The organism is Streptomyces sp. NPDC088810, assembly GCF_044750305.1.
Taxonomy (GTDB): Bacteria; Actinomycetota; Actinomycetes; order Streptomycetales; family Streptomycetaceae; genus Streptomyces.
Genome location: NZ_JBIVJQ010000007.1, coordinates 300,739 through 410,788, shown reverse-complemented (window position 1 = coordinate 410,788; position 110,050 = coordinate 300,739). Strand labels below are relative to the sequence as shown.

The 110,050-nt window shown below is 72.3% G+C and carries 99 protein-coding genes, 11 tRNA genes, 1 other RNA gene, 1 pseudogene and 1 riboswitch; of the genes and pseudogenes, 58 read left to right on the top strand and 54 right to left on the bottom strand.

The window, feature by feature from the left end; translation table 11 throughout:
* Positions 1-490: 490 nt before the first annotated feature.
* On the bottom strand, positions 491-1,039 hold the full coding sequence (locus ACIP4Y_RS24275; protein ID WP_208033027.1) for a MarR family winged helix-turn-helix transcriptional regulator: 549 nt from the start codon (positions 1,037-1,039) through the stop codon (positions 491-493).
* Positions 1,040-1,149: 110 nt separating this feature from the next.
* On the opposite strand from ACIP4Y_RS24275, the gene ACIP4Y_RS24270 reads away from it, so the two are divergent.
* Positions 1,150-2,448: an MFS transporter gene (locus ACIP4Y_RS24270; RefSeq protein ID WP_401397012.1), complete on the top strand. Its 1,299-nt coding sequence runs from the start codon at positions 1,150-1,152 to the stop codon at positions 2,446-2,448.
* Between the two features lie 25 nt (positions 2,449-2,473).
* Here the strand turns inward: ACIP4Y_RS24270 and ACIP4Y_RS24265 are convergent, their stop codons facing one another.
* The 3 genes from ACIP4Y_RS24265 to ACIP4Y_RS24255 form a co-directional block, all read right to left on the bottom strand.
* A complete protein-coding gene (locus ACIP4Y_RS24265; protein WP_401397009.1) occupies positions 2,474-3,289 on the bottom strand; it encodes a class I SAM-dependent methyltransferase in 816 nt (271 codons plus the stop codon).
* A 64-nt stretch (positions 3,290-3,353) separates the two neighbouring features.
* Positions 3,354-5,006 (bottom strand): SpoIIE family protein phosphatase, encoded by a 1,653-nt coding sequence (locus ACIP4Y_RS24260; RefSeq protein WP_401397006.1) that lies wholly within the window; start codon positions 5,004-5,006, stop codon positions 3,354-3,356.
* Positions 5,007-5,135: 129 nt separating this feature from the next.
* A complete protein-coding gene (locus ACIP4Y_RS24255; RefSeq protein ID WP_401397003.1) occupies positions 5,136-6,512 on the bottom strand; it encodes an NAD(P)/FAD-dependent oxidoreductase in 1,377 nt (458 codons plus the stop codon).
* Positions 6,513-6,890: 378 nt separating this feature from the next.
* Here ACIP4Y_RS24255 and ACIP4Y_RS24250 point away from each other — a divergent pair, with 378 nt between their 5' ends.
* Together ACIP4Y_RS24250 and ACIP4Y_RS24245 are read left to right on the top strand one after the other, a co-directional pair.
* A complete protein-coding gene (locus ACIP4Y_RS24250) occupies positions 6,891-7,655 on the top strand; it encodes a TetR/AcrR family transcriptional regulator (RefSeq protein WP_401397000.1) in 765 nt (254 codons plus the stop codon).
* Between the two features lie 1,260 nt (positions 7,656-8,915).
* A complete protein-coding gene (locus tag ACIP4Y_RS24245) occupies positions 8,916-10,796 on the top strand; it encodes a sigma-70 family RNA polymerase sigma factor (protein WP_401396997.1) in 1,881 nt (626 codons plus the stop codon).
* On the opposite strand, the gene ACIP4Y_RS24240 is transcribed toward ACIP4Y_RS24245, so the two are convergent.
* Together ACIP4Y_RS24240 and ACIP4Y_RS24235 are read right to left on the bottom strand one after the other, a co-directional pair.
* Positions 10,783-14,127, bottom strand: coding sequence for a BTAD domain-containing putative transcriptional regulator (locus ACIP4Y_RS24240; RefSeq protein WP_401396994.1), 3,345 nt, complete (start codon positions 14,125-14,127; stop codon positions 10,783-10,785). The two genes, ACIP4Y_RS24245 and ACIP4Y_RS24240, sit on opposite strands and share 14 nt — an antisense overlap.
* Positions 14,128-14,354: 227 nt before the next feature.
* Positions 14,355-16,430 (bottom strand): asparagine synthase-related protein, encoded by a 2,076-nt coding sequence (locus ACIP4Y_RS24235; RefSeq protein WP_358641043.1) that lies wholly within the window; start codon positions 16,428-16,430, stop codon positions 14,355-14,357.
* Between the two features lie 723 nt (positions 16,431-17,153).
* Here ACIP4Y_RS24235 and ACIP4Y_RS24230 point away from each other — a divergent pair.
* The 4 genes from ACIP4Y_RS24230 to ACIP4Y_RS24215 all read left to right on the top strand — a co-directional run bounded on the left by ACIP4Y_RS24230 (position 17,154) and on the right by ACIP4Y_RS24215 (position 22,109).
* Positions 17,154-18,578, top strand: coding sequence for an MFS transporter (locus tag ACIP4Y_RS24230; RefSeq protein WP_401396991.1), 1,425 nt, complete (start codon positions 17,154-17,156; stop codon positions 18,576-18,578).
* An 83-nt stretch (positions 18,579-18,661) separates the two neighbouring features.
* Positions 18,662-19,882: an L-2-hydroxyglutarate oxidase gene (lhgO, locus tag ACIP4Y_RS24225; RefSeq protein WP_401396988.1), complete on the top strand. Its 1,221-nt coding sequence runs from the start codon at positions 18,662-18,664 to the stop codon at positions 19,880-19,882.
* Between the two features lie 52 nt (positions 19,883-19,934).
* Positions 19,935-20,771 (top strand): tRNA (guanosine(46)-N7)-methyltransferase TrmB, encoded by an 837-nt coding sequence (gene trmB, locus ACIP4Y_RS24220; RefSeq protein ID WP_358641037.1) that lies wholly within the window; start codon positions 19,935-19,937, stop codon positions 20,769-20,771.
* Between the two features lie 42 nt (positions 20,772-20,813).
* Positions 20,814-22,109, top strand: coding sequence for a PrsW family intramembrane metalloprotease (locus ACIP4Y_RS24215; protein ID WP_401396984.1), 1,296 nt, complete (start codon positions 20,814-20,816; stop codon positions 22,107-22,109).
* A gap of 71 nt (positions 22,110-22,180) precedes the next feature.
* Here ACIP4Y_RS24215 and ACIP4Y_RS24210 read toward each other — a convergent pair whose 3' ends face one another.
* The 3 genes from ACIP4Y_RS24210 to ACIP4Y_RS24200 form a co-directional block, all read right to left on the bottom strand.
* Entirely contained in the window at positions 22,181-23,125 is a 945-nt protein-coding gene (locus tag ACIP4Y_RS24210; protein WP_401396981.1) for an aldo/keto reductase, read from the bottom strand.
* An 85-nt stretch (positions 23,126-23,210) separates the two neighbouring features.
* The gene (locus ACIP4Y_RS24205) at positions 23,211-24,245 is read right to left on the bottom strand and encodes a M23 family metallopeptidase (protein ID WP_401396978.1); all 1,035 of its coding nucleotides are present in this window, start codon (positions 24,243-24,245) and stop codon (positions 23,211-23,213) included.
* Positions 24,246-24,252: 7 nt separating this feature from the next.
* Positions 24,253-24,421, bottom strand: a riboswitch (cyclic di-AMP (ydaO/yuaA leader).
* Between the two features lie 244 nt (positions 24,422-24,665).
* Positions 24,666-25,844 (bottom strand): PP2C family protein-serine/threonine phosphatase, encoded by a 1,179-nt coding sequence (locus tag ACIP4Y_RS24200; RefSeq protein ID WP_401396975.1) that lies wholly within the window; start codon positions 25,842-25,844, stop codon positions 24,666-24,668.
* 124 nt (positions 25,845-25,968) lie between these two features.
* Between ACIP4Y_RS24200 and ACIP4Y_RS24195 the strand changes: the two genes are divergently transcribed.
* A tRNA-Met gene (locus tag ACIP4Y_RS24195) sits at positions 25,969-26,042 on the top strand.
* Between the two features lie 93 nt (positions 26,043-26,135).
* On the opposite strand, the gene ACIP4Y_RS24190 is transcribed toward ACIP4Y_RS24195, so the two are convergent.
* Complete coding sequence (locus ACIP4Y_RS24190; protein WP_401396972.1) at positions 26,136-27,266, bottom strand: dihydrofolate reductase family protein; 1,131 nt, start codon at positions 27,264-27,266, stop codon at positions 26,136-26,138.
* Between the two features lie 95 nt (positions 27,267-27,361).
* On the opposite strand from ACIP4Y_RS24190, the gene ACIP4Y_RS24185 reads away from it, so the two are divergent.
* Together ACIP4Y_RS24185 and ribA are read left to right on the top strand one after the other, a co-directional pair.
* Complete coding sequence (locus tag ACIP4Y_RS24185; protein WP_401396969.1) at positions 27,362-27,874, top strand: MarR family winged helix-turn-helix transcriptional regulator; 513 nt, start codon at positions 27,362-27,364, stop codon at positions 27,872-27,874.
* Positions 27,875-27,954: 80 nt separating this feature from the next.
* Positions 27,955-28,581, top strand: coding sequence for a GTP cyclohydrolase II (gene ribA, locus ACIP4Y_RS24180; RefSeq protein WP_401396966.1), 627 nt, complete (start codon positions 27,955-27,957; stop codon positions 28,579-28,581).
* Positions 28,582-29,233: 652 nt separating this feature from the next.
* Here ribA and ACIP4Y_RS24175 read toward each other — a convergent pair.
* Together ACIP4Y_RS24175 and ACIP4Y_RS24170 are read right to left on the bottom strand one after the other, a co-directional pair.
* A complete protein-coding gene (locus ACIP4Y_RS24175) occupies positions 29,234-30,658 on the bottom strand; it encodes a DHA2 family efflux MFS transporter permease subunit (RefSeq protein ID WP_401396963.1) in 1,425 nt (474 codons plus the stop codon).
* Positions 30,659-30,668: 10 nt separating this feature from the next.
* On the bottom strand, positions 30,669-31,301 hold the full coding sequence (locus tag ACIP4Y_RS24170; RefSeq protein WP_401396960.1) for an NADPH-dependent FMN reductase: 633 nt from the start codon (positions 31,299-31,301) through the stop codon (positions 30,669-30,671).
* Positions 31,302-31,442: 141 nt separating this feature from the next.
* Here ACIP4Y_RS24170 and ACIP4Y_RS24165 point away from each other — a divergent pair, with 141 nt between their 5' ends.
* Positions 31,443-32,129 carry a TetR/AcrR family transcriptional regulator gene (locus ACIP4Y_RS24165; protein ID WP_401396957.1) on the top strand — a complete coding sequence of 229 codons (687 nt, stop codon included), beginning with the start codon at positions 31,443-31,445 and terminating at the stop codon, positions 32,127-32,129.
* Between the two features lie 95 nt (positions 32,130-32,224).
* Positions 32,225-32,824: a TetR/AcrR family transcriptional regulator gene (locus ACIP4Y_RS24160; RefSeq protein WP_401396954.1), complete on the top strand. Its 600-nt coding sequence runs from the start codon at positions 32,225-32,227 to the stop codon at positions 32,822-32,824.
* 16 nt (positions 32,825-32,840) lie between these two features.
* Here the strand turns inward: ACIP4Y_RS24160 and ACIP4Y_RS24155 are convergent.
* From ACIP4Y_RS24155 to ACIP4Y_RS24135, 5 genes are all read right to left on the bottom strand, one after another.
* Positions 32,841-32,913: transfer RNA gene (locus tag ACIP4Y_RS24155), tRNA-Lys, on the bottom strand.
* A gap of 99 nt (positions 32,914-33,012) precedes the next feature.
* Entirely contained in the window at positions 33,013-34,518 is a 1,506-nt protein-coding gene (locus ACIP4Y_RS24150) for an amino acid permease (protein WP_401396951.1), read from the bottom strand.
* Between the two features lie 128 nt (positions 34,519-34,646).
* Positions 34,647-36,830, bottom strand: a complete 2,184-nt coding sequence (locus ACIP4Y_RS24145; protein ID WP_401396948.1) for a DEAD/DEAH box helicase — start codon at positions 36,828-36,830, stop codon at positions 34,647-34,649.
* A 215-nt stretch (positions 36,831-37,045) separates the two neighbouring features.
* Positions 37,046-37,558 (bottom strand): hypothetical protein, encoded by a 513-nt coding sequence (locus tag ACIP4Y_RS24140; RefSeq protein ID WP_401396945.1) that lies wholly within the window; start codon positions 37,556-37,558, stop codon positions 37,046-37,048.
* 110 nt (positions 37,559-37,668) lie between these two features.
* Positions 37,669-38,019: a metallopeptidase family protein gene (locus tag ACIP4Y_RS24135; RefSeq protein WP_030348836.1), complete on the bottom strand. Its 351-nt coding sequence runs from the start codon at positions 38,017-38,019 to the stop codon at positions 37,669-37,671.
* A gap of 60 nt (positions 38,020-38,079) precedes the next feature.
* On the opposite strand from ACIP4Y_RS24135, the gene ACIP4Y_RS24130 reads away from it, so the two are divergent.
* The 4 genes from ACIP4Y_RS24130 (at position 38,080) to ACIP4Y_RS24115 (ending at position 39,989) form a co-directional block, all read left to right on the top strand.
* Complete coding sequence (locus tag ACIP4Y_RS24130; protein ID WP_401396941.1) at positions 38,080-39,627, top strand: metallophosphoesterase; 1,548 nt, start codon at positions 38,080-38,082, stop codon at positions 39,625-39,627.
* An 80-nt stretch (positions 39,628-39,707) separates the two neighbouring features.
* A tRNA-Glu gene (locus ACIP4Y_RS24125) sits at positions 39,708-39,780 on the top strand.
* A 36-nt stretch (positions 39,781-39,816) separates the two neighbouring features.
* Positions 39,817-39,891: transfer RNA gene (locus ACIP4Y_RS24120), tRNA-Asp, on the top strand.
* A 24-nt stretch (positions 39,892-39,915) separates the two neighbouring features.
* Positions 39,916-39,989 (top strand) — tRNA-Phe (locus tag ACIP4Y_RS24115).
* A 96-nt stretch (positions 39,990-40,085) separates the two neighbouring features.
* Here the strand turns inward: ACIP4Y_RS24115 and ACIP4Y_RS24110 are convergent.
* The 13 genes from ACIP4Y_RS24110 to ACIP4Y_RS24050 all read right to left on the bottom strand — a co-directional run bounded on the left by ACIP4Y_RS24110 (position 40,086) and on the right by ACIP4Y_RS24050 (position 50,306).
* Positions 40,086-40,286 (bottom strand): DUF1918 domain-containing protein, encoded by a 201-nt coding sequence (locus ACIP4Y_RS24110; RefSeq protein ID WP_401397067.1) that lies wholly within the window; start codon positions 40,284-40,286, stop codon positions 40,086-40,088.
* A gap of 110 nt (positions 40,287-40,396) precedes the next feature.
* On the bottom strand, positions 40,397-41,599 hold the full coding sequence (gene xerC / locus ACIP4Y_RS24105; protein WP_401396938.1) for a tyrosine recombinase XerC: 1,203 nt from the start codon (positions 41,597-41,599) through the stop codon (positions 40,397-40,399).
* The gene (locus tag ACIP4Y_RS24100) at positions 41,599-41,796 is read right to left on the bottom strand and encodes a helix-turn-helix domain-containing protein (protein WP_401396935.1); all 198 of its coding nucleotides are present in this window, start codon (positions 41,794-41,796) and stop codon (positions 41,599-41,601) included. The genes xerC and ACIP4Y_RS24100 overlap by 1 nt, the downstream gene beginning before the upstream one ends.
* A 167-nt stretch (positions 41,797-41,963) precedes the next feature.
* Positions 41,964-43,106: a DUF3631 domain-containing protein gene (locus ACIP4Y_RS24095; RefSeq protein WP_401396932.1), complete on the bottom strand. Its 1,143-nt coding sequence runs from the start codon at positions 43,104-43,106 to the stop codon at positions 41,964-41,966.
* A complete protein-coding gene (locus ACIP4Y_RS24090) occupies positions 43,103-43,516 on the bottom strand; it encodes a hypothetical protein (protein WP_401396929.1) in 414 nt (137 codons plus the stop codon). Before ACIP4Y_RS24090 ends, ACIP4Y_RS24095 begins: the two co-directional genes overlap by 4 nt.
* Positions 43,513-44,454: a bifunctional DNA primase/polymerase gene (locus ACIP4Y_RS24085; protein WP_401396926.1), complete on the bottom strand. Its 942-nt coding sequence runs from the start codon at positions 44,452-44,454 to the stop codon at positions 43,513-43,515. The genes ACIP4Y_RS24090 and ACIP4Y_RS24085 overlap by 4 nt, the downstream gene beginning before the upstream one ends.
* 94 nt (positions 44,455-44,548) lie before the next feature.
* Positions 44,549-46,336, bottom strand: a complete 1,788-nt coding sequence (locus ACIP4Y_RS24080) for a MarR family transcriptional regulator (protein ID WP_401396923.1) — start codon at positions 46,334-46,336, stop codon at positions 44,549-44,551.
* 264 nt (positions 46,337-46,600) lie between these two features.
* Positions 46,601-46,966 carry a DUF6251 family protein gene (locus tag ACIP4Y_RS24075; protein WP_401396920.1) on the bottom strand — a complete coding sequence of 122 codons (366 nt, stop codon included), beginning with the start codon at positions 46,964-46,966 and terminating at the stop codon, positions 46,601-46,603.
* Positions 46,936-47,307 (bottom strand): RRQRL motif-containing zinc-binding protein, encoded by a 372-nt coding sequence (locus ACIP4Y_RS24070; RefSeq protein WP_401396917.1) that lies wholly within the window; start codon positions 47,305-47,307, stop codon positions 46,936-46,938. Before ACIP4Y_RS24070 ends, ACIP4Y_RS24075 begins: the two co-directional genes overlap by 31 nt.
* Positions 47,307-48,314 carry a DUF2637 domain-containing protein gene (locus tag ACIP4Y_RS24065; RefSeq protein ID WP_401396914.1) on the bottom strand — a complete coding sequence of 336 codons (1,008 nt, stop codon included), beginning with the start codon at positions 48,312-48,314 and terminating at the stop codon, positions 47,307-47,309. Before ACIP4Y_RS24065 ends, ACIP4Y_RS24070 begins: the two co-directional genes overlap by 1 nt.
* Positions 48,311-48,841 carry a hypothetical protein gene (locus ACIP4Y_RS24060; protein WP_401396911.1) on the bottom strand — a complete coding sequence of 177 codons (531 nt, stop codon included), beginning with the start codon at positions 48,839-48,841 and terminating at the stop codon, positions 48,311-48,313. Before ACIP4Y_RS24060 ends, ACIP4Y_RS24065 begins: the two co-directional genes overlap by 4 nt.
* Entirely contained in the window at positions 48,838-49,101 is a 264-nt protein-coding gene (locus tag ACIP4Y_RS24055; protein WP_401396908.1) for a DUF6284 family protein, read from the bottom strand. The genes ACIP4Y_RS24060 and ACIP4Y_RS24055 overlap by 4 nt, the downstream gene beginning before the upstream one ends.
* Positions 49,102-49,589: 488 nt before the next feature.
* Positions 49,590-50,306 (bottom strand): GntR family transcriptional regulator, encoded by a 717-nt coding sequence (locus ACIP4Y_RS24050; protein WP_401396905.1) that lies wholly within the window; start codon positions 50,304-50,306, stop codon positions 49,590-49,592.
* Between the two features lie 56 nt (positions 50,307-50,362).
* Between ACIP4Y_RS24050 and ACIP4Y_RS24045 the strand changes: the two genes are divergently transcribed.
* The 4 genes from ACIP4Y_RS24045 (at position 50,363) to ACIP4Y_RS24030 (ending at position 54,228) form a co-directional block, all read left to right on the top strand.
* Positions 50,363-51,172, top strand: a complete 810-nt coding sequence (locus ACIP4Y_RS24045; protein WP_401396902.1) for a class I SAM-dependent methyltransferase — start codon at positions 50,363-50,365, stop codon at positions 51,170-51,172.
* A 282-nt stretch (positions 51,173-51,454) separates the two neighbouring features.
* Positions 51,455-52,114 carry a histone deacetylase gene (locus tag ACIP4Y_RS24040; protein WP_401396899.1) on the top strand — a complete coding sequence of 220 codons (660 nt, stop codon included), beginning with the start codon at positions 51,455-51,457 and terminating at the stop codon, positions 52,112-52,114.
* Between the two features lie 98 nt (positions 52,115-52,212).
* Positions 52,213-53,835: a hypothetical protein gene (locus ACIP4Y_RS24035; protein WP_401396896.1), complete on the top strand. Its 1,623-nt coding sequence runs from the start codon at positions 52,213-52,215 to the stop codon at positions 53,833-53,835.
* A 72-nt stretch (positions 53,836-53,907) separates the two neighbouring features.
* The gene (locus tag ACIP4Y_RS24030; RefSeq protein ID WP_401396893.1) at positions 53,908-54,228 is read left to right on the top strand and encodes a hypothetical protein; all 321 of its coding nucleotides are present in this window, start codon (positions 53,908-53,910) and stop codon (positions 54,226-54,228) included.
* On the opposite strand, the gene ACIP4Y_RS24025 is transcribed toward ACIP4Y_RS24030, so the two are convergent.
* Complete coding sequence (locus ACIP4Y_RS24025) at positions 54,225-55,283, bottom strand: ABC transporter permease (RefSeq protein ID WP_401396890.1); 1,059 nt, start codon at positions 55,281-55,283, stop codon at positions 54,225-54,227. The genes ACIP4Y_RS24030 and ACIP4Y_RS24025 overlap by 4 nt on opposite strands.
* An 88-nt stretch (positions 55,284-55,371) precedes the next feature.
* Between ACIP4Y_RS24025 and hrpA the strand changes: the two genes are divergently transcribed.
* The 3 genes from hrpA (at position 55,372) to ACIP4Y_RS24010 (ending at position 60,187) form a co-directional block, all read left to right on the top strand.
* Positions 55,372-59,316 (top strand): ATP-dependent RNA helicase HrpA, encoded by a 3,945-nt coding sequence (gene hrpA, locus ACIP4Y_RS24020; protein WP_401396887.1) that lies wholly within the window; start codon positions 55,372-55,374, stop codon positions 59,314-59,316.
* A gap of 94 nt (positions 59,317-59,410) precedes the next feature.
* A tRNA-Asp gene (locus tag ACIP4Y_RS24015) sits at positions 59,411-59,485 on the top strand.
* Positions 59,486-59,995: 510 nt separating this feature from the next.
* Positions 59,996-60,187, top strand: a complete 192-nt coding sequence (locus ACIP4Y_RS24010; protein ID WP_401396884.1) for a DUF6274 family protein — start codon at positions 59,996-59,998, stop codon at positions 60,185-60,187.
* 442 nt (positions 60,188-60,629) lie between these two features.
* Here ACIP4Y_RS24010 and bldC read toward each other — a convergent pair whose 3' ends face one another.
* Together bldC and ACIP4Y_RS24000 are read right to left on the bottom strand one after the other, a co-directional pair.
* A complete protein-coding gene (gene bldC, locus ACIP4Y_RS24005; protein WP_003949541.1) occupies positions 60,630-60,836 on the bottom strand; it encodes a developmental transcriptional regulator BldC in 207 nt (68 codons plus the stop codon).
* A gap of 518 nt (positions 60,837-61,354) precedes the next feature.
* Positions 61,355-62,197 (bottom strand): hypothetical protein, encoded by an 843-nt coding sequence (locus tag ACIP4Y_RS24000; RefSeq protein ID WP_401396881.1) that lies wholly within the window; start codon positions 62,195-62,197, stop codon positions 61,355-61,357.
* A 199-nt stretch (positions 62,198-62,396) separates the two neighbouring features.
* Here ACIP4Y_RS24000 and ACIP4Y_RS23995 point away from each other — a divergent pair, with 199 nt between their 5' ends.
* Together ACIP4Y_RS23995 and ACIP4Y_RS23990 are read left to right on the top strand one after the other, a co-directional pair.
* Positions 62,397-63,503, top strand: coding sequence for a Glu/Leu/Phe/Val dehydrogenase dimerization domain-containing protein (locus ACIP4Y_RS23995; protein ID WP_358640994.1), 1,107 nt, complete (start codon positions 62,397-62,399; stop codon positions 63,501-63,503).
* A gap of 290 nt (positions 63,504-63,793) precedes the next feature.
* Positions 63,794-64,039 carry a DUF3073 domain-containing protein gene (locus ACIP4Y_RS23990; protein ID WP_358640993.1) on the top strand — a complete coding sequence of 82 codons (246 nt, stop codon included), beginning with the start codon at positions 63,794-63,796 and terminating at the stop codon, positions 64,037-64,039.
* 66 nt (positions 64,040-64,105) lie between these two features.
* Here the strand turns inward: ACIP4Y_RS23990 and purM are convergent, their stop codons facing one another.
* From purM to purS, 7 genes are all read right to left on the bottom strand, one after another.
* A complete protein-coding gene (purM, locus tag ACIP4Y_RS23985) occupies positions 64,106-65,173 on the bottom strand; it encodes a phosphoribosylformylglycinamidine cyclo-ligase (RefSeq protein ID WP_401396877.1) in 1,068 nt (355 codons plus the stop codon).
* Between the two features lie 35 nt (positions 65,174-65,208).
* Positions 65,209-66,738 (bottom strand): amidophosphoribosyltransferase, encoded by a 1,530-nt coding sequence (purF, locus tag ACIP4Y_RS23980; protein ID WP_358640989.1) that lies wholly within the window; start codon positions 66,736-66,738, stop codon positions 65,209-65,211.
* A 201-nt stretch (positions 66,739-66,939) separates the two neighbouring features.
* A complete protein-coding gene (locus ACIP4Y_RS23975; protein ID WP_401396874.1) occupies positions 66,940-67,374 on the bottom strand; it encodes an META domain-containing protein in 435 nt (144 codons plus the stop codon).
* Between the two features lie 151 nt (positions 67,375-67,525).
* Positions 67,526-68,323 (bottom strand): sterol carrier family protein, encoded by a 798-nt coding sequence (locus tag ACIP4Y_RS23970; protein WP_401396871.1) that lies wholly within the window; start codon positions 68,321-68,323, stop codon positions 67,526-67,528.
* A 125-nt stretch (positions 68,324-68,448) separates the two neighbouring features.
* Positions 68,449-70,707 (bottom strand): phosphoribosylformylglycinamidine synthase subunit PurL, encoded by a 2,259-nt coding sequence (purL, locus tag ACIP4Y_RS23965; protein WP_401396868.1) that lies wholly within the window; start codon positions 70,705-70,707, stop codon positions 68,449-68,451.
* Positions 70,704-71,384, bottom strand: a complete 681-nt coding sequence (gene purQ / locus ACIP4Y_RS23960; RefSeq protein ID WP_358640982.1) for a phosphoribosylformylglycinamidine synthase subunit PurQ — start codon at positions 71,382-71,384, stop codon at positions 70,704-70,706. The genes purL and purQ overlap by 4 nt, the downstream gene beginning before the upstream one ends.
* Complete coding sequence (purS, locus tag ACIP4Y_RS23955) at positions 71,381-71,644, bottom strand: phosphoribosylformylglycinamidine synthase subunit PurS (RefSeq protein ID WP_014673609.1); 264 nt, start codon at positions 71,642-71,644, stop codon at positions 71,381-71,383. Before purS ends, purQ begins: the two co-directional genes overlap by 4 nt.
* Before the next feature lie 311 nt (positions 71,645-71,955).
* Between purS and ACIP4Y_RS23950 the strand changes: the two genes are divergently transcribed.
* The 8 genes from ACIP4Y_RS23950 (at position 71,956) to ACIP4Y_RS23915 (ending at position 76,483) form a co-directional block, all read left to right on the top strand.
* Entirely contained in the window at positions 71,956-72,273 is a 318-nt protein-coding gene (locus ACIP4Y_RS23950) for an Lsr2 family protein (protein WP_059249902.1), read from the top strand.
* A 167-nt stretch (positions 72,274-72,440) separates the two neighbouring features.
* A tRNA-Gly gene (locus ACIP4Y_RS23945) sits at positions 72,441-72,512 on the top strand.
* Between the two features lie 80 nt (positions 72,513-72,592).
* Positions 72,593-72,665: transfer RNA gene (locus ACIP4Y_RS23940), tRNA-Gly, on the top strand.
* 126 nt (positions 72,666-72,791) lie between these two features.
* Positions 72,792-73,730 (top strand): ABC transporter ATP-binding protein, encoded by a 939-nt coding sequence (locus ACIP4Y_RS23935; protein WP_358640980.1) that lies wholly within the window; start codon positions 72,792-72,794, stop codon positions 73,728-73,730.
* Positions 73,727-74,515 (top strand): ABC transporter permease, encoded by a 789-nt coding sequence (locus ACIP4Y_RS23930; RefSeq protein WP_358640978.1) that lies wholly within the window; start codon positions 73,727-73,729, stop codon positions 74,513-74,515. The genes ACIP4Y_RS23935 and ACIP4Y_RS23930 overlap by 4 nt, the downstream gene beginning before the upstream one ends.
* Positions 74,516-74,531: 16 nt before the next feature.
* On the top strand, positions 74,532-75,776 hold the full coding sequence (locus ACIP4Y_RS23925; RefSeq protein WP_401396858.1) for a sensor histidine kinase: 1,245 nt from the start codon (positions 74,532-74,534) through the stop codon (positions 75,774-75,776).
* Positions 75,773-76,387 carry a response regulator gene (locus ACIP4Y_RS23920; protein ID WP_401396855.1) on the top strand — a complete coding sequence of 205 codons (615 nt, stop codon included), beginning with the start codon at positions 75,773-75,775 and terminating at the stop codon, positions 76,385-76,387. The genes ACIP4Y_RS23925 and ACIP4Y_RS23920 overlap by 4 nt, the downstream gene beginning before the upstream one ends.
* Positions 76,388-76,410: 23 nt before the next feature.
* Positions 76,411-76,483, top strand: a tRNA-Gly gene (locus ACIP4Y_RS23915).
* A gap of 44 nt (positions 76,484-76,527) precedes the next feature.
* Here the strand turns inward: ACIP4Y_RS23915 and ACIP4Y_RS23910 are convergent.
* The 6 genes from ACIP4Y_RS23910 to ffs all read right to left on the bottom strand — a co-directional run bounded on the left by ACIP4Y_RS23910 (position 76,528) and on the right by ffs (position 85,321).
* Positions 76,528-77,427 (bottom strand): phosphoribosylaminoimidazolesuccinocarboxamide synthase, encoded by a 900-nt coding sequence (locus ACIP4Y_RS23910; RefSeq protein WP_358640972.1) that lies wholly within the window; start codon positions 77,425-77,427, stop codon positions 76,528-76,530.
* Between the two features lie 72 nt (positions 77,428-77,499).
* The gene (locus ACIP4Y_RS23905; protein ID WP_401396852.1) at positions 77,500-78,999 is read right to left on the bottom strand and encodes a N,N-dimethylformamidase beta subunit family domain-containing protein; all 1,500 of its coding nucleotides are present in this window, start codon (positions 78,997-78,999) and stop codon (positions 77,500-77,502) included.
* Between the two features lie 335 nt (positions 79,000-79,334).
* On the bottom strand, positions 79,335-81,146 hold the full coding sequence (locus tag ACIP4Y_RS23900; protein ID WP_401396849.1) for a hypothetical protein: 1,812 nt from the start codon (positions 81,144-81,146) through the stop codon (positions 79,335-79,337).
* 273 nt (positions 81,147-81,419) lie between these two features.
* Positions 81,420-82,679, bottom strand: coding sequence for a phosphoribosylamine--glycine ligase (purD, locus tag ACIP4Y_RS23895; protein ID WP_401396846.1), 1,260 nt, complete (start codon positions 82,677-82,679; stop codon positions 81,420-81,422).
* Positions 82,680-82,828: 149 nt separating this feature from the next.
* The gene (locus ACIP4Y_RS23890) at positions 82,829-85,141 is read right to left on the bottom strand and encodes a DNA polymerase III subunit gamma and tau (protein ID WP_401396843.1); all 2,313 of its coding nucleotides are present in this window, start codon (positions 85,139-85,141) and stop codon (positions 82,829-82,831) included.
* An 81-nt stretch (positions 85,142-85,222) separates the two neighbouring features.
* An RNA gene (gene ffs / locus ACIP4Y_RS23885) (signal recognition particle sRNA small type) lies at positions 85,223-85,321 on the bottom strand.
* A 96-nt stretch (positions 85,322-85,417) separates the two neighbouring features.
* Here ffs and ACIP4Y_RS23880 point away from each other — a divergent pair.
* The 4 genes from ACIP4Y_RS23880 to ACIP4Y_RS23865 all read left to right on the top strand — a co-directional run bounded on the left by ACIP4Y_RS23880 (position 85,418) and on the right by ACIP4Y_RS23865 (position 87,050).
* Positions 85,418-85,505 (top strand) — tRNA-Ser (locus tag ACIP4Y_RS23880).
* 157 nt (positions 85,506-85,662) lie between these two features.
* A complete protein-coding gene (locus tag ACIP4Y_RS23875) occupies positions 85,663-85,872 on the top strand; it encodes a hypothetical protein (RefSeq protein ID WP_401396840.1) in 210 nt (69 codons plus the stop codon).
* 68 nt (positions 85,873-85,940) lie between these two features.
* Entirely contained in the window at positions 85,941-86,558 is a 618-nt protein-coding gene (locus ACIP4Y_RS23870) for a hypothetical protein (protein ID WP_401396837.1), read from the top strand.
* A gap of 15 nt (positions 86,559-86,573) precedes the next feature.
* Positions 86,574-87,050, top strand: a complete 477-nt coding sequence (locus tag ACIP4Y_RS23865; protein ID WP_401396834.1) for a hypothetical protein — start codon at positions 86,574-86,576, stop codon at positions 87,048-87,050.
* Here the strand turns inward: ACIP4Y_RS23865 and ACIP4Y_RS23860 are convergent.
* Entirely contained in the window at positions 87,047-87,478 is a 432-nt protein-coding gene (locus ACIP4Y_RS23860) for a PaaI family thioesterase (RefSeq protein ID WP_401396831.1), read from the bottom strand. The genes ACIP4Y_RS23865 and ACIP4Y_RS23860 overlap by 4 nt on opposite strands.
* 65 nt (positions 87,479-87,543) lie before the next feature.
* Here ACIP4Y_RS23860 and ACIP4Y_RS23855 point away from each other — a divergent pair, with 65 nt between their 5' ends.
* Both ACIP4Y_RS23855 and ACIP4Y_RS23850 read left to right on the top strand, forming a co-directional pair.
* Positions 87,544-87,984, top strand: a complete 441-nt coding sequence (locus tag ACIP4Y_RS23855) for a MarR family winged helix-turn-helix transcriptional regulator (RefSeq protein ID WP_401396828.1) — start codon at positions 87,544-87,546, stop codon at positions 87,982-87,984.
* A gap of 86 nt (positions 87,985-88,070) precedes the next feature.
* Positions 88,071-88,553 (top strand): hypothetical protein, encoded by a 483-nt coding sequence (locus tag ACIP4Y_RS23850; RefSeq protein WP_401396825.1) that lies wholly within the window; start codon positions 88,071-88,073, stop codon positions 88,551-88,553.
* Between the two features lies 1 nt (position 88,554).
* Here ACIP4Y_RS23850 and ACIP4Y_RS23845 read toward each other — a convergent pair whose 3' ends face one another.
* From ACIP4Y_RS23845 to ACIP4Y_RS23830, 4 genes are all read right to left on the bottom strand, one after another.
* The gene (locus ACIP4Y_RS23845; protein WP_401396822.1) at positions 88,555-90,411 is read right to left on the bottom strand and encodes a copper resistance CopC/CopD family protein; all 1,857 of its coding nucleotides are present in this window, start codon (positions 90,409-90,411) and stop codon (positions 88,555-88,557) included.
* Positions 90,412-90,542: 131 nt separating this feature from the next.
* Positions 90,543-91,019, bottom strand: coding sequence for a cupin domain-containing protein (locus tag ACIP4Y_RS23840; protein ID WP_401396819.1), 477 nt, complete (start codon positions 91,017-91,019; stop codon positions 90,543-90,545).
* On the bottom strand, positions 91,016-91,603 hold the full coding sequence (locus ACIP4Y_RS23835; RefSeq protein ID WP_401396816.1) for a GNAT family N-acetyltransferase: 588 nt from the start codon (positions 91,601-91,603) through the stop codon (positions 91,016-91,018). The genes ACIP4Y_RS23840 and ACIP4Y_RS23835 overlap by 4 nt, the downstream gene beginning before the upstream one ends.
* Positions 91,596-93,842, bottom strand: a complete 2,247-nt coding sequence (locus tag ACIP4Y_RS23830) for a penicillin acylase family protein (protein ID WP_401396813.1) — start codon at positions 93,840-93,842, stop codon at positions 91,596-91,598. The genes ACIP4Y_RS23835 and ACIP4Y_RS23830 overlap by 8 nt, the downstream gene beginning before the upstream one ends.
* A 79-nt stretch (positions 93,843-93,921) precedes the next feature.
* Between ACIP4Y_RS23830 and ACIP4Y_RS23825 the strand changes: the two genes are divergently transcribed.
* From ACIP4Y_RS23825 to ACIP4Y_RS23805, 5 genes are all read left to right on the top strand, one after another.
* Entirely contained in the window at positions 93,922-94,629 is a 708-nt protein-coding gene (locus tag ACIP4Y_RS23825; protein WP_401396810.1) for a siderophore-interacting protein, read from the top strand.
* 704 nt (positions 94,630-95,333) lie between these two features.
* On the top strand, positions 95,334-95,927 hold the full coding sequence (locus ACIP4Y_RS23820; protein ID WP_401396807.1) for an HhH-GPD-type base excision DNA repair protein: 594 nt from the start codon (positions 95,334-95,336) through the stop codon (positions 95,925-95,927).
* Positions 95,928-96,134: 207 nt separating this feature from the next.
* Entirely contained in the window at positions 96,135-96,830 is a 696-nt protein-coding gene (locus tag ACIP4Y_RS23815) for an HdeD family acid-resistance protein (RefSeq protein ID WP_401396804.1), read from the top strand.
* 94 nt (positions 96,831-96,924) lie between these two features.
* Positions 96,925-97,245, top strand: a complete 321-nt coding sequence (locus ACIP4Y_RS23810; RefSeq protein WP_401396801.1) for a hypothetical protein — start codon at positions 96,925-96,927, stop codon at positions 97,243-97,245.
* A gap of 54 nt (positions 97,246-97,299) precedes the next feature.
* Positions 97,300-97,425 (top strand): hypothetical protein, encoded by a 126-nt coding sequence (locus tag ACIP4Y_RS23805; protein WP_358640944.1) that lies wholly within the window; start codon positions 97,300-97,302, stop codon positions 97,423-97,425.
* 272 nt (positions 97,426-97,697) lie between these two features.
* Here the strand turns inward: ACIP4Y_RS23805 and ACIP4Y_RS23800 are convergent.
* Positions 97,698-97,931 (bottom strand): annotated as a pseudogene (locus ACIP4Y_RS23800) (helicase HerA-like domain-containing protein); the annotation flags it as partial.
* Positions 97,932-98,044: 113 nt separating this feature from the next.
* Between ACIP4Y_RS23800 and ACIP4Y_RS23795 the strand changes: the two are divergent.
* Positions 98,045-98,341: a type II toxin-antitoxin system VapB family antitoxin gene (locus tag ACIP4Y_RS23795; protein ID WP_004943146.1), complete on the top strand. Its 297-nt coding sequence runs from the start codon at positions 98,045-98,047 to the stop codon at positions 98,339-98,341.
* Positions 98,342-98,438: 97 nt separating this feature from the next.
* Positions 98,439-99,077: a LytR C-terminal domain-containing protein gene (locus tag ACIP4Y_RS23790; RefSeq protein WP_401396797.1), complete on the top strand. Its 639-nt coding sequence runs from the start codon at positions 98,439-98,441 to the stop codon at positions 99,075-99,077.
* A 63-nt stretch (positions 99,078-99,140) separates the two neighbouring features.
* Here the strand turns inward: ACIP4Y_RS23790 and upp are convergent, their stop codons facing one another.
* Positions 99,141-99,776 carry a uracil phosphoribosyltransferase gene (upp, locus tag ACIP4Y_RS23785; RefSeq protein WP_103817752.1) on the bottom strand — a complete coding sequence of 212 codons (636 nt, stop codon included), beginning with the start codon at positions 99,774-99,776 and terminating at the stop codon, positions 99,141-99,143.
* A gap of 96 nt (positions 99,777-99,872) precedes the next feature.
* Between upp and ACIP4Y_RS23780 the strand changes: the two genes are divergently transcribed.
* From ACIP4Y_RS23780 to ACIP4Y_RS23745, 8 genes are all read left to right on the top strand, one after another.
* Positions 99,873-100,115 carry a hypothetical protein gene (locus tag ACIP4Y_RS23780; RefSeq protein WP_401396794.1) on the top strand — a complete coding sequence of 81 codons (243 nt, stop codon included), beginning with the start codon at positions 99,873-99,875 and terminating at the stop codon, positions 100,113-100,115.
* A 304-nt stretch (positions 100,116-100,419) separates the two neighbouring features.
* Positions 100,420-100,953, top strand: coding sequence for a hypothetical protein (locus ACIP4Y_RS23775; protein WP_358641050.1), 534 nt, complete (start codon positions 100,420-100,422; stop codon positions 100,951-100,953).
* 80 nt (positions 100,954-101,033) lie between these two features.
* Positions 101,034-101,465: a tRNA adenosine(34) deaminase TadA gene (tadA, locus tag ACIP4Y_RS23770; RefSeq protein WP_358640936.1), complete on the top strand. Its 432-nt coding sequence runs from the start codon at positions 101,034-101,036 to the stop codon at positions 101,463-101,465.
* Between the two features lie 57 nt (positions 101,466-101,522).
* Positions 101,523-101,607 (top strand) — tRNA-Ser (locus ACIP4Y_RS23765).
* A gap of 156 nt (positions 101,608-101,763) precedes the next feature.
* Positions 101,764-101,943, top strand: a complete 180-nt coding sequence (locus tag ACIP4Y_RS23760; protein ID WP_358640934.1) for a hypothetical protein — start codon at positions 101,764-101,766, stop codon at positions 101,941-101,943.
* A 10-nt stretch (positions 101,944-101,953) separates the two neighbouring features.
* Positions 101,954-102,256 (top strand): Dabb family protein, encoded by a 303-nt coding sequence (locus ACIP4Y_RS23755; RefSeq protein ID WP_401396789.1) that lies wholly within the window; start codon positions 101,954-101,956, stop codon positions 102,254-102,256.
* 187 nt (positions 102,257-102,443) lie between these two features.
* The gene (locus ACIP4Y_RS23750) at positions 102,444-103,325 is read left to right on the top strand and encodes an RNA polymerase sigma factor SigF (protein ID WP_401397063.1); all 882 of its coding nucleotides are present in this window, start codon (positions 102,444-102,446) and stop codon (positions 103,323-103,325) included.
* A 335-nt stretch (positions 103,326-103,660) separates the two neighbouring features.
* Positions 103,661-104,602 carry an RNA polymerase sigma factor SigF gene (locus ACIP4Y_RS23745; RefSeq protein ID WP_358640930.1) on the top strand — a complete coding sequence of 314 codons (942 nt, stop codon included), beginning with the start codon at positions 103,661-103,663 and terminating at the stop codon, positions 104,600-104,602.
* Positions 104,603-105,246: 644 nt separating this feature from the next.
* Here ACIP4Y_RS23745 and ACIP4Y_RS23740 read toward each other — a convergent pair.
* Positions 105,247-105,438, bottom strand: coding sequence for a hypothetical protein (locus tag ACIP4Y_RS23740; RefSeq protein WP_401396786.1), 192 nt, complete (start codon positions 105,436-105,438; stop codon positions 105,247-105,249).
* Between the two features lie 204 nt (positions 105,439-105,642).
* Here ACIP4Y_RS23740 and ACIP4Y_RS23735 point away from each other — a divergent pair, with 204 nt between their 5' ends.
* From ACIP4Y_RS23735 to ACIP4Y_RS23720, 4 genes are all read left to right on the top strand, one after another.
* Positions 105,643-106,137: a MarR family winged helix-turn-helix transcriptional regulator gene (locus ACIP4Y_RS23735; protein ID WP_401396783.1), complete on the top strand. Its 495-nt coding sequence runs from the start codon at positions 105,643-105,645 to the stop codon at positions 106,135-106,137.
* A 13-nt stretch (positions 106,138-106,150) separates the two neighbouring features.
* Positions 106,151-108,682 (top strand): MFS transporter, encoded by a 2,532-nt coding sequence (locus ACIP4Y_RS23730; protein WP_401396780.1) that lies wholly within the window; start codon positions 106,151-106,153, stop codon positions 108,680-108,682.
* Between the two features lie 104 nt (positions 108,683-108,786).
* A complete protein-coding gene (locus ACIP4Y_RS23725) occupies positions 108,787-109,608 on the top strand; it encodes a YceI family protein (RefSeq protein ID WP_401396777.1) in 822 nt (273 codons plus the stop codon).
* A 55-nt stretch (positions 109,609-109,663) separates the two neighbouring features.
* Positions 109,664-110,050: PPOX class F420-dependent oxidoreductase (locus ACIP4Y_RS23720; protein ID WP_401396774.1), on the top strand; the 387-nt coding region annotated here is incomplete at its 3' end.

The window sequence follows — 110,050 nt, the reverse complement described above, 5'->3', positions numbered from 1 at the left end:
GTTGATTTTTGGCACGCTGTTGAGTTCTCAAGGAACGGTCGCTTCCTTTGTACTCACCCTCTCGGGCTTTCCTCCGGGCGCTTCCCTTCGGTCTTACGTTTCCGACTCTATCAGATCTTTTCTCGATCCGATTTCCTCGGTGCTTTCCAGGTTCCCGCTCTCGCGTTTCCCTTTCCGGCGGTTCCGACTCTATCAGATCCTTTCGGCGTCTGACTCCCAGTCAGGGGGGCTTGTCTTCCCGGCCGTTGGGCCGTTCCGACGTCTCAAACCTTAGCGGATCCGCCCGGCGATTCCCAATCGGGCCGCCGAGCCCCTATTCGAATTGAATTCGGGCACGCCGAAATCAACCCGGAGGGAAGATCGTGCTGAAGGTGTGAGGGGTGCCGCTCGAGGCGGCTGAGGTGCTGTCGAAGAACCGTTACGGCTCCGCGGCAACCCGAAGAACTCTACGGATCGGACAAGGCGGTGTCAACCGCCGCTGTCAAGATCTTTAATCGAGGTCGCTGAGCCGGCCGCCGGCGTCCGGCTGGGCATGCTCGACCCGGCGCAGGAGCCTGGTCAGGACCTCGCCGAGCACCGCGCGCTCGACGGGGGTGAGGTCCTGGAGCAGGTCCTCCTCGAAGACCGTCGCCAGGCGCATCGCCTCCAGCCACTTCTCGCGGCCCTCGGGGGTCAGCTCCACGATCACCCGGACGCGGTTGGACTCGTCACGCTCGCGGGTGACCAGTCCCTCGGCGACCATGCGGTCGATCCGGTGCGTCATCGCGGCCGGCGTGAGGCCGAGCCGCTTCGCCAGGTCGCTGGGGCCCATGCGGTACGGGGCGCCGGAGAGGACCAGGGCCTTGAGGACCTCCCACTCGGCGTTGCTGATGCCGAGGGCGGCGGTCTGGCGGCCGTAGGCGACGTTCATGCGGCGGTTGAGCCGGGACAGGGCCGACACGATCTTCTCGACCTGGGGGTCGAGGTCCTGGAACTCGCGCTGGTATGCGGCGATCTGTTCTTCGAGCGTCGGCTCGGTGACGCCGGGGGTGTCGGCCATGAGCGCAGTATCGCACGATACGCCTTTGCCTTGAAGTCCTTGAGTGTGTACTCTTTAGCTTCGAACTTTAGCTTCGAAGTCTTCAGGTCTAACTAGTGAGAGAGGTGAACGTGACCAGGGCGATGGGCGCAGCGATGCGCCGGATCCACGTGGGCAACGCACTCAGCGCGTTCGGGCTCGGCTTCACCGTCCCCTACCTGTACGTCTATGTGGCGCAGGTCAGGGGCCTGGGAGCCATGACGGCGGGACTCGTGCTCGCCGTCTTCGCCGTGGCCGCGCTGATCGTGCTGCCGTTCGCCGGCCGGGCGATCGTGCGGCGCGGCCCGCTGCCGGTCCTGCTCGCCGCCCTGGTGACCGCCGCTCTGGGCGCGCTCAGCCTCGGTCTGGCGGGCGGTGCCGGGGCCGTGCTGCTGTCCGCGGCGGCGCTCGGCGCCGGCCAGGCCGTGATGCAGCCGGCGCTGGCGACGATGATCGTGGACTGCTCCTCGGCGGACACGCGCTCGCGCGCGTTCGCGATGCAGTTCTTCCTGCAGAACCTGGGGCTGGGCGTCGGCGGACTCATAGGCGGTCACCTCGTCGACACCACGCGCGTGTCCTCCTTCACGCTGCTGTTCGCGATCGAGGCGGCGATGTTCCTGCTGCTGGTCGGCGTGCTGGCGACCGTGCGGATGCCGCATTCGCCGCGCATGGAGGACGCTCCCGGGCGGTCGGCGAAGGGCAGCTGGAAGCAGCTGCTCGGGAACCGGGCGATGGTGCAGCTGTGCGTGCTGGGCTTCGTGCTCTTCTTCGCCTGCTACGGACAGTTCGAGTCGGGGCTGAGCGCGTACGGCGTGGAGGCGGCCGGGATATCCACGTCCGCGCTGGGGACGGCGCTGGCCGCGAACACGCTGATGATCGTGGTCGCCCAGTTCGCCGTGCTGAAGCTCGTGGAGCGGCGCCGCCGGTCCCGGGTCATCGCCGTGGTCGGGCTGATCTGGTCGGTGGCCTGGCTGGCCGCGGGGTACGCGGGGCTGGGGCACGGCAGCCAGGAGATGGCGACGGCCGCGTTCGTGTCGACGTACGCGCTGTTCGGGCTCGGTGAGGCGATGCTCTCGCCGACGGTCGCGCCGCTGGTCGCCGATCTGGCGCCGGAGGGCATGGCCGGGCAGTACAACTCGGCGTTCGCGCTGGTCAAGCAGCTGGCGCTGGCCGTGGGGCCGGCGGTGGGCGGTCCGCTCGGGGCCGCGCTGCACGGGCCGTACATCGTGACCTTCCTGCTGTTCTCGCTGGGGATCACCGTCCTGGCGCTGCGGCTGGGCCGGCAGCTCACCGCCGTACAGGACCGGCCGTGGCTGGCGCGTGGGACCCGGGTGGTCCGGCGGGGCGGTGCGTCCGCGGAGCACGGCGCTCCGCTGGTCGAGCCGCGCTAGGCAGCCCCGCGCCCCGTCGGGGTGCTCAGCGGGTCGCCGTGACCAGGAGCGCCGTGAACGGAAGCGTTGCCGTGCCGTCGTCCGCGAGGTGCTCGGCCAGCTGCTCGCGGACCAGGGCGGCGGCCCGGCTCAGGGCCTCCTCGCCGCCGGCCTGCCTGAGCAGGCCGCCCCAGAGGGCGGACAGGTGGCCGTGGGCGTACGCGTCCAGTGCAGGCAGCGCGATGTCGAAGGTGATCTCGCGATGGGTGGTGCCGGTGTAGCCGGCCGCGCGCAGGCCGGTGGTGAGCTGCTCGGCGGTGACGGCGAAGGCCCGCGCGAAGTAGCGGAGCGCGTCGGGACCGCCGTACTCGTGGACGGCTCGCTGCTGGGCGAGGAAGTAGGGCTGGCGGTCGACGGGGGCCCAGACGGTCGCCGCGAAGCGGCCCTCGGGGCGGGTGACGCGGGCGGCCTCGGCGAGGCCGGCGTCGAGGCCGGGGAAGAACTGGGCGCCCTGCTGACAGACGACGGCGTCGAAGGTGGCGGTGCCGTACGGCAGGTGGTCGGCGGGGGCCACCGTGAACTCGATGTCCGGGTACAGGCGGGGGTGCCGGTCCCGGGCCACCCGGATCATCCCGGCGTCCTTGTCGGCGCCGTGGACCCGGCCGGTGGGGCCGACCAGGGCGGCCGCCGCGCGGGCGGCGAAGCCCGTGCCGCAGGCGAGGTCCAGGACAGTGGCTCCGGGGCGCAGGTCCGCGGCGTCCAGCAGCTCGCCGACGAACGGCGCCATGATCGGCGTGGAGTAGGTGTCGTAGCGCTCTGGCCCGTCGGGTGCGCCGTTCCGCGCGCCGGATCCGTCTGTCATGGTCAGCTTCTAGCACCGGGCGCGCGTGTCGCCGGACTGCCGCGCTGTCCGGGACGGCTGCGGGTCAGTGTTTTGCCTTCGGCAGGACGAACTCGCACCAGACCGCCTTGCCGCCGCCGGGGGTGCGGCGGCAGCCCCAGTTCGAGGCGATCGTCGCCACGATCGCGATGCCCCGGCCCGACTCGTCGCCGGGTTCGGCGCGGCGCCGCCTCGGCAGGTGGTCGTCGCCGTCGGTGACCTCGACGATGAGGCGGCGGTCGGTGCGGCGGAGCCGGAGCCGCATGGGCGGGGTGCCGTGCTGGAGGCTGTTGGCGACGAGTTCGCTGGTGGCGAGGACGCCGAGGTCGTGCAGTTCGGCGGGGAAACGCCAGCTGGTGAGGACGCCGGAGGCGAAGGCACGCGCGCGAGGGGCCGCTTCGACGCCGCCGAGGAGTTCGAGGGCCGCGTTGCGGAAGAGGTCGCCGTCGGGGCCCGTACGCGCGGGGTGCTGGAGGACGAGGACGGCCACGTCGTCGTCGTGGTCGGCGGTGACGCCGGCCGAGCGGACCAGGCGGTCGCAGACGACCTGCGGGGTGCCGGTGGCGCCGGCGAGGGCGCCTTCGAGCGCGGCGATGCCCTCGTCCAGGTCCTCGTCGCGGCGTTCGACCAGGCCGTCGGTGTAGAGGACGGCGGTGGCGCCGGGGCCGAGGGCGATGGAGCCGGAGGCGTGGATCCAGCCGCCGGTGCCCAGCGGCGGGCCGGTGGGTTCGTCGGCGCGGGAGACCGCGCCGTTCTCGTCGCGCACCAGGATCGGCAGGTGGCCGGCGGACGCGTAGACCAGGCGGCCCTCGTTGGGGTCGTGCACGGCGTAGACGCAGGTGGCGATCTGGTTGGCGTCGATCTCGGCGGCGAGGCCGTCGAGGAGCTGGAGCACCTCGTGCGGGGGCAGGTCGAGGCGGGCGTAGGCGCGGACGGCGGTGCGCAGCTGGCCCATGACGGCGGCGGCACGCACCCCGCGGCCCATGACGTCGCCGATGACGAGGGCGGTGCGGCCGCCGCCGAGGGTGATCACGTCGTACCAGTCGCCGCCGACCGCGGCTTCGGTGCCGCCGGGCTGGTAGGTGGCGGCGATGCGCAGGTCGTCGGGCTGTTCGAGTTCCTGGGGGAGCAGGGAGCGCTGGAGGGTGACGGCGGTCTCGCGCTGGCGGCGCTCGCTGGCGCGCAGGCGTTCGGCGGCCTCGGCGTGGTCGGTGACGTCCGTGGCGAAGACGAGGACGCCTGCGTCGCGGTCGCCGTCCTCGGCGACGGGGGTGCAGGTGAAGGTGTACGAGCGGCCGTCGACGGCCTTGCGGGACTTCAGGGTGCGGGGCTTGCCGCTGCGCAGCACCTGGTCGAGCAGCGGGAGCAGGCCGAGTTCGACGAGTTCGGGCAGGGCCTCGCGGGCGGGGACGCAGGTGGGGCGGGCGCCGAAGGCCGCCGTGTAGGCGTCGTTGACGTAGGAGATCCGGTGGTCGGGGCCGTGGACGAGGGCGACGAGGGCCGGGACGCGGTCCAGGACGTCCCGCGTGGGCAGTTCGTCGACGGCGGGCACCGGGGGTGTGCCGTCGGAGGACTGTGCAGCGCGGGCCGCGGGCACGGAGCCTTCCCCCCGCCGGTCCGGGGTGACCGCCGTCTCGGTCCGCGCGGCGGCGCGGCGCTGCGTTCCGGGGAGCCGGGCGCTCCAGCGCGTGAAGTTCACTTGGGGAAAGCCTCGTGGGTGCTAGGGCGGGTGGCCCGTCCGACGTCGTAGGGCAGTCTGGCAGGGAGCGGGCCGCGGCGGGCGACAACCGTCAGACGCCGGCGCGAGCCGTGGAGTTCCTGAGTCCGGTCAGGACGACCCCTTCGGGTCGTCGGAGGGGCTGTGAGGAGGCTTTCCACCGGCCGCGAGTTCGAACTCCGCTCGGGGATGTTCGAGTGAACCGAGCGAGACGATCTCCCGTTTGAAGAGCCCGGCGAGGGTCCATTCGGCGAGCACCCGGGCCTTGCGGTTGAAGGTGGGCACCCTGCTGAGGTGGTACACGCGGTGCATGAACCAGGCAGGGTAGCCCTTCAGCCGGCGTCCGTAGACCTGCGCGACGCCCTTGTGCAGGCCCAGGGAGGCGACCGAACCGACGTACTTGTGCGCGTACGTCTCCAGGGGCTCGCCGCGCAGGGAGTGGACGATGTTGTCGCCGAGGACCCTGGCCTGGCGGACCGCGTGCTGGGCGTTGGGGGCGGTCTCGGTGCCGGGTTCGGCGGCCGTGACGTCGGGTACGGCGGCGGCGTCGCCCGCGGCCCAGGCGTGCTCGGTGCCCTCGACGGTGAGCTGGGCGGTGCAGCGGAGCCGGCCGCGGTCGGTGCGGGGCAGGTCGGTGGCGGCGATCAGCGGGTGCGGTTTGACGCCGGCCGTCCACACGACCGTACGGGTCGGGAAGCGCTGGCCGTCGCTCAGCACGGCGACGCGGTCGGCGCAGGACTCCAGGCGGGTGTCGAGCAGCACCTGGATGTTGCGGCGGCGCAACTGGGTGACGGTGTAGCGGCCCATCTCGGGGCCGACCTCCGGGAGGATGCGGTCGGTGGCCTCCACGAGGATCCACTTCATGTCCTCGGGGCGGAGGTTGTGGTAGTAGCGCGCGGTGTAGCGGGCCATGTCCTCCAGTTCGCCGAGGGCCTCGACGCCCGCGTAGCCGCCGCCGACGAAGACGAAGGTGAGGGCGGCGTCGCGGATCGCGGGGTCGCGGGTGGAGGAGGCGATGTCCATCTGTTCGATGACGTGGTTGCGCAGGCCGATGGCCTCCTCGACGGTCTTGAAGCCGATGCCGTACTCGGCGAGGCCGGGGATGGGCAGGGTGCGGGCGACCGAGCCGGGGGCGAGCACGAGTTCGTCGTAGTCGAGGAGTTCGGCGGTGCCCTCCTCGGCGGTGGCGAGCGTGGTGACGGCGGCGGTGCGTACGGCGTGGTCGATGGAGGTCACCTCGCCGATGACGACGTGGCAGTGGTCCAGGACGCGGCGCAGCGGTACGACGACGTGGCGCGGGGAGATCGAGCCCGCGGCGGCCTCGGGGAGGAACGGCTGGTACGTCATGTAGGGGTCCGGGGTGACGACCGTGATCTCGACCTCGCCCCGTCTGAGCTCGGCCTTCAGTTTCCGCTGGAGGCGCAGGGCCGTGTACATCCCGACGTAGCCGCCGCCGACAACCAGAATGCGCGCACGTTCCTTCACCATCCCATGACGCACCCGGCGCTGGAGTTTGTCCACAGCCCCGGCAAATTGTGTGACCGGCGGCCGGGTGTGCGCAGGGCCGGCCGGGGTGGCGGCGCGGGACGAAAGGGGGCAGGTCAGCGGGGGCGGGCTACAGGGGGCGAAAGCCGGGAACAGGGACGTACCTGCCCCGTACTCCGATCGGGGGGCGCACTGTGCGGAACCTGCCCCTTCTGAATTGACTGTCTCTCAACTATGTTCGTGTGTCGACGGAGTGTAGGGAATGTGGTCGAACGGGTCCGCGACGGGCGGGTCCGGTCGGGACCGATGCCGGTTCCGCGCACTTCGCGTTCAGTGGCGGGGAGAGTCTCCGGGGGGAGACGTCATTACCGGGGGAAACACATGCATGTTCAGGAAACGCATTGGGCATCGGCAGCCGCCATCGCGCCCGGTGGGAAGGCGATGACCGCGGCGGGGGGCAACGGACGCGCGGACGTGGCGCGGACGACCCCGCTGCGGGTGGACGCACAGCGCAATCTGGAGCACGTGCTGCGTGCGGCGCGTGAGGTGTTCGGCGAGCTGGGGTACGGCGCGCCGATGGAGGACGTGGCGCGGCGCGCCCGGGTCGGGGTCGGCACGGTGTACCGGCGCTTTCCCAGCAAGGACGTGCTGGTCCGGCGGATCGCCGAGGAGGAGACGGCGCGGCTGACCGAGCAGGCGCGGACGGCGCTCGGGCAGGAGGACGAGCCGTGGTCGGCGCTGTCGCGGTTCCTGCGGACGTCCGTGGCGTCGGGGGCGGGGCGGTTGCTTCCGCCGCACGTGCTGAGGGTCGGGTCGACCGGGTCGGGTGACTCGGCCGCGCCGGCTGAGGAGGCTCGGGTGCCTCAGCAGCGGGTGCAGCCGGGGGGTGCCGAGCTGCGGCTCGTGGCGGAGGAGGCCGCGGTGGCGGCCGACGACGCCGGGGCCGGGGCGCTGCTCGATGTGGTCGGGCAGTTGGTGGAGCGGGCTCGGGCGGCGGGTCAGCTGCGGGCGGACGTGTCCGTGAGTGACGTGCTGCTCGTGATCGCCACGGCGGCGCCGTCGCTGCCGGACGCGGCGCAGCAGGCCGCGGCGTCGGCCCGGTTGCTGGACATCCTGCTGGAGGGGCTGCGGTCCCGACCGGCGTAGGTCGCGTCGCCACCCTTCGGCTTCACCGATCTCCGATTTCCCACCCGCACCCCCCGTGGAGCTCCCGCGGCCGGGTGCGGGTGGTTTTCGTGGGGCGGCCTCGCCGTGGGCGGCTGAGGGTGGTGCCGTGCGGCTATATCGGCGTGGGGCGCGGGCGGCCGCCTGCGCAGCGGCGCGCCGTCGGCGGGCGCGGGTGGTGTCGTGCGGCTGGCGCGGGTGGTGCCGTACGGCTGTCGCCACCGGGTGCGGGTGACCTCCTGCCAGGCGGACTCGCCGTCGGCCGGCGCGGGTGGTGCCGTGCGGCTGGCGCGGGTGGTGCCGTACGGCTGTCGCCGCCGGGTGCGGGTGACCTCCTGCCGGGCGGACTCGCCGTCGGCTGGCGCGGGTGGTGCCGTACGGCTGTCGCCACCGGGTGCGGGTGACCTCCTGCCAGGCGGACTCGCCGTCGGCGGGCGCGGGTGGTGCCGTACGGCTGTCGCCACCGGGTGCGGGTGACCTCCTGCCAGGCGGACTCGCCGTCGGCCGGCGCGGGTGGTGTCGCGCGGCTGGCGCGGGTGGTGCCGTACGGCTGTCGCCGCCGGGTGCGGGTGACCTCCTGCCAGGCGGGCTCGCCGTCGGCCGGCGCGGGCAGTGCAGTGCGGCTGGCGCGGGTGGTGCCGTACGGCTGTCGCCGCCGGGTGCGGGTGACCTCCTGCCAGGCGGGCTCGCCGTTGGCGGGCGCGGGCAGTGCCGTGCGGCTAGCGCGGGCGACGGGATCGGCCCCTGCGGGACCGACTCGCCGTCGGCGGGCGCAGATACTGCCGTACAGCTAGCGCCGGCGCCGGGGGTGACCCCTGCGGGACCGACTCGCCGTCGGCGGGCGCGGGTGCTGCCCTGCGGCTAGCGGGTCCTCTGCGGGACGGACCCATTCATCGCGATGCGGGTAGTGCCTCGCGGGGCGAATCCGCCATGGGCGGTTGCGGGCAGTGCCGGGTGCGGCCTGCGCCGTCGGGTGCGGGTGGCCCCCTGTCGGCCGGGCCCGCCGTTGGCGGCTACGGGGAGTGCCGTGGGGGCAAGTGGCCCCCTGCCGAGTGGACCCGCGCCGTTGTGCGGGTGGTCCTCTGGCCGGCGGGGCCGCCGTTCGAGGGGTGTTCGGGGTTGTGGGGGGAAGTCCGCTCGGATGAGTGGACGGGGTGGGCGGGAGGGGGGTCGGGGGGAGGGCGGTGTGGCACTCTGAGCCGGTGACGGGTTGGGCTGGGCCGGTGTCGGGGGCTGTCGGCGATGGGCGTTGACGACGGGGACGCGGAGACTTTGGGGCCGGCCTCAGCTCACGTACCGAAGCAGGGCGGGCGTCCGGTTTCCTCCGGTGGGGCCGGTGAGACGAGCGTGCCGGCGCAGCGTGAGGGGAGCGTACTGCCGCCGCCCCGGGAGATGCCGCCCGCCGACGGCGAGCTGATCGAGCGGATGCGGGCCGGCGACGACTCCGCCTACGAGGAGCTGTACCGGCGGCACGCCGACGCGGTACGGCGGTACGCGCGCACCTGCTGCCGGGACGGGCACACCGCCGACGACCTCACCGCCGAGGTGTTCGCGCGGATGCTCCAGGCCGTGCGGGGAGGGTCCGGGCCCCAGCACGCCGTACGGGCCTATCTGCTGACCTCCGTACGGCGCGTCGCCGCGCACTGGACCAGGTCCGCCCGGCGGGAGCAGCTCGTCGACGACTTCGCCCTCTTCGCCCAGCAGGCCGCCCGGATCCCGGCGGCGTCCGACGACGACACCCTCGGTCTCGGCGCCGACGTACGCGCCCTGCACGAGGCCGAACAGTCCCTGGCCATGCGGGCCTTCCGCTCGCTGCCCGAACGCTGGCAGGCCGTGCTGTGGCACACCGAGGTGGAGGACGAGTCCCCGAGCGAGGTGGCCGTCCTGTTCGGGCTGGACGCCAACGGCACCCGCGTGCTCGCCAGCCGCGCGCGCGAGGGGCTGAAGCAGGCTTATCTCCAGGCCCATGTCAGCGCCACCCTCACCCGTGACGAGGAGTGCGCCCGCTACGCCGATCAACTGGGCACCTACGCCCGCCGCAAGCTGCGCATCCGGGCCGAGCGGGGCCTGCGCAAGCACCTGGCGGAGTGCGCGCGGTGCCGGCTGGCAGCGGCGCAGATCGAGGAGGTCGCGAGCGGCATCCCCGGTGTCGTACCGGTCGCGGTCATCGGCTGGTTCGGCGCCGCCGGGTACGCCAAGGCGCTCGGGATCGTGGCCGGCAGCGGGGCGGCCGGGGCCGCCGCCGCGGCCACCGGCTCGTCCGGCGGCGCGGCCGGCGCGGGCGGGGCCGCGGCCTCCGAGGGGCTCGGCGCGCCGGTGAAGGCGGGCATCGCGGCCGGTGTGGTCGCGGTGGCCGCCACCGCGGTCGCCCTGGCCCTGGTGAACGACAGCCGTCCGGCGAAGGAGGTCGCCCGGCCGGCACCGTCCACGCCGGTCGTCCGGCCGCCCGCCGTACGGCCGCCGGTCGTACGACCCGAGACGCCCGTGCCCGCCTCGCCGGCCCACCGGCCCGCACCCCCGCCCTCGCGCGAGCCCCAGCCGGTGGTCGTCGCTCCGGAGCCGACCCCGACCCCGACGCCGACACCGCCCCCCACGCCCACACCGACCCCCACCCCGAAACCGAAGCCGAAGCCCAGGCCGACGCCCGCGCCGACTCCGCCACCGGCGCCGGCGCCGGCGCCGGCACCCGCCGTCTACGAGCTGAGCGAGCTGCGCTTCGACGCCACCGGCGACGGCACCCGGCCCGAGATCGTCCTGTCCGAGAGCAGCTGGGTGTGGCAGCGGTACGGCCTGTCGATCGGCGGCAAGCAGTACGCGCGCGGGGTCACCGTGGGCGGCGAGTCCTCCGTCACCATCGCCCTCTACCGGCAGTGCACCGCCTACGACGCCCTGGTGGGCGTGGACGACATGACGCTCGGCCTCGGCAAGGTCTCCTTCTCCGTCTACGCCGACGGGGTCCGGCTGTGGCAGTCGGGCATGGTCAAGGGCCGCGACCGGGCCGTCCCCGTCCATGTGGACCTCACCGGGCGCAGCACCGTACGGCTCGTGGTGGAACCGCACGGCCACGCCGCCGACGAGGCGGCGCCGGCGGACTGGGCCGAGTCCCGTTTCACCTGCCGGTAGCCGGCCCCTGGCCTTCCTCGACGGCCGCGGCCGTGGCGCCCAGCTCCCGCAGGACGTCCGCCACGCCGAGGGACGCGCCCCGGGCGCACTCGGCGGCGTAACGCTCGGACGTCAGGGCCGCGCGGGCACCGGCACGCACCCGGGCGGCCTCGCTGCGCTCCGGCTCGGGCCGGCTGAGTCCGTCGCGCCAGTGGTCCGCGGCGGCGAACAGCCGCAGCGCGCCGGGCAGATCGCCGAGCCGGGCCCGCAGACCGGCCGCCACGTCCACCAGACCGGCCGTGATCGACTCGGCGCACCGGTCGGCCACAGCCTGCCGCAGGGCGTCCGCCAGCACCGGCAGCCCGTGCGCCGGGCCCGCCTCGTCGGCCGCGAGCAGCGCCTCGACCATCCGCTGGGCCGCCGTGAACTGCGGGGGCGGGGTGCCGTCCCGCACCACCGTGCGGATCGCCTCGTACAGCTCGCGGGCGTGGGCCGGCTGCCCGTCGTGCAGGGCGATGTGGGCGCGCAGCAACAGCACGAAGGCCCGCGCCTCCGGCACCGCGTACCGGTCGGCGGCCGTGCCCGCCTCGGCCAGGGCGGCCAGTGCCGTCTCCCGGTCGCCGGAGCGGTAGGAGATCTCGGCGAGCCGGGCGAGCAGGAACGGCGACTCGGCGTACGCGCCCACCTCGTAGGCGAGCCGCAGCGCCTCCTCGTACTCGCCGCGCGCCTCCTCGTACCTGCCGCGCGCCATGGCCGCCTCGCCGGCCGCGCTGCACACCTGGGCCCGCATCCAGCGGTCGCCGACGTGCCGGCTGAGCGTCCGCAGCTCGGCCAGGTCCTCGTCCACGCCGCGCAGGTTGCCCGGTGAGTCGACGGTCACGTGGGCGCGGTACATCAGGGCGACCGCGAGCTCCCAGTCGCCGCCGTGACGGCGGGCGTTGACCACGGACGTCGTCATGTGCGGGCGGATGTCGGCCGGGCCGCCCAGGTAGTAGGCGGTCAACGGCCAGACGATGCCCGGGAGCCGGGCGGCCCGGGGACCACCGCGCTCGTAGTACGCCCGCACGCGCGCGAGGTACTCCCGGGCGCGCTCGTCGGCGGCGAGGTTCTCCGTGCCGGTCTCGGAGGTCAGGAACAGGTCGAGCATGCGCAGGTCCATCCGCAGCTCGTGCAGCGGATGGCCGGCCTCGCCGTCGGGGGCGTCGAGGAAGGCGCCGACCGGGTCGGCGGCATCCGCCCGTGCCATCGCCTCGCCGGCCGGCGCGCCCGCGGGCAGGGCGTCCAGGGCGACGCCCAGGCGCAGCACCAGCCGTACCCAGGCGACCGCCTCCTGGCGGTGGTTGCGCAGCCACCAGAACCAGCCGATGGCCAGGACGATGGCGCCCGCCTCCGCCTCGTCGCCGCCGCGCACCGCGCGGTCCAGGGCCGCGCGGACGTTGTCCAGCTCGGTCTCCAGGCGGGAGAACCAGGGGAGCTGGGCGCCCGACCGCAGCTGCGGCTCGGCCTCCTCCACGAGCGCCCGCACCCACGCGCGATGGCGCCGCTCGGCCGCCGCGCGCAGTCCGGGGACCTCGGCCGCGCGCTCGGTGGCGTACTCGTGGATGGTCTCCAGCATGCGGTAACGCATACCGGTGCCGGAGCCGGTGCCGTCCGGGTCGTGCGGGGCGGCGACCACGAGGGACTTGTCGACCAGCGCGCCGATCAGGTCCGCCACCGGGCCGGAGCACACGGCCTCGGCCGCCGCGAGGTCCCAGCCGCCGGCGAACACCGACACCTCGCGCAGGACCGTCCGCTCCCGCTCGTCCAGCAGCTCCCACGACCAGTCGACGACCGCGCGCAGGGTCTGCTGGCGGGGCAGGACCGTGCGGCTTCCGGAGGTGAGCAGGCGGAAGCGGTCGTCCAGGCGGTCGGCGATCTGCCGCGGGGTCAGCAGTCTGAGCCGGGCCGCGGCCAGCTCGATGGCCAGCGGCAGCCCGTCCAGGCGGCGGCAGATCTCCGCCACGGCCCCGGTGTCGGCGAGCACCGCGTCGGCGTCGGGACGGACGGCCTTCGCGCGCTCGGCGAAGAGGCGGTGCGCCTGCTCCGGGGCGAGGGGCTCGACCGGGCGCACCGACTCACCGGGGACGCCCAGGGGTTCACGGCTGGTCGCGAGGATCGTGAGCCCGGGGCAGCGGGTGAGGAGGGTCTCGGCGAGGGCGGCTGCCGCGCCGATGACGTGCTCGCAGTTGTCAAGGATCAGGAGTTGGCTGCGCGGTGCGCAGTACTCGATCAGCAGGGCCGTGGGGTCGGCCTGCGGGGTCGCCAGGTCGCCCGTCAGCAGCACGGTCTCGCGCAGACCGAGCGCGCTGACCACCGCGCCGGGCACCGCCTCCGGATGGTCGAGCGGGGCCAGCTCGACCAGCCAGGCCGAGGGGAGGGCGGCGGCGGCCTCCTCGGCGAGACGGGTCTTTCCCGAGCCCCCCGGTCCGGTGAGGGTGACCAGGCGGGCCCTGTGCACGTCCGAACGAATGGCCTCGAGTTCTGGTTCCCGCCCGACGAAGGACGTCAGGCGGGGCCGGAGGTTCCCGGTGCGCTCGGGGGGCTGGGCGGGAGTCCTGGGCTGGGGACGGGCCGTGCTGACCGGCGGGGCCGGGTGCTCCTGCTTCAGCAACGACGCGTGCAAGGCTCGGAGTTCCGGGCCGGGGTCGGTGCCGAGGGTGTCGGCGAGGGTGCGGCGGGCGGACTCGTAGGCGGCGAGGGCGTCGGCCGGGCGGCCGGTGTCGCGCAGGGCGCGGATGAGGAGGACGTGCAGCGGCTCGTCGTACGGGTGCGCGGCGGTCAGTTCGCGCAGCTCCGGTACGGCCTCCTGGGCACGGCCGAGGGCGAGCGCGGCGGCGGCGTGGGCGCGGGTCGCCTCCAGGCGCAGGGCGTCGGGGCGGGTGGCGGCGGTGCGGTCGGGGAGGTCGGCGAGGGCCGGGCCGTACCAGAGGGCGAGGGCCTCGGTGAGGGTGCGGTGGGCGGTGGCCGGGTCGCCGGCGGTGAGGGCCTGGGTGCCGGTGCGGGTGAGGCGTGCGAAGACGTGGAGGTCGACGTCGTCCTCGGTCGCTTCGAGGCGGTAGCCGCCCGGGGTGGAGGCGATGGTGTGCCGGCCGAGGGTACGGCGGAGACGGCCGACGAGGGCCTGGAGGGCGGCGGGGGCGTCCTGGGGCGGGTCGTCCGCCCAGATCTCGTCGACGAGGGTGTCGGGGGTGGTGGTGCGGCCGGGGCGGAGGGCGAGGGCGGCGAGGAGCGTGCGCAGGCGCTGGCCGCCGATGGGTAGGGGGGTGCCCTGGTCGTCTGCTGCTTGGGTTACGCCCAGGATTCTGTACCGCACCTGGTCATTGTGGCGGGGGGCCGGGAGCGGGGCACGGGGTTTCCGCGGCGGGGCGCCTTTGCGGTGCCCTCGCTGTGGCCGGCCGGGGGTGGGTTCCGCTCGCGGGTTCGCCACGCGGCTCACGGCGCTGCGGCGCCCCAGGAGTGCGGGGATCTGCGCGATCGGCCACCGCGCGCCCGCAGACGCACGACGGCATCGGCCCGCCCGGCACCCCCCGGCCGGACGGCTCACGCCCCCGGCGTCAGTGCGCTTCTCCTCGGCTGGATCCCCGAAGGGACCGCGCGGGAGCGGGTGGGCGTGCCCGTCCAGCAGGTGCCCCGGCGGGAGAGGAGGCGGCGGAGCCAGAGTTCGAGGGAGACGAGGTCGGCCAGTCCGTCCAGGGGGAGCGGCTCGCCGGCCGCGGCGGAGCGCACGGCCTTGCGGACGACGCGGGCCTCCACCAGGCCGGCGTCGGCGAGCAGGGGCGTGGCGAAGAGGTCCAGGAGGGGGTCGGCCGCGGCCCGCAGTCCCGCGCGCGCGGCGGCCGCCGTGGAGGCGTGGGAGGGGGCGCCCCAGCCGGCCGGGAGGTCGGTGACGCCGGCGCCCTCCAGGACCGTACGGAGGATCGCGGCGCGGGCGCCGGGCTGGACGCGCAGGGCCTCGGGGAGGTCGCGGCAGGCGCGGACGACCTGGTTGTCGAGGAACGGCGCGTGCAGGCGCTGGGAGCGGATCTCCGCGGCCTGTTCCAGCACGCGCAGGTCGGCGGCGTGCCGGGCGAGTGCCGCCCGCGCCCGGTAGTCGCCGGGGCGCTGCGCGCCGGTGCCGGAGCGGTCCGCCTCCGCCTGGAGCAGAACCGATACTTCAGCCAGCGCCTCACCCGTCAGCCACCGGGCGGCGGGCCCGGGTCTGGCCCAGGCCAGCGCGGCGAGGGACGCGCCGACCGCCCCCTTGGGTTCGTCGAAGCGGCGCCGCATCAGCCGTTCGGCCAGCACCTCCAGGCCCGCCCGGTAGGGGGTGCGGGCCAGCCGCCGGGCCGCGCTGTACACGCGCGCGGGGACCAGGACCGAGCCGTCGGCACGGGCGAGCGCCGCGACCGGCCGGACCAGGTGGCGCCGCCGGCGGTCGACCAGGAGGTCGGCGAGGCGGGCGGGGTGGGCGTCCAGGACCTGGCGGGCGCCGTGGCCGGTGAAGTGGTCGGCGCTGCCGGCGGCGAGCCGCGCGCGGTGCCGGGCCGCCACGACCAGGGAGGGGCCGGGCTCGTCGGTCAGGGGGCCGTCGAGGTCGGCGTACGGCAGGGTCTCCTCGGCGCCGGTGACCACCACGTGGTGCAGCCGGGGATTGGCGGCCAGCACCCCGGCGCGTTCGAGTTCGGCCTCGCGGCCGGTCACGGCCAGATCGTTGAACGTGACGGCGAGAAGGCGTTCGCCCGCGCCGGTGCCGTGGCCGAGGAGCGTGCCGGGTCTGCCGGGCAGCCCGGCGGCCAGCAGCGCGAGGGTGCCGGAGGCGGGCCCGCCGGACAGGTCGGCGCCGATGCCGGGGACGGGCATCCCGCGCGCGGCGCGCCGCTCGGCCGGGCCCATGCCGGGCACCGGTCCGGGGTCCAGGTCGGGCACGTGCCGGGGTGCCGCCAGCCGGGTGCGGACCGCCTCCACGAGGGCGTCCCGCACGGCGTCCACGGCGCGGTCGGGGTCGGCCGGGGGCGCGGCGACGGCGAGGGAGGCGACCGGCTCGTACCCGGCGATCTCGCGTGCCCCGGCGCGCAGCACCAGTGCGTGCCCCGGCGGAATCCGCCGTACGCCGTCGTACGGGGTGGTGTCGCGCAGCGCGGCGGGCACGTCCGGGGCGGCCAGCAGGGCGGCGAGGTGGGTGAAGTCGAGATTGGCCTCGACGAGGTCGGCGAGGGGCAGCGCTGCGGTGGCGTAGGCCGTGCCGCCGGCCCACGGGGTGTAGAACACCGGCCGGGCGCCCGCGAGATCGCCGCAGACGGTGATGCGGCGGCCGGCCTGGACGACGGCGGTGTAGCTGCCGGGCCAGGTGGTCAGATGGCGCACCGCGCCCCCGCGCGCGGTGAACAGGCCGCGCCGCAGCTCCTCGTCGGTGGCGCCGCAGATGCCGAGGACGGCGATGCGGTGCTGGGCGTCGGCGTGCACCACGCGCACCTCGTCCGGGCGCCAGTCGCCCACGGCCCACAGCGGATCCGGGTCGCCCCACAGGAGTTGGGAGCCGACCGGGTGCACGGTCTCGCCGTCGTAGCCGACGGCACCCGCGGAGCCGATCCCGGCGGCGCCCGCGGCGGTGCTGCTCCACCCCACCAACCACCGCATCGACGCCTCCACAGGCTGTGGACAACCAGTGCACGGTACGAACCGGTTCCCCATGCTGCCATGAAGGGCGCGCCGGAGAGGGGCGGCGGCACCGCCTTCGATCGAGGGAAGTTCCCCAGGCGGGCCAGGGAAGTTGAGGGTCGGACGACCCGTGCGGAAGGGTCCGGTCCGGACGGAGGCCGGGCGGCACGGCGCGAATGCGCCCCCAACGCGCTCCCCCAAACCGCCCTTCGCGCCGTCAAGTTGCGTGGTAGGAACGGCAATTCATCGCACCGGCAGGGGTCGATTTTCGGCCAAATAACTGGAGCGGCGCCGGAGGTGAGCACGCTCCGTACAGGCCTGCGCAGCACCCAGCCATGCGTACGCGCGCACGGTCCGGGAGGCGGGCATCGCCTCCCGGACCGGTCCGCCACCCGCGGGGATGAAGGTGGCGGTGTCCCCCAGCCCACTGGATCCAGTACAGCGGGCCGACCCACGCAGTAGCCATGGAACCGCTCCCCCGGTGGCCGGAGAAGAGCGCACGGACGGGCGCACGGCCACACGCGCGGGGGCACGCGGCGACCTTCCGTGCACGGTGCGTAGGGGGCCGCCCTTGCGTACCGACCACAATCCCGCCAACCGGAACAATGCCCCTTAACGCTTGGGATGCGGCGAACTACGCTGGGTTTACGAATGCCGCGTGGTTATGCCAGTACGGCAGCCGTCTGTGTCGAGGGGTGGCGCATGTCCAGGGAGCAACGCGGGCCGAACGAAAAACTCGGCGCCGTTCTCGCCCTCGCGGGAATCAGCAACGCGGGTCTCGCGCGTCGCGTCAACGACCTTGGCGCACAACGCGGGTTGACGCTTCGCTACGACAAGACGTCGGTGGCGCGCTGGGTGTCGAAGGGCATGGTGCCGCAGGGTGCGGCGCCGCATCTCATCGCCGCAGCCATCGGCCAGAAGCTGGGCCGGCCGGTGCCGCTCCACGAGATCGGCCTGGCGGACGCGGATCCCGCGCCCGAAGTCGGCCTCGCCTTCCCCCGGGACGTGGGGCAGGCGGTCAAGTCGGCGACCGAGCTGTACCGCCTCGACCTCGCCGGCCGCCGCGCCGGCTCCGGCGGCATCTGGCAGTCCCTGGCCGGGTCGTTCGCAGTGAGCGCATACGCAACGCCCGCCTCACGATGGCTGATAACCCCCGCCGACAGCTCGGTCGCGCGGGAGGCGGGCTCCGGCGAGGGCTCCGGCGCACCGATCAAAGTCGGCCACAGCGACGTGCAGAAGCTGCGGGAGGCCGCCGAGGACGCCCGGCGGTGGGACTCCAAGTACGGCGGCGGGGACTGGCGTTCGTCGATGGTGCCGGAGTGCCTGCGGGTGGAGGCGGCACCGCTGCTGCTCGGCTCCTACTCCGACGAGGTCGGCCGCGCCCTGTTCGGCGCCTCCGCGGAACTCACCCGGCTCGCCGGGTGGATGGCCTTCGACACCGGGCAACAGGAGGCCGCGCAGCGGTACTACATCCAGGCGCTGCGGCTCGCGCGCGCGGCGGCCGACGTCCCGCTGGGGGGCTATGTGCTGGCCTCCATGTCGTTGCAGGCGACGTACCGGGGCTTCGGGGACGAGGGCGTGGACCTCGCGCAGGCCGCGCTGGAGCGCAACCGGGGGCTGGCGACCGCCCGCACCATGAGCTTCTTCCGGCTGGTCGAGGCGCGGGCACACGCGCGTGCGGGCGACGCCCAGGCGGCGGGCACGGCGCTGAAGGCGGCCGAGAGCTGGCTGGAGCGGTCCCGTCCCGGCGACAACGACCCCTCGTGGCTCGGTTTCTACGGGTACGACCGGTTCGCCGCGGATGCCGCGGAGTGCTACCGGGACCTGAAGGCGCCCCGGCAGGTCCGGCGGTTCACCGAGCAGGCGCTGTCGAAGCCGACGGAGGAGTTCGTGCGGTCGCACGGGCTGCGGCTGGTCGTGTCCGCGGTGGCCGAGCTGGAGTCCGGCAATCTCGACGCGGCGTGCGAGCAGGGGGTGCGGGCGGTGGAGGTGGCCGGGCGGATCTCCTCGGCGCGCACCACCGAGTACGTGAAGGACCTGCTGCACCGGCTGGAGCCGTACGGGGACGAGCCGCGCGTGGTCGAGCTGCGGGAGCGGGCGCGGCCGCTGCTGATGGCTCCGGCGTAGGGAGGGACGCCTACGGGGGTGCCGGGCCCCTCCTCGGCGTTTGAAGCCGTTGTCAGTGGCGCAGTGCACTATCGGAGGCGGAGGTGGTGCAGGTGCGGGCCGGGGCGTACGACTGTGATGTGCTCGTGATCGGTGGGGGGATCGTCGGGCTGTCGACGGCGTATGCGATCACGCGGGCCGCGCCGGGGACGCGCGTGACCGTGCTGGAGAAGGAGCCCGGCCCGGCCCGGCACCAGACGGGGCGCAACAGCGGGGTCATCCACAGCGGGATCTACTACCGCCCGGGCTCGCTCAAGGCGCGGTACGCGGTGCGGGGCGCCGCCGAGATGGTGAAGTTCTGCGCCGAGTACGGCATCGCGCACGCCGTCACCGGCAAGCTGATCGTCGCCACCGAACGCGAGGAGCTGCCCCGGCTGCACGCGCTCGTGCAGCGGGGCCGCGAGAACGGCATCCCGGTGCGGGAGCTGGGGCCGGCCCAGATCGCCGAGTACGAGCCGGAGGTGCACGGTCTCGCCGCCATACACGTCGGTACGACCGGGGTGTGCGACTTCGTGGGCGTCGCCCGGCAGCTGGCGCGGGCCTCCGGGGCGGAGATCCGGTACGGCGCGAAGGTCGTGCGGGTGGACCGGCGCCCGGAGCGGGGCGTGGCCGTGCTCACCGCGAGCGGGGACGTCGTACGCGCGCGCGTGCTGGTGAACTGCGCCGGGCTGTACTGCGACGAGGTGGCCCGGCTGACCGGCGACGAGCCCGAGGTGCGGATCGTGCCGTTCCGCGGGGAGTACTACGAGCTGGCGCGGCCGGAGCTGGTGCGGGGACTGGTGTATCCGGTGCCGGACCCGGCGTTCCCGTTCCTCGGGGTGCATCTGACGCGCGGGATCGACGGAGGCGTGCACATCGGCCCGAACGCGGTGCCGGCGCTGGCCCGGGAGGGGTACGACTGGGGGGTCGTACGGCCCCGGGAGCTGGCCGGGACGGTGGCGTGGCCGGGATCGTGGGCGATCGCCCGGCGGCACTGGCGGTACGGGGCGGGTGAGCTGCACCGGTCGGTGTCCAAGGGAGCGTTCCTGCAGGCCGTGCGCAGACTGCTGCCCGCGGCGGAGGCCGGCGATCTGGTGCGGGCCCCGGCCGGGGTGCGGGCGCAGGCGGTGCTGCGGGACGGGACATTGGTGGACGACTTCCTGATCCGGGAGGGGGCGCGGGCGGTGCATGTGCTCAACGCCCCGTCCCCGGCGGCGACGGCGTCCCTGCCGATCGGGCGGGAGATCGGGCGCCGGGTGCTGGAGATGCTCGCGGCGGCCGGCTGAGCGGCCCGGCTGAGCGGGCAGCCGCGCGGGGCGCCGTAAAATCGGTCGTACTGTGTCTGACTCCCTGAACACCCCCGATGCCCCGCTCTCGGCACCCCACGCCCCCGGTGTCCCCGTCCGGCACACCCGGGCCAAGGGGGAGCCGCGCTTTCCGGACGGGCCCAAGGCGGATCCCGCCGGATCGCACTTCGAGCGGCGGATCCGCAGCTTCCAGCCGCGGCGGAGCCGGGTGACGGCCGGGCAGGCCGACGCGCTGCAGCGGCTGTGGCCCGCGTGGGGGCTGGACATCGACGGGCAGCAGGTGATCGACCTCGGCGACCTGTTCGGGAACGACCACCCGGTGGTCCTGGAGATCGGCTTCGGGATGGGCGAGGCCACCGCGCAGATGGCCGCGGGCGACCCGGACACCAACATCCTGGCCGTCGACGTGCACACCCCGGGCCAGGGGAACCTGCTGAATCTCGCCGACCGGAACGGCCTGACCAACGTCCGGGTGGGCAACGGCGACGCGATCATCCTGCTCCGGGAGATGCTCCGCCCGGACGCACTGGACGGGCTGCGCGTCTACTTCCCCGACCCGTGGCCCAAGAAGCGGCACCACAAGCGGCGGCTCATCCAGCCCGAGTTCCTGACGCTCGCCGCGACCCGGCTGAGGCCCGGCGCGATCGTGCACTGCGCGACCGACTGGGAGCCGTACGCCGAGCAGATGCTGGACGTGCTCACCGCGCACCCGGACTTCGAGAACACCCAGCCGGACGGCGGCTTCGCGCCGCGCCCCGACTTCCGGCCGCTGACCCGTTTCGAGGGGCAGGGACTGGACAAGGGACATGTGGTGAGAGACCTGCTGTTCCGGCGTGTCCCGCACAGCGCCGCTGAGCAGGACCGTTAATCCGCTCCAGCCCCTCGCCCCGCCACCGTTAGGGTCGATGCCGTGGCCACCAGTCCTCCGTTTCCGACGTATCCGCCGCGCCCCGGCGACGGTGTGCTCCGCCACCCGCACTGGTGGCAACGCAGGTGGGTGCGGTACGGAGCACTGAGTTCCCTGCTGGCCCTGTCCGGTCTGGTCATCCTCGCGCTGGTGCGGCGGCAGACCGGCACGGAGGGCTTCCTCGTCGGGCTCGGCCTGGCCGTGCTGCCCGTGCCCTGGCTGATAGCCGCCTTCCGCTGGCTGGACCGGGTACAGCCGGGCCCCTGGCGGAACCTGGTGTTCTCCTTCGCCTGGGGAGCCTGTGCGGCGGCACTGATAGCCATCGTGGCCAACAGCTTCGCGACCAAGTGGATAGCCACCTCGACCGCGGACCCGGCAAGCGCCGACACGCTCGGCGCCACGGTGATAGCCCCGATCGTGGAGGAGTCCGCGAAGGCCGCCGCCGTGCTGCTGGTCTTCCTCTTCCGCCGGCGCGACTTCGCCGGGATCGTGGACGGGGTGGTGATCGCCGGGATCACCGCCACCGGCTTCGCGTTCACCGAGAACATCCTCTACCTCGGTACGGCCTTCGGGACCGACCAGCTCACCGGCGACCGCGGCATCGCCTCCGTCACCGCCGCCACCTTCTTCGTGCGCATCGTGATGTCCCCGTTCGCGCACCCCCTGTTCACCGTGCTCACCGGCATCGGCTTCGGTATCGCCGCGCTGTCCGCCGAGCGGCAGCATCTGCGGCGGATCCTGCTGCCGCTCTGCGGCCTGCTGCTCGCGATGGGCATGCACGCCTTCTGGAACGGCTCCTCCACCTTCGGCGAGTACGGCTTCTTCGCCGTCTACGGCGCCTTCATGGTGCCCGCGTTCGCGCTGCTGACCTGGCTGGCGATCTGGACCCGGCAGCGGGAGCTGCGCACCGTGCGGGCGGAGCTGCCGGCGTACGTGCTGGCCGGCTGGCTGGGGCCGGCCGAGCCGTTCGCGCTCGGGTCGATGCGGGCGCGGCGGATGGCCCGGGACTACGCCCGGCACCACCACGGGCGCCCGGCGGCGCGGGAGGTCGCCCGGTACGAGGCGGACGCCACCGCGCTGGCCTTCCTGCGGCACCGGGGGCGGGCGGGGAAGGCCGGCCCCGACTTCGTCGTACGGGAGCAGGAGCTGCTGGACGAGCTGTGGAAGCGCAGGCACGTGGCCCGGCCGGCCCTGGAGTACGCGAGCAGGGCCTCCGTACCGGCGCCGGCGCACTGGGGAGCGGCGCCGTACGGCTATCCGGCGATGCCGTACGCCGCGTACAACCCGTACCGGACGTAGCCGCCGGGGCTGCCGGGGGTGCGGCACCGCCGGAGCGGGGGATCAGCCCGGCATGAGCCAAACGACAGGCCCTAGGCGGAGGCCTGAGTCAGCCGGTCCACCTCGGCGTCCGTGAGCTTCAGCTCCGCCACCCCGACCAGCGCCGGCAGCTGTTCCACCGTCCGTGCCGAGGCGATCGGGGCCGTGATCGTCGGCTGGGCGGCGAGCCAGGCCAGGGCGACGGTGGCGACCGGGGCCTCGTGGGCGGCGGCGATCTCGTCCAGGGCCGCCAGGACCTTCCGGCCGCGCTCGGTGTCGGCGTACTTCTGGGCGCCGCCGGCGCGGGCGCTGTCGACGGTCGTACCGGGCCGGTACTTGCCGGTGAGGAAGCCCGAGGCGAGGGAGAAGTACGGGACGGCGGCCAGGCCCTCGCGGGCGGCGAGGTCCTGCAGCGGGCCCTCGTAGGTGTCCCGGGAGACCAGGTTGTAGTGCGGCTGGAGGGCGACGTAGCGGGCGAGGCCCTCGCGGTCGGAGAACTCCAGGGAGGCCTGGAGGCGCTCGGGGGTGATGTTGGAGGCGGCGATCTGCCGGACCTTGCCCGCCTTCACCAGCCCGTCCAGCGCTCCGATGATCTCCTCGACCGGCACCTGGGGCTGGTCGAAGTGGGTGTAGTAGAGGTCGATGTAGTCGGTGTCCAGGCGGCGCAGGGAGGCGTCGGCCGCGGCCTTGATGTTGGCGGCGGACAGCCCCTGGTACTCCGGGTGCTGGCTGACCTTGGTCGCGATGACGACGTCGGAGCGGTTGCCGCGGGCGTTGACCCACTTGCCGATGATCGTCTCCGACTCGCCGCCCTGGTTGCCCTCGACCCAGGCGGAGTAGGCGTCGGCGGTGTCGATGAAGTTGCCGCCGGCCGCCGTGTAGGCGTCGAGGACGGCGAAGGAGGCCTGTTCGTCCGCGGTCCAGCCGAAGACGTTGCCGCCCAGGGAGAGCGGGAAGACCTCGAGATCGGAAGAGCCCAGTTTACGAAGTGACGTCATACGACAGGTCAACGCCGGCGGGGGAAGACCGCATCCCGCCGCCGGCGTCAATTTCCCGCAAAGTGTCCCGCGCGGGGCGGGGGCGTCAGGGGGTGAGGCCCTTGCCGCGCAGCCACGCCATGGGGTCGATCCCGGTGGCCTGGCCGCCGGGGTGGACCTCCAGGTGCAGGTGCGGGCCGGTGACGTTGCCGGTGGCGCCGACGCGGCCGATGACCTCGCCGGTGGAGACCTTCTGGCCGGCCGTGACGTTGATCGAGGACTGGTGGCAGAACCACAGCTCGGTGCCGTCGTCGAGGGTGAGGATGGTGCGGTAGCCGTAGGAGCCGGCCCAGCCCGCCTCGGTGATCGTGCCGCTGTGGACGGCCTTGATCAGGGAGCCGGTGGGGGCGGCGAAGTCCAGACCGGTGTGGTAGCCGGAGGACCACATCGAGCCGGCCTGGCCGAAGGTCGAGGTGATCGTGTACGAGGAGGTCGGCAGCGTGTACTGCTTGGCCAGCCGGGCCAGCCGCGCCTCCTCGGCCTTCTTCTCGGCGGCGGCCTCCGCCTTCTCCTTGGCCGCGGCGGCCTTGGCGGCGGCTTCCTTCTCGGCCCGGGCGGCGGCGTCGGCGGCCTGCTTCTCGGCGGCGGCGAGCGCGACGGCGGTGGCCTTGCTGTCGGCCTGGCCCTGCTGCTGCTCGGCCTGGGCCATGATCCGGTTGCGCAGGGCCTCGCCCGCGTCGGTGCCGTCCTCGCTGTCGGCGGTGGCCACACCGACGCTGCTGAGCGTGGTGGTGGCCTCGGCGGCCGGGGCGTCGCCGGAGCCTTCCTCGAAGAGGGAGCCGACGGAGGGCAGGTCCGGCAGGGAGATGGAGACCGGCGGCTTGCCGGTGTTGGCGCTGGCCATGCCGCCCGCGCCGACCGCGGCCATGACGCCGACGCCGAGGACGGTGGAGCTGCGCGCGAAGCCGCCGCGCTGTTTGGCGACGCGGTGCCGGCCGCGGACCGGGGCGACGGATTCCTCGGTCGGGTTCCACTCCTCCCAGGAGCCCTCCTCGGCGCGGTAGGAACCGTAACCGAAGGTCTCGGTCTCGCGCTGAGCCGGTATGAACGGGGCTTCTGGGGCAGGCCGGTTGGACGCCACGCAGGCGTACTCCTTTCCTTCCTCCGCCTACCGGGTTAGCTGACGGGTTCGGAGCAGGAAGGTCTCCTACGCGCGTAAACCGGTCGTGGACTCCATGAGTTCACGACGGCATCCGCGTGATTCACCCCAAGGTGGTGGTTCCCCGGTTCCCTTGCGGGATTCGGCGCGTGCGCACGGAGCCGCCTCTGGTGACGGCTGGGACGACCGCGCTGCGTTATCGAACGTTAATAGACTTGCCAGTCACTTTCCAAGCCGTTCGGCTTGATCGTTCACGCTTTTGCCGGTGCAGCTATCGCCCACTACCCCGCCAAAACGGGCGAGTTGACCTGACCTCGGAAGAGTTCAGGAGTCACTTCGGGTTTTGATGGCGACTCAGATGTTATGCGTACGCGCTCGCCCGGTCACCTTCGGTGACGACCGTCAGGGCCGCCGCACGGCGAGCAGCGCCATGTCGTCGGTCATGCCGCCGCCGCAGTGCCGGCGCACCTCCGCGGCGAGCCGGCCGAGCAGTGCGGCCGGGCCCGGGAAGGTGCGCCCGGCGAGCCGCCGCTCGGGGTCGTAGAACCGGCCGTGGGCGTCCCGGGCCTCCGAGAGGCCGTCGGTGTGGAAGAGCAGGGTGGCGCCGCTCGGGAAGCAGGCCTCGGTGGCCCGGTCCGGCCACAGGCCCAGGTCGCCCATGCCGAGCGGCAGCGCGGGTTCGGCGGGAGTCAGGGTGCGCAGGGTGCCGTCGGCGTGCAGCAGCAGCGGCGGCGGGTGGCCGCGGTTGACGATCCGTACGAGGCCCTCGCCGTGCGGGAGCTCGGCGAGGACCGCGGTGGTGAACCCCTCGAACGCGTCGATCCCGTCGCGCCGGGTGCCCTCGCGGGCCAGCGCCCGCTCCAGCCGCTCGGCCACCTGCTCCAGCGTGGCCTCCTGCTCGGCCGCCTCCCGGAACGCGCCGATCACCACGGCGACGGCGGCCACCGCGCCCATGCCCTTGCCGCGCACGTCCCCGACGACCAGCCGGACGCCGTGCGGGCTGTCCTGCACCGCGTACAGGTCGCCGCCGATGAACGCGTCCTGGCGTGCGGCCTCGTAGCAGGCGGCGATCTCGAAGCCGCCGATCCGTGCGTCGGGCTCGGGCAGGACGGCCCGCTGGGCGGCCTCGGCGATCTCCCGGGCGGAGGCGAGCTGCCGGTCGCCGCGCCGGACCACCCGGTTGATGACGGCGGCCAGCAGGGCGACCGTGGCCACGGTGACCACGTCGGTGACGGTGCCCACGGTCGGGTGGGCACCGGCGTCGGTGTGCACGGCGTAGGCGGCGGCGAGGGACGCCAGGCCGGTGAGGACGGTGGTGCGCAGCGCGGACAGGGGGGCGGCGGCCAGCGGGGCGGCGGTGAAGAAAGGGACCGGAGTGAAGTCCTCCGGGGTGAGCAGGCCGTACAGGACCCCGCAGACGACGAGGAGCCCGGGCAGCGCACGGGCCGAGCCTGATCCCGGGCGGCGGCGGACACGCGCCGGCGCGGGCTCGGCACCGAGCCCCGGGTCGGGCACGGGATCGCCGGGGAGCCGGTCTCCCGCCCTGGCGTACGGGCTCTCCTCCACCTTTCCAGGGCGCACCGCGTGTCTCCCACATGTCCGACGTGCCTCCAGGTTTCCGGGCCCCGGGACACCGGGCGACCCCGGTGGACCGAAAGGGGTGTGCGAGTGGTCCCGCGCATGGCGTACACTGGAGTCACAACGACGCGGGGTGGAGCAGCTCGGTAGCTCGCTGGGCTCATAACCCAGAGGTCGCAGGTTCAAATCCTGTCCCCGCTACTGAAGACTCAGGGCCCGGAATCCACTGGATTCCGGGCCCTGAGTGTTTCCGGTACCCGTCCACCGTGCAGCCCACGGCGGACGGGCCGGCGCTCACAGCAAGTGAGCGTTCGGCGCCTTGGCGAGTTCCGCCAGTTCGGGAAGCACGACGACCTGCGCACCCCCGGCGACGAGAACCCCCGTCCCGTCGGCCGCGTGGACGAACGTGTCGGGTTCACGCCACGCGGTGACGACCCTCCGCACCCCCGCCCGCAGAATCAGCTCCGCACAGGGCGCCGGCCGGGACGCACGCCGGGCGCAGGGCTCCAGGCTGCTGTACACGGTCGCGGCAGCCACCCGCGGATCGGCCGGATCGATCTTCGCGAGCGCCGCCTCCTCCGCGTGCACCACAGGATCGGCTCCCTCACGCGAATACCCGCGCGCCAGCTCCGTACCGTCGGCGGCCACCACCACCGCACCGACACTGAACGCCGTCTCCGAGGGCGGGCACTGCGCGGCCAGCTCGCAGGCGGTGCGCAGCCAGTGGCGGTCCGCGGCGGTGGGCAGCGGGCCGGTGCCGGGGGCCGTCGGCACGTACCGCATGAGCACGACGTCCTCGATCCGGCGGGTGTCGAGCAGGCGCAGCCGTCCCCGCTGGTAGGTCCCCGGCCCGAACATGCGGGGCGCCGCGGGATCGCCGACGAACAGCGGGGCGAGGACGAGCTGGAGCTCGTCGGCGAGGCCCTGCTGGAGGAGCTGGGTGTGGACCGTGCCGCCGCCCTCGACCATCAGGCGTCCGACCCCGCGCACGTCGTGCAGGTGCTCCAGCAGGGCCCGCCAGTCCAGCGCGGGGCCGAGCGGGACGACGTCGGCGGTGCGCCCGAGGAGGCGGGCGGCCCGTTCGGCGCCCCGGTCGGTGGTGTAGACGAGCTTCTCGCCGCCGGTGTGCCAGAAGTGTGCGGCCGGGTCGAGGTCGCCGGTGGCGGTGACGGTGACCTTCAGCGGGTACTCCGGCCCACCCGCCGCCGTGCGGGCGGCGCGCCGCTCGGCGGAGTTGACCAGCAGGCGGGGGTTGTCGGCGCGGATCGTGCCGGCGCCGACGAGGATGGCGTCGACGGAGGCCCGTACCGCGTCGACCCGGTCGAAGTCGGCCGGGCCGGACAGCAGGAGCCGCTCGGGGCCGGTGTCGTCCAGGTAGCCGTCGAGGGAGACGGCGGCGGACAGCAGCACGTACGGCAGGGGCATCGGCGCGCTCTCTTTTCCGGAGGCGGGGGGTCGGCAGGGCTTGTCGGTCGGCTGTACGGCTTGGTTCAAGTTTGAAACAAACCTACACTGGCGGCATGACGACCCGCTGGCTCACCCCGGAGGAACAGCGCGCCTGGCGCGCCTACACCGCCGCCTCCCGCCTCCTGGAGGACGCGATCGACCGGCAGCTCCAGCAGGAGGGCGGCATGCCGCACCTGTTCTACACGGTGCTGGCCAATCTCTCCGAGGCCCCCGACCGGCGACTGCGCATGACCGACCTGGCCGAGACGCTGAAGATCACGCGCAGCCGGCTGACGTACGTGGTGACCCGGCTGGAGCGGGACGGCCTGGTGCGCCGGGAGAGCTGCCGCTGGGACAGGCGCAGCTCGCTCGCGGTACTGACGGAGGAGGGGATGGCCGTGTTGGAGCGTACGGCACCCGGGCACGTCGAGACGGTGCGTACCGCGCTGTTCGACCGGCTCACACCGGAGCAGGTGGGACAGCTGGAGGAGATCTGTACGGGGATCGCGCGCGGGCTGCAGGGCGAGGACGCCGCGTCCGGGGGCGGGGACGTCCCGTGGCGGCGCCGTTCGTCCTGCTCGCCGTAGATTGCTTTAACTTTTAAGCAGCGGTAGGGTCCCTGCGAAGCACTGCTTCAAATCTGAAGCAACTCCCCGGAGGGACCCGCATGCCCGACATCCCCGCCGCCACCCAGCGCGCCCGCGTCCGGGTACCGCTGCGCTTCGCCGACGGTTACGGCGCCGACGCGGAACTCGTCACCTTCCACGGCCTCACCGACGGCCGGGAGCACCTCGCCCTCGTCCTCGGCGACCCCGGCCCGGTGCCGCTGGTGCGGCTGCACTCCGAGTGCCTGACCGGTGACGTCTTCGGCTCGGCCCGCTGCGACTGCGGCCCGCAGCTGCGGGAGGCGGTCGAGCGCATCGCCGGCCGCGGCGGGGTCCTGCTCTACCTCCGGCAGGAGGGCCGCGGCATCGGCCTCTACAACAAGCTCGACGCGTACGCCCTGCAGGACCAGGGGCTCGACACCTACGAGGCGAACGCCGCCCTCGGCCTCCCGGAGGACGCCCGCGACTACACGGCCGCCGCGCAGATGCTCACCGCCCTCGGCGTCACCGAGCTGGACCTGCTGTCCAACAACCCCGACAAGGCCGGACAACTGCGCTCGCTGGGCCTCGCGGTCCGGGACCGGGTGCCGACCGGCGTCTTCCCCACGGCCCACAACGTCCGCTACCTCCGCGCAAAGGTCCTCCAGACCCAGCACACACTGCCCCTGGCAGACCTGACGGCGGGCTAGGGCTCGACACCCGGGCCGGCCGACGGGACAGGGAGTCGGTGGCGGCCCGGGGACTCAGCCCGGAGGGGGCCGGGGGACCAGCCCTCTGACGGCGAGCCGGGGACCCGGCCCCGGTGGCGAGCCCAGCGATCAGCTTTGGCGGTGGGCCGGGGCAGCGCCCCTGAACGGCGGACCCAGAGACAGCCCCGGCGGCGAGCGGAGGCCCCCCTGACGGCGAGCCGAAGGATCAGCCTCGGACCGAGCGGGGACCCAGCCCCGGCTGCTAGCCCAGCGCTCAACTCTGGAGGCGGACCGGGGCAGCGGCCCTGAGGGCAAATCACAAGACAGCCCCGGCGGCGAACTGACGACTCCCCCTGACGGCGAGCCCAAGGATCAACCCTCTGACCACGAGCGGGGACCCGGCCCCCGGCGGGGAGCCGAGCGATCAATCCTGGCGGCAGGCCGGGGCAGGGCGCCTGACGGCGGAGCCCACGACAGCCCCCCTGACGGCGAGCCCAAGGATCAACCCTCTGACGGCGAGCCGGGGACCCGGCCCCGGTGGCGAGCCCAGCGATCAGCTCTGGCGGTGGGCCGGGGCAGCGCCCCCGAACGGCGGACCAGGGCAGCAAGTCGCGCGGCGGATCCCGAGACAGCCCCGGTGGTGAGGCGGGGCTCAGGACTGGCGGTGGGCCGGGAGGCGGAGGGCCGGGAGGGTTGCGAGGGCCAGGAGGGTCGCCGTGACCGCGTAGGTGAGGCGGAAGCCGGACGGGGTCTGGCCCGCCGCGCCCAGCAGCACCGACAGCAGGGCCGTGCCGACCGACGCGGCCAGCTGGGCGTTGATGCTGAGCGCGGTGCTCGCGCCGGCCAGCCGGTCCGGGGGCAGGCCCCGGGTCGCGGTGGTCATGGTCGGCATCAGCGTCATCCCGGACCCGAATCCCATCACCATGCCCGCGGCGACGATCCGCCAGGGCGCGACCCCGGCCGTACCGGTCTGCCAGGCCAGCAGGGCCATGCCGAGCGCGGACACCGCGCAGCCGGCCGTGATCAGCCGGCGCGGGACGGTCCTGTCGATCCGCCGGGCGGCGATCTGCATCGTCGCACCGACCGTCAGCCCGACCGGCGCCCCGAGCAGCCCGGCCGCCGTCGCGGTCACGCCCCGCTCCTGCTGCCAGTACAGCGGGCCGAGCAGCATCGAGCCGAAGTAGCCGCAGGTGAACAGGGCGAGCGTGCCGATGCCGGCGGCGAAGGTACGGTCCCGCAGCAGCCGCAGGTCCAGCAGCGGGGCGCGGACGGTGAGCGCCCGCCGTACGAAGGCCGCCGCGAGCACGGCACCGGCGAGGGTCGGCACCAGCGTGCCGGGGGTCGTGAAGTCACCGCGTTCGCCGCCGCGGGCGAGGCCGTACAGGAGCAGGGCCAGGCCGGGCGAGAGCATCAGCAGGCCGGGCACGTCCAGCCGGGGCGGCTCCTGGCCGCGGGCGTCCGGGGCGTCCTTCGGCAGCAGGCGCGCCGCGAGGACCAGGGCCAGGGCGCCGACCGGCAGGTTGATCAGGAAGATCCAGTGCCAGGACGCGGAGTCCACCAGCCAGCCGCCGAGCACCGGGCCGGCGACCGGCCCGACCAGGATCGGCAGCCCGAGCAGACCCATCGCCCGGCCGAGCCGGGCCCGGTCCGCGACTCGCATGCCCATCGCCATGCCGACCGGCTGCAACAGCCCGCCGCCCAGCCCCTGCACCGCGCGGAACGCGATCAGACTGCCCGCGTCCCAGGCGCAGGCGGCGAGCAGCGAGCCCAGTGTGAACAGCACCAGCGCCGTCACGTACGTCCGCTTCGCGCCGATCCGGGCCATCGCCCAGCCGGCCGTCGGAATGACCGCGGCCAGCGCCAGCGTGTACGCCGTCGCGGTCCACTGGATGGTCTGCAACGGCGCCCCGAACGACTCCGAGAGCCGCCGCATCGCGACGTTCACGATCGTCATGTCGAGCACGGCCATCACGGTGCCGAGGACCACGACGGTGACGACCCGGTACAGGGCGGTGGACGAGGTGGGGGCGGAGGGCGGGGCCGAGGCCACGTCCGGCGCGGAGGGTGAGGCGGTCACCGGTCGCCCCTCAGGCCGCGTAGGGACGCTCGGCGCGGGCGGCGCGCAGGGCCCGGGCCCACCAGGTGAGCTGGCCGAGCATGCCCTTGGCGGCGCCGGTGCACACCTCGGCGTCGCGCGGCACGCCGTCCTCGCCGAGCCCGGACCAGGGGCCGTGCAGGCTGACCGAGTCGCGCACGGTCACGGCGTGCAGCTCGGCGAAGACCAGCCGGAGCTGCTCGACCGCGCGCAGGCCGCCGCCGAGACCGCCGTACGACACGAAGCCCACCGGCTTGGCCTGCCATTCGCGCAGGTGCCAGTCGACGAGGTTCTTCAGCACCGCCGGGAAGCTGTGGTTGTACTCGGGCGTGACGACCACGAACGCGTCGGCGGCGGCGAGCCGCGGCGAGACCTCCCGCAGCGCGGCGACGGTCTCGGGGTCCGGCGTGCCGCCCCAGCCGGGCAGCACCAGCGGCAGGTCCACCTCGGCGAGGTCGACGACGTCGAGGTCGAGGCCCGGGTCGAGGGCGGCGGCGGTGGTCAGGAACCAGTCGGTGACGGCCGGCCCCAGGCGTCCCTCGCGCACGCTGCCGACGATGACGGCGACACGGAGCGGACGGTCCTCGGCGGCACGGGCACCGGAAGCGGAATCGGAAACGGACACGGCTGTCCCCCTGTGAGTGAAGTCGATGCCGGGCGGCCGTTCACGGCGACCGCCCCGGACAGCAAAGTACAACGATCGTTGTAGAAATTACAACGGGCGTTGTAAGTCGGTTAGAGTGGGCTGGTCACGAAGGAGGCGAGCGTGGGCCAGACGAACGAGTCCCGGCTGGAGCAGGCGCAGCGCGAGGTGTCACCGCGCAAGCTGCAGAAGCAGATGGCCATCGCGAGCGCGGCCTGCACGGTCTTCGGCCGCGAGGGCTACGCCCGCGCCTCCGTCGACGCGCTCGCCGCCGCCGCCGGCGTCTCCACCCGCACGCTCTACAACCACTTCCCCGGCGGCAAGGCACAGCTCTTCCAGACGGTGGTGACCTGGACGTCGAGCGACGTCCGGGACGCCCAACTCGCGCGCCTGCACGCCGTACTCGACCCGGAGCGCCCGCCGCACCCCGATGACCTGGAACGCGACCTGGTCTCCCTGGCCCGCGGCTTCCACGGGCTCATGGCCGACTACGCCAACCACTTCGCCCTGGTCCGGCACATCCACGCGGAGGCCGACCACGTACCGCCCGAGGTCCTCAAGGCCTGGCACGAGGCCGGTCCGGAACCGGTCGGCCGCGCCCTCACCCAGGCGATGGCCCACCTGGAGGACGCCGGCCTGCTGGACCTGCACGGTGACGCGGCCCTGGCGGCGGGCCACTTCACGGCCCTGATCTCGCACCGGATCGTCCAGGCCACCCACTACGGCGTCTTCCCCCTGCCGGAACCGGAGACGGACCGCCTGCTCAGGGGCGGGGTGAGCGCCTTCCTGCGGGCGTACCGGGCGCCCTAGCCCGCGCACCCGCCGCGCACCACTGCGCACCACTGCGCACGCAGTACTCTGCCCGGAGTGATGTCCCGATCCCACCGCACCCGGAGCCGAGACCCATGGTGAGACGCAACGACCAGCGGCGCGCGGCACTCGTCGACGCGGCGATCGAGGTGCTGGCCCGGGAGGGCGCGCGGGGGCTGACCTTCCGGGCGGTGGACGCCGAGGCCGCCGTACCCACCGGCACGGCGTCCAACTACTTCAGCAGCCGCGACGACCTGCTGACCCAGGCCGGCGCCCGCGTCTACGAGCGGCTCCAGCCCGACGAGACGACCCTGGAACGGCACCGGACCGCCGCCCGGGACCGGGAGACCTACGCCCAGCTGATGCGCGAACTCGTCGGCCGTGTCGCCTCCTTCCGCACCGGCTACCTCGCCCTGCTGGAACTGCGCCTGGAAGCCACCCGCCGGCCGGAACTGCGCGCGATCCTCACCGAACGCGTCCGCGCCGACCTCGCCGCCAACATCGCCTACCACGAGTCCAGCGGCCTGCCCGGGGACGCCACGGCCGTCAAACTCCTCTACCTGGCCCTGAACTGGCTCATCGTCGAACAGCTGACCCTGCCCGACGTCCTCACCGGACCGGAACGGGACGCCCTGGTGACGGCGGCGGTGGAGCGCATCGTGACAGCGGAAGACCCCAGGTCGAGCGCGCGCTGACCTGGGGCCTCTTCGGTAGGCCGTGTGGGACTCGAACCCACAACCAAGGGATTAAAAGTCCCCTGCTCTGCCAATTGAGCTAACGGCCCGTGCGATGGTGCCTGTCCGAGCATAGCCGGACGCGGCCGTGTCGCCGATCGGGTATCGGCGACACGGCCGCGTCGGGGGTGGCGGGATCGGGGGGATGGTTACTTTTCGGCCGGGATGGGGGCCGGGGCCGGGCGCCGGGTGAGGAACCAGTGGCGGGCCGAGGCCAGCCACCAGGTCGTGGCGAAGCCGAGGACGACCAGAACGGCCACCGGGGCGTAGTTGAACGTCTTCCCGGTGACCGGGGAGACCTGGGGAAGCATGAAGAGGACCGTGATCAGCACGACCCAGGTCACCGAGACGATCCCGACGGCACCGGACCACCTGCCCAGGTGCCAGGGGCCGGGGGTGAACGCGGTGCCTTTGCGGACGCGGAGGTAGGTCGGGATGACGTACGCGATGTAGAGGCCGATGACCGCGATGGACGTCACCGCCGCGTAGGCCGTCGTGTTGATCAGGTACGGCAGGCCCAGGGCCAGCGCGCCCAGCGCGGCCAGCCAGACCGCCGCCACGGGGGTGCGGGTGCGGGGGCTGACCGTGTGCCAGACGCGGGAGAAGGGCAGCGCGCCGTCCCGGGAAAAGGCGTAGATCATGCGGCTGTTGGCGGTCACGGAGGCCATGCCGCAGAAGAGCTGGGCGCCGATCACCACCAGCAGCAGGAGCTTGCCGGCCGTGGCGCCGAGGGCGTCCAGGAGGATCTGGGCGGGCGGGGCGCCGGTGGGGGACGCGAGTTCCCTGTCGTACGACTGGATGGCGAAGGTGAAGCCGAGGAGCAGGACGAAGCCGGCGATCCAGGAGGTCCAGATGGAGCGGACGATGCCCTTCGGGCCCGCGGTGGCCGCGTCGTGGGTCTCCTCGGTCATGTGGGCGGAGGCGTCGTAGCCGGTGAAGGTGTACTGGGCCATCAGCAGACCCAGCAGCACCACGTACGGGCCGCTGCCCCAGCCGGTCTTGTCGACGAAGTGCGTGAAGACGAAGGACGCCGACTGGTGGTGGTCGGGGACGAGGGCGAGCGCGGCGACGATCACGGCGACCCCGAGGACGTGCCACCACACGCTCACGCTGTTCAGGAAGGCGACGATCCGCACGCCGAAGGTGTTCAGCAGGCCGTGCAGGATGAGGATCGCGGCGAACAGCGCCACCGTGCGGCCAGGGGTCACCTCGAAGCCGAACTGGAGGTTCAGGTAGGCGCCCAGGAAGGAGGCCGCGCCGAAGTCGATGCCCGCGGTCACCGCCACCTGGCCCAGCACGTTGAACCAGCCGGTGAACCACGCCCAGGCCGCCGCCGAACGCGGCGGCGCCAGGCGGTGGGCCCAGAAGTACAGGCCGGCCGAGGTCGGGTAGGCCGAGCAGATCTCGGCCATCGACAGGCCGACGAACAGGGTCATCAGGCCGACCGCGACCCAGCCCCAGGTGATCACGGCGGGGCCGCCCGTGGTCATGCCGAAGAGGTAGAGGGTCAGACAGCCGGACAGCACCGAGATGATCGTGAAGGAGACGGCGTAGTTCGAGAACGCCGACATCCGGCGGGCGAGGACCTGGGTGTAGCCGAGCTGGGCCAGCCGTTCCTCGTCCGACGGTCCGGCCGCTCCCGCGTCATCTGTCATGCCCCCAGCAATTCCCTCCACGGGGGCGTGACATGCGTCACTCGGTGACCGGAAACCGGCCCCGGGCATGCGGAAGGGCCCGTACGAACGGTGTCGTACGGGCCCTTGCCTCACTGCCTCACTCGGCGTCAGCCGTTGCGCTTCCAGCGCGGCTTGTCCTCGCGGCGGCCGAAGGAGCCGTTGCCGCGGTGGTCGTCACGTCGGCCGAAGGGGCGCTCGTGGCCGCCGGACCGGAAGCCCGGGCGGTCGTCGCGGCGGTCGCGGTTGAACGGGCGGTCGCTGCCCCGGTGGCCGCTGCGCTCGTCCCGGCGGAAGCCGCCACGGTCGTCACGGCGCTCGAAGGAACGGCCACCGCGGTCACGGTCGAACGGACGGCGCTCGCCCCGGTCGCCCCGCTCGCCCCGCTCGCCGCGGTCGTCACGGCGCTCGAAGCCACGGCCACCCCGGTCGTCACGGCGGTCGTCACGACGCTCGAAACCACGGCCACCACGGTCGTCACGGCGGTCGTCACGACGCTCGAAACCACGGCCACCACGGTCGTCGCGACGGTCGTCACGACGCTCGAAACCACGGCCACCACGGTCGTCGCGACGGTCGTCACGACGCTCGAACCCACGGTCCCGGTCGAACGGACGACGCTCGCCCCGGTCGCCGCGGTCGTCACGGCGCTCGAAGCCACGGCCACCCCGGTCGTCACGGCGGTCGTCGCGGCGCTCGAAGCCGCGCCGCTCCCGGCGCTCGTACGGCGCCGAAGCCGCCGGACGCTCCTCGCGCTCGGTCTCGCGCTCCGCCGGCTCCTCGGCCACGGCGAGCTGCTCCGCCGCCGTCGCCTGGGCCTCGGCCACCGCGGCCTCCGGGTCGTCGCCACGCTCGCGGGCGACCCGGGCGACCAGCCGGTCGGCCTCCTCGCGCAGCTCGGTCGCGCGGCGCTGGGCGCGCTCCAGCTGCTTGGTGAGCTGGGCGACCTCGCGCTCGGCCTGCTGGGCGGCGTTGGCGGCGGACTCGGCCTGGACCTCGGTCATCGAGCGGGCGCCGGTGATCTCGGCGACCTCCGGGTCGAAGGCGGCGCCGCCCTGGATGATGTGGCGGGCCGCGTCGACGCCGGCGTCCTCCATCAGGCGGAAGATCTGGCGCCGCTGGTGCGGCAGGGACAGCGAGACGACCGTGCCGGTACGGCCCGCACGGGCGGTACGGCCGGCGCGGTGCAGGTAGTCCTTGTGGTCGCCGGCCGGGTCCACGTTCAGGACCAGGTCGATGCCGTCGACGTGGATGCCGCGCGCGGCGACGTCGGTGGCGACCAGGACGTTGACGTAACCGTCCTTGAAGTCGGCCAGGGTGCGGGTACGCGCGCCCTGGGTCATGCCGCCGTGCAGCGCGTCGGACTTCACGCCGGCCTCGCGCAGCTGCTCGGCGACGCGGTCGGCGCCCAGCTGGGTGCGGACGAAGATGATCGTGCGTCCCTTGCGGGAGGCGATCGCGGCGGTGACCGGCGCCTTGTCCTTGGGCTTCACGATGAGGATGTGGTGCGACATGGTCGTCACCGCGCCCTGGGCCGCGTCCACCTCGTGCAGGACGGGCTCGTTCAGGTAGCGGTCGACCAGGGTCTTGATCTCGTTCTCCATCGTGGCGGAGAAGAGCATGCGCTGGCCGCCGGCCGGCACCTGGTCGAGCAGCTCGGTGACCTCGGGCAGGAAGCCCAGGTCGGACATCTGGTCGGCCTCGTCCAGGACGGCGATCTGCACGTCCTCCAGGGAGCAGGCGCCGCGGTTGATGATGTCGCGCAGACGGCCGGGGGTGGCGACGAGGATGTCGACACCGCGCTCCAGGGCGTAGATCTGGTTGCCCATGGAGGTGCCGCCGCAGACGACCTTCATCTTCAGGCCGAGGACGTCGCCGTACGGCTGGAGGGCGTCGGCGACCTGCATGGCCAGCTCGCGGGTCGGGGTGAGGATGACCGCGCGGGGCTTGTGCTTCTGCGTCCGGCCGCCGGCCAGCTGGGCCAGGGTCGGCAGGCCGAAGGAGAGGGTCTTGCCGGAGCCGGTGCGGCCACGGCCGAGGATGTCCTTGCCGGCCAGGGCGTCCGGGATGGTCGCGGCCTGGATCGGGAAGGGGGTCGTCACGCCGTTCTGCGCGAGCTTGCGCACGATGCCCTCGGGGAGGCCGAGGTCGGCGAAGGTGATCTGGGGGGACTGGGGGGTGGTGTCAGCGGCCTCGGGGGCCTCGGTGACCTCGGTCGTCACGTCGACGAGTTCGTTCTCGAGCTCGTTGTCGTTCTCGGACACGACGATCTGGTCAGTACTGGACACGGACATGCGAATGCGAAACCTTCCGGAGTCTCTTCGGCACGCGCCCGTCAACTCCGTGTTTCGCTCACGACCGCCTCAATGCGGTCCGCCACGGCAAAGGAGAGTACGCGCCACACGGCGCGCTCTGTGGTGGCGCCGGGCAAATGGGATCAAACGATCTACCACCATACGCACCTCTCACCCCTGAAGGCAAACCGGCCCATGGAGACGCTGGTCACGCCCTACGCGGGCACCCCCGCCCGGGGCGCCGGCTCCCGCTGCGCCAGCTGCGGCCCGGCCTCCTCGTGCGCCGACGAGGACGGCTCGGCCGACGGCGGGTCCGAGACGGGCGGCGGCGGGGTGGAGGCCGGCGGCTCGGGCGGGGCGGAGGTCACGGGAGGCGTCGGCTGGGCCTTGGTCGGCTCCGTGTCCCCGGGCTGGACGGTCCGGCCCGGCTCGGCCGGTGCGTGCGAGACGCTGCGCGCGGCCGACGGGGTCGCCGACGCCGAGGCCGACTCCCCCTTCTTCGCCTTGCCGCCGTGCCCGTGTTTGCCGTCCCCCGCCCCGCCCTCCTCCCGGGCGAGGCCGCCCACGCCGTCCACCGGGCCGCCGTCGGGGGCCTCGCCGCCGCGCTGCCCCGCCGGGTGGGAGGGCCGGACCCGGCCCGCGTCGTCACCCACGTTCACGCAGCCCGCGGCGGCGGTGACGGCCAGGACCGCGGCGGCGAGACGGACGGGTACGTACAAGGGGCGCACGGCGGCCACCTCCGGGGACAAGGAAAGAAGTCAACCTCCCCAACTCCCGCCGCCCGCAAGAGGACACGCGCCCCGCCCGCATCACCCCCGGCCCGCACCCCCGCACCCGGTCATCCGTACCCGAGGGCATGCAGCCGGGCGTCGTCGATGCCGAAGTGGTGGGCGATCTCGTGCACGACGGTCACCTCGGTCTCGGCGACCACGTCCTCGCGGCTCTCGCACATCCTGAGCGTCGGCCCCCGGTAGACGGTGATCCGGTCCGGCAGGACGCCCGCGTACCACTCGCCCCGGTCGGTCAGCGGCGTCCCCTCGTAGAGCCCGAGCAGCTCGGGATCGTCGGCGGGCGGTTCGTCCTCGACGAACACCGCGACGTTGTCCATCAGCCGTGTCAGCTCCGGCGGGATCCGGTCGAGCGCCTCGGCGACCAGTTCCTCGAACTCCTCGCGCGTCATCTCCAGCACAGGGCCATTGTCCGGTAACGGTGCCGCATAGGCACCGTTGCGTCCGGGCATACGGGACCAATGGCCCGCGTCCCCCTCGCAGCCCTGCGCACCCTGCTGAACCGGACCCCGAACCGCGCCCGTCCGCTGCCCGCCCTCGAACTCGCCGCCCGCCCCCGGCCCTGGCTGCGCGCCCTCGGGCTCACCGCGGTCGTCCTGGCCGGTGCGTGGCTGGGGCTGCTGGTCGTCGGCAACGTCCGGGCCCCGGTCGGCCCGATGGACACGACGATGGCGCTGCGCCCCTCCCTGAACGGCGGTACGAAGATCAACGTGTCGCCGCTGGGCGCGCTCACCCTGGACAGTCACGTGGCCCCGGTCCGGCTGGACGTGAACGTCGACCAGCTGGATCCACTGCGCTCGCAGGCGCTGGTGGACCACCCGGAGCGGATCTCCGGCCTGCAGGAGGAGGTCGCCCGGGACGTGGAGCACGGCACGCTGGACCTGGCCGTGCGGTCCTCGGTCGCCGTGGTCTCCGGGGCCACGGCCCTGGGCCTCGCCGTCTACCGCCGCCCGCGCCGGGCGCTGGCCGCCGGCGGACTGGCCCTGGTCCTGCTGGCCGCCTCGGGCGCGTCGGCGTACGCCACCTGGAACCCGAAGTCGGTCCTGGAGCCGAGGTTCTCCGGGCTGCTCAGCTCGGCGCCGTCCGTGGTGGGCAACGCCCGCAGCATCGTCACGGAATTCGACGTCTACCAGAAGGAGTTGGCGCGCCTGGTGACGAACGTGACGAAGCTCTACGACGTCACGTCCACGCTCCCGGCGTACCGGCCGGACCCCTCCACCATCCGGGTCCTGCACGTGTCGGACATCCACCTCAACCCGGCCAGCTGGAAGATCATCGGCTCGCTGGTGAAGCAGTACCAGGTGAACGTGATCGTCGACTCCGGCGACACGATGGACCACGGTACGGCGGCGGAGAACGGCTTCCTGGACCCGATCCGGGAGCTGGGCGTGCCGTACGTCTGGGTGCGCGGCAACCATGACTCGCGGACCACCCAGCGCTACCTGGAGCGCATGAAGAACGTGCACGTCCTGGACGACGGCCGGGCCCGGACGGTGGCGGGCCTGCGCTTCGCGGGCATCGGTGATCCGCAGTTCACCCCCGACCGCTCGGCGGTGCCCGGCGGTGAGGCGTCCGAGCAGCTGGCGGGCGACCGGCTGGCCAGCGCCCTGCGCGACCAGCGGACGGCCGGCTCCCCGGTGGACGTGGCGGTCGCGCACGAGCCGTCCGCCGCGCGGGAGACCGACGGCGAGGTGCCGCTGGTGCTGTGCGGGCACCTGCACCACCAAGGGACGGAGCTGCTGCCGTACGGCACCCGGCTGCGCATGGAGGGATCGACCGGCGGCAGCGGGCTGCGTGCCGTGGAGCGCAAGTACCCCGCCCCGATCGAGGCCTCGATCCTCTACTTCGACCGGGACAGCCACCGGCTGCAGGCGTGGGACGCGATCAAGCTGGGGGGTCTGGGACTGACAACGGCCGAGGTCAGTCGCCATCTGGCGGACGATAACCAACCGGGCGGCCCCGGTGCCTCGCGCTCCCCCTCGCCGACCGCTCCCGCCACCTCGCCGTAAACCGTTTTGGCGATACCCGGCACCATCCCATATGCTTCTCACGTCCCCGACGCGCTGACAAGCGCCCAGGCGGGCCGATAGCCCTCATCGTCTAGCGGCCTAGGACGCCGCCCTTTCAAGGCGGTAGCACGGGTTCGAATCCCGTTGGGGGCACGCATTACCGTGTGCGACACTGTTGCACGCACGCTTGGTCCTGTGGAGCAGTTTGGAGTGCTCGCCACCCTGTCAAGGTGGAGGCCGCGGGTTCAAATCCCGTCAGGACCGCTGGTGTTTCACGTGAAACACCGTGGCTGGGTAGCTCAGTTGGTACGAGCGTCCGCCTGAAAAGCGGAAGGTCGCCGGTTCGACCCCGGCCCCAGCCACAGCCGCCCTGACCAGGGCAAACACCCCCACTGGAATATTCCGGTGGGGGTGTTTTCGTGTCGGCTACGCCAACCGGTACGCCAACGACGTCGCAACTAGAGCTGGTCGCCAGCCTTGCGATGGTCGACGACGCTGTCAGGCCCTGGGGACATGATCGTCTCGTGGCCGTTCTCAGCCCTCACGCGGTACGGCGGTGTCCCGTTCGGTCCAAGAACTTCCACGATCTCCACGACGTGATCCTCCCGTCCGGCAATGCGGCCGTGGACGATAAGCCGATCCCCTTTGCTGGCATGCATACCGATCTCCCTCATGTAGAGATGTGGGTCACTCCCACACCCAGCGTGACGGGGTCACCCCGTGGATGTCATGGGTTCTGAGGCAAGATCACCTGTAAGGGCGTGAGGCATCAAGTGAGGGTCTCACCAAGCTTCCGGAGCGCCTTCCGCTGCTCATCCAGGGAGGCGTGGGCGTAGACCTTCATGGTCACCCCGATGTCACTGTGACCCACGATCTGCTGGACGATGTGAGGCGGAACACCCAGGTCGAGCAGAAGCGAGACGGCCGAGTGTCGGAGATCGTGAAAGCGGATCTCCAGACCGAGCCGCTTGCGGAGCGGGTCCCAGCTCCGCCGGAGGTTGTCCGGCTCCAACGGGGTGCCGATACGGGACGTGAACACCAGCCCATGCTCCTTCCACCCCATACCGGCGGCGGCTCTCTCCTGCGCCTGCCGCTCGCGATGCTCGGCGAGCGCCTTCACCATGAGGGGCGGCAGGGGCACAGTGCGGACGGATGCCTTGGTCTTCGGCTTGACCAACCGCAGCTCTCCCTCGACACGCTGTAGCGCGCGCTCGATGGTCAGCGTCTCGCGGTCCAGATCGACCGCGTCCCAACGCAAGCCCAGCAGCTCACCGCGTCGCATACCCAGGACCAGGGCGAGCACGTAGAGGGCGTGCAGGCGGTCCCCCTCAGACGCGCGGAGCAACAGCCGGGCATCGGCGACGCTGAGCCCCTTCCCGGTGTCGTAGGTAGGCGTGGGGACCTGGACGAGCTGCGCGACGTTCCGCGCGATCAGTTCCTCTCGTACGGCGTTCTGCAGCGCGTTGCGCAGGACGGCATGGATGGACTGCACCATGCGCCGGGACAGCAGCGTCCTGCAGCACTTGCCGGCCGCGCAGCACTCCGGCTCGGCTCGCTCCTTGTCCCAGCCGTGCTTGCAGCACTGGCACTCAGCGGCGACGCGGGCGAGCCACGTCCGGACCTCGGCGGCCCGAAGCGTGCGGATCTTCTTCCGTCCGAGACCAGGGATGAGGTGGACACGAGCCACGCTCTCGTAGCCCTGGTAGGTCTTGGGGCGGCGGTGGACCTCGACCACAGTGGCGAGCCAGTAGGTCAGGTAGTCCCCCAGGCTCATGTTCGTGTCGGGCACCGGGATGCCCTGGTTCTCCTGCGCTTGGAGTTCGGTGATCTTCCGCCGCACCTCGTCACGGGTCTTGCCGTAGACCGAGACGCGCTTACGGATGCCGCTGGTCGTAGTCACGTATACGCGGCCGTGGTACGTGCCGTCCTTGCGGATGGTGATGCTGCCTTCGCCGTTGGCGCGTTTGGCCATTAGTTGTCGTCTCCCAGCCGGTTCTGGATGTAGGTGTGGAGCGCATCGGCGGGCACCCGTCGGGCGCGGCCGATGGTGAAGCTCGGGAGCTGCTTGGACCTCATGAGGTCGTAGACCTTGAAGCGGCTCAGCCGCAGCGCGGCCATGACTTCGGGAACCGTGAGCGCCTCGTGGGTCGGGGGCAAAGCGGTGCTCATGCGGTGACTCCTCCGGGGCAGTCCTTCGGGGGTCTTCTGAGGGCCGCTACTTCCGCTACCTCCGCTACCGCGCAGGTCAAGGGCCTGTTCGAGGTAGCGGGAAGGGGTAGCGGTAGCGGCGGGGTAGCGGCTAGCGGCGGTGCTTGCCGCTACCCCGTTTGTGCTGGTCAGGCTGCGTTTTCGGTGCTGGGTAGCGGAGGTAGCGGACTTTCCGGGGGTGGGGGGCAGTAGCGGGCCCAGGCGTCCGCGAGATCGGTGGCGTAGTAGCCCTTGAGGACGCTCCCGGCGGTCTTGATGTTGCGGGAGGTGATGGGCTCGTTGTGGGCCGTCACGTACTCCGCGAGCATCCGTGACAGGCGCCGGTTGTCGAGCGGCTTGCCGTGCAGGTCGGCCCACGGTGCGTCGTCCAGGGCGTTGAGCCGGTCGAGGATGGCGATGGTGGGCAGGCGGTCGATGCCGACCAGGACGTGGTCGCGCAGGTCGGTCAGCAGCCGGACACCGAGGCTGCCCTTGTCGTTGGCCTTGGAGGCGGTCACCAGGGTCACGCAGGCGGCGCGGGCCCGCTCGGGCCAGTGGCCGCCGGCGGCGTCGGCGATGGCGATTAGGGGTTCCCACACGTCGGCCGGCCGGTCGGTCACCCCGTCCGGCATGTCCGGCCACGCTCCCATGACGAACCCGCGGGCCTGCTCGGCCCACGCGGCGAGCCGGTCACGCAGCTTGTGGCCCTCTGCTTCGTGGATGCGGGCCCGGAAGGGCTCCACCTTTTCGTTCCTGGCCCGCCGTCGCATGCGGATGATGACGGAGCGGCTCAGGATCGTGTCGGGCAGCGAGCCGAGACCTGCGACCGCGACCGCGCAGTACGAGGGGAACGCCTGAACGGTCTGCTGCCCGCCGTCCCCGATGCACCGGTAGGTGACCCCGGTGCGGCGGTGACCGGCGTTGAGGAATCCGCGCAGTTCCTCGTTGTCCCCCGCCTTGGGCCCGAAGACTGTGTCGATCTCATCGAAAAGGATGGTGGGCTTGCCGTTGCCTGCGGAGACGGACCGGAACAGGGCGGCGGCGGACGCGTTGACGGCCGTCATGGGTTGCGGCACGAGGGTTTCCACGATCTCCAGCGCCCGCGTCTTCCCGGACCCCGGCTCGGGGGAGAGGAAGGCGATGCGAGGCGTGGAGTCGAAGCAGTCGAGCAAGTGCGCGTGCGCGTCCCACAGCGTCACGGCGACGTATGCGGCCTCGGTGGGGAAGACGTTGAAGCGGCGGTGGAAGGCTTCCACCTCGGTGAGCAGCGCGGCGCCGTCGATGGCGGTCATGCGGCGTGCCTCCCTTCCAACGGCGGGGCGGGCGTTCCGGTGCAGGCGGAGCGGTGGGCGTCGTACTCGGTGACCAGCGCGGCGACGCCGTCGGGCCCGGTGGCGGTGCCGGTCAGCCCGCAGGCGCAGGCGTAGGCGGCGGTGGGCAGCGCGGCGTGCCGCATCGACCAGCGGGCGCCGTCGTAAGGGTGTCGGTAGACCGGCGGGGCGAAGATCCGGATACCGGGCGCGTCCGGGGTCGGGTCGGCACCCGGCCGCATCGGGGACAGGTTCGGACGAAGGGCAGTTACGACGCCCTGACGGGCGGCGCCATTCAGCTCGCCCACGGCCGGCCGGGGTGCGGTCGGTTCGGCGTCGGACCGTGCGGCGGTGGTGAGCGTGAGGCTCTTAGTAGGCGGGGGATTGGTCATGCCGGCACCCGCCGTCCGGTCGGGTTGTGGGCGATGGACCAGTCCAGTCCTCGCGTGATCACGTCGTCGTAGTAGCGCTGGGACTGGGTGGCGTTGCCCGCTGCCGCCCTACTAAGAGCCTGCTCAACCTCGGCGCGGGTGAGGTCGCCGGACGCCACCAGCCGCCCCAGTGCGCGGGCGGCTCGCAGCAGGGTGGCGTTGCGGGTGCCGTCGGCGGCCGTGGCGACGTTGTGGGCCTCGTTGCGCAGCGCTGCGGCGGCATACCCGGTCGCGTGTACGGACGCTTCCGGCACGGCCTGTGCGGGCCGCTGGCGGGGTTTCAGGGCGTTGTGCAGCCAGTCGGGCAGTGGGGCGGGGTCACGGTTGTCCAGGACCGTGTACGGGCCGTCGGGGGTGACGCTGCCAGCGGCGACGACGTACCCGCCCCAGCCCCGGGTGTCGATCTTCTTGGCGAGTCGTCCGGCGGTGGAGTGCAGCCGCTCGCCCGGGGGTTGGGTGAAGTACAGGTGCTCGCCGCCGCGCGCAGTCCGCACCCGGTAGGTGTCCGGGACGGGCTGCCCGGCGCGCTCGCAGAGCGCAGAGAAGTTGGCGACGCCGTCAGGCGTTCCTTTCGGCTCTTGCGGTTTCGGCATGTCGAGGTCGACCACCAGCAGCCCGGAGGGGCCGGTGGCAATGCCGACGTTGTAGGGGTGGTGGGCCCAGGCGGCGGTGATCAGGTCCACGTCCGTCGTGGCGCGCTGCTCGGGCGTCTTGTGCCCGCCGGCGCAGCGCCCGGTGCCGGGGCAGTACTTCTCAGCGTGTCCGGCGGGCCGCTTGTCGCCGGGGCGGAGCGGGAAGACGCGCCAGCCGCGTCCGCCCGCCTCGATCGCCCACGCCAGCAGTTCCAGGCCCGGCAGGCCGAGGGTGGGCACTCGCCGGATCAGGGTGGGTTGGGTCATGCTGGGAGACCTCCACAGGTCTGTTGATGGCAGGTGGACAGGCGGCGGCCCCGGTTCTTGGCGGAAGGGGGCCGCCGTCGTCTTGGGTGGTGGTTCAGGCGGCGGCGGTGTCGTCGTCGCCGCGCGCGGTGGTCAGTCGGCCGTCCAGGGCGCGGACGACCGTGCCGCCGGTGGTGAGGGTTTTGACGGCCTTGGACACGGCGCTCTTGGACAGGCCCGTGATGGTGACGAGGTCCTTCTGGCGGACCGGTTCGTCGGCGGTCTCGATGGCCTTGAGGACGCGGGCAACTGCGCGGTCCGTGGTGGGCTCGTCCGGCGTCGTGTTCTTGATGAGGGTGAGCGTCGGGGCGCCCGCGGTTTCCACCGTGGGGGCGACGGTGCGGGACCACGGGGTGCGGTCGGGCAGGGCGATGACGACGGCCTTGTCCATGTAGCGGACCTTGACGGGGTCGGGCTTGCGCTTGCCGTCCCGGATCAGCGCGACACCGGGGACGGGGAGTTCGTCGGCGTTCCAGCCCTTGGCCTGTGCGTCCTCACCGAGGACGACGCGGGCTTCGGCGGGGGTGCGGACGGCGAGGCAGATGGAGACGCCGATCTGCGGGGCGATCTGCTTGGGGATGCCGTCGTTGATGCTGGGCTTTTGGGTCATCCACCACAGGTCGATGCAGGCGGCGCGGCCCATGCGGGCGATGGATTCCAGGCCCGGCAGAGCGGACCGGGTCATGGTGCGGGTCCTGCCGTCGGCGGTCTCGGTCTCGTAAGGGACCTTGTCGGCGGCCGTCATGACCTCGGCGCCCTCGTCCACGACGACCGTGATGCGCGGCCGGTCGGGGGTGGGGGTCCAGGTGTCCTGGCCCTTGGGCAGGATGCTGAGTCGGTCCAGCATCTCCGTCTCCAGTTCATCGACCACATCGATGACTTCGCGCGGGGTGGAGGCGACGCGGGCTCGGTGGTCCCACAGGCGGCCTTCCACGCGCTTGAGGTCGATGATGACGAGCGCGTTCGTGGCGCCCTCGGACGCGTCGTACAGCAGCGGCCGGGACGCCACGCTCTTGCCCGCGCCGGACCGTCCGGCGATGAGCAGCCGTTCTCCGAGCGGCACGGTGACCTGCTCGCCGGTGACGGTGTCGACGCCGAGCGAGCGCCGCTCGGGCGTCCACGTCAGGTCGTCGCCGTCGGCAGCCGAGCGGGTGCGCAGGATGAGTTCGGCCCAGCCGCCCTGCTTGCCCGCCTTGATCTGCATGCGCAGGCTCGTGCGGGCGCCGAGCAGGGCTCGAATGTGGTCCTCGGCCGCGCGGAGCTTGGTCGCCGTCCACGTCCCGTCGAGCCGGACGGCGACGACGATCCCGGCATCGGTCAGCTTCGGCCGGCCGGTCAGTGTGCCCGTCAGGCCGCGCTGTTCGGCGTGCTCCTTCCAGTGCTGCGGCTGAAGACGCTTCAGCAGCGCGCGCTCTTCGGCGGTGGACTTGAGGCCGGTGGTGTCGCGCTCGCGCACGGCCACCCACACGGACAGGGCCGTGACGGCGGCGACGAGGGCGACGGCCGACCACACCCACACACGTGTGGGCACCTGCGGGAGCCAGACGTATCCGGCGATGCCGAGCGCGGCGGTCGTCTTGGTGGCGAACAGCCACATCGGGTCCGGTACGCGTCGCTTGGCGGTGCGCACTTCGCGTTCGGCACGGTGGGGCAGGGAGGTGACGCCCTCGGGGTCGACGGCGCGGGCCCGTTCCAGGGCGGCGCGGGCGTCGGCTACGAGCGGCTTGCGCTGGGCGCGCAGCGCGGCGCGGCGGTCGACTTCCTTGCGCCACACGTCGGCGGTCCATCGTGCGGCGGTGGCGGCGTACTGACGGTGGGCACGCCAGACTTGTCCGTGGCTCACGGAGTCCTCTTTCCGGGATGAGTGGGTCGGTGGTGACGGGCCCTGCGACGGCCCGTCACCACGCACATGTGTTACGCGGAGTGAGCGTGTTTCCGGTTTCCTGGTTTCCGAGACGGCCCCTACGCGTGCGCGCGCGAGGGCGGAAACTTCCGTCACCCTGCGTCGCTACGGGGCCTGTGGCGGCCGAACAGGCTTCCGGGGGTCAAAACCCCACAGGGAAGGGGGCTCAGGCGCCCTACGGGCCGCCTACGGCCTCGGCGTGTTTCAGCGGCCCTTCCGGCCGCGCTTACCGGTGCCCTTGCCGCCCTCGGAGATGGAGCGGACGACGGTGACCACGGCCCAGCCGAGCACGAGCGCGATGAAGGCGAGCATCGCCAGGTTCGCGGCGATGGCGGTGAGCACGCCGACGAGCAGCGGGCCGAAGTAGACGCCGGCGGCGACCGCGCCGGCACCGACACCGGAGCCGAGCGCGACGCGCTGCACCGTGCGGTCCGGCGGCGCCTGATGGATGTGCACCACCTGCGGCCCGGCGGGCTGCTGCGCGGGCAGGGCGGCGGGGTCGGCGTAGACATGGCTGCCGTCCGGGAGCTGAACGACGGTCAGCGGGCGGTGTGCGGGGAGCTGTTCCATGACGCACCCTCCGGGGCGTTGTCGGGGAAAGCGCAGGTCGCGCACATGCCGAGCGAGGGCGGGATGACGTATCCCGCGTCGCGGCGGCACTCGGGGCAGATGCGACGGGCGGCGTTGGCCTTGGCCAGAGCCGCCCACTTCGCCGGGGTCATCGGACGCACCGGCTTCGCGCGGTCGATGCGGTAGAGGTAGGCGACCAGCGGGCCCCGCCGGCGCCGGGGCCGCTCCACCTGCGCCGCCACATCCTGACCACCCGGACGCAGTCCGAGAGCGCGGAGCTGGCGGTAGGTGGCGTAGCCGTCCGGGGCGAGCCGCCACCGGTAGACGGGCAGGGTCTCCATCACTGACCCGCGATCGCGAGTTCAGCGCGGGCACCGGTGGGGTCCCGGTGCTCGGCGTAGCGGTGGGAGACCCAGCCGACCGACCAGCCGCACAGCTCCGCAGCCTGCCTCACCGACAAACCCGCAGCGAACGCGGCGGCCACGATCCGGCGCGCCTCGTCCTCCGGCAGCTTGCCCTCAGCCGGGCCGCGCTCCAGCAGCGCGGCGCGTTCACGGGCCGCACGCTCCTCGCGCTCACGGCGTTCACGCTCCGCCTGCTCGGCGCGCTCACGCCGCTCGGCTTCGGCCCGCTGGCGGGCCTGCTGTTCGAGCCGTAGCCGCTCCTGTTCACGCTGTTCACGCTCGCGTTCACGGCGTTCACGGATCTCCCGCTCGGCAGCCTCCGCCCGCTCGCGGGTCGCGCGCTCCTCGCGCCGTTGCCGCTCCTCCCGCTCAGCCTGCTCACGGGCCAGACGGGCTTCGTGCTCACGCTGTTCACGCGCCAACTGCGCGGCGTGCTCGCGCTCCTCACGGGCCTCTTCGCGGGCCTGCGCGGCACGCTCGCGGGCCGCCTGCTCACGCCGATCCCGCTCGGCTTTCTGCTCGGCTTCCAGGGCTGCCACGGCGGCGGCGATGGCCCGCCGGTAGGCCAGGCTGGTCTCCGCCGTGACGATCAGCAGCAGCGGCGCCACCGCGTGGACGGCGACGCCGACCAGGTCTTTTCTCAGTGCGGAGTCGGCTGTGTTGAGCGCCAGGGTCATCAGGCCGGTCATCCACCGCAGGGTGAGGGGCCAGCGTCCGCCGTCCCCGCCCAGACGGGCCAGCACGTCATCGAGCTTGACCACGATGACCACGGCGGCGTCCACCACGAGCGGCAGGATCGGCGCCGTCCACGTCCACTCCTTGGCCGTGTGCTCGGCCATCAGCGGCGTCACGGTGAGGATGGAATAGAGCATCGCCCCGCACACGATCAGCCACGTGCCGGACGACAGGGCGCGCTCCGCTGAACGGGTCTGAACGCTGTTCACGCCGCCTCCCGGACCGACCTCGGAGCGGGCACGAACGCGCGGCGGAAGCCGTTGGACGCGGCGTGGAAGATGAACGCCTCACAGCGCCACGCGACCTCACTGACCGGGCGTTCATCAGCGGGCACCCACGCGCCGGCGGGGACTCCGTGGGTGACGGTGTCGGCGTACGCGTCCTCGCGGGTGGCGTAGATCGTGTGGGGGGCGCCGTAGTGCAGCAGCACCGTCAGCGTCCGCCCCTCCATCGACTCACCCTCCAGCTCCTGACGAAGCCGGCGGATCTCGATGTCCTTCAGCAACATCTCCTGCTGCGCGGCGGACAGCTCCTCCACCGCACGCGCCAGGAGCGTGCCCACCTCGGCCGTGGTCGCCTCGGCCCGTTCAGCGCGGTCGGTGGCGGCGTACAGCTCACGCACGTGCCGGCCGAACGCCTCGTTCGCGGCCCCGCTGGTCTGCCGGGCCAGCTCACAGGCGGCACGGGAGTCGTGCTCAAGCTGCTCTATGCAAGCGCGGGTGACGATGCGGATCACGCGGCACCGCCCGTCTGCCCGGACACGCCGTTGACGTGGTCGCGGTGCGCGGCGAGCACGCGTCGGCGGGCCCGGCGGATGCGCCGCTCGTCCAGCTCGCACGGCGTCCGGTCGATGACGATGATGTGCGCGTCCAGCAACTCCATCTCCGCGCGGATGACGGGCATCTCCGCGTCGATGGCGTCCAGCTCCGCGTCCGTGGGCTCCAGCCACGGCTCGAACGCGGTAACAGCGTCCTGAACAGTCACGATGTGGTCCATGGGTCGTGTTCTCCCTAGCAGGTGGCAACGGCCCGAACAGCGGCCCCGGTGTTCCCGCACCGGGGCCGCACGCCGTTGGAGTCGGGATCTCCGGCTCCCCTCGGCGCCGCTCGTACGAGACGAGCGACGGAGGCAACCGGCCGCAGCGCATAGAGGCGCCGCGAGGGGCTGGGGTGCACGGATCCTGTCCTCCGCGCGATCCGTCTTTTCGACTCGGGGAGACGGGGCCCACGTATGCAGTTCTCAAGCGACGACCAGCGGCGGGGCCCCTCGTGGCGACAGAGCTATCCCGAACCAGCGCAACCGTCTCGCCCTGCCAGGGAAGGACGGCGCCGCAGGAACAGAGTGGACCGGTGGACCGGTCCAGTCAAGCAGGGGGGAACGAGTCGATCGACCGGCCGCAGAAAATGCGCAGGTGGTGGATGTGTAGTGCCATCAAAAAAGCTGGACCGGCGGACCGGTCCAGCTAGCGACACACAAGCGAACGACTACATCGCATAGGTGTCGATCTGCTCGAAGAGCGATGAGGGCGTCACACCCTCCTCACAAACCAGAGGGCGCCCCTGCTCGTCGTATGCCGTATGAAGCAGGACGGCGACGGCCGTTCCCGTCGGAACACCCAGTCGCTCGGCCTCCACATCCGTGGCGAGGCGCACCGTTGTGACGTCCACGCCCTCGACCGGGAATCGGCCTGTCTGGCGACGAACGTAGCGCGTCGTACCTTCGGCGATCGGGGCAGTGTCAGCGAGGCGAGGTGCAGCCTCTGCGATCTCCGGAGGGAACCATGCCTCCACGCAGCTATTCGGGGTCCCGTCTTGAAGTTGGAGGACCCGAATCCGCCGAAGGGCCTGCACTCCAGGGGGGAGCCCCAGCGCGACGGCGACCCTTGACGGAGGCTCGGCCCAATCCGGCGTCCCTACGCGCAGGAAGGGCATGCCACCCAGGATCCGTGCCGACCCCGCACGCCGAGCGCCGGCGGGTCGTGCGACGGGAGTTTCCGTGACAACGAAGCCGGTGCCCTGCTTGGCGACGACTACGCCGTCATTCCGCAGCACGTCCACAGCCTTGATGGCGGTTGCGCGTGACACGCCCCACTGTTCGGCCAGGTCACGGCCCGAGGGGATGGTGGCCCCAGGAGGGAACTCACCAGCAGCGATGCGGACGCGCAGAGACTCGGCGATCTCTTCGTACTTCAGAACTGCCATGGCTTCCCCTACTCCGCGCGCTGGACTGGTCCACCGGTACACAGGATACTGCGGGCATGTCGAACCTCGAATTGGACCCCTCCGTGATGCGGTTCTACGGCGAGACAGTGAACGAGGACAGTCGCCTACGAGTCTCGGCAGACGGGCGTATGGAGCTGGCCAGAACACAGGAGCTTCTCCGCCGCTTCTTGCCTCCTGCGCCGGCCCGCGTACTCGACGTGGGCGGAGCGACCGGCATTCACGCCGAGTGGCTCGTGAATGACGGTTACGAGGTCACTCTCGTGGACCCTGTCCCCCGTCACGTCGAAAGTGCGGCAGCCATCTGTTCAGCGGTCCTTGGCGACGCCCGTGACCTGCATGAGGCAGACGACAGTTTCGATGTTGTGCAGCTCCTTGGCCCGCTGTACCACCTCCCTGACCCTGCCGATCGGGCCAAGGCTCTGTCGGAAGCGTGCCGCGTTGTGAAGCCGGGCGGCCTGGTGGCTGCGGCTGCGATCAACCGCTATGCCTCACTCTTCGAGCACGTCACATACGCTCACCTGCACAAAGAGCGGATTCACGATTCGGTCTCCAAGATTCTTGAGACGGCCGTCTACGACGGCGTACGAGGCTTCACCGTCTCCTACTTCCACCGAGCCGAAGAGCTGGTGGCTGAGCTTGTCGCGTCCGGCCTTACAGACGTGCAGGTCTTCGGGATTGAGGGGCCCGCATGGTCACTGGTCAAAACGGCAGAGCAGCAGCCGGGCGATGGGCCCACGGACGACCTGATTGCCTCCGCGATGGCCGCCGCGCGTATGGCGGAGCCGTACCCCGAGCTACTCGCCGCCAGCTCACATCTCCTGGCCGTGGGGACGGCTCCGGACTGATGACTGGCCCAACTGCCGTACATCGGGTTGGCGTACGCCAACCCGTACGCCAACAGTGGCGTACAACGACGACCGGAGGCGACACGCTATGACCTGCACCACGGGGCCCGCCTCCGCTCAGGCTCGGCCTGAAAAGCGGAAGGTCGCCGGTTCGACCCCGGCCCCAGCCACAGCCGCCCTGACCAGGGCAGAGGCCCTCTCCACGATCGTGGAGGGGGCCTCTTTCGTACCAGCCGTTGTCGTACCAGCCATACCCCCGGGACATCGACGGAGCACCGCCAGGTGAAGGCCTTACCGAGCATCGACCCGACCCTGCCGCTCGACTGGTATCCCGAGCGCGTCTGGTACACGTCCTACGGATCCAACGTGCACCTGGACCGGCTCGCCGCCTACCTCAGGGGCGGGTGCCCGCCCGGCGGGGCCAGGGAGTACCCGGGATGCCGCGACCCCGCCATGCCGGCCCGGTCGATCCCCGTGGAACTGACCGGCGCGATGTACTTCGCCACCAGGTCACCGGTGTGGGGAGGCGGCCGCGCCTTCTACGACCCGGAGGTGAACGGGCGGGTGCTGGCCAGGGCGCACCTGGTGACCGCCGGGCAGTTCGCCGACATCGCCGCTCAGGAGATGTACCGGGCGCCGGGCGCGGACCTGGATTTGGCGGACGTCCTCAGCCAGGGGCGTGCCGTGCTGGGCGAGGGCCGCTACGAGACGCTCGTCTGTGCCGGTCAGGTGGACGGCCTGCCGGTCCTGACCTTCACGGCGCCGTGGGGGATGCACGACGTGCCGTGGGTTCCTCCCTCCGCCGCCTACATCCGTTTCCTGGCCGCGGGCCTGCTCTCGGCCGGCGCGTGGGACCTGGACGCGGTCGCCTCCTATGTCGCGGCCTGCCCCGGCGCCACGGACCACTGGTCGCCGCGGGACATCGCCGCCCTCCTCGGTTAGCCCGCAACGGTGGCCAGTACGATCGGGCCACATTTGGCGAGAACCCCACTCCCGCTCGAGCGAGGGGTTTCGTCGTACAGGGACCCTGAGGGGGGTACTTGAGACAGATCTCCAGAGGGTTGGTGACGGCCGGCGCCGTCCTGGTCGCCACGCTCGCCCTCCCCGGCACGGCCCACGCCGCGGGCCCGACCGTCCGGGACGCCTACAGCGATCAGGCCGACTGGTCGGTCCTCGACGTACGCCTCAACTACAGCGGTGAGGTCAGCAAGCTCGTCGCGAGGCTCCGTCCGGCCGGCAGCAGCGCGACCGACGCGCCGGTGGCCACGATCACCGACTTCACCAAGCGGTACGAGTCCAGCTCGTGGGACGCCGTGTGGGCGTCCCAGCCGATCCACCTGGACACCCTCGGCGACTACACGGTCGACGTCGAGGCCACGGACGGCTCCGGCGAGACCACCGTCGAGCAGAACGCGGGCACGCTGCACTACGCGAAGCAGCCCGTGTTCAGCAGCTTCGCCGTCACGCCCGGCGAGCCGGACATCGAGCACCAGACGGTCACGGCCGCCGGCGACATGGTCGTCCGCGACCCCGGCACCCGGGAGACCGTGCCGCTGCCCGGCGCCACCGTGAACCTCTCGTTCGACGGGGGCGGCGAAAAGGCGACCGCCGTTACGGACGAGGCCGGGCACTTCGCCGTCCCGCACCGGCTGGAGCAGGCCGGCTGGGTCTCCGCCGACTACAACGGCGGCCTGGGCTTCGCCGCCGCCGCTCCGGTCCAGGTCTGGCCGAAGGCCGCGCCGACCCGGATGGTCCTGGACAAGAGCAGCTTCCACGTCACCACCGGCGAGAAGATCAACGTCACCGGCACGCTGCAGTACCAGAGCGGTGCCGACTGGAAGCCGCTGTCCGGCATCCCGCTGGAGATGGACTACAAGGAGTGCAGCACCTGCAGCCCGGTCGGCGCGACGACCGACGCGAACGGCCGCTTCTCCTTCGTGCGGACCCCGTACGGCAGCAAGAGCGTCTACGAGATCGCCTTCACGTCGTACACCCCGTTCGCGCAGCACAGCACGGCGGATGTCACCGTGGCGGTCACGGCGACGACGAAGTTCACCGGTTTCACCGCGTCGCTGGACAAGTACGCGCAGCTGAAGATCACCGGCACGCTCGACCTGATCGGCCGTGACGTCAACGACCAGGCCAGTGTGGACATCCAGTACTCACCGGACGGCAAGACCGGCTGGAGCACGAAGAAGACCGTGAAGGCCGGCTTCGGCTCCCAGTTCGTCGCCGACAAGGTGCCCGGCTACACGGACGGCTACTGGCGCCTGCGCTACGCCGGCTCCACCACCAAGGACATCAAGGGCAGCACCAGCAACAGCCTGCGCCGCAACCGCGCGCTCACCCGGATCAAGGACGCCAACGCCTCCCCGGAGCCGGTGACCAAGGGCAGGACCGTCACCGTCAAGGGCGTGCTCCAGGAGCGTGCGGTCGGCTCCGGCACGTGGAAGGCGTACGGCTTCAAGAAGGTGCAGATCCTCTTCCGGCCCAAGGGCGCGACGAGCTGGTACCTGATGGCCACGGTCACCACGAAGAGCACGGGATCCTTCAGCAAGGGCTTCACGGCCAGGCAGGACGGCACCTGGGTGCCCGTCTTCCTGTACCCCGACAGCAAGCACTTCGTGGGCGAGGGCGCGGAGGACTACGTCGACGTGCGGTGACGCCTTGGCACCTCGCCCGGCCGGCGCTACGTTCAGGCGGGCCGCGCGTGGTGCGCGGGGGCGGGGGGAGACATGAGCCGGGACGAGGCCAGAGCCATCGGGGACACCGAGCTGGAGAAGGTCCGGGCCCGGTACGGGCTGCTCGCGGTCGTCATCAGCAATCTGGCGATCGCCGCAGTGGCGGTCTTCGGCGTGTGGCGGCTCGGCGGGGACAAGGCGGTGATCGTCGGCATCCTCACCGCCGCGTTCACCGCCGTCAGCAGCGTGACCACCGCCTACCTGGGCATCAAGGCCGTCTCCAACACCGCGAGGTCGATCGCGCTGGGAGAAGGCCCGGGCCGCAGGCACCCCGAGCCCGCCCCGCCGGCCCCGCCCGCCCAGCGCGCCTCCTAACCCGCGGGGGCCGCCCCGGTCGGTCTGCCGCCGGGGTGGCGGTGCCGCCAGATCAGGAACACCGCGCAGGAGACGACCGTCCAGCCCGCCAGTACCAGGAACGGGAAGGCGTGCTGGTGGCCGCGGAAGTACACCGCGGTGTGCTGGGCGTTCACCGAGCCGCCGGGCGGCAGCCAGCGGCCGATCGTGCCGAGCGGCGACGGCAGCAGGGGCCAGGAGACGGCCCCGCCGGACGACGGGTTGCCCAGCAGCACCATCAGGCCCCAGGTCGGCAGCATGGCCCAGCGTCCGAGCAGGGTGTTGAACATCGTGAACACCATGCCCGAGGTGAACATCGTCAGGGCGAGGATCAGCCAGGACTCCACGAACGGCAGCTGCAGCGCGCCCAGCAGCCAGTCCACCACCGCGGCGATCACGAAGCCGCCGAGCAGCGCGTAGGCGACGGTGAACGCGATCCGCTCCAGCGGGTTCAGCTCCTTTGCGTGCACGCTCAGCTGGATGGCGCCGACGAAGCCGACGATCACGGCGGCGAGCGAGATGTAGAAGATCGCCAGGCCTCTCGGGTCGCCCTGCTGGAGCGGCTTGAGGTCGTGGACCCTCACGGGGGTGCCGGTGGCCTGGCCGACCTTCACCGCCGTCTCGCCGAGCACCTGGGCGACCGTCGCGCCGGACGCACCGGACACGTTCACGGTGATCGTCCGGCCGCCCTTGGGCGCGTCGACCACCGCGAACACCTTCTGCTCGTCCACCGCCCGCACCGCGTCCTCGCGGCTGCCGTACGGGTGCAGCTTCAGGGAGGCGTGCAGCGCCCGTTCCATGCCGTCGATGAACCGCCGGGCGGCCGGCCGGTCGTGGGCGCCGGTCACCGCCGTGGGGATGCTGTGCGGGGTGGGGTTGGCCATGGCGTACGTGTACGACCCGGCGAAGAGGCCCGCCGCGGCGGCGACGATGAGGAGGAGGACCGTGGCGGGCAGGAAGGGGGACTCCCGGAACGCCGTCCAGTGGTCCGCGTGGGGTCGGGGGTGGCCGTGCTCTCCGTGAGGGGAATCGGGCATGTCGCCCACGCTAGGTCATGCCATGACATCACGCCCCGGTTGAAATCGTTCGCGTGATTTTCCGCCGAGGTGAGATCCTGGATCGCGTATGTCTACGCATCCCGCCCCCGCCCCCGGCACCCTCGCCCCCCGCCTGACCGAGCTGTCGCTGCGCGACGCGCACCGGCTCGGACGGCGGCTGGAGGGCGCGCGCAAGATCCGTAAGCCGGAGGCCCGCGCCGCCGTCCTCGCCGAGATCGACGGCGAGATCGACAAGGCCGCGGCCCGGATGGCCGAGCGCCGCTCCCGCGTGCCGGTCGTCACCTACCCCGAGCAGCTGCCGGTCAGCCAGAAGAAGGACGTGATCGCGGAGGCCATCCGCGATCACCAGGTCGTCATCGTGGCCGGTGAGACCGGTTCCGGCAAGACCACGCAGATCCCGAAGATCTGTCTGGAGCTGGGCCGGGGCGTGCGCGGCATGATCGGGCACACCCAGCCCCGCCGGATCGCCGCCCGGACCGTGGCCGAACGGGTCGCGGAGGAGCTGAGGACGCCCCTCGGCGAGTCCGTCGGCTGGAAGGTCCGCTTCACCGACCAGGTGAACCCGGACGCCACGTTCATCAAGCTGATGACGGACGGCATCCTGCTCGCCGAGATCCAGACCGACCGCGAGCTGCGCGCCTACGACACGATCATCATCGACGAGGCCCACGAGCGGTCCCTCAACATCGACTTCCTGCTGGGCTACCTCGCCCAGCTGCTGCCCAAGCGGCCCGACCTGAAGGTCGTCATCACCTCGGCGACCATCGACCCGGAGCGCTTCTCCCGGCACTTCGGCGACGCCCCGATCATCGAGGTCAGCGGGCGGACGTACCCGGTGGAGGTCCGCTACCGCCCCCTGCTGGAGGAGGAGTCGGACGACGCCGACCGCGACCAGATCACCGCGATCTGCGACGCCGTCGAGGAACTCCAGGCCGAGGGCCCGGGCGACATCCTGGTCTTCCTCTCCGGCGAGCGGGAGATCCGGGACACCGCGGACGCGCTGGAGAAGAAGAAGTACAGATTCACCGAGGTCCTGCCGCTGTACGCCCGGCTCTCCCACGCCGAGCAGCACCGGGTGTTCCAGCCGCACACCGGGCGCAGGATCGTTCTGGCGACCAACGTCGCCGAGACCTCGCTCACCGTCCCCGGCATCAAGTACGTCATCGACCCCGGCTTCGCCCGGATCAGCCGCTACAGCCACCGCACCAAGGTCCAGCGGCTGCCGATCGAGCCGGTCTCGCAGGCCAGCGCCAACCAGCGCAAGGGCCGCTGCGGCCGTACCAGCGACGGCATCTGCATCCGGCTGTACTCCGAGGAGGACTTCCTCGCCCGCCCGGAGTTCACGGACGCGGAGATCCTCCGGACGAACCTGGCCTCCGTCATCCTGCAGATGACCGCGGCCGGCCTCGGCGACATCGAGAAGTTCCCCTTCATCGACCCGCCGGACCACCGCAACATCCGCGACGGCGTGCAGCTGCTCCAGGAGCTGGGCGCGCTGGACCCGGCGCAGAAGGACCCGCGCAAGCGGCTGACGGACACCGGCCGCAAGCTGGCCCAGCTGCCGGTCGACCCGCGTCTGGCCCGGATGGTCCTGGAGGCCGACCGGAACGGCTGTGTCCGCGAGGTGATGGTCATCGCCGCCGCGCTGTCCATCCAGGACCCGCGCGAGCGCCCGGCCGACAAGCAGGCCCAGGCCGACCAGCAGCACGCCCGCTTCAAGGACGAGACCAGCGACTTCCTCGCCTACCTGAACCTGTGGCGGTACGTCCGCGAGCAGCAGAAGGAGCGGGGGTCGTCGTCCTTCCGCCGGATGTGCAAGCAGGAGTACCTGAACTTCCTGCGCATTCGCGAATGGCAGGACATCTACACCCAGCTGCGCACGGTCGCCAAGCAGATGGGCATCCACCTCGACGAGGACGATGCCCCCGCCGACCGGATCCACGTCTCCCTCCTCGCCGGCCTCCTCTCCCACATCGGGATGAAGGACGTGAAGGACGGGAACAAGAACGAGTACCTGGGCGCCCGGAACGCCAAGTTCGCGATCTTCCCGGGCTCGTCGCTGTTCAGGAAGCAGCCGAAGTTCGTGATGTCGGCCGAGCTGGTGGAGACGAGCCGGCTCTGGGCCCGGGTCAACGCCAAGATCGAACCGGAGTGGGTGGAGCCGCTCGCCGGACACCTCCTCAAGCGGACGTACAGCGAACCGCACTGGGAGAAGGACCAGGCGGCCGTGATGGCGTACGAGAAGGTCACGCTGTACGGCGTCCCGATCGTCGCCCAGCGGAAGGTGAACTACGGCCGGATCGACCCCGAGGTCTCCCGCGAACTGTTCATCCGCAACGCACTGGTGGAGGGCGACTGGCGCACGCACCACAAGTTCTTCGCCGACAACCGCAAACTCCTGAGCGAGGTCGAGGAGCTGGAGCACCGCGCCCGGCGCCGGGACATCGTGGTCGACGACGACACGCTCTTCGACTTCTACGACCAGCGGGTGCCCGAGCACGTCGTCTCCGGCGCCCACTTCGACTCCTGGTGGAAGCGCAAGCGCCACGAGCAGCCGGACTTCCTGGACTTCGAGCGGGAGATGCTCATCCGGGAGTCGGCGGAGGCGGTCACCAAGGCCGACTACCCCGACACCTGGCGGCAGGGCCAGCTGAAGTTCCGGGTGACGTACCAGTTCGAGCCGGGCGCGGACGCCGACGGCGTGACGGTCCACGTCCCGCTCCAGGTCCTCAACCAGGTCACGGACGAGGGCTTCGACTGGCAGATTCCGGGCCTGCGCGAGGAGGTGGTGACGGAGCTGATCCGCTCGCTGCCCAAGCCGATCCGCCGCCACTACGTACCGGCGCCGAACTACGCGAGGGCGTTCCTGGAGAAGGCGGTGCCCCTCCAGGAGCCGCTGACGGTGACGATGGCGCGCGAGCTGAAGCGGATGGTCGGTGTCCCGTTCGAGGCGGAGGACTTCGACTGGGCGAAGGTCCCCGACCACCTGAAGATCACCTTCCGGATCGTCGACGAGCGGCGCCGGAAGCTGGCCGAGGACAAGGACCTTCAGGCGCTGAAGCTGCGCCTGAAGCCGAAGGCGCGCCAGGCCCTGTCCCAGGCCGCGGCGGCGACCGCGTCCCGCGAGGGCGGGGAGTCCCTGGAGCGCAAGGGTCTGACGGACTGGACCATCGGCACCCTCACCCGGGTCTTCGAGACCCGTCGGGCCGGGCAGCCGGTGAAGGCGTACCCGGCCCTCGTCGACGACGGTGACACGGTCTCGGTCCGCCTCTTCGACACCGAGGCGGAGCAGGCCGAGGCGATGTGGAAGGGCACCCGCCGGCTGATCCTGCGCAACATCCCGGTGAACCCGGCGAAGTTCGCGTCCGAGAAGCTGACGAACGCCCAGAAGCTGGCGCTCTCCGCCAACCCGCACGGCTCGGTCCAGGCCCTGTTCGACGACTGCGCGATGGCCGCGGCGGACAAGTTGATCGCGGACTTCGGGGGGCCGGCGTGGGACGAGGAGTCGTACCGGAAGCTGTACGACAAGGTGCGCGCCGAGATCGTGGACACCACGGTGCGTACGGTCACCCAGGTGCAGCAGGTGCTGGCCGCCTGGCAGGCCTGTGAGCGGCGGCTGAAGGCCGTGAGCAGCCCGGTGCTGCTGGCGAACCTCACGGACGTCCGCAAGCAGCTGGACGCCCTCGTGAGGTCCGGTTTCGTGACGTGGGCGGGCATACGGCGGCTGCCCGACCTGATGCGGTATCTGGTGGCCGCCGACCGGCGCCTGCAGCAGATGCCGACGAACGTCCAGCGGGACACGACCCGCATGGAGAAGGTCCACGAGATGCAGGACGAGTACGCCTGGCTCCTGGAACAGCTCCCGAAGGGCCGGCCGGTCCCCTCCTCGGTGCTGGAGATCCGCTGGATGATCGAGGAACTCCGGGTCAGCTACTTCGCGCACGCGCTGGGCACGGCGTACCCGGTCTCGGACAAGCGGATCGTGAAGGCGATCGACGCGGCCGCCCCGTAACCACTCCCGCACGGAGGGTGAGTTCGACCAGGGCCCTCACCCTCCTGTACAGTCCTTCTCGCAGCGCAACGCACGAACAAGCGCCGCGACACCAGGTCCTGTGGAGCAGTTTGGAGTGCTCGCCACCCTGTCAAGGTGGAGGCCGCGGGTTCAAATCCCGTCAGGACCGCATCCAGTGAGGCCCGCATCCGATCAAGGATGGCGGGCCTCACTCATACCCCGCCGCCGCCAAGGCCGCGCCCGCGGCGAAGCCGCAAACACACACAGCACATCCCGCCAGGACCGCACCAGGATCCCGGCCCCCGTCCGGCAAGGACAACGAGCCCCACCCCCACCCCCACCCGCCCCACCGCAGGCCGCGCCCGCGGCGGAGCCGCAAACAACACAGCAAATCCCGCCAGGACCGCACCAGGATCCAGGCCCCCGTCCGGCAAGGACCCACACCCCCACCCGCCCCACCGCAGGCCGCGCCGCGCGGCAGAGCCGCAAACAACACGGCACATCCCGTCAGGACCGCATCGCTGAAGAGGGCCCCCGAGAGGGGCCCTTTTTGTTGTTCCGGGCCGAAAGGGGGGCTCTGTGCCGCCCTGCGGACCCCGCGCGGCCTTGACGGGGTCACATTCCCTCGGTACCCAGGGAGCAGGGCCCGTTCCTCCTGTGCGGCCCCTGGAGGTGGCGTATGGCGGCGTCGGTCAGGCACGAGACGCGGGCGCTCCTGAGGGCCCATCTGTCGGCCGCCTCGTCCTACCGGCACCTCACGCGCCACTGCCCCATCTGCCACCACCTGCTGCGGCTGGCGATGGATGCCGGCCCGCGCGGGCAGGAGGGCGAGCAGGAGGCCGTCGAGGAGGAGGCTCCCGGGGACGCGTGACCCTCCGCGGGCTCAACCGCCATACAGGCGTGGGAGTCTGGGTCCCGCACCCCCGCCCGACATCCCTCTAACGCACACGGGTCGCGAGCAACAAGCGTGCTGGAGTGTGACGGGAGTCACCGCATGAGTTTTTGAAACTGCGGCACTTACCCCCGTCATACAAAGGGTCAATTTAATATGTGCAATTGCACCGCCGCCAGAGCCGGACCACAGCCGTTCCGACAGCGCTCCCCAGACTCCTACAAGGAGGCGCACAAAAAAGATCGCGCTGGACCCGGCGGAGTCCAGCGCGATCGACGACGCACCCTGTGTCGCTGCCTATGACGTTCTCTTCGGCTTGGGCGAGGGCCCTGTTGGGGCAGGTCCCGCGTCGCTTGGAGCTAGGGTTTCGGGCGTTTCGGCCGGTTGGGGGACCGACCGCCTTGCCCGGTTATGAAGTTGTTCAGGCCTCGCTGCGCTGCTGCGGGATGCCCGCGAGCAGAGCGCGAACCTCGGCCTCGCGGTAGCGGCGGTGCCCGCCGAGCGTACGGATGGACGTGAGCTTGCCGGCCTTCGCCCACCGCGTGACCGTCTTGGGGTCGACACGGAACATGGTGGCGACCTCAGCCGGGGTCAGCAGCGGCTCGGCATCAGGGGTGCGAGCGGTCATGAGCGGCCTCCTCGGGAGAACCGAACCTTCTCGGTTCTTTCCTCTAAATTCTGCACCTTGACCCGCGTTGCCCGAAATGGCGGACGCGAGTCGAGTCGGTTATAGGACGAACGGCTTGTCCTCGGCACTACAACTACACCATCTGTCCAGCCGCGTCGGCCAAACCGATGGAATTGCCCTCCCAGGTGTTCATCAGCGACGGAAGCCGATGGACCATGCCATAGCGGACAGTCACGCCACTGTGACGATCAGTCACAGGACGATCAGGAGTCACCAGACCCCCCAAAGCGTGCAATGCGGAGAATCCGCCCATGTTGGAGCACAGTTGGACGGACGGAGTCCTCCCCGGACTCCTTGTCCTATTTTGGCACGAGGGATAGCAAGAGGCGCAAGGGCCGGGTAAGTGCCATCCATCACCCTTGGGACAAAAGTCCAGATCGGGACCAACATCCCGTCAGGTGGTCTAAGCGAGTAGAACGTACGCCGCCCGGCGCCGATTTGACCGTGACGTACGTCACTCAGTTCGCGGAACGCCGGTCCCGTACCGCCCGCCACCGCTCGACCAGCCGCCCGTAGGCCTCGCCGGCGGCCATCCCGTCACCCCGGCGCAGCGCCTCGATGCCGGCCGCCACGTCCGCCGCCGAGTGGTCGTCCTCCAGCTCGCCCGCCGGCAGCACGTGCACCAGGCCGCCGTAGTCCAGCTCCACGAGCGAGCGGGGGTGGAACTCCTCCAGCCAGCGGCCGACATCCAGCAGACCGTCGACCAGCGGGCCCTCCTCGACGGTGTCCCGCAGCGTGCGCAGCCCCCGCGCCACCCGGCGCCGGGCCTGCACCATCGGCGTGCGGTAGCGCAGCACCGGCGGCACCTCGGCGGTGCCCTTGTCGTACCGCCGCTCCTCATCCGAGACCAGCACGAACCAGTTCAGCGGCACCTGCCAGGTCGCCGTCCGGATCCACGGGCGGGCGTCGGGGTTGCGGGCCAGCCAGCGCTCGTAGTCCTGGGCGGCCTGGCGCCGCACCACCGGCGGCAGCACCGCGTCCAGCACCGGCGGCGGCAGCTCCTCGGCCAGCTCGCCCAGCGCCTGCCAGCCGCGCAGCCGGGTCCGCCAGGGGCACACGCAGACCACCCCGTCGACCTCCAGCACGAAGGCGTCGCTGCTCTCGTGCACCGGCACCGCGATCGGCGGGACGGGCAGCAGGTCCGCCAGGGACCGACGCAGTTCGTCCTGGTAGGAGGGGCGGTCGGGGCGGCACGCGTAGCGCGCCCAGTGGCTGCGCTCCGGCTCGGGAAAGGCGCCCAGCGGCTCGTACACGCGCAGGTACGCGGCATAGGGGACGACCACGGAGGACACCTTCGGCACGCCTGCTCCCTCCCCATCGGACCCGGCTCGAAACACTGCAAATCGTGCCACGGTCATACGTGCACAGAGGGCCCCGGAGAGTGATCCTGAACACTGCGCGGATGGTGAGGTGGCCGAGGCTCTACGCTCGTGCCACGGCTCCCCGCCACCCGTACGGGGACCGACCCCACTCGCCGCTATGTACACAGGAGTCACCACAGTGACCGACGTAACCGGCGCGCCTGCTGATGTCCTGCACACCCTGTTCCACTCGGACCAGGGCGGTCATGAGCAGGTCGTGCTCTGCCAGGACCAGGCCAGCGGCCTCAAGGCCGTGATCGCCATCCACTCCACCGCCCTGGGCCCCGCCCTCGGCGGCACGCGCTTCTACCCGTACGCCACGGAGGCCGAGGCCGTCGCCGACGCCCTCAACCTCGCGCGCGGGATGTCGTACAAGAACGCCATGGCCGGCCTCGACCACGGCGGCGGGAAGGCCGTGATCATCGGCGACCCGGAGCGCGACAAGACCGAGGAGCTGCTCCTCGCCTACGGCCGCATGGTCGCCTCGCTCGGCGGCCGCTACGTGACCGCGTGCGACGTGGGCACCTACGTCGCCGACATGGACGTCGTGGCCCGCGAGTGCCGCTGGACCACCGGCCGCTCCCCCGAGAACGGCGGCGCCGGCGACTCCTCGGTGCTCACCGCCTTCGGCGTCTACCAGGGCATGCGCGCCTCCGCCCAGCACCTGTGGGGCGACCCCTCGCTGCGCGGCCGGAAGGTCGGCATCGCCGGCGTCGGCAAGGTCGGCCACCACCTGGTGAAGCACCTGCGCGACGAGGGCGCCGAGGTCGTGATCACGGACGTGCGCGCGGACGCCGTCCGGCGGATCCTCGACCAGTACCCCGCGGGCGTGACGGCCGTCGCCGACACCGAGGAGCTGATCCGGGTCGAGGGGCTGGACATCTACGCCCCGTGCGCCCTCGGCGGCGCCCTGAACGACGACTCCGTGCCGGTGCTCACCGCCCGGGTGGTCTGCGGTGCGGCCAACAACCAGCTGGCCCACCCGGGTGTGGAGAAGGACCTCGCCGACCGCGGGATCCTCTACGCGCCGGACTACGTGGTGAACGCCGGCGGGGTCATCCAGGTGGCCGACGAGCTGCACGGGTTCGACTTCGACCGGTGCAAGGCGAAGGCGGCGAAGATCTTCGACACCACGCTGGCCATATTCGCACGTGCGAAGGAAGACGGGATTCCGCCGGCCGCGGCGGCGGACCGGATCGCCGAGCAGCGGATGGCCGACGCCCGGTCGGCCGGCGCCGCGCGCTAGCCCGGTCGCACACACGAGCGGTACCCGTCGGCGGGAACTTAGAGAGAACTCTCACTTCCCCCGGCGGGTCGTTCCCCGATAAGTGGTTAAAATCGCCACTGACCAGCGAGGACAGGGCGCCTCGAAGGTCCTGGGCACACGCGCGTGCTGCGGGCGACGTACCGTATGGGCGCGGGCTCAGGTACCGTGGAAGCCCTACGGACCGGCCTCTCCGCGGAGAGTCCGTTCCAGATCATGAACGCGTGTCAGACTCTGGGGCCGTCGAGCCCCGTCGTTGAGGGGGTCGAGCCATGGGGCGCGGCCGGGCCAAGGCCAAGCAGACGAAGGTCGCCCGCCAGCTGAAGTACAACAGCGGCGGGACGGACCTCTCACGCCTGGCCGAGGAGCTGGGCGCATCGACGTCGAACCAGTCGCCGAACGGCGACCGCTTCGAGGACGATGAGCAAGACGACGACGACCTGTACTCCCGCTACGCCGACCTCTATGAGGACGACGACGAGGACGAGGGTCCCGCACAGCACCGTCGAGGCGCTTGACCTTGCACTGAGCACGAGACCGGTCGGTGGCACAGCCACCGACCGGCTTCTGTGCTGTTCGCAAGGTCAGGCGGCGTAGTCTCCCACCAGCTCCGCGCCGGTCTCCTTCTCGCCCCGCTCGGTGATCTCGCCGGCGACCCAGGCGTCGACGCCCCGGTCGGCCAGGGTCGCGAGGGCCACCTCGGCCGACTCCTCCGGGACGACGGCGATCATGCCGACGCCCATGTTGAGGGTCTTCTCCAGCTCCAGGCGCTCGACGTTCCCGGTCTTCCCGACCAGGTCGAAGATCGCGCCCGGGGCCCAGGTGGAGCGGTCGACCACGGCGTGCAGACCGTCCGGGATCACCCGGGCCAGGTTGGCGGCCAGACCGCCGCCGGTGACGTGGCTGAAGGCGTGCACCTCGGCGGTGCGGGTCAGCGCGAGGCAGTCCAGCGAGTAGATCCTGGTGGGCTCCAGCAGCTCCTCGCCGAGGGTCCGGCCCAGCTCCGCGACCTCGGTCTCCAGGGCCAGCCCGGCGCGGTCCAGCAGGACGTGGCGGACCAGGGAGTATCCGTTCGAGTGAAGCCCGGAGGACGCCATGGCGATCACGGTGTCACCCGTACGGATGCGATCCGCGCCCAGCAGCCGGTCGGCCTCCACGACGCCCGTACCGGCGCCGGCGACGTCGAAGTCGTCCTCGCCCAGCAGACCCGGGTGTTCGGCGGTCTCACCGCCCACGAGGGCGCAGCCGGCCAGCACACAGCCTTCCGCGATGCCCTTGACGATGGCCGCGACGCGCTCGGGGTGCACCTTGCCGACGCAGATGTAGTCGGTCATGAACAGCGGCTCGGCGCCGCACACCACGATGTCGTCCATGACCATGGCGACCAGGTCGTGGCCGATGGTGTCGTAGACGCCCATCCGGCGCGCGATGTCGACCTTCGTGCCGACTCCGTCCGTGGCGGAGGCGAGCAGCGGGCGCTCGTAGCGCTTGAGGGCGGAGGCGTCGAAGAGTCCGGCGAAGCCGCCGAGGCCGCCGAGGACCTCGGGGCGCTGGGTCTTCTTCACCCACTCCTTCATGAGCTCGACGGCGCGGTCGCCCGCCTCGATGTCGACGCCCGCCGCTGCGTAGCTGGCACCAGTTGTCTCAGACATGACTGTGAGAGCTTTCGTGTCGTACTGCAGGGGTGTTACGGGCGACGGATCGCGTCGGAGGCGGCCGTGGCCGCGGGACCGGCCGCCAGCTCGGTCTCCAGGAGCTGCTTGCCGAGCAGCTCGGGGTCCGGCAGCTCCATCGGGTACTCGCCGTCGAAGCAGGCGCGGCACAGGTTCGGCTTGGCGATCGTGGTCGCCTCGATCATGCCGTCGATGGAGATGTAGGCGAGCGAGTCGGCGCCGAGGCTGGTGCCGATCTCCTCGATGGTCATGCCGTTGGCGATCAGCTCCGCGCGCGTGGCGAAGTCGATGCCGAAGAAGCAGGGCCACTTCACGGGCGGGGAGGAGATCCGGATGTGGACCTCGGCGGCGCCGGCCTCGCGGAGCATGCGGACCAGGGCCCGCTGGGTGTTGCCGCGCACGATCGAGTCGTCGACGACGACCAGGCGCTTGCCCTTGATGACTTCCTTCAGCGGATTCAGCTTCAGGCGGATGCCCAGCTGGCGGATGGTCTGCGAGGGCTGGATGAACGTACGGCCCACGTACGCGTTCTTGACCAGGCCGGCGCCGAAGGGAATGCCGGAGGCCTCCGCGTAGCCGATGGCGGCCGGGGTGCCGGATTCCGGGGTCGCTATGACCAGGTCGGCCTCTGCGGGGGCTTCCTTGGCCAGCCGGCGGCCCATCTCCACGCGGGAGAGGTAGACGTTCCGGCCGGCGATGTCGGTGTCCGGGCGGGCCAGGTACACGTACTCGAAGACACAGCCCTTGGGCTTCGCATCCGCGAATCGGGAGCTGCGCAGGCCGTTCTCGTCGATGGCGACGAACTCGCCCGGTTCTATCTCGCGGACGTAGCTGGCGCCCACGATGTCGAGGGCGGCGGACTCGGAGGCGACCACCCAGCCGCGCTCCAGGCGGCCGAGGACCAGCGGCCGGATGCCCTGCGGGTCACGGGCGGTGTAGAGGGTGTGCTCGTCCATGAAGACGAGCGAGAAGGCGCCCTGCACCTTCGGGAGGACCTGGTGGGCCGCCTCCTCGATGGTGAGCGGCTTGCCGTCCTCGTCGACCTGGGCGGCCAGCAGGGCCGTCAGCAGGTCGGTGTCGTTGGTGGCCGCGACCCGGGTGGAGCGGCTGTTGTTGTCGTTCGGGAGTTCGGCGACCATCTCGGCGAGCTGCGCCGTGTTGACCAGGTTGCCGTTGTGACCGAGCGCGATCGAGCCGTGCGCGGTGGCGCGGAACGTCGGCTGGGCGTTCTCCCACACGGAGGCGCCGGTGGTCGAGTAGCGGGCGTGTCCGACCGCAATATGACCCTGGAGGGAACCGAGCGAGGTCTCGTCGAAGACCTGGGAGACCAGGCCCATGTCCTTGAAGACGAGGATCTGGGAGCCGTTGCTGACCGCGATTCCCGCGGATTCCTGACCCCGGTGCTGGAGGGCGTAGAGCCCGAAGTACGTGAGCTTTGCGACCTCTTCACCCGGAGCCCAGACGCCGAAGACGCCGCAAGCGTCCTGGGGGCCTTTTTCGCCGGGAAGCAGATCGTGATTGAGTCGACCGTCACCACGTGGCACGCCTCCGAGTGTAGGCGAGATCGACCACTGGTCCGAATTGGGGATACGCGCCCGTAACGGCGCGGCCGGTCTCGATCACCTTGGTGGTTTCTACGTCTGCGCTGGTCACGGCCGTTCGTCAGTGCTCGGCGGGGGCTCCGGGAACGCCGTACGGGCCGGTCACGGGCATCTTCGCCGTATGCATGAGTGAGGTGTCGCACATCATTCGGAGGCGCTGCGGCTCAGGTGGACGCGGTCGCCGTCGCCGTCGGTGAGCGTCAGTTCCGCGGCGTGGCGCTCGGCGGTGAGCGTGCCGGTGGTGAGGGTGCGGGCGAGGGCGCGCTCGAACGCCATCCGCTCCTCGCTGCAGGCCATCCGGGTCGTGCGCAGGTCGCCGATGGTGATCCGGTCGCCGCGCACGGTGGCCCGGGCGCTGAAGTGGTTGCAGCCCAGGTTGCCGGCCGCCCTGCCGTCCTCGTCGATGCGCAGGCGGGCGGGGGCGGGCGCCTGCCGGGTCGTACCGCCGACGGTGATGCTGTCGACCCGCCAGTCGATCCCGGTCACCGGCTGCTGGACGCTCACCGCCCCACTGTCCCCCTTCTCGCTGCCACAGGCCACCGCGAACGGGAGAAGCACGGCGGCCACCGCCAGGGTCACGCGCTGCTTGTACCGGTTCATACGGATTCGACGGGCGGCCGGCCCGACCGGTTCCCGCCGCGGTGCCACGACGGCCAAGGCCTTGCTCCCCTCCCGCGCGTGCGCAGCCGAGCCAGGCCCCGCGACACCGGCAAGATCCGGAAGACAGGCCCTACGCCATGACCGGGAGCAGCCCCCCGAGGTCGGCCCGCTCCCCGCTCGCGCTGACCTTCGCCCCGGACAGCGCGTCCTGCCAGGTCACGCGGCCGGTGGCGAGCCGGATCCAGGTCAGCGGGTCGGTCTCCACGACGTTGGGCGGGGTGCCGCGGGTGTGCCGCGGCCCCTCGACGCACTGCACGACGGCGTACGGCGGCACCCGCACCTCGGTGGAGCCGCCGGGCGCCTTCAGCGCGAGGGCGTCGGCGAGCAGCCGGGTGGCGGCGGCCAGGGCCTGCCGGTCGTACGGCACGTCCAGGCCCGGGACGGCGGCGTTCAGGTCGTCGGTGTGGACGACCAGCTCGACGGTGCGGGTGACGAGGTAGTCGGCCAGCGGCAGGGCGCCCGCGCTGGTGTCCAGCAGCCGGCTGCCGGGGTGCTCGTCCAGCAGGGCGCGCAGGCTGTGGTCGACGTCGGCGAGGTAGGCGCCGAGGTCCGGGTGGCCGGCGGTCAGGCCCCGCGTGAAGTCGTCGATGGCGGCGGCACGCGGCGCGGTGGAGAACGGCCACTCGGCCACGGTGACGGTCTGCTTCGGCGGGGCGGGCACGTCCAGTGCCCGGTGGACGGCGGTGACCGCCATACCGATGTGCGCGATCAGGTCCCGTACGGTCCACCCGCCCAGCCGCGTGGGCAGGCCGAGCTGCTCGGCACCGAGACCGCGGACGGCCTCCCGGACGTTCGCGAACTGGGCGAGGACCGCGGCCCGGGTCTTGGCCGGGTCGTAGCTGCGGGCACGTTTCTTGGCCGGTGGCATGAGAGTCAGATCACCTCCATGGCCGCCAACAGTACGCCGGTGACCGCCACTTGCCGTGCCGCCCGGTGGGTACGACTCGGCCCCGCCTGCCGGAGCGGGCGGGGCCGCGGGTGCCGGGATGCCGCTTACGCCAGCAGCGCCGGGATCGTCTCCTCGTGCGCCCGGCGCAGCTCGGCGAGGGAGAGGGTGAACTCGCCCTGGACCTCGACCGCGTCGCCGTCGACGACACCGATGCGGGTGGCCGGCAGGCCCCGCGCACCGCACATGTCGTTGAAGCGGACCTCCTCCGAGCGCGGCACGGCGACGATGGCGCGGCCGGCCGACTCGGAGAACAGGAAGGTGAAGGCGTCCAGGCCGTCGGGTACGACCAGACGGGCGCCCTTGCCGCCGAGCAGCGCCGACTCCACGACCGCCTGGACCAGACCGCCGTCGGACAGGTCGTGCGCGGAGTCGATCATGCCGTCGCGGGAGGCGGAGATCAGGATCTCGGCCAGCAGCCGCTCCCGCTCCAGGTCCACCGCCGGGGGCAGACCGCCGAGGTGGTCGTGGATCACCTGGGACCAGGCCGAGCCGCCGAACTCCTCGCGGGTGTCGCCGAGGAGGTAGATCAGCTGACCCTCCTCCTGGAAGGCGACCGGAGTGCGGCGGGCGACGTCGTCGATCACGCCGAGGACCGCGACGACCGGGGTCGGGTGGATGGCGGCCTCGCCCGTCTGGTTGTAGAGCGAGACGTTGCCGCCGGTCACCGGGGTGCCGAGCTGCAGGCAGCCGTCGGCGAGACCGCGCACGGCCTCGGCGAACTGCCACATCACCGCCGGGTCCTCGGGGGAGCCGAAGTTCAGGCAGTCGGAGACGGCCAGCGGCTTGGCGCCGGTGGTCGCCACGTTCCGGTAGGCCTCGGCCAGGGCGAGCTGGGCGCCGGTGTACGGGTCCAGCTTGGCGTAGCGGCCGTTGCCGTCCGTGGCGATGGCGACACCGAGACCGGTGGTCTCGTCCACGCGGATCATGCCGGAGTCCTCCGGCTGGGCGAGGACGGTGTTGCCCTGCACGAAGTGGTCGTACTGGGACGTGATCCACTTCTTCGACGCCTGGTTCGGCGAGCCGACCAGCTTCAGGACCTGGTTCTTCAGCTCCTCGCCGGTCTCCGGGCGGGGCAGCTTGTTCGCGTCGTCGGCCTGGAGGGCGTCCTGCCACTCGGGGCGGGCGTAGGGACGCTCGTAGACCGGGCCCTCGTGCGCGACCGTGCGCGGGTCGACGTCGACGATCTTCTCGCCGTGCCAGTAGATCTCCAGGCGGTCGCCGTCGGTCACCTCACCGATGACGGTGGCGATGACGTCCCACTTCTCGCAGATCTCCAGGAAGCGGTCGACCTTCTCCGGCTCCACGACCGCGCACATGCGCTCCTGCGACTCGCTCATGAGGATCTCCTCGGGCGAGAGCGTGGAGTCGCGGAGCGGGACGTCGTCCAGGGTCACGCGCATGCCGCCGGAGCCGTTGGAGGCCAGCTCGGACGTGGCACAGGACAGACCGGCCGCGCCGAGGTCCTGGATGCCGACGACCAGCTTCTCCCTGAACGCCTCCAGGGTGCACTCGATGAGCAGCTTCTCCTGGAAGGGGTCGCCGACCTGGACGGCCGGGCGCTTCGACGGCTTGGCGTCGTCGAAGGTCTCGGAGGCGAGGATCGACGCGCCGCCGATGCCGTCGCCGCCGGTCCGGGCGCCGTACAGGACGACCTTGTTGCCCGCGCCGGAGGCCTTGGCGAGGTGGATGTCCTCGTGCCGCATCACACCGATGGCACCGGCGTTGACCAGCGGGTTGCCCTGGTAGCAGGAGTCGAAGACGACCTCGCCGCCGATGTTGGGCAGGCCCAGGCAGTTGCCGTAGCCGCCGATGCCGGCGACCACGCCCGGCAGGACGCGCTTGGTGTCGGGGTGGTCGGCCGCGCCGAAGCGCAGCGGGTCGACCACGGCGACCGGGCGGGCGCCCATCGCGATGATGTCGCGGACGATGCCGCCGACCCCCGTGGCCGCGCCCTGGTAGGGCTCCACGTACGACGGGTGGTTGTGCGACTCGACCTTGAAGGTGACCGCGTAGCCCTGGCCGACGTCGACCACGCCGGCGTTCTCGCCGATGCCGACGAGCAGGGCGTCGCTCTCGGGTGCCTTCTCGCCGAACTGGCGCAGGTGCACCTTGGAGGACTTGTACGAGCAGTGCTCGGACCACATGACCGAGTACATGGCGAGTTCGGCGCCGGTGGGGCGGCGGCCGAGGATCTCCACCACCCGCTCGTACTCGTCGTTCTTCAGGCCCAGTTCGGCCCAGGGCAGCTCGACGTCGGGGGTCGCGGCCGCGTGCTCGACCGTGTCCAGAGGCGTCCGGCTCATGCGTTGACCAGCTTCTTGAGGATCGAGGTGAAGAACGGGAGCCCGTCGGTACGGCCCGTACCGATCAGCGGCTCGACGGCGTGCTCCGGGTGCGGCATGAGGCCGACGACATTGCCCGCCTCGTTGGTGATGCCGGCGATGTCGTTGAGCGAGCCGTTCGGGTTGAAGTCCAGGTAGCGGAAGGCGACGCGGCCCTCTGCCTCCAGCTTGTCGAGCGTGTACGCGTCGGCGACGTACCGGCCGTCCATGTTCTTCAGCGGGATGTGGATCTCCTGGCCGGCGCGGTAGTCGCTGGTCCAGGAGGTCTCCGCGTTCTCCACCCGCAGCTTCTGGTCGCGGCAGATGAAGTGGAGGTGGTCGTTGCCGAGCATCGCGCCCGGGAGGAGGTGGGCCTCGGTGAGGATCTGGAAGCCGTTGCAGATGCCGAGGACCGGCAGTCCGGCCTTCGCCTGCTCGACGAGCGGCTCCATCACCGGCGAGAAGCGGGCGATGGCGCCGGCCCGCAGGTAGTCGCCGTAGGAGAAACCGCCGCACAGCACGACGGCGTCGACCTGCTTGAGGTCCTTGTCCTTGTGCCAGAGGGCGACCGGTTCCGCCCCGGCGATACGGATCGCGCGCTGGGTGTCCCGGTCGTCCAGGCTGCCCGGGAAAGTGACGACGCCAATACGAGCGGTCACTTCGCCGCCTCCGCGACTTCATCGACCCGGACCGTGAAGTCCTCGATCACCGTGTTGGCGAGGAAGGATTCCGCAAGATCGCGGATCCGGGCGAGCGCGGCTTCGTCGACCGGCCCGTCAACTTCCAGTTCGAAACGCTTTCCCTGACGTACGTCCGAGATCCCCTCGAATCCCAGGCGCGGCAGCGCACGCTGGACCGCCTGGCCCTGGGGGTCGAGGATCTCCGGCTTGAGCATGACGTCGACTACGACGCGTGCCACTGGCACTCCCGGTGTGTGGTGCTGAGCAGGTTCCTTCAGACTACCCGCACAAAATTTCTACGCGGGTAGAGTTGGAGGAAAGTACGTGAGGCGCATCACGATCGGGTGTCGAAGCCGCCCGCCCGTGAAAACTTCTGGGAAAGTTCCACAGTCCGTCCGACGCACCCTATTGCGCCCGGACACGCGGACGGATTTAGTCGGGCTTCACTTTGCATTGCCGGGCACTGTACAAATGAATTGGCAATAGCCGATACTCGGCACGTCGGCGGCCTTGAGCTGTAACGACGTTCCGCACGAAGGGACCGATATTCGTGGCGCAAAAGGTCGTGGTCACTCTCTTTGACGACATCGACGGCTCGGAAGCGGCGGAGACGATCGCCTTCGGACTCGACGGCAAGTCGTACGAGATCGACCTGAACGAAACCAACGCCGAGAAACTGCGCAAGGCGCTCGCGCCCTACGTCGAGGCCGGCCGCAAGCGGTCGCGGTCCGGCAAGGCGTACAAGCAGACGGAGGTCGCCCCCGACCCGGCGGCCGTCCGCGCCTGGGCCCAGGCCAACAAGATGGACGTCCCGGCCCGTGGTCGCATCCCGAAGAAGGTCTACGAGGCGTTCAGCGCCGCGCAGTGAGCCCGCGAAGGGGCGAGTCCTCAGGGCCCGTCAGCGGGCCCTGAGGACCGTGCACTTGGGGCATACCGGGTCCGGAGGGGAGCCGACTTGCGCTACCCCCCTGCTGATCAGCTAATGTCTGGGACACGCCGAGGGGCGAGGCCGAAAGGCCGGATCCCGAGGACCGTGCGGGTGTAGTTCAGTAGCAGAACATCCCCCTTCCAGGGGGAAGGCGCAGTGTGCAATTCCTGTCACCCGCTCCGCACCGCCGACACGACCACTGTTGTGGATCAGGTAGGCTGGTGTTCGCACCGATCGGTGGGAGCCGATCGGGAGCAGTGCGGACGTAGCTCAGTTGGTAGAGCGCAACCTTGCCAAGGTTGAGGTCGCGAGTTCGAGCCTCGTCGTCCGCTCGGGAATGAGACCCCGGTCCATCGGACCGGGGTCTTCTCGTTGCCCGGAACCGGCCTGACATTTGTCATGCCGAGTGATGACACCGTGCACTGCCGACCGGGGCGCGCTGCCGGAACGCTGGTGTCATGAACATCGACGGACACGACAACGTGATCGAGGTCACCGACCTCAGGCGTGTCTACGGGGGCGGGTTCGAGGCCGTACGCGGAATCACCTTCTCCGTGGCGCGCGGAGAGATCTTCGCCCTGCTGGGCACCAACGGCGCCGGAAAGACCTCGACGGTCGAACTGCTGGAAGGGCTCGCGGCACCGGCCGGCGGCCGGGTCCGGGTGCTCGGCCACGATCCCCACCGCGAGCGGGCCGCCGTACGGCCCCGCACCGGCGTGATGCTCCAGGAGGGCGGCTTCCCCGCCGAGCTGACCGTCGCCGAGACCGCCCGGATGTGGGCCGGCTGCACCAGCGGAGCCCGGCCGGAAGCGGAGGTCCTGGAGCTGGTGGGGCTCACGGACAAGCGGGGTGTGCGGGTCAAGCAGCTGTCCGGCGGGGAGCGCAGGCGCCTGGACCTGGCGCTCGCGCTGCTCGGCGATCCCGAGGTGCTGTTCCTCGACGAGCCGACGACCGGGCTCGACGTGGAGGGCCGCCGGGACACCTGGGAACTGGTGCGCGGTCTGCGCGACGCGGGCACCACCGTGCTGCTCACCACCCACTACCTGGAGGAGGCCGAGGGTCTCGCCGACCGGCTCGCCATCCTGCACCAGGGCCGGATCGCCGCCTGCGGAACCCCGGCCGAGGTCACCGCCGGCCGCCCCTCCCGGATGTCCTTCGAACTGCCCGACGGTTACTTCCTCGGCGATCTGCCGCCCCTCGCCGACCTCGGCGTCTGCGGACACGAGAGCGACGGCCGGGTGGTGCGGCTGCGCACCCGTGAACTCCAGCGGACCGCTACCGCGGTGCTCGCCTGGGCCGAACGGGCCGGCGTCGAACTGCGCGCCCTGGACGTGCGCTCGGCCTCGCTGGAGGAGGCCTTCCTCGGCATCGCCCGGGCAGAGGAGGCGGCGGCATGAGCACCCTCGCTCCGCGCACCCTCACGCCCTCCCTACGACGGCTGCGGGCGCTGGCACGGGCCGAACTGGCCCTCCTCGGCCGCAACCGCGGGGTCGTGTTCACCGCGCTCTTCGTACCGCTCGCGCTGCCGTTCAGCGTCCGCCCGGCCCTGGACCAGCTGGACCTGGAGAAGCAGGGCATCAGCGTCGGCGCCGCCATGTTCACGGCCGCGGTCGGCTTCGCCTTCCTGTTCGCCGTCTACTCCTCGCTCGTCAACGCCTACGTCGCCCGCCGCGAGGAACTCGTCCTCAAACGGCTGCGCACCGGCGAACTCACCGATACCGAGATCCTCACCGGCACCGCCCTGCCCGCCCTGGCCCTGGGCCTCGCGCAGGCCGTGGTGCTGGGCGTCGGATGCGCGGTGCTGCTGCACGCCGGGGTGCCCAAGGCGCCGTACCTGACCCTGCTGGGGCTGGCGGCCGGGCTGGTGCTGAGTGCCGCGCTCGCCGCCCTCACCGCGTCCGTCACCCGGACCGTGGAGAGCGGCCAGGTGACCGGGCTGCCGCTGGTGTTCGTGTCGATGACGGGCTCGGGGATCATGTTCCCCACCGAGGTCATGCCGGAAAAGCTCGCCTCCGTCTGCGAGCTGCTCCCGCTGTCCCCCGCGATCCGGCTCGTCCGGGCGGGCTGGACCGGCGGGTTGAGCGCGTACGAGGCGTTCGGTGCCCTCGCGACCGCGCTGGCCTGGACCGTGGTGGCGGTGTTTGCTGTACGGCGGTGGTTCCGGTGGGAACCCCGGCGCTGAGGATCGGGGGGCGCGCGTGGTGGGGCGGATACGGCGGTGGCAGCAGCGGCACTGGCGGGAGCGGAGCAAGGCGGACCGTGTCGAGCTGTACACGGTCGTCACCTGGTACGGCACGACCTGGTTCTTCTCGCTCGGCTGGCTGCTGCTCCCCCTGGTCGGCGGACTCGACCACCGGCCCGTGGCCCTCGTCCTCGGCGCCCTGCTCGTCCTCGTGGCGGCCCTGCAGTGCGCGGCCTCGAACCGGCTGACCCGGCCCGCGCTCGACCACTACCTGGGGCGCGCCCGGCTGCCGGCCCGGGCACACGGCGTCCCGGCCGTCCTGCTGGGGCTGGCGCTGGCGCTGCTCGTGGCCCTCGCCGCACTGGACGCGGCCGACCCGGCGGTGGTCCGGCTGGCGATCGGCGCCGTCCTGCTGCCGTTCGGCGTGCTCTACGGACTCACCGTCCCGGTACGGGTGTTCCTGCGCGGGGCGGCGCTGCTCGCGGTGCTGCTCATGGGGGCCGTCGGGCTCGCCGACCCCGACGGTGCCGGGATCCTCGTGACCGGTGTGATCGTCGCCTTCCAGACGGTGTTCTCGCTGCTCGCCTGCCGCTGCGGTGCCTGGACCCTGGCCGTGCTGTGGGAGGCCGAACGGGCCCGCGAGGTGGAGGCCCGGCTCGCCGTCGCCGAGGAGCGGCTGCGGTTCGGGCGGGACCTGCACGACGTACTGGGCCGGAACCTGTCGGTGATCTCCCTGAAGAGCGAGCTGGCGGTGCAACTGGCCCGGCGGGGGCGGCCGGAGGCCGTGGAGCAGATGATCGAGGTGCAGCGCATCGCGCAGGAGTCCCAGCGCGAGGTACGGGACGTCGTACGCGGGTACCGGGAGGCCGACCTCGGCGTCGAACTCGCCGGTGCCCAGGGCGTGTTGACCGCTGCCGGGATCGACTGCGAGGTGCGCGCGGCGACCGGCGGACTGCCCGCCGAGGTGCAGTCCGCGCTCGGCTGGGTGGTGCGCGAGGCGACCACCAACGTGCTGCGGCACGGGGACGCGGGCCGGTGCGAGGTGGAACTCGCGGTGCGCGAGGGCCATGTGGTGCTGACAGTGGAGAACGACGGGGTCGGGGCGCCCGGCGGTGGTGGCGGCTCCGGGCTCGCCGGGCTGCGGGAACGGCTCGCCGCCGTGGACGGAACCCTGGAGGCGGGGGTCGTGGGCACGGGCCGGGACCGGTTCCGGCTGGTGGCGGACGTACCCCTGAGGACTGTGAGAGGAGTCACCTCGTGAGCGCTCCGGTACGGCTGTTGCTCGCCGACGACGAGCATCTGATCCGGGGTGCGCTGGCCGCGCTGCTGTCCCTGGAGGACGACCTGCTGGTCGTCGCGGAGGCGGCGACCGGGCCAGAGGCGCTGGCCATGGCCCGGGCGCACGAACCCGACGTGGCCGTGCTCGATCTGCAGATGCCGGGCGCCGACGGTGTGAAAGTCGCCACATCCCTGCGCGCCGAACTGCCCGGCTGCCAGGTGCTGATCGTCACCGGGCACGGCAGGCCCGGGCATCTGAAACGGGCGCTCGCTGCCGGTGTGCGCGGGTTCGTCCCGAAGACCGTCAGTGCCCAGCGGCTCGCCGAGATCATCCGGACCGTGCACGCCGGAGGCCGTTACGTCGACCCGGAGTTGGCCGCCGACGCGATCTCCGCCGGGGACTCGCCGCTGACCGCGCGGGAGGCCGAGGTGCTGGAGCTGGCCGCCGACGGAGCGCCGGTCGCGGAGATCGCCGAGCGGGCCGCGCTGTCGCCGGGGACCGTGCGGAACTACCTCTCCTCGGCCGTCTCGAAGCTCGGCGTCGAGAACCGTCATGCGGCGGTGCGTCTCGCACGCGAGCGAGGTTGGGTATAGTTGCTCTCGCGCCACGGCGCACTGCGGACGTAGCTCAGTTGGTAGAGCGCAACCTTGCCAAGGTTGAGGTCGCGAGTTCGAGCCTCGTCGTCCGCTCGGGATGAGACCCCGGTCCACTGGACCGGGGTCTTTTTCGTGCCCTAGGACCAGCTGGTGCCCGTGAGCCGCTCGTACGCCTCCACGTACTTCTGCCGGGTCGCCGCCACGACCTCCTCCGGCAGCGCCGGCGGGGGCTGCTCGCTCCTGCGGTCCCAGCCGGACGCCGGCGAGGTCAGCCAGTCGCGGACGTACTGCTTGTCGTACGAGGGCTGGGCGCGGCCCGGCTGCCACTGGTCGGCCGGCCAGAAGCGGGAGGAGTCCGGGGTGAGGACCTCGTCGGCGAGGACGAGGGTGTCGCCGTCGAAGCCGAACTCGAACTTGGTGTCGGCCAGGATGATCCCCCGGTCCCGGGCGATGTCCCTGGCGCGGGAGTACACCGCGAGCGTGGCCTGGCGCAGCTGGGCGGCGGTCTCCGCGCCGACCTGACGGGCCACCTCCTCGTAGGAGACGTTCTCGTCGTGCTCGCCGACCTCGGCCTTGGTGGCCGGGGTGAAGATCGGGGCCGGCAGTTCGGAGCCGTCCACGAGGCCTTCGGGGAGGGCGAGGCCGCAGACCGTACGGGACTCCTGGTACTCGGCGAGGCCGGAGCCGGTGAGGTAGCCACGGGCCACGCACTCCACCGGGACCATCTTCAGCGACTTGCAGATCAGCGTGCGGCCCGCCCAGTCGGCCGGGGCGCCCTCGGGCAGCTCGGTGCTGATGACGTGGTTCTCGGCGAGGTCGCGGAGCTGGTCGAACCACCACAGGGAGAGCCGGGTGAGCACCCGGCCCTTGTCGGGGATCTCCGTGGGCAGAACCCAGTCGTAGGCGGACATGCGGTCGCTGGCGACCATCACGAGGTCGCCCGCCTCGTTCTGGTACAGCTCGCGCACCTTCCCGGTGTGCAGGTGCACCAGGCCCGGAACCTCGATCGGCTCGGGCTTTTCTACGAATCCGGACACGGTTCCTCCCCGTGGTTCTGACCAAGTGCCTCGATTCTCCCGTATGGGGGTGATAGGGCGCGCGCCCGGGGGTCAGTCGCGTTTGCAGATGCGGTCCAGCAGGTTCGCCGTGGCCCGCTGGATACGGGCGTCCACGTGGCCGGGGCGGTCCAGGGCCGGGGACCAGGCGAAGGTGCCGGAGGCGAACACCCAGGCGCCGGACGGGGCCCGGTACAGGGAGGTCTCCTGGTGGCGCAGAACGCCGTCGTTGTCGGTGTACGGGGAGTGGGCGAGCAGGATGCGCTCGTCGTGCTCGGGCAGCGGGGTGCGCGGGAAGTAGCGGTCCGCCTCGCCGGCGACCAGGCCCGCGATCTCGTCGCCCTCGTGCGCGCCGGTCGCTTCCCACAGCCAGTGGCCGGCGTTGCGGACGATCAGCGGGTGCGGCTCGGGCACCCGGCCCGCGTACTGGATGCCGACCAGCTGCTGCTCGGCCCGGTCGATCTCCCGCCACAGCACCGGCCGGCCCGGCCCCTTGCGCTTGCGGCAGGTCAGCAGCCGGTCCGGCACGCCGGAGGGGGACGGGCCCAGCTCGACCTGCCAGTACATGGTGTTGGCGGAGAGGAAGACCAGCGAGGTGCCCCGCTCACGGGCGTCCTCGACGGCCCGGCGCATCGGCACCGACCAGTACTCGTCGTGGCCCGGGAAGACCAGGCCCCGGTAGCGGGTGGGGTCGATCCGGCCGGCGTGCAGGTCGCGGGCCTCGGCGTAGGCGATGTCGTAGCCGTAGCGCTCGGCCCAGCGGATGAAGTCGTAGGCGTGGCCGACGTGCAGGGGCAGGCCCGCGCCCGCGTAGGGGCGGTCGAAGGAGACCGTGGTGGCCGCGTCGGCCTCGCCGAGCAGCCGGCCCTTCTCGTCCCAGGCGTGGTAGAGGCTGGCGCCCGTGTGGCCGTCCTCCGGGTACAGGTTGTACGCCTGCCAGGTGATGTCCGGCAGCAGCAGGAGCAGGTCGGCGGGGTGGTCGTCGCGGACCGTGAACGGAACGTGGGAGCGGTAGCCGTCGGTCGTGGTGAGGACGGCCACATAGGCGCCGATGCTCCAGTAGGAGGGCACCTGGAGGCGCCAGGACAGCCACCAGTGGTGGCAGGAGACCGTGCGGTCGGCGGTCAGCGGCTGCGGCTGGACGATCCCGGAGAGCCGGGGGCTCGTGGTGATCTTGGCGGCGCCGTCGCCGCCGTAGTGGCCGATGCGGTAGATGTCGACGCTGAACTCCTGCGGCGGGTCGACCGTGATGTGGAAGTCGATCGCCTCGCCGGGCGCGACGGCGCCGGTGGACGTGAAGCCCTTGATCTGGCGGTGCACGTCGTCGGCCGCGCGGGGGCCGGCACCGGCCGCGCGGGGCGCCGGCACGCGTGCCCGGTCGCTGCCGGTGAGCTGCTGCGGGCTGGGGTCGACGTACCACGGCACGACGTGGCCGGTGTCGTCGAAGTACGTCTCACTGCCGCGCAGCCAGGGCACCGGGCCCAGGCCGAAGGGGTCCGTGACGGCGTGCGCGAGTGCTCCGGACTCCCAGCGGCGGATGTGGTCCGAGGCCATGGTCGCTCCCCTCCCTCATGCCCCCGTGCCTGTCTCGGTGGTGCTCACTGTTCTCGGTGTGGTCGTGTGCTCGTGTGCTGTTCGTGCTCGGTCGTGCTCGGTCGTGCTGTCGTATGTCGCATGCCTTTGCCAAAGGCGTGGTCGGTCCCAGCACATCACATAACGCACGGGCCCGGTCACTAGTCGTTGCGAATTGACCTGAAGTGGAAGTCGCCTTTCCGTTACGACGGGGGAGGCGGGGCTTGCGGGGGCGCGTGCGGCGGCCTTGCAGGGGGCCTGTGGCGAGGTGCGCCTCGGCGCCGGTGGGTGACGACCGGACTCCGTCCGCGGTCGGCTCAGACGAGTCTCACGGGCTTCTCCGGGCGTATTCCGGACGCGGCCAGCCAGTCGCGCAGCGGGCCCGGGTCTCCCTCTTCGATCAGGCTGCGGACCCTGGGCGCCAGATCGGCGGCCCGCTCGCCGCCCAGCAGCAGGGACGGGCCGTCCAGCCAGTCCAGGGCGGGGGCCGCGCCGGCGGTGTCCACGGCCGCGCAGCACACCATCGCCGTGACGTGGTCGGCGAGGAGTTCGCGGGCGGTGCGCTGGGGTTGCAGCGGGAAGGGGGGCAGGTCGCAGTCGTCCCACCGGGGGCTGTCGGGGGTCTGGCCGGCGGCCGTCGTGCCCTCGCGGGCCAGCTCGGCGCTGAGGCCTGCGGCGAGGGCGGTGCTGCGGGGGGTGCCGGGTTCCGCGCCGGGTTCCGCGCCGGTGGTTTCCGCCGGGGCCGCCTCGGCTTCGCTCTCGGCGTCCGTGTTCCCGTCCGCACCACCCGTGCGGGTTTCGTCGTCGGGTGCGGATGGCCCCTGTGGGGGGTGCTCTCCGTCGGCGGCTTGACGGCCGGGCTGGGGGGCTTTTTCTGCCAGGTGGTCCAGGACCCGGGCCAGGGTGGGGCCGGCGGGGGTGTGGGAAGGGCGGACGCCCAGGGTGTCCAGGACTCGGTGGAGGCGGGCCGCGTCGGTGCGCCAGGTGCGGTCGACGACCTCCTCCGGATACGCCTGCCAGTCCACCGGCGCCCAGTCGTGTCCGGTCTCGGCGGGGCCGCCGTGGAAGAGCCGTGCGGCGAGCAGCGAGGTCGCCTCGTCCACCGCGCCGGGCTCCTCCAGCAGATCGCAGGCGGGGCGCTCGCCGAGCCGGGAGGTGAAGCCCTCGGCCAGCCGGTCGCGGCGGGACAGCTCGGTGAGCGCGGCGACCACGCCCGCGTCCAGCCGGGACGGCCAGCGGCCCATGCGCCAGGCGGGCAGCGCCACCCTGGTCAGCAGCCGGTCCCAGCCGGCGTAGGCGAGCCCGACCTGCTCCTGGGCGACGATCCGCAACCCGTAGTCCACCGCCTGGGCGCGCTCGGCCGCCGCCGCCGCGACCCCGCGCTCCATCTGCGTCGCATGCTCGCGGCAGCCGCGCAGCAGCAGCCGGGCCACCCAGCCGAGGGCCGCGCACAGCCCGCGGACCGGCGGACAGCGGCCCGGGGTCGAGGCGACGGCCACGGCCGCGTCCAGACCGCGCACGAAGCGGCGGGCGGCCGCTATGTCCGGGTGCGCCGAGGGGCCCGTACCCGCGATGACCGGGGCGAGGACCGCGCGCAGCTCGCCCACGCGCATCCACCACAGGAACGGGGAGCCGATGACGAGGACCGGCGCGACCGGGGTCCGGCGGCGGCCCGGGCCCGCTATCTCGTCGGGTGCCGGACGCGGGGGCGGCCCGTGGGCCGAGTGCGCCCGGTCCTCCAGCCAGCTGTCGCAGTCCGGGGTGAGCGCTATGGCCGAGGGCGCCGGCACGTCCAGGCGGTCGGCGAGGTCGCGCACCATCCGGTACAGGTCCGGGGCGGAGTCCTCCGCGATCGGCACCGTGGGGCTCATGGCGGGGCGGGCCCGGGCCACGACCACGGCGATACCGGCCGCGGCCAGCAGCACCAGCACCGCGAGCACGCCGACGATCCACCGGGCGGCGTCCCAGCCCGGGCCGACGAGATGGCCGGTGGAGGCGCCGGTCAGCAGGATCACCGCGGCACCCGCGGGCAGCAGGGCCACGGCCAGCGCCCGGCCCCGGACCCGCAGGACGGCGAGGGCCCGGGAGCGCGCGGCCTGCGCGCCCGCCTCCACACCGATTCCGGTCACGTGCCGACCTCGCCCCCTCCCTGCCGATCGCGTGCTGCCCTGGTCTTGTCCACTCCCCCACTGTGGCACCCGCCACTGACATCGCAATGCCGGTGGGCCAAGTGCCGGAACGCTTGCGCGGCACCCTAGTTGGGGCCCCGGCCCCCGTCAGCCGTATGGGCGATTGCTCACTCGATGGAATGGCTTTGGTCAGAGCTGGGTGACAGACAGCAAAGATCAGGCCCCGGATTGCGGGTCCGGGGCCTGGGAGTCGTACGAGCAGGTCAGACGGGCTCAGGCGCCCGTGGACCGCGCCGCCTTCGCCGCGATGTCGGTGCGGTGCTGGGAGCCGTCGAGCCGGATCCGGCCCACCGCCCGGTACGCCCGCTCCCGCGCCTCGGTCAGGTCCTTGCCGGTGGCCGTGACGGACAGCACACGTCCGCCCGCGCTGACGACCGCGTCGCCCTCCTGCCGGGTGCCGGCGTGCAGCACGTACGCGTGCGGGGCGTCCTCGGCGGTCACCTCGTCCAGGCCGGTGATCGGGTCGCCGGTGCGCGGGGTGCCGGGGTAGTTGTGCGAGGCGACGACGACGGTGACGGCCGCGTCCTCGCTCCAGCGCAGCGGCGGCAGGTCGGCGAGGCTGCCGGTGGCGGCGGCCGTCAGGACACCGGCCAGCGGGGTCTTCAGCCGGGCCAGCACGACCTGGGTCTCGGGGTCGCCGAAGCGGGCGTTGAACTCGATGACCCGCACCCCGCGCGAGGTGATCGCGAGACCGGCGTAGAGCAGCCCGGAGAACGGCGTGCCCCGGCGCCGCATCTCGTCCACCGTGGGCTGCAGCACCGTCTGCAGCACCTCGTCCACCAGCTTCGGGTCGGCCCACGGCAGCGGCGAGTACGCGCCCATGCCGCCGGTGTTGGGGCCCTCGTCGCCGTCCAGGGCGCGCTTGAAGTCCTGGGCGGGCTGGAGCGGTACGACGGTCACGCCGTCGGTGACGGCGAAGAGGGAGACCTCCGGGCCGTCGAGGAACTCCTCGATGACCACGCGCTCGCACGCGGCGGCGTGCGCCTTGGCCGCCTCGAGGTCACTCGTGACGACGACACCCTTGCCCGCGGCCAGACCGTCGTCCTTGACGACGTAGGGGGCGCCGAAGGCGTCGAGGGCCTCGGCGATCTCCTCGGCGGTGGTGCAGACGTAGGAGCGGGCGGTCGGCACGCCGGCCGCCGCCATGACGTCCTTGGCGAAGGCCTTGGACCCCTCCAGCTGCGCGGCCTCCCCCGAGGGGCCGAACACCGGGATGCCCACCGCACGGACGGCGTCGGCGACGCCGGCGACCAGCGGGGCCTCCGGGCCGACGACGACCAGCTCGGCACCGAGGCGGGTGGCCAGCCCGGCCACCGCGGCACCGTCGAGCGCGTCGACCTGGTACAGCTCGGCGACCTCGGCGATGCCGGCGTTGCCGGGGGCGCAGTACAGCGCGGTGACGTCGGGGTCGAGGGACAGGGAGCGGCACAGGGCGTGTTCGCGGGCGCCGCTGCCGATGACGAGGACCTTCACGGGGGTCAGCCTAATGGCAAGGTTGCCGAAGACCGGGGGCCGGGTTTCTCGGAGCTTCCTCCAAAGACGCCGCTGAAGGGGCCCGGAAGGGGGCTCCGAGGGGGCTCCGAGGGGGCTCCTGGGGCGTCGTGGCCGGGGCCTGGAGGCCCTCACTCGTTGGAGAACTCCTCCACCACCGTGGCCCCCAGCTCCCGCACGATCAGCTCGTGGCCGGAGAGTGCCGACTCGTCCAGATCCGGGTCGTCGTCCTCGGGGATGTCGTCCTCGGGGGCGACGGGCGGCGGCTCGGGCGCGGCGGCCGGCCGGGGTGCGGGGGCGGACGGAGCACCGCTGTGGGCGGTGGGGGCCTGAGACGACGGCTGGGCGGACGCGGGGCGGGGGGCGGCCTGGGAGCCGTAGCCACCGCCGGGAGCACTGCCGTGGCCGCCGCCCTGAGTACCGGTGTGGGCGGGGGCGGGCGCGCCGCCGTAGCCACCGCCTCCGCCGTAGCCGGGTGCGCCGCCCGGGGGCGGGGCGGAGCCGCCGCCGGACGGGTCGACGACCGCCTCGATCTTCCACTGCACGTTGAACTGCTCGGCCAGCGCCTGCCGCAGCACGTCCTCGCTGCCGCTGCCGGAGAAGTTGTCGCGGGCGCCGGCGTTGACGAAACCGAGCTGGAGGGTGGTGCCGTCGAAGCCGGTCACCTGGGCGTTCTGGCTGAGCAGGATCCAGGTGAAGCGGCGGCGGTTCTTGACGGCCTCCAGGATGTTCGGCCAGAGCGCGCGGGGGTCGAGACCGCCGGTGGGGGCGGGGGCCGGGGGCTGGGCGGCGGGGGCCGTGGGGGCGGGCTGCGGCGGCTGGGCCGGGGCCGGGGCCGCACGGCCGGGACCCTGGACGGAACCCTGCTGGCCGCCCGCCGGAGCGGCCGTGGGCCAGCCACCGGGGCGCCGGCCACTGCCGACGGCGGCGGCGGTGGGCCACGCGCCGGGTGCCGGGGCGGGGGGCTGCGCGGCGGGGCTGGGCGGTGGGGTGGGTGCTGGGGCGGGGGTCGTAGGCGCGGGAGCGGCGGAGGCGGCGGGCGCGGGCCGGGCCGCAGGGGTCGGCTCGGCCGGGGCACCCGGACCGGCGGGGCCACTGGGCCCCTCCTGGCCGCCGGGCCCGGCCGGAGCACCCGTGCCCCGGACGGCGGCACGTGCCGCCGCAGGACCCCCGACGGACGGCACGGACGCCCCACCGGCACCCGCACCCGCCGGGACGGCGCCGCCGTGGGCCTCCGGGCCGGGGACGTACCCCATGGCCGGCGCGCCGGCACCGGCGGAGAAGCTGATGCCGCGCTCCAGGCGGTCGAGGCGGGCCATCAGGGACCGCTGGTCGCCGTAGGCGGCGGGGAGCAGGACGCGGGCGCAGATCAGTTCGAGCTGGAGCCGCGGGGAGGTGGCGCCCCGCATCTCGGTCAGGCCCTCGTTGACCAGGTCGGCGGCGCGGCTCAGCTCGGCGGCGCCGAAGGTCTCGGCCTGGGCCTGCATCCGCTCCAGGACGTCGGCCGGGGCGTCGATGAGCCCCTTGTCCACGGCATCGGGAACCGCGGCCAGGATCACCAGGTCCCGCAGCCGCTCCAGCAGGTCGGCGACGAACCGCCGCGGGTCGTTGCCGCCCTCGATGACGCGGTCGACGACCTCGAAGGCGGCGGCCCCGTCACCGGTGGCGAAGGCCTCGACGACGGAGTCGAGGAGAGATCCGTCGGTGTACCCGAGGAGGGAGGTGGCCATGGCATACGTCACACCCTCCGCTCCGGCACCGGCGAGGAGCTGGTCCATGACCGACATGGAGTCACGCACGGAGCCGGCGCCGGCGCGCACGACGAGCGGCAGCACGCCGTCCTCGACCGGGATGTCCTCCTTCTGGCACACCTCGGCCAGGTAGTCCCTGAGCGTGCCGGGCGGCACGAGCCGGAACGGATAGTGGTGGGTGCGCGACCGGATGGTCCCGATGACCTTTTCGGGCTCGGTGGTCGCGAAGATGAACTTCAGGTGCTCGGGCGGCTCCTCGACCACCTTGAGCAGCGCGTTGAAGCCGGCCGACGTGACCATGTGGGCCTCGTCGATGATGTAGATCTTGTAGCGGCTGCCCGCGGGACCGAAGAAGGCCTTCTCGCGCAGCTCACGGGCGTCGTCCACACCACCGTGAGAGGCCGCGTCGATCTCGATGACGTCGATCGAACCCGGCCCGTTCCTGGCCAGGTCCTGGCAGGACTGGCACTCGCCGCAGGGGGTCGGGGTGGGACCTTGCTCACAGTTCAGGCAGCGGGCCAGGATGCGCGCGCTGGTCGTCTTGCCACAGCCACGCGGACCGCTGAACAGGTACGCGTGATTGACCCGGTTGTTCCGCAGCGCCTGCTGCAGCGGGTCGGTGACATGCTCCTGCCCGATGACCTCGGCAAAGGTCTCCGGGCGATAGCGGCGGTACAGCGCGAGAGACGACACGCATACGAGGTTAATGGCGCCCGCTGACAACGGGCTCCGCCCGCAGCCCACAGGCCCCGGCCCACGCCGCCCGGCCCCGGGAACGCAAGCGCCCCCCACGCACCCGCCAGAGCCGACCTACCCTTGCTGCCTTCCGGCCCTGGGGGAGTTCAGTCAGATAGCGCCGCGTGAGGGGCTGCGCCCACAGTACCCGATCCGGGCCCATGGGCTGTAACGGATGCGGGCCTGCGGGAACGGGTTCGCGAGCACTCCCCTCGGTCATGTAATGTTTCCGGCGGAGGATTCGCCTAGAGGCCTAGGGCGCACGCTTGGAAAGCGTGTTGGGGGCAACCCCTCACGAGTTCGAATCTCGTATCCTCCGCCAGTGCCTCACCGGGCACGATGTCGAAGGGCCCCACCGTTCGCGGTGGGGCCCTTCGACGTTGTCCGCCGCATGCGGATCGATCCCCCGGGCTCGCAGGTCGTGATCGCGTCGGTCACGACCTCCGGACGCCGAGGATCAGGAGGACCGTCGCGACTGTGTGGCGAACGTCGCGCAGCAGCCGCTCCCGGACGTGGTGGTCGGTATGGGGCTGAGCCAGCCGGCGCCGGCACCGGTTCGCGGGCCAAGAAACAAGCCCTGGCATTCCCTGATCGAGCAAAGAGGGTATGGAAAAGGCAATATTCTCGTGCCGGTACCGACGGTCAATCGGCAGTCTCAAGTCTCCCTCAGATTGATCGAATTTCCTTGACGATCACCCTGGCGGTCCGTGATTGTTCTGCTCATGCCGCTCCCGGGGGGAGCGCAACGGAGGGAACCATGAACGCCATTTCGCGCGTATGCACGGCCGCCGCACTGACCGCTTTTCTGGGGATGGGGACCGGAGGAATCGGCACCGCTTTCGCCGAGGACGCCCCGACGCAGGTGAATACCGACCAGACGCAGGTCAATGCCGACCAGGACGGCAAGGCGATCCCGCAGGCACCGGACGACGCCGAGGTCGACGAGCCGAAGGCCCCGCAGGGCTGCCCGCCCGACCCGGCCTTCTCCTTCTCCCATGTGAAGGGGACGTTCGTCAAAGACAAGAGCAAGACCGTCTACGGACAGTCCGGCATCACGCTCAAGGTCGAGGTCGCCAAGGGCCACACCTGGACCGGCACGATTAGTTATGCGGCCAAGCTCAGCGAGTCCATTCTCGTCGCTTCCGCGGAAGAGACCATCAGCGGATCGATTTCCTACGCGAAAACCACCACCGTCACCCTCGGCGGTACGTGGAAGGTGCCGGCGAGCCAGCGCGACGGATGGCTTGCCCTCGGTTCGAAGGGATATTCCTTCGACTGGGAGCGGGGTTCCTACAACGGCGGCTGCAAGTGGATCGTTTCGAATCACGGGAGCGCCAAGCTCCCGGCGCTCTCGCCCTACATCGCCCACTCGTGAGTTGAGGACGCTCTGATGAAGCCTTCCCTGCTGGCCGTCGGTCTGTCGGCCCTGGTGCTCGTGTCGGCCTGTTCCGGCGGCGACCACCCCCGGGCGACCGCCACCCACGGGGCGACGACGGGGACCGGCGCGACCCCCGCGCCGGGACGGACCCCGACGAGCCCGGACCGCCTTCCCGATCCGGTGCAGTCGCCGCTCCCTGTCGGGTCGAAGACGCTGTACACGGGATCGGGTCACGGTGCGGGCGGTGTGACGCTTCCCGCGTCGGCGGGGAGGGCCTCATCCATCACGGTGAAGTGGACGTGCGCCGGTCCCGCGAAGTTCAGCATCGTCGCCACCGGAAAACCTCTCGCCGGATCGCAGTGCGGTGACGGGAGCGGCGTGTTCACCGCCGAGATCCCGCGCTCCCTTCTGCACCACCTGGCGTGGAAGTTCTCGGCGGCCGATTCCGTGCTCTGGCGGATCGCCGTCGTCCAGCCGCCCGGCGACTAGGAGCGAGCGTCAGCGGTGAGGGCGACGGCTCCCTGGGCGATGGCGCAGAGGGTCATGCTGCCGGCGGGGTCGATCACGTACAGGTCGCAGCGGCAGACCACCCGGGTGCGGCCGGGACGTACGACCTGGGCGTGGGCGCGGAGCAGCTCGCCTCGGGCGGGCCGCAGGTAGTCGATGGTGTAGCCGGCGGTGAGCAGGCGGGGGCCGGCGACCGTGCCGGCGGCGAAGGTGAGGGCGTTGTCGGCGGCGTAACTCAGGACACCGCCGTGGAGGAATCCGTTCTGCTGGCACAGCTCCTCGCGGACGTCCAGCTCCAGGGTGGCGGCGCCGTCGCCGAACGCCGTCAGCCGGGCGCCGAGGTAGACGCTGAAGGGCTGGGCGGACAGCGCCTTCCGGGCCAGGTCGAGATCCAGGGTGCGGGCGTTCACATCCACCTCACTTCAGTAGTGAACTGAGCATCGTCTCGCGTGGCTCGCCCTGTCAAGATCGGACCATGCCACCCGAACCCGACCAGCGCCTGTTCTTCCTCCTGCAACGCGCCGCGCACACCCTGCGCCTGACCGCGGACCGCCGCTGCCTGGCCGTCGCCGGGGTCACGACCGCCCAGCTGGGCGCCCTGTTCGCCGTACGCGACCAGCGGGGCCTGACCCAGCAGGAACTCGCCCGCACCCTCGGCCTGCGCCAGTCCGCGGTGACGCCGCTGGTCGCCCGGCTCACCGCAGCCGGGCTGGTGGCCAGGCACGCCCATCCGCACGACCACCGTGCGGTCGTACTGGAATTGACGGACGCGGGTGCGGCCGCCGTCCGCGCCGCTGGTCCGGAGATCGACCGGTTCAACGCGGAGATGCGCGCCCTCCTCGGTGACGACGGCTTCGCCGACACCGCCTCCGCGCTGCACAAGCTCGCGCACTGGCGCCCCCGGCCGCAGCAGTGACCGGAGCTCCGGCAGGTCCGGGATGCGACTTGGGAGACGCAAGCGCACGGTGGTGAAAGGGGCATCTTGCGCTGGAGGTGAGGGCCATGAGGCGGTCGTTCACTACTGTGGCTGCTGCGGCCGTGCTGCTGCTTTCCGTCGCCTCGGTGGACGGCGTGGCGACCGCTGCCGAGCAGGCGAAGGCCCCGGGATCCGTTCCCGCGGGCTGTGCGTACCGTGACGCGTATCCGCCGGACGGCGGGACCAACATCGGCGGTGTGCCCACGCGGTACAAGCACACGTACACCCCGTACGCCGGTGCCCGCTTCGACGCCTGCGCCAACACGCTGAAGGTGTACTACGGCGGCTACTCCAGCCCCCGCTACGCCTACTACGAGATCAGCTACACGTATCCGTCCGGGCGCAGCTGGTACAGCTGGCGGATGGCCATGGGAGAACGCCAGGTCGCGACGGTGAGCGGGCCCGCGCACGGCGACTGGAACTTCAAGGTCAGGGCGTGTGCCCACTCGATCGACGAGGGGCCCAGCTGCACCGGGTGGTCGCCGCAGCTCTTCCTGCACGCCGTCTGAGTCAGCGCGTCACCCGCACCGGCGCCGACACCGTCACCTGGTCCAGGTCGGACACCCGGACCGTGGCCTTCACCGTCCAGGTACCGGGCAGGGGCACGGTGAAGGAGGGGGCGGACCAGTAGCCGCCGCGGTCGGTGACCTTGGTGTCCAGGGGGCCGACGCGCTGGGCCGGGAGCGTGAGGGTGAGGCGGAGATCGGGGACCGTGGAGAGGCCGCCGTCGGGGCCGTAGATCACCGCCTGCACGGAGTTGGTGCCGACGCGGCCGGGATCCAGGGTGATCTGGACCTTGCCCTGGCCGCCGGCGGCCCCGGTGTCGAAGGGGATCGTGGTGACGGAGGCCGTCGGGATGCCCGTCGCCGGGACGGCGGCGGCCTGGACCGGCTCCGTCGCCGCGCGGCCGGGCACGGTGCTGGTCAGGAGGGTGGTCAGGGCCAGGACCAGCAGGCCGGCCGTCGCCTCCAGCAGGACCGAGCGGCGCAGCAGCGGCAGGGCGGGGTTCGCGGGCGGTGCCGGGGGAAGCTCGGGCAGCGGAGGGCCGGTCGCCGGTTCGGGGACGCGGGCGGGCGTGGCCGCGGCGGCCCCGACCAGGCGGGCGGTCCACGTGCGGGAGCAGGCCGCCGCCAGGAGCAGGGCGGTGACCGCGGCCAGCTTGGCCAGGAGGGTACGGCCGTACGTCGTGTCCGTGAGCGCCTGCCAGGAGCCCAGGCCCCGCCAGGACTGGTAGACGCCGGTCACCACCAGGACCGTCACCGAGGCGAACGCCAGGCGGGAGAAACGGGCCAGGACCGAGGCGGGCAGGCCGGCCGGCTCCGGGGTGCGCCGCAGGGTCCACAGGAGCGCGGCCAGACCGCCCAGCCAGGCCGCCATGGCCAGCAGGTGCAGGGTGGACGAGACGAGCGCCGCCGGGACCTGGATGCCCGCCGAGGCGTGGTCGGACGCCGACCAGGTCAGGGACAGGGCCGTGGCGAGGACCATGGCCGCGGCGAGGCCTGCCGGGCGTGGAAGCGTCACGCGGCGCCTGCGCAGGACCGTCATGACCGCCGCGGCCAGGAGCAGCAGCGCCAGGCGGAGCAGGAGCAGCCGGCCGGGGCGGGTCGTCGCCGTGTGGGTGAGGGCGGAGAGGGAGAAGCCGGTCGTCGGGGCGGCGGCCTCCTCGTAGGGCGCCCGCAGGAGGTACAGGGCGGCGCTGGAGACGAGGAGGGCGGCCGCGGCGGCCAGGACGGGGGCGCGCAGGTGGGCGGTGGCCGGCGGGCGGCAGTACGCCACGAACGCGGCCGTGCCCAGGAGCAGGGCCAGGGAGAGGTAGGCGAGGTAGCGCGCGATGGTGTGCAGGGCCGTGGTCGCCTGGTTCTCCCCGCGGTCCGTGGGCGGGGCCGCCGGTGCCGCCGTGCGTTTGCCGACCGAGAAGGTGAGGGCGCCGGACACCGGGTGGCTGTCGGCCGACACCACCCGCCAGGCGACCGTGTACGTGCCGCCGGCGAGCCGCGCGGGGAGGCTGACGCGGGCCGTGTCGGAGCGGCCCGGGGCGTGGTCGGCGGGGCCGGTGCGGATACGGCGGTTGCCGGGGTCGTAGATCCGGAAGGAGTCGGTCAGCAGGCCGACCGACTCGGTGAAGGTGAGGGTGACGTGGCGGGGGGCGGTGCGCAGGACCGATCCGTCGGCGGGGTCCGTGGAGCGCAGGACGGCGTGGGCCGAGGCGGGGGCCGCGGTGCCGAGGAGCAGGCCGAGCAGGAGGGCGGGGAGCAGGAGAACGGGACGGAGGGCGGGGAGCAGGCGTGCGCGGGGGGCGGGCCTCGGCCCGCGTGGCCCCCGCGGGCCCTGCCGTCGTCCCGGTCGCCGGTCTCCGTCGCGCAGCACCGTCGTCAGCCTCCGTCCCCACACGCACGCGTGCCTCCGTACCGGCACACGCGCAGCCGTGCCCACTGCCTCCCTACAGGTACGCGGAGAACCGCCGGTGTGCTCAGGGCGGTTCCGGCCGGCGAGCGGGGTCATGGGCGGCACAGGTCCGTGATCCGGGCGGCCTCGGCCGGGTAACGCGCCGTGAGGTCGGCCGCGTTGCCGTGTTCGTAGTCCGCGTAGGTGAATCCGGGCGCCATGGTGCAGCCGAAGAGGGTCCATGAACCGCCCGCGGCGACCCGCGCGCCCATCCAGGTGCGGGCCGGGACGGTCAGCTGGAGGTGCTGGCCGGCGCGGAGGTCCGGGCCGAGGACGGGGGTGCGGGTGGTGCCGTCGGGGGCGAGGAGCAGGAGCCGGAGCGGGTCGCCGAGGTAGAAGTGCCAGACCTCGGCGAAGGGCAGGCGGTGCAGGGCGGAGAAGTCGTCGGCGGTGAGCAGGGCGACGATGGCGGAGCCCTCGGGGCGGCCGTCGGGCCGCTCGGGCCCGGCCCAGGTACGCCGGAACAGGCCGCCCTCGCGGGGCAGGGGTTCCAGGCCGTAGTGCGCGATCAGCTCGTCGGGCGTCGTCACCCGGGGAAGGCTACCGCCCGGTCGAGGAACGCCAGTTGTGCGTGCTTCTCCGGGAGGTACACATCGGGCAGGTCGACCTCGGGCAGGACGACGGCGGGGCCGCGGCGGAAGCCCTGGCGTGCGAAGCGGGCGATCGCCTTGGTGTTGCGCACGTCGGGGTCGACCACGACCCGGTGGCGGTCCAGGACCAGCAGCGCGTACGTCGTGATGGCCGTCAGCAGGGCGGAGGTCCAGCCGGGGCGCGGGCCGTCGGGGCCGGCGGGGGCGAGCAGGAGGTGGACGCCGAGGTCGCCGGGGCGGACGTCGTAGCACTCGCCGACCCGGTCGGCGGACGGCTCGTACGTCTGGAGGAGGGCGGCCGGTTCGCCGTCCTTGGTGACGAGGTGGGCGTGGTGGGTGTCGAGGGTGGCCATGTGGGCGTAGATCTCGGCGACCTGGGTGCTGGTGAGGCCGTTCATGCCCCAGAACGCGGCGCGTTCGTCGCTCACCCAGGCGTGGATCAGCTCCGCGTCGCCCTCCGGGTCCAGGGGGCGGATGCGGACGGTGCCGTAGCCGTCGATGTGCTGGACGTGCAGGTCAGTCATCGGATTCCTCGGTGGGGTGGGTGGTGGTCGGTTCGGTCGAATCCGTCGGTTCGATCGGATCGGTCGGTTCGGTCGAATCCGTCGGTTCGATCGGATCGGTCGGATCGGTCGGATCGGGGGTGAGCAGGGTCCAGTCGGTGACCACCAGGGCCAGTTCTCCCTCCAGCCACAGGGGGAGTTGGTCGCGGTGGTGGGGGGCGCCGGGTACGCCGTCGGCGCCGAAGGGGACCACCCAGCGGCTGTTTTCGCGGTCGGCGAGGTCCCAGACGTAGCGGGCGGCCGGGCCGCGGGCGGCGCGGTCGGTGAGGCCGGGGACGGCGGAGGTGCAGAGCACGCAGTCGTGGTCGCCGGCGAGACCGGGCTCGTCCGCCGCGGTGTACGGCTCGGTCGGCAGCGCTCTCCAGGGGGCCAGGCGGTGGGTGGCGGACCAAGGAGCGGCGGGGGGTGCGGCGGCGACCTCCTCCAGGGCGGTACGGACGGCTGCCGCCCGGTCGATGCCGTACAAGTCCTCGGCGCGCAGCAGGTGTTCGAGTGCGTGGCCGATGCGCGGGACGAGGGCCAGCCAGGGCAACAGGACGTCCGGGTAGGCCGGGGGTGCGGTGAGCGGGGCGAAGACCGGGTGGGCGACGAGCCGGCGTACGACCGCGCCGCGCACCGCCGCGTACGCCGCCGCGTCGGTGCTGTCCGCGTCCATCCGGCGGTCCCAGGCGAGCAGGCGGTCGCGCAGGGCCGCGGCGGCGGGGGTCAGGCCGGTGAGGGCGGCGAGGTGGTCCAGGAGGGGGGCGGCGGAGCCGAGGTGGGTGTCGGTGTGGACCGCGGGCATGCCGTCGGCGGTCCAGGCGCGGTCCGCGTCGAGCAGGGCGCGGATGCGGGCGGCGCGGTGGGGCGGGGCGAACTCGACGCCGAGGGGGGTGGCGAGGCCGCGGGCGTTGGCCATCACCGCGATGCCGTCCTCGGTGGCCGGGTGGGCGTACGGCGTCTCGTGCGTGCCCTGCCATTCATGGCCGGGTTCCCAGGCGGGCACCGGATGGAGGCGGTTGGCCTGGGCGCGGACGGGGACGCGGCCGGCGACGCGGTGCAGGGTGCCTCCGGCGGTGTCGGCGGCCTGTACGACGTTGACGGGCTCGGCCCAGGCGTCCAGGGCGCGGTCGATGTCGGCGACGGTACGGGAGCGGAGGAGGGGGAGGAGGGCGCTGAAGCCGAGGTCCTCCGTGACGCGGGGTGGGTAGCGCAGGGCCAGCGCCTCGGCTCCGCCGTCGGCCGGGTCTGGGCCCCCGCCCGCACCACCCGTGCGGCTTTCGTCGCCTGCGTCCAGCCCCTCCGGGCCTCCCGCGATCACCGGGCCCCGGGGTGTTTCCACGACCTCGATCTCGACGGGGGGCCCGCCGGCGATGTGGACCGTTTCGGTGTGGCGGGCGGCTCGGTGCCAAATGCCGTCGGGGGAGAGGGACTCGATGCCCGCACCGGTGCGGCGGAGGCGCTCGCGGTAGAGGTCCTGGTAGTCGGCCATGGCGTTGGTGATGGCCCAGGCGGCCGTGCCGGTGTGGCCGAAGTGGGCGATGCCGGGGACGCCGGGCACGGCCAGGCCGATGACGTCGAACTCGGGGCAGGCCAGGCGGATCTGCTGGTAGACCCCGGGGTCCTCGATGAAGCGGTGGGGGTCGCCGGCGATGAGGGCGTGCCCGGTGGCGGTGCGGTCGCCGGTGACCAGCCAGCCGTTGCTGCCCGCCGTAGCGGGCCCGTCGGCGGCGAACAGGCCGACGGCGTCGGGGCCGAGGTGCCGTACCGCCTGCTCGCGCCAGAGCTTGGCGGGGAAGCCGGCGAACAGGATGTGCGTGCCGAGCCAGACGCCGAGGGGTGTCCAGGGCTGCCAGCGGCCGGCGGCCAGGCCGGTGCGGGCGAACTCGGGCGCGCGGCGGGCGCCGGCGGGCAGGCCCTCGTTGACCCCGTCGACGTACGCCCGCACCCAGTCGGCCGTCTCCGGGTCCCGGTGTTCCAGCGCGGCGAAGCAGCGGCGGGCGGTGTCCTCCAGCCGGGCCCGGCGGGCGAAGACGTCCCAGGAGAGGGCCTCGGGGCCGAGGAAGGACGCGGAGGTGCCCTGGGCGCGGTGCCGCTCGACCTCCAGCTGCCAGGCCCGGTCGTGGGCGGTGACCCGCCCCTGGGCACGGGCGAGTTCGCGGGCGCTGGACGCGCGCAGGTGGGGGATGCCCCAGGCGTCGCGGTACGTCTCGGTGGTCACCCGGGAAACCCCCTGTGCTTTAGGTTAGCCTTGCCTAAGTTTTGCTGTGGCGGAATCGTACGCGAACCGTGGAGGGGTCATGGGGCAGGGGCGGGGCTGGGAAGGCGCGGTGCTGAAACTGCTGCGCGCCAAGGACTTCGTACTGACGGTGCTCGACGCGCAGGACGTGACCCCGCACTACCGGCGGCTCCGGATGAGCGACGGCGGGCTGCTCGCCGCGACCGGGGTCCACCCGACCATGTGGGTACGGCTGTGGTTCTCCGCCGACGGCCGGCCGCACCAGCGCGCCTACACCCTGGTCGACCCCGACCCGGCCACCGGCACGTTCGGCCTGGAGTTCGCGCTGCACACGGGTACGGCCTCCGACTGGGCGCGGGCCGCGCGGCCCGGTGACACCATCGAGGCCACCGTCCAGGGCACCGGGTTCCAGCACCCCGACCCCGCGCCCTCGCACCTCGTCGCCATCGGCGACCCGGCCTCGCTGCCCGCGATCAACTCCCTGCTGGGCGCCGTCGGTTCGGCACCGGCGACCGTCTGGTTCGAGGGCGAGCCGGCGGGGCTGCCCTGCCGGCCCGAGTTCCGGGCGGTGCCGCGCCGGGACGCGGGCGCCCACCTGGTGGACCGGGTCCGCGCCGAGCTGCCCGCCGTCGTCGCCGACACCCCGCACCCGTACGTCTGGATCGCCTGCGACACGGCAACCACCCGCACCCTCGCGACCTACGTCCGCAAGGACCTGGGCATCCCGAAACAGCGGGTCCACGCGCTGGGGTACTGGCGGGCGGAGTGAAGGGGGCGGCGGGGCGAGGGTGCTGAGGGGACTGCACGGGCCGAGCGGACTGGGCGGCTAGGCGGACTGGGGGAATTTAGCGGCGCGCGGGCCAGACGGACTGGGCGGGCGCAGCCGACGGGTTGACCGGGCGCGCGGAGTGGGCGCGCGGGCTCGACGGGCGGAGCGGATTGAGCGGGTGCACGGACCATGCGGGCTGGACGGGCGGACTAGGCGAGCGGAGCAGGCGCGCGGGCGGAGTGAGCGGGGCGGCGGACTGGCCGGGCGGGCGCGCCGACCGGGCGGGGTGGGGGGGGCTGAGCGAACGGGACTGCGGGCTGAGCGCAGTGAGCGGATCGGGCATGCGGAGTGACCGGGCTGCAGGGAGAGCGGACTGAGCGGACCAGTCGGGCTGAGCTGACTGGGCGAACCGGGCGGGCGCGCGGAGCAGTGCGCGGGCTGGGCGCGCGGAGTGAACGGGGCCGCCGGCCGAGCGGACTGGGTGGGCGAGGTGGGCGGGGTGAGCGCAGTGAGCGGATCGGGCATGCGGAGTGACCGGGCTGCGGGGAGAGCGGACTGAGCGGGCCAGTCGGGCTGAGCTGACTGGGCGAACCGGGCGGGCGCGCGGAGCAGTGCGCGGGCTGGGTGAGCGGAGTGAACGGGGCCGCGGGCCGAGCGGACCGGGTGAGCGGGCGGAGTCGGCGGGGGCGCGTAATCATCGACGCATGGACGTGACCCTGCACCTCGCCCAGGACCCGGCGGCCGACGCGCTGCTCGGGCGGTCCCCGCTCGCCGCGCTGACCGGGATGCTGCTGGACCAGCAGATCCCCATGGAGTGGGCGTTCAAGGGGCCCCGGACCATCGCCGACCGGCTCGGCGCCGAGGATCTGGACGCGCACGAGATCGCGGCGATGGACCCGGAGGCCTTCGCCGCGCTGCTCTCCGAGAAGCCCGCGGTGCACCGCTACCCCGGCTCGATGGCGAAGCGGATCCAGCAGCTGTGCCAGTACCTCGTCGAGCACTACGACGGGGACGCGGAGGCCGTCTGGCGGGGTGTCGGCAGCGGAGGCGAGCTGCTGCGGCGGCTGGAGGACCTGCCGGGGTTCGGGAAGCAGAAGGCGCAGATCTTCCTGGCCCTGCTCGGCAAGCAGCTCGGCGTCGCCCCCGCGGGCTGGCGCGAGGCCGCGGGGGCCTACGGCGAGGCGAAGTCCTTCCGGTCCGTCGCCGACATCACCGGTCCCGAGTCGCTCGCAAAGGTACGCGCCCACAAGCAGGAGATGAAGGCGGCGGCGAAGGCGGCGAAGCCGGCGAAGAAGTAGCGGGCCTGCGCCGACGGATGCCGCGGCACGGGGCGGCATCGATGTGCGGCTCCGGCCGCGCGGGCAGCACGGGCCGCAACGCAGCCGTGCGCCCGACGACGGCCCCCACCCGTGCGCCCCCACCCGTGCGCCCGCACCCCGCAGCGGCCCCCACCCATCCGGCCCACCCCACTGGCCCCCGCCCCCCAGCCGCTCCCAGCATGGAGCATGACCGAGGCACCGAGCGGCGGTCCCCAAGGGGGCCGTGAGTACGACGACCGGCACGTCCACGCCGGGGAGGCTCCTCGCGGGCGCCCCACGGCGGAGCCGTACCGCGGGCACCATGAACCGGAACCCCCGTTCGAGGGCCCCCTGCACGCCCTGTCCCGGGCCGCCTGGCAGGTCGTCCTGCTGACCGGCATCGGCTCCCTGGTGCTCGGCGTCCTGGTGCTGGTCTGGCCGGGTGCCTCCCTGCTCGCCGCCGGTGTGCTGTTCGGCCTGTACCTGGTCTACAGCGGCGTTTTCCAGCTGGTGTCGGCGTTCGGCACGCACCGGGCGACCTCGCTGCGGGTGCTGGCCTTCATCAGCGGCGCGCTGTCGATCCTGCTGGGCCTGTTCTGCTTCCGCGGCCCCATGCAGTCGGTCCTGCTGCTCGCCCTGTGGATCGGCATCGGCTGGCTGATCCGCGGGATCACCCAGACCCTGGCCGCCGCGCACGACCCCCGGATGCCGGCCCGGGGCTGGCAGATCCTTCTCGGGATCCTCACGTTCATCGCCGGGATCGTGCTCATCGACTCGCCGTTGAAGTCGGTCGCCGTACTGACCCTCGTGGGCGGGATCTGGCTGATCGCGGTGGGGATCGTGGAGATCGCCACCGCGTTGCGCATCCGCGGCCGGGCCGGCCATGTGCCGCAGGCGCTGTGACCGCCGTCAACCGCGCGTGCCCCCGGTACGCCGAGCGGGCGGATCTCGCACCCGGCGTGCAGCCTCCGCCGCCCGCCCCGGGGAGACAGCTGGTGTGAGCAGGAGCAGCAGCGCGCCCCGGAGCCGTACCTGGCTGCGCGTGCTCGTGCTGCTCCTCGCCCTGTGGGTGCCCGGCGCCCACCTGTCGGCCCAGGCGGCCCCGTACCTGGCGGTGACCGCCGAGACCGCCGAGCACGAGGGCCTCGACTCGGCGCTCCGGCCGCCCTTCCGCGCCGTCCACCGCGCCGACGTACCCGAGCACCCCGCACCCCTCCCCGCCGCGGCCCCCGCCCGCCCGGCGGCCCGCCCGTGCCCCGCCGTGCCGCGGGTGCCGGACACCACGCCCCTGCTGCGCACGGTGGTCCTGCGCTGCTGACGGACCCGCGTCCCCCGCAAGGTCAGTCGGCTCGACGCAAGGAGCAGCACAGTCATGCCCAGGGATCCCTACGCCGTCCTGCGCGCCCTGCTGCGCGCGGAGGCCCGGCGCGGTACGGCCGCCAGGCCGGACCAGCGCACCCCGCAGCCGCAGCGGCCCCCGGAGGACCGGGCCCGCTGAACGGCCCCCGGCGGGGGCGGCCCACCGCCTCCGCCGGGCCGGTGCGCTACCGGCGCCGGCGGGCCGTGCCGAACAGGGAGCGGGCGATCTCGCGGCCGGGCCGGGTGCCGACCGAGCGGGCCGGCGACGTGAACATCCCACTGGCGACGACCTGTTCGACCAGCGACGGCTCCTCCTCGGACGCCGCTTCCGGCTTCGTGCGGCCGCCGGTTCCTGCGGGCGGGCAGCGCTCAGCCTCTCGTACGCCGACTCGCGGTCCACAGCCTGTGCATAACGGTCGTGGACTTGCCGGTGCCGGTGGCGCCCGCGACCAGGCCGTGCCGGTTGAGCACCGGCAGCGGGACACGGACCGACACGCCGGGGTGGCACGCGCCGTCCCGCAGCAGGGCGCCCAGGTCGAGGGCGGGACCGGCGAAGGCGTAGCCCGAGGCGATCTTCCGCGCCTCGGCGGGCAGCGCACCGGCCCCCTCGGGCCCGGCCGGCGGCGCGGTCTCGCTGGCGCTCATCTCCGGCCCCCGTTCCCGTAGTAGCCCATTTGCCGGAATTGCTCCATCTTTTCAAGCGTTGCACTCCGCCGCCATGGCTGCGCCCGGAACGTCTTGACCGGTAGGCTTTCCGTGTGATCTTCAAGCGCATCGGAAACGGCCGGCCGTACCCCGACCACGGCCGGGAAAGCACCCGGCAGTGGGCGGACGTCGCGCCGCGCCCGGTCCGCCTCGATCAGCTCGTGACCACCAAGCAGCAGCTCGATCTGGAGACCCTGCTGGCGGAGGACTCGACGTTCTACGGCGACCTCTTCGCGCACGTCGTGAAGTGGCAGGGCGACCTGTACCTGGAGGACGGCCTGCACCGCGCGGTGCGCGCCGCCCTGCAGCAGCGCCAGGTGCTGCACGCACGCGTGCTCGAACTGGACTGACCCGGCGGAACACGGCCGTTGCCCCTTTCGGGTCCGCTGAGCGGCATCGACTGATCATCTGATAGGCATCGCCGCTCGGGCGCACTACGCTGCGCTCATGAGCATGCTGACTCCCCCCGGCATGGGCGGCCAGTACCGGATCACGGGGGACAAATACCCTCGGATGCGTCCGCCCCGACGGCACGGCAGGCTCGTGGCCGCCGTGGTGGCGTCCACCGCCGTGCTCGGCCTGGTCGGCTGGGGCACCCTGCAGCTCATCGACGTCTTCACGGGCGGCGGCGAAACGGCCACGGCGTCCGGCGCCGGGACCCACTGCCGGACCAGGACCGCGGCGGCCCCGGCCGCCCGGGTGAAGCCCCTCCCCGAGCCCGGCCGGATCACCGTGAACGTCTACAACGCCACCAAGCGCACCGGGCTCGCCAAGAGCACCGCGGACGAGCTGAAGAAGCGCGGCTTCCGGATCGGCAACGTGGGCAACGCGTCGAAGCAGTACGACAAGAAGGTGAAGGGCACCGGGATACTCCTCGGCTCCCCCGCCGCCCAGGACACCTCCCTGCGGGTCCTGGGCACCCAGCTGGCCGGCGCGGAATCACGCGCGGACGGCCGCAAGGGCGCCGACCTGGACCTGATCATCGGAGACGCCTTCAAGGGCCTGGCCAACCGCGCGGCCGCCGACCGCACCCTGACGACCCTGACCGAACCGCAGCCGACGGCCACGACGAAGAAGTCCTGCTGAGCGGCGCTCCGCCAGGGGCGCGGGGCCGACGGCCGGCCCCCACCCCGGCAGGCGCGGAAAGAACTACTCCGCGGCCCCGTAGAGCCGGTCCCCCGCATCCCCCAGCCCCGGCACGATGTACCCGAGCTCGTTGAGGTGGTCGTCCACGGCCGCCGTGACCACGGTGACCGGCGTACCCGCCAGCTCCCGCTCCATGACCTCGACGCCCTCCGGCGCGGCCAGCAGCACCACGGCGGTGACATCGTCGGCGCCGCGCTTGATCAGCTCCTGGATCGCCGCGACCAGCGTGCCGCCCGTGGCCAGCATCGGGTCGAGCACGTACACCTGGCGGCCCGAGAGGTCCTCCGGCATGCGCGAGGCGTACGTGGACGCCTGCAGCGTCTCCTCGTTGCGGATCATGCCCAGGAAGCCCACCTCGGCGGTCGGCAGCAGCCGGACCATGCCGTCCAGCATGCCGAGGCCGGCCCGCAGGATCGGCACCACCAGCGGGCGGGGCCGGGCGAGCTTGACGCCCGTGGTCCGCGCGACCGGGGTCTGGATGTCGACGGCCTCGGTGCGTACGTCCCGCGTCGCCTCGTAGGCGAGCAGGGTGACCAGTTCGTCGGCGAGCCGCCGGAAGGTCGCGGAGTCGGTGCGCTGGTCGCGCAGCGTGGTGAGCTTGTGAGCGACCAGGGGGTGGTCGACGACGTGGAGACGCATGCCCCTAACGGTACCTGCGACACGGGTCACCCTCGCGCTGGCGTCAAACCGGCCATCGGGGGGAAAGTGGGAAGGACGTAAGTGGGGTGGTGAGACGTGCCCGACCAGCCTGACCTGCCCGCGGACGCCGCCGAGGCCGGCGACACGACCGGCCCCGCCGCGCGGTCCGCGAGGACCGGTCCCGACAAGCCCGAGAGCGAGGCGGAGCGCCGGCGGCGCCGCGCCCAGTTCCTGCGCGAGCTCGCCGAGGCCCGCGCGTTGCGCGCCCGGGTGCAGCCCCGGCGCGCCAAGGCCGCCCGACTGCGCCACGCGATGCGTATGCGGACGTTCCGCTGGTAGCCGCGCGGGACACCGCCGCACAGCGGAAGATCCACCCACACGCCGGTGTTGGGGCGGCGGGCGTGCGTGAGCCTGGGGAAAAGCCGCGTACGATCCGCAGGTGGCGGCAATGAGCGCGCTGGTGGGCCGATCACGGATCCACGATCGAAACAGCCAGACACAGGGAGCCGAAGACGTCCCCTGGACGCCTTGTTTCTGCCACGATTCCGAGTGGGTGGGGCTCGGAGCCCAGGCTCTCTCCGCCCACGTACCTCCGCCGGGGGGACCCCCAACCGGCACGCCTATGACCAGTGGGAGAGTCACGGTGTACTTCGCCGCACTGCTCGCGCGCACCGAAGACGGGTGGGAAGCGAGCGACACAGAGCTGGACGATGTGGAGACCCTGTCGGATCTGGCCGACCTGGCCCGGGAAGCCTCTCCCGACGAGGACACGGTGCTCGTCCTGATCGAGCAGGAGGACTCCTGGTTCGGTGTCGTCCGCGTGGACGGCGAGGACGACCCTCGCATCTACGTCTCGGACGCCGCCGCCGCCCAGCGCAGCGCGTACGGGGAGCTGCTGCTCACCGACGAGCTGCTCGGCCGGGAGCCCGGTGCGGACGACGGCCCGGACCTGGACGCCCTGGACCTCGACGGCACGGAGGACGGGGACTCCGAGGACGACGACGAGGAAGAGGGCGGCGCCGCCGACGCGGTGCCGCACAGCCCGGTGGGCGACAGCGAGATCCTGGACGACCTGGGCATCAGCGAGAAGGAGCTGCGCGCCCTGGACGCCGACGACGCGCTGAACACGATCGCCGAGGCCCTGGGCGCCTCGGAGGTGCTGGAGACCGTCCGCTGACCACGCCACAGGATCCGCTGCCCCCGGGGCAGATTCCGCATGGTGCGCCGGATCCGGTACGGGACCGCTGGCGGGCCGCGATGCGGCACGCCCTGGCGGAGGCCGAACTGGCCGTCCGGGGCGGGGACGTCCCGGTCGGCGCCGTCGTACTGTCCCCGGACGGTACGACGGTGCTCGGAGCCGGGCACAACGAGCGTGAGGCCACCGGTGATCCGACGGCCCACGCGGAGGTCCTCGCGATCCGGCGGGCCGCGGCCCGGCTCGGCCAGTGGCGGTTGACCGGGTGCACGCTCGTCGTCACGCTGGAGCCGTGCACGATGTGCGCGGGCGCGCTCGTGCAGTCCCGGGTGGACCGGGTGGTCTACGGCGCCCGGGACGAGAAGGCGGGCGCGGCCGGCTCCCTGTGGGACGTGGTGCGCGACCGGCGGCTCAACCACCGCCCGGAGGTCATCGAGGGCGTGCTCGCGGCGGAGTGCGCCCGGCCTCTCACCGATTTCTTCCGGGACCGCTGACAGCGGCTGCCCCTATCGATTTCAAACCTCGCCCCACCTTGCTGTAGGGTCTCCCTCGGTAGCGTGTCCGAGCGGCCGAAGGAGCTCGCCTCGAAAGCGAGTGTGGCGCAAGTCACCGAGGGTTCAAATCCCTCCGCTACCGCTCACAGAAGGGCCCCGCCGACCGGTGGGGCCTTTCGCGCGTACCGGACACAACGCCCACGCTCCGGCGGGCTGTTGGCCGTACGAGCAGGTCCGAAGGTTACACTCGCCGCCGGCAGGCAGGGGCCCTCGGGGCACTGGCACAGGGGAGGCCGCGGTGGCGGTGAACGCCAAGAAGATCGCCGTGTACGTGCTCGTGGTCTTCGCGCTGTACGTGATCATCACGGACCCGGCCAAGGCGGCCGACTACGTCCAGATAGGCTTCGAGGGCATATCGGACGCGGCCAAGGCCATCGGCGACTTCATGACCTGGGTCGCCGACGGAGGAAAGAGCTGAGGTACTCCCCATGATCCGCCACCTGGTCCTCTTCAAGCTGAACGAGGGCGTCGAGCGCGACGATCCGCGGGTCGTGGCGGGCGTGGAGGCCTTCCGGGCGCTCGGCGGCCGGATCGAGGAACTGCGCTTCTGGGAGTGCGCCTGGAACATCAGCGACCGGCCGATCGCCTACGACTTCGCGATCAACTCGGCCGTCGAGGACGCCGACGCCCTCAAGCGCTATCTGGAGCACCCGGCCCACCAGGCGGGCGTCGCGCTGTGGCGCGAGTTCGCCACCTGGGTGATCGCCGACTACGAGATCGCCGAGCAGTAGCCCCGCAGCCCGCGTTCACGCCGAGAGCCCCCCGCCCTTTCCGGCGGGGGGCTTTTCGCGCACTGCTTACCCCAACTTGACGGCATTTGAAACACAACACGGGGTTATCGGGTGCTTGCACACGGTGCACATGTCTTGTGATGCTATGACCGCTTTTGACGGATGATTGACCGATGAAGAGGTGGCGTTGACCTTGTCGGCCAGTACTGCGCCGCCCCAGGAAGAGGCGCCCACTGCGACCCCACCGGACCCAGCGGCCCCACCGAACCCAACGGACCCCCCGGACCCACCGGCCCCCGAGAAGCGCCGCGGCGCCGACACCCGCGCCCTGACCCAGGTCCTGTTCGCGGAACTGAAGGAGCTGACCCCGGGCACGCCGGAGCACAACCGGGTGCGGGGCGCGCTGATCGAGGCGAACCTCCCGCTCGTGCGCTACGCAGCCGCCCGCTTCCGCTCCCGCAACGAACCCATGGAGGACGTCGTCCAGGTCGGCACCATCGGTCTGATCAACGCCATCGACCGCTTCGACCCGGACCGGGGCGTGCAGTTCCCGACCTTCGCGATGCCCACCGTGGTCGGCGAGATCAAGCGGTACTTCCGGGACAACGTCCGCACCGTCCACGTCCCGCGCCGGCTGCACGAGCTGTGGGTGCAGGTCAACAGCGCCACCGAGGACCTGACCACGCTCTACGGCCGCTCGCCGACCACCGCCGAGATCGCCGAGCGGCTCCGGATCGGCGAGGACGAGGTGCTCAGCTGCATCGAGGCGGGACGCTCGTACCACGCCACCTCGCTGGAAGCCGCCCAGGAGGGCGACGGACTGCCCGGCCTGCTGGACCGGATCGGCTACGAGGACCCGGCCCTGGACGGCGTGGAACACCGCGACCTGGTCCGCCATCTCCTCGTCCAACTCCCCGAGAGAGAACAGCGAATCCTTCTTCTGCGCTACTACAGCAATCTCACCCAGTCACAGATCAGCGCGGAACTCGGCGTCTCCCAGATGCATGTCTCCCGACTGCTCGCCCGTAGCTTCCAGCGGCTGCGTTCCGCAAATCGGATCGACGCATAGCGGCAGCAGACGCCGGAGCGGCTGATGCATAGCGGGCGCACGGAAGCACGGCTCGAACGGCACTGCATCGCAAACCCGATCGAGCGGTAACCGGCGCGAGCGAATCGCTCACCAGGGCGGTTGCCGACAGTTGGCACCCGAAATACCGTCAGACCCCTTCTTTCCAGGGCCGATTCGGATCTCACATGTCGACATGTCGCTACAGCGTGTTGCCGACATGTGACATTCTGCGGGAAGCGCGTTTGCCGTGGCTCCGGCTCCGGTATTCAGGTGAGGGCTGCGTTGCTCGTGAAGACAGCGCCGCCGCGACCGTCCCGCGACCCAAAGGGGGTGGCATGTCCGCAGACCAGGGCAGCTCGAAGGTGCTGACGCCCACGCTGAGCGAGGCAGCGCCCAAGGAGCTCGACGCTCTCGACGTCCTCGACGGCTTCGAGGGTGTCACGGCCCTCGAAGCCGTGCCGTCCCCGGCCGCCGAGCCGGCCGCCGAAGCTGTCCCGGCCGCGCAGGCCACGGCCAACCTAGACACCCGCACCCTGTCCCGCTCGCTGTTCCTGCGCCTGGCCGCGCTGGACGAGAACAGTCCCGAGCGGGCCTACGTCCGGGACACCCTGATCGAGCTGAACCTGCCGCTGGTCCGCTACGCGGCGGCCCGGTTCCGCTCGCGCAACGAGCCGATGGAGGACATCGTCCAGGTCGGCACCATCGGCCTGATCAAGGCGATCGACCGGTTCGACTGCGAACGGGGCGTGGAGTTCCCGACCTTCGCGATGCCGACGGTCGTGGGCGAGATCAAGCGGTTCTTCCGCGACACCTCGTGGTCGGTGCGGGTCCCGCGCCGGCTGCAGGAGCTGCGCCTGGCCCTCACCAAGGCCAGCGACGAGCTGTCGCAGAAGCTGGACCGCTCGCCGACGGTGACCGAGCTGGCCGCCGTGCTCGGCGTCTCCGAGGAGGACGTGGTCGACGGCCTCGCGGTCGGCAACGCCTACACCGCCTCCTCCCTCGACTCCCCGGCCCCCGAGGACGACGGCGGTGAGGGCTCCCTGGCCGACCGGCTCGGCTACGAGGACACCGCCCTGGAGGGCGTGGAGTACCGCGAGTCCCTCAAGCCCCTGCTGGCCAAACTCCCGCCCCGGGAGCGCCGGATCATCATGCTGCGCTTCTTCGCCAACATGACCCAGTCGCAGATCGGCGAGGAGGTCGGCATCTCCCAGATGCACGTCTCCCGCCTGCTGACCCGGACGCTGGCCCAGCTCAGGGACGGCCTGATCTCGGACTGAGCCACGACGGCAGGCTTGCTGGCCGACGGCACGCAAGCCGCCCTGACCGGATGCTGCGTACCGGGATCCTTCGTACGACGACATGGACGCATGGCCGCCGAGGCGCCGTTACGGCAGCGTCGGCGGCCGTCGTCCGTCCAGGCGGGGTGCCGGCCGCGTGCGGCGGCGGTCCGGGGGGGGTACACCGCGGTCGGCACGGGTGAGGGCGGATCGACCGCCGTTCGGCCGTCGGGGCCGGTGCCGCTGGTGCAGCTCGGCGGGGAGACACCGCGCGCGGCGAACTCCTGGTCTGCACCGAGCGGCTCGGCCGAGACCGGCGACACGGGCTCCGCCGCACCCACTCGGACCAACCGGGGCACGCCCACCGAACCCGGACGGAAACCCCCCGGCACCCCGGGCCCCGCCGGTGGCCGGAGCGGTCGTACGACACCGCCGGCGACCTCCCCCGGCCCGACGGAGAGCCGTACGACGCCTGCCGCGAAGCCCGCCGACCTCTCCTGGGGCGCGCCGGCGATCGAGGCCACCGGCCGGCGCTGGTATCAGGAGGGGACCGTGGCCTTCCACGCGGAGGAGGGTGCCGCTCGGCGTGCCCATCGAGACGCGGGACGGGTCCGTGGGATGGGAGTGACCCTGCGGGCCCCTTGCTACATCGCCAGCCAGGCGACGCCGGCCACCACGGCGAGCGCCACGATGACGCCGATGATCAGCCCGACGCGGGGGCCGGAGGAGGCCGCCTGCTGCTGCCGCCCCTGGGGTGCCTCGTCGACGAACGCGCGGAACATCTGGGTGCTGCCTGCGGGGTCGTAATTGCCCTGGGGGCCCTGGGTGTTAGCCATGCCCCGAGACCCTAGCGAATCGAGGGGACCGACCCAAGTGCGGGGCCACCGGGACAGACGGGGGCACGCCACCCGCAGCCACCTGCACATGTACGTTCGCAATACTTGCCTTTGCCAAGTTTTTGCGCCGACCGTCCCGGATTTGTTTGCCTGCAGCAACCAAGCACGTTTATGGTTGCCCTAAGCAACGATACGGGAGGTGTGATGGCCGAGCAGACGCAGTTCGAAGAGCTGGCGCGTCAGCTCAGCGCCGTCGGAGCCGTGAAACGGGACATGGGGCGGATCCTGCCCCACGACTGTCCGGCCGGCTCGGCCGCCGTGCTGACGCTGCTCGGCCGCCACGGCGACATGCGCATGAGCAAGCTCGCGGAGCTGCTCGCCGTGGACATGTCGGTCACCAGCCGGCATGTCGCGCACGTCGCCGCGCGCGGCTGGATCGAGCGGCACCCGGACCCCGCGGACAAGCGCTCGCGCATCCTGCGCCTGACGCCCACGGGCCTGGATCAGCTCGACGAGCTGTCCCGCCGGACCACGCACCTGCTCGCCGAGCGGCTCGCGGACTGGACCGACGAGGACGTCGCCGAGCTGATCCGGCTGATGACACGCCTGCGCGCGTCCTTCGGCGACTGCCGGTCCGCCCCGCTCCGGCTCCCCGAACCCGTAACCCAAGAGACCACCCGTACACCCGCAAGCACATAAGAGAAGGAAGCCCATGGCAACGACCACACCAGCCGGTGTGCGGGCTCACGCCAAGCACGGGGGAGGCTCCCACGGCGATGCCCCGATGACGCACCGGCAGATCATGGAGGCCCTGTCCGGGCTGCTGCTCGGCATGTTCGTGGCGATCCTGTCGTCCACGATCGTCTCCAACGCCCTGCCGGAGATCATCGGCGACCTCGGCGGCGGCCAGTCCGCCTACACCTGGGTGGTCACCGCGGCCCTCCTGTCGATGACCGCGGCCACTCCCCTGTGGGGCAAGCTCGCCGACCTGTACAGCAAGAAGGCGCTCGTCCAGATAGCCCTGGTCATCTACGTGGTCGCCTCCATGGCGGCCGGCCTGTCGCAGAACCCCGGCATGCTCATCACCTTCCGGGTGTTCCAGGGCATCGGCGTCGGCGGTCTGTCCGCCCTGGCGCAGATCGTCATGGCCGCGATGATCTCCCCGCGTGAGCGCGGCCGGTACTCCGGCTACCTGGGTGCCACCTTCGCCGTCGCCACCGTCGGCGGCCCGCTGCTCGGTGGTGTCATCACCGACACCTCCTGGCTGGGCTGGCGCTGGTGCTTCTACGTCGGTGTCCCCTTCGCGATCATCGCGCTGATCGTGCTGCAGAAGACCCTGCACCTGCCCGTGGTCAAGCGGGAGGTCAAGGTCGACTGGGGCGGCGCGTTCTTCATCTCCGCCGCCGTCTCCCTGCTGCTGATCTGGGTCACCTTCGCCGGTGACAAGTACGACTGGCTGTCCTGGCAGACCTACGCGATGGTCGGCGGTTCGATCGTCCTCGGCGCGCTGTTCGTGCTCGTCGAGTCCAAGGCGAGCGAGCCGATCATCCCGCTGCGCCTGTTCAGGAACCGCACGATCACGCTGGCGTCGCTCGCCTCGCTGTTCGTCGGTGTCGCGATGTTCACCGGAACCGTGTTCTTCAGCCAGTACTTCCAGCTGGCCCGCGACAAGTCCCCGACCATGTCCGGCGTCATGACCATCCCGATGATCGGTGGTCTGTTCGTCTCCTCGACCGTCTCCGGTCAGCTCATCACCCGCACCGGCCGCTGGAAGGCGTGGCTGGTCAGCGGCGGCGTCCTGGTCACCGCCGGCCTGGTGCTGCTCGGCGGCATCCGGTACGACACCGACTACTGGAAGATGGCCGTCTTCATGGCCCTGCTGGGTCTCGGCATCGGCATGATGATGCAGAACCTGGTGCTCGCCACGCAGAACCAGGTGGCGCCCTCCGACCTCGGCTCGGCCAGCTCCACGGTCACCTTCTTCCGCTCCCTCGGCGGTGCGGTCGGCGTCTCCGCGCTGGGCGCCGTGATGTCCCGCCGGATCACCCACTACGTCGAGGACGGCGTCGCCGACCTGAGCCCGAAGTACCAGAAGGCCCTGGCCGGCAGCTCCGGTTCGACCGACACCATCCCGGACATGGACGCGCTCCCGAAGCCGATCCGGACCCTGCTGGAGAGCGCCTACGGCCACGGCATCGCCGACGTCTTCCTCATCGCCGGCTGCCTCGCCGCCGTCGCCTTCCTGATCACGCTGTTCATCAAGGAGGTCCCGCTGAAGACCAAGGGCGCGCTGGCCCAGGCCGCCGAGGGCGAGGCCCCGGTGACAGACCCGGCCGCCGCGCCGGCCGTCGCCGAGGCCCAGGCTCCGGCCCCGGAGCGGGTGCCCAGCTGGGCCACCCCCGTCGTCGGCCCGAACGACACCACGGCCGCCGCGGCCACGCAGCCGAGCGCCGTCGCCACGGTCGCCGAGCCCGGCACCGGTGGCGGCACTCCGGTGCACGGCTTCGTCCGCGGCGCCGAGAGCGCCCCGGTCCCGCAGGCCGCGGTCACGCTGATCTCGCTGTCCGGCCGCCAGCTGGGCCGCTCGGTGGCCCAGGCCGACGGCTCCTACGCGCTCGACGCTCCAGGCACCGGGTCGTACGTCCTGATCGCCTCCGCCGACGGCTACCAGCCGCAGGCCTCCACCGTCGTGGTGGGCGAGGAACCGCTGTCGTACGACATCCTGCTGAGCGGCACCAGCGGGCTGACCGGTGTGGTCCGGGCCGCCGGGAGCGCGCTGCCGGTCAAGGACGCCATGGTCATCGTCACCGATGTGCGCGGCGACCTGCTGGCCACCGCCGCCACCGGCGAGCAGGGCGACTTCGCCCTCACCGACCTGGTGCCGGGCACGGTGACCGTCGCGGTCAACGCGAGCGGCTTCCGGCCGCGCGCCCTGCCGGTCGAGGTCGGCGCCACCGGCGTCACCCGCGTCGAGGTCGACCTGGACGCCGGCGCCCGGCTCCAGGGTGTCGTCCGGGCCCCGCACGGCCCCCTGGCCGACGCCCGGGTGACCCTGGTCGACCAGGCGGGCAACGTGGTCGGCACCGCCACCACCGGTGCGGACGGCGCGTACGCCTTCACCGACCTGGACGGCGGCGAGTACACCGTCATCGCGACCGGCTACCCGCCGGTGGCCACCGCGCTGACCGTGTCCGGCCCCGGCGTCGACGGCCACGACATCGAACTCGCCCACCCCGGCGAGTAGTTCACACCCCGGCCCGTGGTGGCGCGCGCCTTGAGCGGAGGGCGCGCCCGCCACGGGCCGGTCTCATACGACCAGTTTTTGAGCTTTTTTCAGGGAGAAACGGGATGGGACTGACCGCGAAGATCCGTACGCGGGACGGGTGGGCCGTGTCGCACGCGGTCGTCACGGTGACCGACATGACCGGCACGCAGGTGCTGCGGGCCGAGGCGGACACCGAGGGAGCCGTACGGGACACCACCGAGCTGGCACCGGGCGCGTACACCGTGATCGTGACCGCCGTCGGCTACGCGCCCGCCGCGTCCAGCGCGATCGTCACCGCGAGCGGCCGGGCCGAGGTCGGCACGGTGACGCTGGCCCGGCAGGGCGGCACCGAGCTGCCGCCGCCCGGCCCCTGGACCATCGACCCGGCGCACTCCTCCGTCGCCGCGGTCGCCCAGCACCTCGGGATCTCCAGCGTGCACGGCCGGTTCACGGAGTTCGGCGGCACCATCGAGATCGCGCCCGACGACGTCACCAAGTCCCGGGTGGAGGCGGTGATCCGGGCGGCGTCCATCGACACCGGCAACGGCATGCGCGACACGCACCTGCGGTCCGCGGACTTCCTCGACGTCGAACGGCACCCGGAGATCACCTACCGCTCCACGGGTGTGACCCAGGCCGGCTCCGACCGCTGGACGGTCCACGGCGAACTGTCCCTGCACGGGGTCGTACGACCGGTGGACCTGGACCTCGCCTACCTCGGCACCGGCGCCGACCCCTGGGGTGGCACCCGCGCCGCGTTCCGGGCCACCGCGGAACTGCACCGCGAGGACTTCGCCATGAACTACAACCAGGTCCTCCAGGCGGGCATCGCCGCCATCGGCACCACGCTGAAGGTTGAGCTGGACATCCAGGCCGTCCAGGGCGACGCGCTGCCCCAGGCGTAGACATACGCACAGCAGGGTCAGCCACCGGGGCGCCCACCGCCCCTAGGCTGCCCCCATGGCACCGAACATCGCTACCAACACCCGTGTATCGCTGGACGAGCTGCTGGACTTCGTACGACCCCGCCACCGCGCGCTGCTGATCACCCGCCGGGCCGACGGCTCCCCGCAGGCGTCCCCGCTGACCTGCGGGGTGGACGACTCCGGCCGGATCGTCGTCTCCACCTACCCGGAGCGGGCCAAGACCCGCAACGCCCAGCGCGACCCCCGGGTCAGCCTGGTCGTCCTGAGCGACGAGTGGAACGGCCCCTGGGTCCAGATCGACGGCACGGCCGAGGTCATCGACACGCCCGACTCCGTGGAACCGCTGGTCGAGTACTACCGCAACATCGCCGGCGAACACCCCGACTGGGACGAGTACCGGGCGGCCATGCTGAAGCAGGGC

What these genes read in the sequence shown, in the direction of transcription:
- tadA (WP_358640936.1), top strand. Translation starts at nt 101,034, where the DNA reads ATGCGGCACGCCCTGGCGGAGGCCGAACTGGCCGTCCGGGGCGGGGAC.
- purL (WP_401396868.1), bottom strand. Translation starts at nt 70,707, where the DNA reads ATGAGCCGGACGCCTCTGGACACGGTCGAGCACGCGGCCGCGACCCCC.
- ACIP4Y_RS24190 (WP_401396972.1), bottom strand. Translation starts at nt 27,266, where the DNA reads ATGCCCCTGCCGTACGTGCTGCTGTCCGCCGCCGTCTCCCTCGACGGC.
- ACIP4Y_RS24100 (WP_401396935.1), bottom strand. Translation starts at nt 41,796, where the DNA reads ATGAGCACCGCTTTGCCCCCGACCCACGAGGCGCTCACGGTTCCCGAA.
- ACIP4Y_RS23865 (WP_401396834.1), top strand. Translation starts at nt 86,574, where the DNA reads ATGAAGCCTTCCCTGCTGGCCGTCGGTCTGTCGGCCCTGGTGCTCGTG.
- ACIP4Y_RS24110 (WP_401397067.1), bottom strand. Translation starts at nt 40,286, where the DNA reads ATGCATGCCAGCAAAGGGGATCGGCTTATCGTCCACGGCCGCATTGCC.
- ACIP4Y_RS24150 (WP_401396951.1), bottom strand. Translation starts at nt 34,518, where the DNA reads ATGACAGATGACGCGGGAGCGGCCGGACCGTCGGACGAGGAACGGCTG.
- hrpA (WP_401396887.1), top strand. Translation starts at nt 55,372, where the DNA reads ATGTCTACGCATCCCGCCCCCGCCCCCGGCACCCTCGCCCCCCGCCTG.
- ACIP4Y_RS23935 (WP_358640980.1), top strand. Translation starts at nt 72,792, where the DNA reads ATGAACATCGACGGACACGACAACGTGATCGAGGTCACCGACCTCAGG.
- ACIP4Y_RS23905 (WP_401396852.1), bottom strand. Translation starts at nt 78,999, where the DNA reads ATGGCCTCGGACCACATCCGCCGCTGGGAGTCCGGAGCACTCGCGCAC.
- ACIP4Y_RS23990 (WP_358640993.1), top strand. Translation starts at nt 63,794, where the DNA reads ATGGGGCGCGGCCGGGCCAAGGCCAAGCAGACGAAGGTCGCCCGCCAG.
- ACIP4Y_RS24130 (WP_401396941.1), top strand. Translation starts at nt 38,080, where the DNA reads ATGGCCCGCGTCCCCCTCGCAGCCCTGCGCACCCTGCTGAACCGGACC.
- ACIP4Y_RS24025 (WP_401396890.1), bottom strand. Translation starts at nt 55,283, where the DNA reads ATGCCCGATTCCCCTCACGGAGAGCACGGCCACCCCCGACCCCACGCG.
- ACIP4Y_RS24185 (WP_401396969.1), top strand. Translation starts at nt 27,362, where the DNA reads ATGACGACCCGCTGGCTCACCCCGGAGGAACAGCGCGCCTGGCGCGCC.
- ACIP4Y_RS23855 (WP_401396828.1), top strand. Translation starts at nt 87,544, where the DNA reads ATGCCACCCGAACCCGACCAGCGCCTGTTCTTCCTCCTGCAACGCGCC.
- ACIP4Y_RS24145 (WP_401396948.1), bottom strand. Translation starts at nt 36,830, where the DNA reads ATGTCCGTGTCCAGTACTGACCAGATCGTCGTGTCCGAGAACGACAAC.
- ACIP4Y_RS23725 (WP_401396777.1), top strand. Translation starts at nt 108,787, where the DNA reads ATGGGACTGACCGCGAAGATCCGTACGCGGGACGGGTGGGCCGTGTCG.
- ACIP4Y_RS23825 (WP_401396810.1), top strand. Translation starts at nt 93,922, where the DNA reads ATGGGGCAGGGGCGGGGCTGGGAAGGCGCGGTGCTGAAACTGCTGCGC.
- ACIP4Y_RS24045 (WP_401396902.1), top strand. Translation starts at nt 50,363, where the DNA reads ATGTCGAACCTCGAATTGGACCCCTCCGTGATGCGGTTCTACGGCGAG.
- ACIP4Y_RS23730 (WP_401396780.1), top strand. Translation starts at nt 106,151, where the DNA reads ATGGCAACGACCACACCAGCCGGTGTGCGGGCTCACGCCAAGCACGGG.
- ACIP4Y_RS23970 (WP_401396871.1), bottom strand. Translation starts at nt 68,323, where the DNA reads ATGCCACCGGCCAAGAAACGTGCCCGCAGCTACGACCCGGCCAAGACC.
- ACIP4Y_RS24250 (WP_401397000.1), top strand. Translation starts at nt 6,891, where the DNA reads ATGCATGTTCAGGAAACGCATTGGGCATCGGCAGCCGCCATCGCGCCC.
- ACIP4Y_RS23930 (WP_358640978.1), top strand. Translation starts at nt 73,727, where the DNA reads ATGAGCACCCTCGCTCCGCGCACCCTCACGCCCTCCCTACGACGGCTG.
- ACIP4Y_RS24070 (WP_401396917.1), bottom strand. Translation starts at nt 47,307, where the DNA reads ATGGAGACCCTGCCCGTCTACCGGTGGCGGCTCGCCCCGGACGGCTAC.
- ACIP4Y_RS24085 (WP_401396926.1), bottom strand. Translation starts at nt 44,454, where the DNA reads ATGACCCAACCCACCCTGATCCGGCGAGTGCCCACCCTCGGCCTGCCG.
- ACIP4Y_RS23820 (WP_401396807.1), top strand. Translation starts at nt 95,334, where the DNA reads ATGGACGTGACCCTGCACCTCGCCCAGGACCCGGCGGCCGACGCGCTG.
- ACIP4Y_RS23805 (WP_358640944.1), top strand. Translation starts at nt 97,300, where the DNA reads ATGCCCAGGGATCCCTACGCCGTCCTGCGCGCCCTGCTGCGCGCGGAG.
- ACIP4Y_RS24265 (WP_401397009.1), bottom strand. Translation starts at nt 3,289, where the DNA reads ATGACAGACGGATCCGGCGCGCGGAACGGCGCACCCGACGGGCCAGAG.
- ACIP4Y_RS24090 (WP_401396929.1), bottom strand. Translation starts at nt 43,516, where the DNA reads ATGACCAATCCCCCGCCTACTAAGAGCCTCACGCTCACCACCGCCGCA.
- ACIP4Y_RS23870 (WP_401396837.1), top strand. Translation starts at nt 85,941, where the DNA reads ATGAACGCCATTTCGCGCGTATGCACGGCCGCCGCACTGACCGCTTTT.
- ACIP4Y_RS24055 (WP_401396908.1), bottom strand. Translation starts at nt 49,101, where the DNA reads ATGGACCACATCGTGACTGTTCAGGACGCTGTTACCGCGTTCGAGCCG.
- ACIP4Y_RS23835 (WP_401396816.1), bottom strand. Translation starts at nt 91,603, where the DNA reads ATGACTGACCTGCACGTCCAGCACATCGACGGCTACGGCACCGTCCGC.
- purM (WP_401396877.1), bottom strand. Translation starts at nt 65,173, where the DNA reads ATGTCTGAGACAACTGGTGCCAGCTACGCAGCGGCGGGCGTCGACATC.
- ACIP4Y_RS24075 (WP_401396920.1), bottom strand. Translation starts at nt 46,966, where the DNA reads ATGGAACAGCTCCCCGCACACCGCCCGCTGACCGTCGTTCAGCTCCCG.
- upp (WP_103817752.1), bottom strand. Translation starts at nt 99,776, where the DNA reads ATGCGTCTCCACGTCGTCGACCACCCCCTGGTCGCTCACAAGCTCACC.
- ACIP4Y_RS24235 (WP_358641043.1), bottom strand. Translation starts at nt 16,430, where the DNA reads ATGCGGTGGTTGGTGGGGTGGAGCAGCACCGCCGCGGGCGCCGCCGGG.
- bldC (WP_003949541.1), bottom strand. Translation starts at nt 60,836, where the DNA reads ATGACCGCTCGCACCCCTGATGCCGAGCCGCTGCTGACCCCGGCTGAG.
- ACIP4Y_RS24160 (WP_401396954.1), top strand. Translation starts at nt 32,225, where the DNA reads ATGGTGAGACGCAACGACCAGCGGCGCGCGGCACTCGTCGACGCGGCG.
- ACIP4Y_RS24095 (WP_401396932.1), bottom strand. Translation starts at nt 43,106, where the DNA reads ATGACCGCCATCGACGGCGCCGCGCTGCTCACCGAGGTGGAAGCCTTC.
- ACIP4Y_RS23755 (WP_401396789.1), top strand. Translation starts at nt 101,954, where the DNA reads ATGATCCGCCACCTGGTCCTCTTCAAGCTGAACGAGGGCGTCGAGCGC.
- ACIP4Y_RS24050 (WP_401396905.1), bottom strand. Translation starts at nt 50,306, where the DNA reads ATGGCAGTTCTGAAGTACGAAGAGATCGCCGAGTCTCTGCGCGTCCGC.
- ribA (WP_401396966.1), top strand. Translation starts at nt 27,955, where the DNA reads ATGCCCGACATCCCCGCCGCCACCCAGCGCGCCCGCGTCCGGGTACCG.
- ACIP4Y_RS23745 (WP_358640930.1), top strand. Translation starts at nt 103,661, where the DNA reads ATGTCCGCAGACCAGGGCAGCTCGAAGGTGCTGACGCCCACGCTGAGC.
- ACIP4Y_RS23735 (WP_401396783.1), top strand. Translation starts at nt 105,643, where the DNA reads ATGGCCGAGCAGACGCAGTTCGAAGAGCTGGCGCGTCAGCTCAGCGCC.
- ACIP4Y_RS24275 (WP_208033027.1), bottom strand. Translation starts at nt 1,039, where the DNA reads ATGGCCGACACCCCCGGCGTCACCGAGCCGACGCTCGAAGAACAGATC.
- ACIP4Y_RS24210 (WP_401396981.1), bottom strand. Translation starts at nt 23,125, where the DNA reads ATGACGTCACTTCGTAAACTGGGCTCTTCCGATCTCGAGGTCTTCCCG.
- ACIP4Y_RS23815 (WP_401396804.1), top strand. Translation starts at nt 96,135, where the DNA reads ATGACCGAGGCACCGAGCGGCGGTCCCCAAGGGGGCCGTGAGTACGAC.
- ACIP4Y_RS24255 (WP_401397003.1), bottom strand. Translation starts at nt 6,512, where the DNA reads ATGGTGAAGGAACGTGCGCGCATTCTGGTTGTCGGCGGCGGCTACGTC.
- ACIP4Y_RS24010 (WP_401396884.1), top strand. Translation starts at nt 59,996, where the DNA reads ATGGCGGCGTCGGTCAGGCACGAGACGCGGGCGCTCCTGAGGGCCCAT.
- ACIP4Y_RS24230 (WP_401396991.1), top strand. Translation starts at nt 17,154, where the DNA reads ATGTCCAGGGAGCAACGCGGGCCGAACGAAAAACTCGGCGCCGTTCTC.
- ACIP4Y_RS24030 (WP_401396893.1), top strand. Translation starts at nt 53,908, where the DNA reads ATGAGCCGGGACGAGGCCAGAGCCATCGGGGACACCGAGCTGGAGAAG.
- ACIP4Y_RS24245 (WP_401396997.1), top strand. Translation starts at nt 8,916, where the DNA reads ATGGGCGTTGACGACGGGGACGCGGAGACTTTGGGGCCGGCCTCAGCT.
- ACIP4Y_RS23850 (WP_401396825.1), top strand. Translation starts at nt 88,071, where the DNA reads ATGAGGCGGTCGTTCACTACTGTGGCTGCTGCGGCCGTGCTGCTGCTT.
- ACIP4Y_RS23790 (WP_401396797.1), top strand. Translation starts at nt 98,439, where the DNA reads ATGAGCATGCTGACTCCCCCCGGCATGGGCGGCCAGTACCGGATCACG.
- ACIP4Y_RS23740 (WP_401396786.1), bottom strand. Translation starts at nt 105,438, where the DNA reads ATGGCTAACACCCAGGGCCCCCAGGGCAATTACGACCCCGCAGGCAGC.
- xerC (WP_401396938.1), bottom strand. Translation starts at nt 41,599, where the DNA reads ATGGCCAAACGCGCCAACGGCGAAGGCAGCATCACCATCCGCAAGGAC.